Origin of the sequence: Rhodoferax saidenbachensis (genome assembly GCF_031457975.1) — a bacterium.
GTDB classification, from domain to species: domain Bacteria; phylum Pseudomonadota; class Gammaproteobacteria; order Burkholderiales; family Burkholderiaceae_C; genus Allorhodoferax; species Allorhodoferax saidenbachensis_A.
In genome coordinates, this window is the sequence record NZ_JAVDXO010000006.1 from 53,870 (window position 1) to 167,042 (window position 113,173).

General features: G+C 63.9%; 109 protein-coding genes and 1 pseudogene (2 of these 110 cut by a window edge). 52 read left to right on the top strand and 58 right to left on the bottom strand.

Annotated features, from left to right (window positions below):
- From cysT to J2X15_RS13585, 6 genes are all read left to right on the top strand, one after another.
- A protein-coding gene (gene cysT / locus J2X15_RS13560) for a sulfate ABC transporter permease subunit CysT (RefSeq protein ID WP_310343728.1) crosses the window boundary here: on the top strand, positions 1-135 show its final stretch. It extends 690 nt beyond the left edge of the window; 135 of the gene's 825 nt are visible here — the last part of the coding sequence; its start codon lies beyond the left edge, outside the window; the stop codon is at positions 133-135.
- 2 nt (positions 136-137) lie between these two features.
- Positions 138-1,037 carry a sulfate ABC transporter permease subunit CysW gene (cysW, locus tag J2X15_RS13565; RefSeq protein ID WP_310343730.1) on the top strand — a complete coding sequence of 300 codons (900 nt, stop codon included), beginning with the start codon at positions 138-140 and terminating at the stop codon, positions 1,035-1,037.
- A gap of 25 nt (positions 1,038-1,062) precedes the next feature.
- Positions 1,063-2,154: a sulfate/molybdate ABC transporter ATP-binding protein gene (locus J2X15_RS13570; protein ID WP_310343731.1), complete on the top strand. Its 1,092-nt coding sequence runs from the start codon at positions 1,063-1,065 to the stop codon at positions 2,152-2,154.
- Positions 2,155-2,289: 135 nt separating this feature from the next.
- Entirely contained in the window at positions 2,290-2,493 is a 204-nt protein-coding gene (locus J2X15_RS13575; protein ID WP_310343732.1) for a hypothetical protein, read from the top strand.
- A 69-nt stretch (positions 2,494-2,562) separates the two neighbouring features.
- The gene (locus J2X15_RS13580) at positions 2,563-3,000 is read left to right on the top strand and encodes a PRC-barrel domain-containing protein (RefSeq protein WP_310343734.1); all 438 of its coding nucleotides are present in this window, start codon (positions 2,563-2,565) and stop codon (positions 2,998-3,000) included.
- Position 3,001: 1 nt separating this feature from the next.
- Entirely contained in the window at positions 3,002-3,871 is an 870-nt protein-coding gene (locus tag J2X15_RS13585; protein ID WP_310343735.1) for a YihY/virulence factor BrkB family protein, read from the top strand.
- Between the two features lie 350 nt (positions 3,872-4,221).
- Here J2X15_RS13585 and J2X15_RS13590 read toward each other — a convergent pair whose 3' ends face one another.
- The 6 genes from J2X15_RS13590 to J2X15_RS13615 all read right to left on the bottom strand — a co-directional run bounded on the left by J2X15_RS13590 (position 4,222) and on the right by J2X15_RS13615 (position 7,864).
- Positions 4,222-5,019, bottom strand: coding sequence for a FecR family protein (locus tag J2X15_RS13590; RefSeq protein WP_310343736.1), 798 nt, complete (start codon positions 5,017-5,019; stop codon positions 4,222-4,224).
- A gap of 25 nt (positions 5,020-5,044) precedes the next feature.
- Positions 5,045-5,185, bottom strand: a complete 141-nt coding sequence (locus tag J2X15_RS13595) for a hypothetical protein (protein ID WP_310343737.1) — start codon at positions 5,183-5,185, stop codon at positions 5,045-5,047.
- 41 nt (positions 5,186-5,226) lie between these two features.
- Positions 5,227-5,721 carry a GNAT family N-acetyltransferase gene (locus J2X15_RS13600; protein WP_310343739.1) on the bottom strand — a complete coding sequence of 165 codons (495 nt, stop codon included), beginning with the start codon at positions 5,719-5,721 and terminating at the stop codon, positions 5,227-5,229.
- Between the two features lie 17 nt (positions 5,722-5,738).
- Positions 5,739-5,951 carry a hypothetical protein gene (locus J2X15_RS13605; RefSeq protein ID WP_310343741.1) on the bottom strand — a complete coding sequence of 71 codons (213 nt, stop codon included), beginning with the start codon at positions 5,949-5,951 and terminating at the stop codon, positions 5,739-5,741.
- 69 nt (positions 5,952-6,020) lie between these two features.
- On the bottom strand, positions 6,021-6,773 hold the full coding sequence (locus tag J2X15_RS13610; protein ID WP_310343743.1) for an SDR family NAD(P)-dependent oxidoreductase: 753 nt from the start codon (positions 6,771-6,773) through the stop codon (positions 6,021-6,023).
- A complete protein-coding gene (locus J2X15_RS13615) occupies positions 6,770-7,864 on the bottom strand; it encodes a patatin-like phospholipase family protein (protein WP_310343744.1) in 1,095 nt (364 codons plus the stop codon). Before J2X15_RS13615 ends, J2X15_RS13610 begins: the two co-directional genes overlap by 4 nt.
- Positions 7,865-7,880: 16 nt before the next feature.
- Between J2X15_RS13615 and J2X15_RS13620 the strand changes: the two genes are divergently transcribed.
- Positions 7,881-9,095 (top strand): phosphatase PAP2 family protein, encoded by a 1,215-nt coding sequence (locus J2X15_RS13620; RefSeq protein WP_310343746.1) that lies wholly within the window; start codon positions 7,881-7,883, stop codon positions 9,093-9,095.
- Positions 9,096-9,116: 21 nt separating this feature from the next.
- Positions 9,117-9,722: a CDP-alcohol phosphatidyltransferase family protein gene (locus J2X15_RS13625; protein ID WP_310343748.1), complete on the top strand. Its 606-nt coding sequence runs from the start codon at positions 9,117-9,119 to the stop codon at positions 9,720-9,722.
- Between the two features lie 9 nt (positions 9,723-9,731).
- Here the strand turns inward: J2X15_RS13625 and J2X15_RS13630 are convergent, their stop codons facing one another.
- The 9 genes from J2X15_RS13630 to J2X15_RS13670 form a co-directional block, all read right to left on the bottom strand.
- Positions 9,732-11,537, bottom strand: a complete 1,806-nt coding sequence (locus J2X15_RS13630) for a bifunctional alpha/beta hydrolase/class I SAM-dependent methyltransferase (protein WP_310343750.1) — start codon at positions 11,535-11,537, stop codon at positions 9,732-9,734.
- 41 nt (positions 11,538-11,578) lie between these two features.
- Complete coding sequence (locus J2X15_RS13635) at positions 11,579-12,475, bottom strand: phosphatidate cytidylyltransferase (protein ID WP_310343752.1); 897 nt, start codon at positions 12,473-12,475, stop codon at positions 11,579-11,581.
- 141 nt (positions 12,476-12,616) lie between these two features.
- On the bottom strand, positions 12,617-13,243 hold the full coding sequence (locus tag J2X15_RS13640; protein ID WP_310343754.1) for a TetR/AcrR family transcriptional regulator: 627 nt from the start codon (positions 13,241-13,243) through the stop codon (positions 12,617-12,619).
- Positions 13,244-13,259: 16 nt separating this feature from the next.
- On the bottom strand, positions 13,260-14,264 hold the full coding sequence (locus J2X15_RS13645) for an ABC transporter substrate-binding protein (RefSeq protein WP_310343755.1): 1,005 nt from the start codon (positions 14,262-14,264) through the stop codon (positions 13,260-13,262).
- Between the two features lie 54 nt (positions 14,265-14,318).
- Positions 14,319-15,173, bottom strand: coding sequence for an ABC transporter permease (locus J2X15_RS13650; RefSeq protein WP_310343756.1), 855 nt, complete (start codon positions 15,171-15,173; stop codon positions 14,319-14,321).
- A complete protein-coding gene (locus J2X15_RS13655) occupies positions 15,170-16,063 on the bottom strand; it encodes an ABC transporter permease (protein WP_310343758.1) in 894 nt (297 codons plus the stop codon). The genes J2X15_RS13650 and J2X15_RS13655 overlap by 4 nt, the downstream gene beginning before the upstream one ends.
- Positions 16,050-16,877, bottom strand: a complete 828-nt coding sequence (locus J2X15_RS13660; RefSeq protein ID WP_310343759.1) for an ABC transporter ATP-binding protein — start codon at positions 16,875-16,877, stop codon at positions 16,050-16,052. Before J2X15_RS13660 ends, J2X15_RS13655 begins: the two co-directional genes overlap by 14 nt.
- Before the next feature lie 162 nt (positions 16,878-17,039).
- The gene (locus J2X15_RS13665; RefSeq protein ID WP_310343761.1) at positions 17,040-17,675 is read right to left on the bottom strand and encodes a response regulator transcription factor; all 636 of its coding nucleotides are present in this window, start codon (positions 17,673-17,675) and stop codon (positions 17,040-17,042) included.
- On the bottom strand, positions 17,672-19,624 hold the full coding sequence (locus J2X15_RS13670; protein WP_310343763.1) for a two-component system sensor histidine kinase NtrB: 1,953 nt from the start codon (positions 19,622-19,624) through the stop codon (positions 17,672-17,674). The genes J2X15_RS13665 and J2X15_RS13670 overlap by 4 nt, the downstream gene beginning before the upstream one ends.
- 37 nt (positions 19,625-19,661) lie before the next feature.
- On the opposite strand from J2X15_RS13670, the gene J2X15_RS13675 reads away from it, so the two are divergent.
- The 6 genes from J2X15_RS13675 to J2X15_RS13700 all read left to right on the top strand — a co-directional run bounded on the left by J2X15_RS13675 (position 19,662) and on the right by J2X15_RS13700 (position 25,826).
- Entirely contained in the window at positions 19,662-20,690 is a 1,029-nt protein-coding gene (locus J2X15_RS13675; protein WP_310343765.1) for a DctP family TRAP transporter solute-binding subunit, read from the top strand.
- A 103-nt stretch (positions 20,691-20,793) separates the two neighbouring features.
- Positions 20,794-21,789 (top strand): TRAP transporter substrate-binding protein, encoded by a 996-nt coding sequence (locus J2X15_RS13680; protein WP_310343767.1) that lies wholly within the window; start codon positions 20,794-20,796, stop codon positions 21,787-21,789.
- Between the two features lie 8 nt (positions 21,790-21,797).
- On the top strand, positions 21,798-22,433 hold the full coding sequence (locus tag J2X15_RS13685) for a TRAP transporter small permease (RefSeq protein ID WP_310343769.1): 636 nt from the start codon (positions 21,798-21,800) through the stop codon (positions 22,431-22,433).
- The gene (locus J2X15_RS13690; RefSeq protein ID WP_310343770.1) at positions 22,430-23,713 is read left to right on the top strand and encodes a TRAP transporter large permease; all 1,284 of its coding nucleotides are present in this window, start codon (positions 22,430-22,432) and stop codon (positions 23,711-23,713) included. Before J2X15_RS13685 ends, J2X15_RS13690 begins: the two co-directional genes overlap by 4 nt.
- A 14-nt stretch (positions 23,714-23,727) precedes the next feature.
- Complete coding sequence (locus tag J2X15_RS13695) at positions 23,728-24,726, top strand: SRPBCC family protein (protein ID WP_310343771.1); 999 nt, start codon at positions 23,728-23,730, stop codon at positions 24,724-24,726.
- Entirely contained in the window at positions 24,723-25,826 is a 1,104-nt protein-coding gene (locus J2X15_RS13700) for an ABC transporter substrate-binding protein (protein ID WP_310343773.1), read from the top strand. The genes J2X15_RS13695 and J2X15_RS13700 overlap by 4 nt, the downstream gene beginning before the upstream one ends.
- A gap of 24 nt (positions 25,827-25,850) precedes the next feature.
- Here J2X15_RS13700 and J2X15_RS13705 read toward each other — a convergent pair whose 3' ends face one another.
- Together J2X15_RS13705 and J2X15_RS13710 are read right to left on the bottom strand one after the other, a co-directional pair.
- Positions 25,851-26,099 (bottom strand): DUF3297 family protein, encoded by a 249-nt coding sequence (locus J2X15_RS13705; RefSeq protein WP_310343775.1) that lies wholly within the window; start codon positions 26,097-26,099, stop codon positions 25,851-25,853.
- A 72-nt stretch (positions 26,100-26,171) separates the two neighbouring features.
- A complete protein-coding gene (locus J2X15_RS13710) occupies positions 26,172-26,756 on the bottom strand; it encodes an outer membrane protein (RefSeq protein ID WP_310343777.1) in 585 nt (194 codons plus the stop codon).
- Positions 26,757-26,949: 193 nt separating this feature from the next.
- Here J2X15_RS13710 and J2X15_RS13715 point away from each other — a divergent pair, with 193 nt between their 5' ends.
- Positions 26,950-27,372, top strand: coding sequence for a hotdog fold thioesterase (locus tag J2X15_RS13715; RefSeq protein ID WP_310343778.1), 423 nt, complete (start codon positions 26,950-26,952; stop codon positions 27,370-27,372).
- Positions 27,373-27,439: 67 nt separating this feature from the next.
- Here J2X15_RS13715 and J2X15_RS13720 read toward each other — a convergent pair whose 3' ends face one another.
- The 11 genes from J2X15_RS13720 to J2X15_RS13770 form a co-directional block, all read right to left on the bottom strand.
- Entirely contained in the window at positions 27,440-31,042 is a 3,603-nt protein-coding gene (locus tag J2X15_RS13720; RefSeq protein WP_310343780.1) for a hydantoinase B/oxoprolinase family protein, read from the bottom strand.
- Between the two features lie 17 nt (positions 31,043-31,059).
- Positions 31,060-32,046 carry a TRAP transporter substrate-binding protein gene (locus J2X15_RS13725; RefSeq protein ID WP_310343781.1) on the bottom strand — a complete coding sequence of 329 codons (987 nt, stop codon included), beginning with the start codon at positions 32,044-32,046 and terminating at the stop codon, positions 31,060-31,062.
- A gap of 61 nt (positions 32,047-32,107) precedes the next feature.
- Complete coding sequence (locus J2X15_RS13730) at positions 32,108-32,875, bottom strand: putative hydro-lyase (RefSeq protein WP_310343782.1); 768 nt, start codon at positions 32,873-32,875, stop codon at positions 32,108-32,110.
- Between the two features lie 28 nt (positions 32,876-32,903).
- Positions 32,904-33,608 carry an ABC transporter ATP-binding protein gene (locus J2X15_RS13735; protein ID WP_310343784.1) on the bottom strand — a complete coding sequence of 235 codons (705 nt, stop codon included), beginning with the start codon at positions 33,606-33,608 and terminating at the stop codon, positions 32,904-32,906.
- Positions 33,609-33,610: 2 nt separating this feature from the next.
- On the bottom strand, positions 33,611-34,321 hold the full coding sequence (locus J2X15_RS13740; RefSeq protein WP_310343785.1) for an ABC transporter ATP-binding protein: 711 nt from the start codon (positions 34,319-34,321) through the stop codon (positions 33,611-33,613).
- The gene (locus tag J2X15_RS13745; protein WP_310343787.1) at positions 34,318-35,325 is read right to left on the bottom strand and encodes a branched-chain amino acid ABC transporter permease; all 1,008 of its coding nucleotides are present in this window, start codon (positions 35,323-35,325) and stop codon (positions 34,318-34,320) included. The genes J2X15_RS13740 and J2X15_RS13745 overlap by 4 nt, the downstream gene beginning before the upstream one ends.
- A gap of 5 nt (positions 35,326-35,330) precedes the next feature.
- Positions 35,331-36,197 carry a branched-chain amino acid ABC transporter permease gene (locus J2X15_RS13750; protein ID WP_310343788.1) on the bottom strand — a complete coding sequence of 289 codons (867 nt, stop codon included), beginning with the start codon at positions 36,195-36,197 and terminating at the stop codon, positions 35,331-35,333.
- 47 nt (positions 36,198-36,244) lie between these two features.
- A complete protein-coding gene (locus J2X15_RS13755; protein ID WP_310343790.1) occupies positions 36,245-37,510 on the bottom strand; it encodes an ABC transporter substrate-binding protein in 1,266 nt (421 codons plus the stop codon).
- Positions 37,511-37,637: 127 nt separating this feature from the next.
- A complete protein-coding gene (locus J2X15_RS13760) occupies positions 37,638-38,582 on the bottom strand; it encodes a LysR family transcriptional regulator (RefSeq protein ID WP_310343792.1) in 945 nt (314 codons plus the stop codon).
- A 71-nt stretch (positions 38,583-38,653) separates the two neighbouring features.
- Positions 38,654-39,622, bottom strand: coding sequence for a sugar kinase (locus J2X15_RS13765; RefSeq protein WP_310343795.1), 969 nt, complete (start codon positions 39,620-39,622; stop codon positions 38,654-38,656).
- Positions 39,619-41,148: a UxaA family hydrolase gene (locus J2X15_RS13770; RefSeq protein ID WP_310343796.1), complete on the bottom strand. Its 1,530-nt coding sequence runs from the start codon at positions 41,146-41,148 to the stop codon at positions 39,619-39,621. Before J2X15_RS13770 ends, J2X15_RS13765 begins: the two co-directional genes overlap by 4 nt.
- 126 nt (positions 41,149-41,274) lie before the next feature.
- Here J2X15_RS13770 and J2X15_RS13775 point away from each other — a divergent pair, with 126 nt between their 5' ends.
- The 7 genes from J2X15_RS13775 to J2X15_RS13805 all read left to right on the top strand — a co-directional run bounded on the left by J2X15_RS13775 (position 41,275) and on the right by J2X15_RS13805 (position 49,018).
- Complete coding sequence (locus tag J2X15_RS13775) at positions 41,275-41,985, top strand: FadR/GntR family transcriptional regulator (protein ID WP_310343798.1); 711 nt, start codon at positions 41,275-41,277, stop codon at positions 41,983-41,985.
- Between the two features lie 241 nt (positions 41,986-42,226).
- Entirely contained in the window at positions 42,227-43,777 is a 1,551-nt protein-coding gene (locus tag J2X15_RS13780) for a sugar ABC transporter ATP-binding protein (protein WP_310343800.1), read from the top strand.
- A 33-nt stretch (positions 43,778-43,810) separates the two neighbouring features.
- Complete coding sequence (locus J2X15_RS13785; RefSeq protein ID WP_310343802.1) at positions 43,811-44,794, top strand: ABC transporter permease; 984 nt, start codon at positions 43,811-43,813, stop codon at positions 44,792-44,794.
- A gap of 65 nt (positions 44,795-44,859) precedes the next feature.
- Complete coding sequence (locus tag J2X15_RS13790; protein ID WP_310343805.1) at positions 44,860-45,804, top strand: ABC transporter substrate-binding protein; 945 nt, start codon at positions 44,860-44,862, stop codon at positions 45,802-45,804.
- Positions 45,805-45,854: 50 nt separating this feature from the next.
- Entirely contained in the window at positions 45,855-46,862 is a 1,008-nt protein-coding gene (locus J2X15_RS13795) for an aldo/keto reductase (protein WP_310343807.1), read from the top strand.
- 16 nt (positions 46,863-46,878) lie between these two features.
- Entirely contained in the window at positions 46,879-47,889 is a 1,011-nt protein-coding gene (locus J2X15_RS13800; RefSeq protein WP_310343809.1) for a zinc-binding alcohol dehydrogenase family protein, read from the top strand.
- A 13-nt stretch (positions 47,890-47,902) separates the two neighbouring features.
- A complete protein-coding gene (locus J2X15_RS13805; RefSeq protein WP_310343811.1) occupies positions 47,903-49,018 on the top strand; it encodes a mannitol dehydrogenase family protein in 1,116 nt (371 codons plus the stop codon).
- A 71-nt stretch (positions 49,019-49,089) separates the two neighbouring features.
- Here J2X15_RS13805 and J2X15_RS13810 read toward each other — a convergent pair whose 3' ends face one another.
- The 7 genes from J2X15_RS13810 to J2X15_RS13840 form a co-directional block, all read right to left on the bottom strand.
- A complete protein-coding gene (locus J2X15_RS13810; protein ID WP_310343813.1) occupies positions 49,090-49,671 on the bottom strand; it encodes a cob(I)yrinic acid a,c-diamide adenosyltransferase in 582 nt (193 codons plus the stop codon).
- 65 nt (positions 49,672-49,736) lie between these two features.
- Entirely contained in the window at positions 49,737-50,759 is a 1,023-nt protein-coding gene (locus J2X15_RS13815) for an OmpA family protein (RefSeq protein WP_310343815.1), read from the bottom strand.
- A gap of 17 nt (positions 50,760-50,776) precedes the next feature.
- A complete protein-coding gene (locus tag J2X15_RS13820; RefSeq protein ID WP_310343816.1) occupies positions 50,777-54,025 on the bottom strand; it encodes a hypothetical protein in 3,249 nt (1,082 codons plus the stop codon).
- Between the two features lie 28 nt (positions 54,026-54,053).
- Positions 54,054-60,164, bottom strand: coding sequence for an SdrD B-like domain-containing protein (locus tag J2X15_RS13825; RefSeq protein WP_310343818.1), 6,111 nt, complete (start codon positions 60,162-60,164; stop codon positions 54,054-54,056).
- Between the two features lie 225 nt (positions 60,165-60,389).
- Positions 60,390-62,321, bottom strand: coding sequence for a CHASE2 domain-containing protein (locus J2X15_RS13830; RefSeq protein ID WP_310343820.1), 1,932 nt, complete (start codon positions 62,319-62,321; stop codon positions 60,390-60,392).
- 7 nt (positions 62,322-62,328) lie between these two features.
- Positions 62,329-63,969, bottom strand: coding sequence for a FecR domain-containing protein (locus J2X15_RS13835; RefSeq protein ID WP_310343822.1), 1,641 nt, complete (start codon positions 63,967-63,969; stop codon positions 62,329-62,331).
- Entirely contained in the window at positions 63,938-64,618 is a 681-nt protein-coding gene (locus J2X15_RS13840) for a response regulator transcription factor (RefSeq protein WP_310343824.1), read from the bottom strand. The genes J2X15_RS13835 and J2X15_RS13840 overlap by 32 nt, the downstream gene beginning before the upstream one ends.
- A 129-nt stretch (positions 64,619-64,747) precedes the next feature.
- Between J2X15_RS13840 and J2X15_RS13845 the strand changes: the two genes are divergently transcribed.
- Positions 64,748-66,172, top strand: coding sequence for an FAD-binding oxidoreductase (locus J2X15_RS13845; protein ID WP_310343825.1), 1,425 nt, complete (start codon positions 64,748-64,750; stop codon positions 66,170-66,172).
- A gap of 7 nt (positions 66,173-66,179) precedes the next feature.
- Here J2X15_RS13845 and J2X15_RS13850 read toward each other — a convergent pair whose 3' ends face one another.
- From J2X15_RS13850 to mnmG, 10 genes are all read right to left on the bottom strand, one after another.
- Positions 66,180-66,926, bottom strand: a complete 747-nt coding sequence (locus tag J2X15_RS13850; RefSeq protein WP_310343827.1) for an HD-GYP domain-containing protein — start codon at positions 66,924-66,926, stop codon at positions 66,180-66,182.
- Entirely contained in the window at positions 66,923-67,714 is a 792-nt protein-coding gene (locus J2X15_RS13855; protein ID WP_310343829.1) for a class I SAM-dependent methyltransferase, read from the bottom strand. The genes J2X15_RS13850 and J2X15_RS13855 overlap by 4 nt, the downstream gene beginning before the upstream one ends.
- Positions 67,715-67,768: 54 nt before the next feature.
- Positions 67,769-68,728 carry a ParB/RepB/Spo0J family partition protein gene (locus J2X15_RS13860; protein ID WP_310343832.1) on the bottom strand — a complete coding sequence of 320 codons (960 nt, stop codon included), beginning with the start codon at positions 68,726-68,728 and terminating at the stop codon, positions 67,769-67,771.
- Positions 68,729-68,753: 25 nt separating this feature from the next.
- The gene (locus tag J2X15_RS13865; protein ID WP_310343833.1) at positions 68,754-69,308 is read right to left on the bottom strand and encodes an RBBP9/YdeN family alpha/beta hydrolase; all 555 of its coding nucleotides are present in this window, start codon (positions 69,306-69,308) and stop codon (positions 68,754-68,756) included.
- Positions 69,309-69,380: 72 nt separating this feature from the next.
- Positions 69,381-70,166: a ParA family protein gene (locus J2X15_RS13870; protein WP_310343836.1), complete on the bottom strand. Its 786-nt coding sequence runs from the start codon at positions 70,164-70,166 to the stop codon at positions 69,381-69,383.
- A gap of 52 nt (positions 70,167-70,218) precedes the next feature.
- A complete protein-coding gene (locus J2X15_RS13875; RefSeq protein ID WP_310343838.1) occupies positions 70,219-70,836 on the bottom strand; it encodes a LysE family transporter in 618 nt (205 codons plus the stop codon).
- A gap of 321 nt (positions 70,837-71,157) precedes the next feature.
- Entirely contained in the window at positions 71,158-71,841 is a 684-nt protein-coding gene (rsmG, locus tag J2X15_RS13880; RefSeq protein WP_310343840.1) for a 16S rRNA (guanine(527)-N(7))-methyltransferase RsmG, read from the bottom strand.
- The gene (locus J2X15_RS13885; RefSeq protein ID WP_310343842.1) at positions 71,828-72,367 is read right to left on the bottom strand and encodes a DUF4124 domain-containing protein; all 540 of its coding nucleotides are present in this window, start codon (positions 72,365-72,367) and stop codon (positions 71,828-71,830) included. The genes rsmG and J2X15_RS13885 overlap by 14 nt, the downstream gene beginning before the upstream one ends.
- Positions 72,368-72,372: 5 nt before the next feature.
- Positions 72,373-73,029: a hypothetical protein gene (locus tag J2X15_RS13890; RefSeq protein WP_310343844.1), complete on the bottom strand. Its 657-nt coding sequence runs from the start codon at positions 73,027-73,029 to the stop codon at positions 72,373-72,375.
- A gap of 38 nt (positions 73,030-73,067) precedes the next feature.
- Entirely contained in the window at positions 73,068-75,116 is a 2,049-nt protein-coding gene (gene mnmG, locus J2X15_RS13895) for a tRNA uridine-5-carboxymethylaminomethyl(34) synthesis enzyme MnmG (protein WP_310343845.1), read from the bottom strand.
- A 397-nt stretch (positions 75,117-75,513) separates the two neighbouring features.
- On the opposite strand from mnmG, the gene J2X15_RS13900 reads away from it, so the two are divergent.
- Positions 75,514-76,098, top strand: coding sequence for an NADPH-dependent FMN reductase (locus J2X15_RS13900; RefSeq protein ID WP_310343847.1), 585 nt, complete (start codon positions 75,514-75,516; stop codon positions 76,096-76,098).
- A gap of 90 nt (positions 76,099-76,188) precedes the next feature.
- On the opposite strand, the gene J2X15_RS13905 is transcribed toward J2X15_RS13900, so the two are convergent.
- Positions 76,189-76,884, bottom strand: a complete 696-nt coding sequence (locus tag J2X15_RS13905) for a Crp/Fnr family transcriptional regulator (RefSeq protein ID WP_310343849.1) — start codon at positions 76,882-76,884, stop codon at positions 76,189-76,191.
- Between the two features lie 106 nt (positions 76,885-76,990).
- Between J2X15_RS13905 and J2X15_RS13910 the strand changes: the two genes are divergently transcribed.
- Entirely contained in the window at positions 76,991-77,746 is a 756-nt protein-coding gene (locus J2X15_RS13910) for a class II aldolase/adducin family protein (RefSeq protein WP_310343851.1), read from the top strand.
- A gap of 6 nt (positions 77,747-77,752) precedes the next feature.
- Positions 77,753-79,372: a GMC family oxidoreductase gene (locus J2X15_RS13915; RefSeq protein WP_310343853.1), complete on the top strand. Its 1,620-nt coding sequence runs from the start codon at positions 77,753-77,755 to the stop codon at positions 79,370-79,372.
- Between the two features lie 138 nt (positions 79,373-79,510).
- Here the strand turns inward: J2X15_RS13915 and J2X15_RS13920 are convergent, their stop codons facing one another.
- A complete protein-coding gene (locus J2X15_RS13920) occupies positions 79,511-79,984 on the bottom strand; it encodes a hypothetical protein (protein WP_310343855.1) in 474 nt (157 codons plus the stop codon).
- 7 nt (positions 79,985-79,991) lie between these two features.
- Positions 79,992-81,560, bottom strand: coding sequence for a methyl-accepting chemotaxis protein (locus tag J2X15_RS13925; RefSeq protein ID WP_310343857.1), 1,569 nt, complete (start codon positions 81,558-81,560; stop codon positions 79,992-79,994).
- Positions 81,561-81,679: 119 nt separating this feature from the next.
- On the opposite strand from J2X15_RS13925, the gene J2X15_RS13930 reads away from it, so the two are divergent.
- Complete coding sequence (locus tag J2X15_RS13930) at positions 81,680-82,234, top strand: DUF4124 domain-containing protein (protein ID WP_310343860.1); 555 nt, start codon at positions 81,680-81,682, stop codon at positions 82,232-82,234.
- Between the two features lie 63 nt (positions 82,235-82,297).
- On the opposite strand, the gene J2X15_RS13935 is transcribed toward J2X15_RS13930, so the two are convergent.
- Positions 82,298-84,523, bottom strand: a complete 2,226-nt coding sequence (locus J2X15_RS13935) for a heavy metal translocating P-type ATPase (protein WP_310343862.1) — start codon at positions 84,521-84,523, stop codon at positions 82,298-82,300.
- A 38-nt stretch (positions 84,524-84,561) separates the two neighbouring features.
- A complete protein-coding gene (locus tag J2X15_RS13940) occupies positions 84,562-85,977 on the bottom strand; it encodes an MFS transporter (protein WP_310343863.1) in 1,416 nt (471 codons plus the stop codon).
- Between the two features lie 103 nt (positions 85,978-86,080).
- Between J2X15_RS13940 and J2X15_RS13945 the strand changes: the two genes are divergently transcribed.
- A complete protein-coding gene (locus J2X15_RS13945) occupies positions 86,081-86,992 on the top strand; it encodes a LysR family transcriptional regulator (RefSeq protein ID WP_310343865.1) in 912 nt (303 codons plus the stop codon).
- 6 nt (positions 86,993-86,998) lie between these two features.
- On the opposite strand, the gene J2X15_RS13950 is transcribed toward J2X15_RS13945, so the two are convergent.
- Positions 86,999-88,402 (bottom strand): Fic family protein, encoded by a 1,404-nt coding sequence (locus J2X15_RS13950; protein ID WP_310343868.1) that lies wholly within the window; start codon positions 88,400-88,402, stop codon positions 86,999-87,001.
- An 86-nt stretch (positions 88,403-88,488) separates the two neighbouring features.
- Between J2X15_RS13950 and J2X15_RS13955 the strand changes: the two genes are divergently transcribed.
- The 13 genes and pseudogenes from J2X15_RS13955 to J2X15_RS14015 all read left to right on the top strand — a co-directional run bounded on the left by J2X15_RS13955 (position 88,489) and on the right by J2X15_RS14015 (position 99,300).
- Positions 88,489-89,325 (top strand): helix-turn-helix transcriptional regulator, encoded by an 837-nt coding sequence (locus J2X15_RS13955; protein ID WP_310343869.1) that lies wholly within the window; start codon positions 88,489-88,491, stop codon positions 89,323-89,325.
- A 69-nt stretch (positions 89,326-89,394) separates the two neighbouring features.
- On the top strand, positions 89,395-90,024 hold the full coding sequence (locus J2X15_RS13960) for a YbhB/YbcL family Raf kinase inhibitor-like protein (RefSeq protein ID WP_310343871.1): 630 nt from the start codon (positions 89,395-89,397) through the stop codon (positions 90,022-90,024).
- 88 nt (positions 90,025-90,112) lie between these two features.
- Positions 90,113-90,310, top strand: a complete 198-nt coding sequence (locus tag J2X15_RS13965) for a heavy-metal-associated domain-containing protein (RefSeq protein WP_310343872.1) — start codon at positions 90,113-90,115, stop codon at positions 90,308-90,310.
- Positions 90,294-90,731: a Cu(I)-responsive transcriptional regulator gene (cueR, locus tag J2X15_RS13970; protein WP_310343873.1), complete on the top strand. Its 438-nt coding sequence runs from the start codon at positions 90,294-90,296 to the stop codon at positions 90,729-90,731. The genes J2X15_RS13965 and cueR overlap by 17 nt, the downstream gene beginning before the upstream one ends.
- Before the next feature lie 82 nt (positions 90,732-90,813).
- Positions 90,814-91,551: a two-component system response regulator CreB gene (creB, locus tag J2X15_RS13975; RefSeq protein WP_310343875.1), complete on the top strand. Its 738-nt coding sequence runs from the start codon at positions 90,814-90,816 to the stop codon at positions 91,549-91,551.
- A gap of 1 nt (position 91,552) precedes the next feature.
- Positions 91,553-93,019, top strand: coding sequence for a two-component system sensor histidine kinase CreC (creC, locus tag J2X15_RS13980; RefSeq protein ID WP_310343876.1), 1,467 nt, complete (start codon positions 91,553-91,555; stop codon positions 93,017-93,019).
- 51 nt (positions 93,020-93,070) lie between these two features.
- Positions 93,071-93,421 (top strand): type II toxin-antitoxin system RelE/ParE family toxin, encoded by a 351-nt coding sequence (locus tag J2X15_RS13985; RefSeq protein WP_310343878.1) that lies wholly within the window; start codon positions 93,071-93,073, stop codon positions 93,419-93,421.
- A 5-nt stretch (positions 93,422-93,426) separates the two neighbouring features.
- A complete protein-coding gene (locus J2X15_RS13990; RefSeq protein ID WP_310343880.1) occupies positions 93,427-93,747 on the top strand; it encodes a helix-turn-helix domain-containing transcriptional regulator in 321 nt (106 codons plus the stop codon).
- 31 nt (positions 93,748-93,778) lie between these two features.
- Positions 93,779-93,997 (top strand): annotated as a pseudogene (locus tag J2X15_RS13995) (ATP-binding protein); the annotation flags it as partial.
- A 441-nt stretch (positions 93,998-94,438) separates the two neighbouring features.
- On the top strand, positions 94,439-96,544 hold the full coding sequence (locus J2X15_RS14000) for a VIT and vWA domain-containing protein (RefSeq protein ID WP_310343882.1): 2,106 nt from the start codon (positions 94,439-94,441) through the stop codon (positions 96,542-96,544).
- Positions 96,545-96,559: 15 nt separating this feature from the next.
- Positions 96,560-97,411 carry an exosortase Q gene (gene xrtQ / locus J2X15_RS14005; protein ID WP_310343884.1) on the top strand — a complete coding sequence of 284 codons (852 nt, stop codon included), beginning with the start codon at positions 96,560-96,562 and terminating at the stop codon, positions 97,409-97,411.
- Positions 97,408-97,965 carry a hypothetical protein gene (locus J2X15_RS14010; RefSeq protein ID WP_310343885.1) on the top strand — a complete coding sequence of 186 codons (558 nt, stop codon included), beginning with the start codon at positions 97,408-97,410 and terminating at the stop codon, positions 97,963-97,965. The genes xrtQ and J2X15_RS14010 overlap by 4 nt, the downstream gene beginning before the upstream one ends.
- 39 nt (positions 97,966-98,004) lie before the next feature.
- Complete coding sequence (locus J2X15_RS14015; protein ID WP_310343886.1) at positions 98,005-99,300, top strand: biosynthetic peptidoglycan transglycosylase; 1,296 nt, start codon at positions 98,005-98,007, stop codon at positions 99,298-99,300.
- 42 nt (positions 99,301-99,342) lie between these two features.
- Here J2X15_RS14015 and J2X15_RS14020 read toward each other — a convergent pair whose 3' ends face one another.
- Positions 99,343-100,224, bottom strand: a complete 882-nt coding sequence (locus J2X15_RS14020; protein ID WP_310344011.1) for an AraC family transcriptional regulator — start codon at positions 100,222-100,224, stop codon at positions 99,343-99,345.
- 162 nt (positions 100,225-100,386) lie between these two features.
- Between J2X15_RS14020 and J2X15_RS14025 the strand changes: the two genes are divergently transcribed.
- Positions 100,387-100,776 carry a nuclear transport factor 2 family protein gene (locus J2X15_RS14025; RefSeq protein WP_310343887.1) on the top strand — a complete coding sequence of 130 codons (390 nt, stop codon included), beginning with the start codon at positions 100,387-100,389 and terminating at the stop codon, positions 100,774-100,776.
- A gap of 43 nt (positions 100,777-100,819) precedes the next feature.
- On the opposite strand, the gene J2X15_RS14030 is transcribed toward J2X15_RS14025, so the two are convergent.
- Positions 100,820-101,155 carry a low molecular weight protein tyrosine phosphatase family protein gene (locus tag J2X15_RS14030; protein WP_310343888.1) on the bottom strand — a complete coding sequence of 112 codons (336 nt, stop codon included), beginning with the start codon at positions 101,153-101,155 and terminating at the stop codon, positions 100,820-100,822.
- Between the two features lie 232 nt (positions 101,156-101,387).
- Here J2X15_RS14030 and J2X15_RS14035 point away from each other — a divergent pair, with 232 nt between their 5' ends.
- The 7 genes from J2X15_RS14035 to J2X15_RS14065 all read left to right on the top strand — a co-directional run bounded on the left by J2X15_RS14035 (position 101,388) and on the right by J2X15_RS14065 (position 107,742).
- On the top strand, positions 101,388-102,428 hold the full coding sequence (locus J2X15_RS14035) for an ABC transporter ATP-binding protein (protein WP_310343889.1): 1,041 nt from the start codon (positions 101,388-101,390) through the stop codon (positions 102,426-102,428).
- A 73-nt stretch (positions 102,429-102,501) separates the two neighbouring features.
- Entirely contained in the window at positions 102,502-103,782 is a 1,281-nt protein-coding gene (locus J2X15_RS14040) for an ABC transporter substrate-binding protein (protein WP_310343890.1), read from the top strand.
- 27 nt (positions 103,783-103,809) lie between these two features.
- Positions 103,810-104,730, top strand: a complete 921-nt coding sequence (locus J2X15_RS14045; protein ID WP_310343891.1) for an ABC transporter permease — start codon at positions 103,810-103,812, stop codon at positions 104,728-104,730.
- A gap of 1 nt (position 104,731) precedes the next feature.
- Positions 104,732-105,619: an ABC transporter permease gene (locus J2X15_RS14050; protein ID WP_310343892.1), complete on the top strand. Its 888-nt coding sequence runs from the start codon at positions 104,732-104,734 to the stop codon at positions 105,617-105,619.
- Complete coding sequence (locus J2X15_RS14055) at positions 105,616-106,329, top strand: GntR family transcriptional regulator (RefSeq protein WP_310343894.1); 714 nt, start codon at positions 105,616-105,618, stop codon at positions 106,327-106,329. The genes J2X15_RS14050 and J2X15_RS14055 overlap by 4 nt, the downstream gene beginning before the upstream one ends.
- 7 nt (positions 106,330-106,336) lie before the next feature.
- Entirely contained in the window at positions 106,337-107,086 is a 750-nt protein-coding gene (locus J2X15_RS14060; protein ID WP_310343895.1) for an aspartate/glutamate racemase family protein, read from the top strand.
- 95 nt (positions 107,087-107,181) lie between these two features.
- Positions 107,182-107,742, top strand: coding sequence for a glycine zipper domain-containing protein (locus tag J2X15_RS14065; RefSeq protein WP_310343897.1), 561 nt, complete (start codon positions 107,182-107,184; stop codon positions 107,740-107,742).
- A gap of 15 nt (positions 107,743-107,757) precedes the next feature.
- On the opposite strand, the gene J2X15_RS14070 is transcribed toward J2X15_RS14065, so the two are convergent.
- On the bottom strand, positions 107,758-108,648 hold the full coding sequence (locus tag J2X15_RS14070) for a dienelactone hydrolase family protein (protein ID WP_310343898.1): 891 nt from the start codon (positions 108,646-108,648) through the stop codon (positions 107,758-107,760).
- Between the two features lie 42 nt (positions 108,649-108,690).
- Positions 108,691-109,632: a recombination-associated protein RdgC gene (locus J2X15_RS14075; RefSeq protein WP_310343900.1), complete on the bottom strand. Its 942-nt coding sequence runs from the start codon at positions 109,630-109,632 to the stop codon at positions 108,691-108,693.
- 146 nt (positions 109,633-109,778) lie between these two features.
- Between J2X15_RS14075 and J2X15_RS14080 the strand changes: the two genes are divergently transcribed.
- Positions 109,779-110,270 carry a Spy/CpxP family protein refolding chaperone gene (locus tag J2X15_RS14080; protein WP_310343903.1) on the top strand — a complete coding sequence of 164 codons (492 nt, stop codon included), beginning with the start codon at positions 109,779-109,781 and terminating at the stop codon, positions 110,268-110,270.
- Positions 110,271-110,281: 11 nt separating this feature from the next.
- Here J2X15_RS14080 and J2X15_RS14085 read toward each other — a convergent pair whose 3' ends face one another.
- Entirely contained in the window at positions 110,282-110,647 is a 366-nt protein-coding gene (locus J2X15_RS14085; protein WP_310343905.1) for a glutaredoxin, read from the bottom strand.
- A 106-nt stretch (positions 110,648-110,753) separates the two neighbouring features.
- On the opposite strand from J2X15_RS14085, the gene J2X15_RS14090 reads away from it, so the two are divergent.
- Both J2X15_RS14090 and J2X15_RS14095 read left to right on the top strand, forming a co-directional pair.
- Positions 110,754-111,596, top strand: coding sequence for a DUF2189 domain-containing protein (locus tag J2X15_RS14090; protein ID WP_310343907.1), 843 nt, complete (start codon positions 110,754-110,756; stop codon positions 111,594-111,596).
- A complete protein-coding gene (locus J2X15_RS14095) occupies positions 111,596-111,805 on the top strand; it encodes a DUF2788 domain-containing protein (RefSeq protein WP_310343909.1) in 210 nt (69 codons plus the stop codon). The genes J2X15_RS14090 and J2X15_RS14095 overlap by 1 nt, the downstream gene beginning before the upstream one ends.
- Positions 111,806-111,818: 13 nt before the next feature.
- On the opposite strand, the gene J2X15_RS14100 is transcribed toward J2X15_RS14095, so the two are convergent.
- Positions 111,819-112,397 carry an NnrU family protein gene (locus J2X15_RS14100; RefSeq protein WP_310343911.1) on the bottom strand — a complete coding sequence of 193 codons (579 nt, stop codon included), beginning with the start codon at positions 112,395-112,397 and terminating at the stop codon, positions 111,819-111,821.
- Positions 112,398-112,425: 28 nt separating this feature from the next.
- Positions 112,426-113,173, bottom strand: partial view of a GGDEF domain-containing protein gene (locus J2X15_RS14105; protein WP_310343913.1) — the 3' portion only. It continues 809 nt past the right edge of the window; only the last 748 of its 1,557 coding nucleotides appear in the window; its start codon lies beyond the right edge, outside the window; the stop codon is at positions 112,426-112,428.

Genomic DNA, 113,173 nt, shown 5'->3' on the forward strand with positions numbered 1-113,173 from the left:
ATCATCGGCAAGCTGGAACAGTACGACTACGCCGGTGCCACTGCCGTGGCCACGGTGCTGCTGGTTATTTCTTTTGTGCTGCTGCTGGTCATCAACGCGCTGCAGTCGTGGCAACGCAAGCGCTCCGGAGCCTGACCATGAGTAACTCCCGCACCATCCGCCGCGCCAAGGCCGGCACCACGGAGCCCACCTGGGTCAAGTGGACGCTGATTGGCACCGCCCTCGCTTTCATCTTCTTGTTCCTGCTGCTGCCGCTGGCGGCCGTGTTCACCGAAGCCCTGCGCAAGGGCCTGGGCGCGTACCTGGAAGCCTTCAAGGAGCCCGACGCCTGGAGCGCCATCCGCCTCACGCTGATCACCGCAGCCATCGCCGTGCCACTGAATCTGGTCTTTGGGGTGGCTGCCGCCTGGGCCATTGCCAAGTACGAGTTCCGTGGCAAGGCCTTCTTGACCACACTGGTGGACCTGCCGTTCTCGGTGTCGCCCGTGGTGGCTGGCCTGATCTACGTGCTGATGTTTGGCGCGCACGGCTGGTTTGGCCCCTGGCTGCAGGCGCATGACATCAAGATCGTGTTTGCGGTGCCCGGTATCGTGCTGGCCACCATCTTCGTGACCTTCCCCTTCATCGCCCGCGAGCTGATTCCGCTGATGCAGGCGCAAGGCACCGAAGAAGAGCAGGCCGCCATGGTGCTGGGCGCCACGGGCTGGCAGACCTTCTGGCATGTGACCCTGCCCAACATCAAGTGGGGCCTGATCTATGGTGTCATTTTGTGCAACGCACGGGCCATGGGCGAGTTTGGCGCGGTGTCGGTGGTGTCCGGCCACATCCGCGGCCAGACCAACACCATGCCACTGCACGTCGAAATTTTGTACAACGAGTACCAATCGGTGGCCGCATTTGCCGTGGCCAGCCTGCTGGCGCTGCTGGCCCTGGTCACGCTGGTGATCAAGTCGTTTGTGGAATGGCAGTTTGAGCGCGACCAGAAGGCCGCCGCCGAGCTCCCGCCCGAACGCCCCATCACTCCCGTGCCCGTCTGAGCCCCCTCTTCCTTCGAGAACAATTATGAGCATTGCCATCCGCAACGTCAGCAAAGACTTCGGGACCTTCAAGGCCCTGAAAGATGTGAGCCTGGACATCGAATCCGGTGAACTCGTCGCCCTGCTCGGCCCCTCGGGCTGCGGCAAGACCACCCTGTTGCGCATCATCGCCGGGCTGGAAACGGCGGACCAGGGCAACATCCTGTTCAGCGGCGAAGACACCACCGACGTGCATGTGCGCGAGCGCAACGTGGGCTTTGTGTTCCAGCACTACGCGCTGTTCCGCCACATGACGGTGTTTGACAACGTGGCCTTTGGCCTGCGCATGAAGCCGCGCGCCACGCGCCCGTCTGAAACCGTCATCAAACAAAAGGTGCATGAGCTGCTGGGCCTGGTACAGCTGGACTGGCTGGCCGACCGCTACCCGGCCCAACTGTCGGGCGGCCAACGCCAGCGCATTGCGCTGGCCCGTGCCCTGGCCGTGGAACCCAAGGTGCTGCTGCTGGACGAGCCGTTCGGCGCGCTGGATGCCAAGGTGCGCAAGGAGCTGCGCCGCTGGCTGCGCCGCCTGCATGACGACCTGCACGTCACCAGCATCTTTGTAACGCACGACCAGGAAGAAGCGCTGGAAGTGGCCGACCGCGTGGTGCTGATGAACAGTGGCAACATCGAACAAATTGGCTCCCCTCAGCAGGTGTGGGACCACCCCGCCAGCCCGTTTGTGTATGGCTTTTTGGGCGATGTGAACCTGTTCCACGGCCGTGCCCACGAAGGTGAGATGCTGATCGGTGAGGCCCAGCACGGCGTGCGCTTGGCCACGCCAGAACATGCCCAGGCACAGGACGCCAAGGCCTTTGCCTATGTGCGTCCACATGATCTGGACGTGCAACGCTACGCCGCTGGTACGGGCCAGAACGGCATTGCCGCCAAGCTGGTGCGCGCCATTGTGGTGGGCCCCATTGCGCGCCTGGAGCTGCTGCCGCAAGACAGCAGCGCGGCGGGCAGCGGCGACATCATCGAGGCCCAGATTGGCGCCCAGGAGTTTGCAGCGCTGGCACTGAAGGATGGCGAAGTGGTGGTGCTGACCCCACGCAAGGCACGGGTCTTCGTCGCCTGATTCTTGCAAAACGTTACATCGCTGCGTAGGCTATCGCACGGAGTTCAAACCCAGCTTTTTTCTACGATGAAGGCGTGGGTGCATGGGGCGCCCACAGAACGGCATTTCGCCTCATCCAGGAAAAGGAACTCCATCATGGCAAACAGCAAAGTCTCTGATTTGAATCAGAAGAAAAATACGCAGCAGTCGGGCAAGGACATCTCCCGGTCTCCAGGCTCCGGCGATCACAAGGCCTCCGACCAACAGGCCAAGATCCCGCAAGGCCAACAGGCACAACACGGTCAGCTGGGTACGGACGGCGATCGCCAGGCCAAGGGCGGCAGCGGTCAGCACAAATAGGCTGACCGCTCCTCGTGCTCCGGCGCGACGCCGGAGTTCAGATCCACCTTTTGCACCGATTGGACTGACATGAACTACCTCGAACGCGATACCTACGGCATCTACCGAAGCCCCCTGCACGCCAACCTGCCCAAGGACCATGGCCCAGGCCCCGAACTCATGGGTGCAAACACCTTGATTGGCAATGACGTCTACAACCCTGCCGGTGACGACTTGGGCGACATCAAGGAAATTCTGCTGAACATGCGCACAGGGCGCGTCGCCTACGCCGTGCTGTCGTTTGGTGGTTTCCTCGGCCTGGGCGACAAACTGTTTGCCGTGCCATGGGAAGCGCTGAAGCTGGACACCATCAACAAGCGCTTCACGCTGGATGTGGTCAAGGAGCGCCTGGAAGAAGCCCCCGGCTTTGACAAAGACCACTGGCCCGATATGGCGGACCCCAAGTGGGCCAGCGGCTTGCACAGCTACTACGGCACCAAGCCCTACTCAGATAGCCTGAACCGGTAACGTGGCTTCGCCATTGACGCCGGCGGCGCTATGGCGACTGCTGAAGCAGACGGCCACATCGTGGTTGGGCGACTACGCCCCCAGCATGGGGGCGGCCTTGGCGTACTACACCCTGTTCTCGCTGGCACCACTGCTGCTCATCGTGATTGCGGTGGGCGGCCTGCTGTTTGGTGAAGAGGCGGCACGCGGCGAAATTGAGGCCCAACTGCGTGCACTGATGGGCGACGGTGGTGCCCGCGCAGTGCAGGACCTGCTGGCCAGCGTGCGCAGGCCGGCCGAGGGCTCTCTGGCCACCGTCGTGGGCGTGGTGTTGCTGTTTCTGGGTGCCACCACTGTTTTTGCAGAGTTGCAGGACGCGCTGGACCGCATCTGGCGCGTGCCCGCGCGTCAGCAGGTGCGCGGCTGGCTGGCGCTGGTACGTGCCAGGTTGCTGTCGTTTGGAATGATTCTGGCCATCGGTTTTTTGCTGATGGTGTCATTGGTCTTCAGCGCCGCGCTGGCCACAGTGGGGCGCTGGGCCGAGCCTGTGTTCGGCGGCTGGTATGCCCTGGCCACCGTCACCAATTCCGCCGTGGGCTTTGCCATGGTGTCGACCATGTTTGCACTCATCTACAAAGTCATGCCGCGCGTGCGGGTGGAGTGGAAGGATGTATGGACCGGTGCGCTGTTCACCGCCATGCTGTTCAGCTTCGGCAAGTACCTGATCGGCCTCTACATCGGGCGCAGCGGCATCGTCAGCGGCTTTGGCGCTGCGGGTTCGCTGGTAATGATCTTGTTGTGGGTGTACTACTCAGCCCAGATCTTCCTGATCGGGGCCGAATTCACCTGGGCCTATGCCAACACCTACGGGTCCCGACGGGACGGCGGCTAGCGCTAAACCCGGTAGCGGCGGCTGTCGGCCGAATCACGCAGATTGGATTCGATCTCCACGATGTCATAGAGACCCGTGGAAGACAAGTAGTTCGCCCATTGCATCGCGCGATCCTCAACGGGATGCCATGGCCCGGTGTCTATGACCTGTTGCCATTTGCCCTTGTGCTGCCGCATGGCCTTCGTAACTACCCTGTACATCGTTGTACCTAACCACCTAAAAAACTGTTTTCGCAGAGCAGTGATTGTCCCAGTAAATCAGCGCTGTGGTTAGATAGGAGCCACCATATCCCACTGGGCAACGTGGGTGATCTTGCCAAACTGGTGCATGAGTGCCACGCGTAGTTATTTCTACTTTTCGTTCGCTCGGTGTCCGCGTTCTTTCAGGCGCTGGCGCAACGCTTTTTTCTCGTCGGCGTCCATGCCTTCCACCCGCTCTCGCATCCGTTCCAGCATCTTGGGGTGGCGTGCCAACAGCTTTTGCAGGCGCTGGGCCAACAAGCGCTTGCGTGCGGGAATGCCGTTCTCCAGCCGCAACAAGCGGTTGAGGAAAAAACGGGGATGCTGGGCCAGCAAGCCTGGTGCCGCCTGCCCGCCACGCCCAGAAAAAGCGTACTGGCCAGCCTCCACCTGCACCTCGCCCTGGGCGGTGCGCAGCGTAGTAGCCCCCTCCAACACCGAGTCATAGGTACCAGCCGGCTCACCGTCCTGTTCATGGTCCAGCACCACGGTTTCGTGATCGGTACCGCGTATGCCCACTGTGGCCGTACCCGCAGTCAATCGGTAGCCGCGCGGATTGAGCTTGCCAATCCAGCCCGAAATGGAGCGCAGTGCCCCCTGAAGCAGAGACATTTCGACTACGCCATTCGTGTCTTGGCTGGCAACATAGCGAGTCACTGTGAAGACCGAATTGGGGCGCACCGCAATGAGCCCATGGTCTTCCGTTTGCGCATGTAGCTCACCATCGGCCAATGTCGCGACCGTCTGCCCCACGTGGATTTTCTGGCCCACCACGGCAGGAATGGCAACGCCATCAACCCCTTGCACCGTGACATGCCCGCTCACAGCATCCACCGTACCGAATACCTGTGTCCACCCAGGCAGATGCACGGCAGCGGCCAAGAGCAGTGTGAGCAATCGGCGTTTCACGGTGTGTGCCCGGCGTCGTAAAAAATCAGCCCAGGATACGAAACAGGCCGTAGGCCGAAAGCACGCCGCTGACGACCAACAGGACGGTTTTGGTGGCGCGCGCGCCGATCAGAGTACCCGCAATGCTGCAGATGAGGATGGCGCCAAAAATGTAGGTGGTTTTCATGGGGTGCGATGGTAAGGCATGGCGTTGCACACGCGCCTTCTCTAACTGCTTGCCAAGGCGCCAAGACCCGGTTCTGACAACCGGAAGCTCAGCCTCTCGATGACCTGCTGTGCCCCAAGTCTTTGGTAGAAAGCAATGCCTTTGGCATTGCTTGCCTTGACCGGCCAATCCATGCGACTGCAACCGTTATCCGCGGCATAGCGCGCAACCCAAGACATGAGGGCCTTGCCAACGCCGTTGCTTCTCTGCGACGACCGCACATAAAGCTCTTTCAACTGGCAATGTCGGTTCTGCTCAGGCGTAGGCTCAACCAGCGAGTAGGTCAATGAGATGGCGGCAAAGCCGAATACGTGTCCGGCTCCATCACAGGCCACGACCAAGCGAAGTGGCGAGTCTGGGCCCAGGAGATTGTTGAGGAGATGGGCACGCACGATTTCCAGCGACACGGAAGCACCATCGTTGTAGTAGGCGTGCAGCTCGCACAGTAGCGCAATGAGCGATTCGTGCTGAGGCTGAGAAACTAAATTGACTTGCATGGGTACCTATTTGAGAGCTAAACACGCTTCAGCGCCGCCCGAATCCGCTCAATCGTCTCTTCCATGCGCGCATGGCTCGACACCTCCAGCCCCAGCTGGCGGGCGATGTCGTTGACGATGGCGGCATTGAGCGGCAGGCCTCCGGCATCGACGGCCTTGAGGAGGGCCTGGGCGCGCTGTTCGGCCGTGGGCGGCTTGCGCTTGCCCAGCAAGAAGTGAAGCCAGTTCATGGAATTCGACACCGTCAGAATGCTCCTGAATTAGGAGCTGCTAGCGCACATTCTACGAGGGCTAGAGACCTATTTGGATTTAGCTTTGGGCAATACCCGCCGCAACAGCGGCCAGAGCGGCAACCGGTTGAGCACCGCAATGGCCCAGCGCATTTGCCATGGGAATACGGTGATAGCGTCTTTGCCAGCGATAGCTTGCACGATGCGCGCCACAGCTTGCTCTTCCGACAACAGAAAAGGCTTGTGGCCGGCATCGCCACCGTTGAGAGCACGGAGTTTGGCGGTGTCCATATAGCCCGGCACCACGGCAGTTACGGCAATGGAAAACGGTGCCAACGCCATGCGGTAAGTCTGGCACACGCTTAGCACGGTGCGCTTGCTGGCGCTGTAGACCGATGCACCGGGATAGTCTTTGAGCAAACCGGCCACCGACGACACGGCTACCAGGTGACCGCTGCGTTGCACCAGCATCTGCGCTGCGGCCAATTCAAAGGCGTGGCTCAGGCCGCTCACATTGGTTTGCAGCAGACGCAGGGTCGTGGCTGCGTCCATCGGATGGGTGCGCGTGTTGAAGTACAGGCCCGCGGTGACGATGAGCAAATCCAAGCGATCCGGCGCAAACGACACCATGGCAGCGGCCAATGCGGCTCGATCGGCGATGTCCAAGGCATAAGCCTGCAGACGTGGATGGCCGTCCACTGCCGTGCCTTGCAAGCGACGGGTGTCACGGCCGCACACGGCAACCTCATCTCCCCGCTCCAGATAATGCCGGGCCAGCGCCAAACCGATCCCGCTGGTTCCGCCAATGACCAAGACCTTCATACCCGCCCCCGGTTGTAGCGATTGACGTTGCGCATGCCCGTCTGTGTGCCGCGCGGCACACGGGCAAATGCTTCCAGGCCCCGCTGATAGCCGTAGTCCCACTGGTCTTGCATGTGCTGGGCAAACACGGCATGGCTGACGGGGGACAGCAGGTCGATGCGGTTCTTGCGCCAGACAATCTTCTTTTGCAACGTCTGCCTGGCCAGCGCCTGGCTGATGTCGGACGCGTCTATCCACACGCTGGCCTGCTGCGCATGCACGTGGCGCAGGCGCTGGTTGGCATCGATGCCCAGCACGGCCCGCCATGCGGGGACCGAAGTGACCTGCTCAAACTCGGACTTGAACTCCATGACCACCTCATGCGCCAGACAATGCGCCAGCTCGATAGGAAACAGATCCACCACCCCACCCGTGTAGTAGGCCGCACCGTGCCGATGGGCGGGAAAATAAAACATATCGGACACCGATATACGCACCGCTTCATTCAGGGGCATGCCAATATCCGCGACCACGGTGGGAGCAACCACCGTGTTGCCCCACTGCAAACTGGCAAAAGGGGACGATGCCCCTTGCAACAGCTCTGCGGTGCGTGGCGCGCAAAACACCGTCTCCTCCAGCAGTTTGCGCGAACCGCGCCGCTGGCCCACCTCCTCCTCCGTGAACAAGAGACGGCTGCCGACGATGGCGATGTCGGTTCCTCCATGGCGCGATGGCACCGGGAAGGTGGGCAGCTCTGCGGGCGGAACGAACAAATAGTCACCGAAGAGATCGGGCACGGTAGGTGCCGCCGCGCGGCGCAACGCACGACGGGTCACACCTCCCAGCGTACGTGGCAGCGTGGCACGGGCTGCGGGTCGGAAACTGCACCAGAACTGGTACATCTCGGGCGACGCCAACCAAGCCCGACGCTCGACATCATCTGGCACACTGTGGATCAGTGCCGCAGCAATCGAAGCGCCACAACTCGCCAACACCACGTCGGGTTGCTGGCCCACCTCACAAGCCGCTGCGTACATACCCAGGTAAATGCCATACCGAAAACCTCCGCCGGCCATCACCATGCAACGTTGGTATTTCTGCGCTTGTGTCATGGCTTCAACATAGCACATGCCTACGCCGCTCTTGACCGCAACACGCGCCACCTGGCAGCAGCGCCTACGCCACCTGCTGCTCAATGCCGCAGTCTTTGGCCTGTGCTACACCAGCGCCAATCTGCTGGCACAACGCCTGGACACCCACCGTAGCGTGGCCATCGCGCTGGACGCGCACCTGGCCTTTGTGCCCTGGATGGTGTTGCCCTACATGCTGTCCGGCGTGTTTTTTATAGCCTGCTTCTGGGCGGTGGACTCCCTGGATGCGCTGCGCGTGCTGAGCCAGCGCCTGCTGTTGGCTACCGTGCTGGCCTGCCTGGTATTTGTGCTGTACCCACTGCAATTCAGTTTTGCCCGCCCTGGGGTGGCGTCTCCGCTGTGGGCACCTTGGTACGCAACACTCAAGGTGATGGACCGGCCCTACAACCAGCTGCCTTCGCTGCACGTGGCCTATTGCCTTATTTTCTGGTTTGCATTGCGGCCTTGCTGTGCAGGCCGTTCCGCCCGCACGGCTCTGCTGTTGACGCTGAGCATGGTGGCGATAGCCACGCTGTTTACCTACCAGCACCATGTGCTGGACGTGCTGGCCGGGGGCCTGCTGGGCTGGGCATGCGTGCGGGTGGTGCGGCCCCAGCGCCAAGAGCCTTGGGTAGCCCTGTATTACGCACTGGGCACTGGCGTGGTGGTGGTATTGGGCATGGCGTGGTGGCCATGGTGGCTCACCGCGTATGGCGCGGCAAGCCTGCTGACGGTAGCGCGGGCCTATGCCATGGGCGACGCACATTTTCTGCACAAGACCCAGGGTCGCTTCGCGTGGTGGGTCTGGCTGCTCTACGCCCCCTATCTACTGGGCTACCGCCTCACATGGCTCTGCGTGCAATGGCGCGAGCGCAAACGCCCGCCCTTTGCACAGATGGCCCCGGGCCTGTGGGTAGGGCGACGCCTAACCAACGTGCAAACGCGCCTGCTACCACCCGGCTGCACCGTGGTGGACCTGGCCAATGAACTGAGCGAAACCCCGGCGCTGCGCACCGAGCGCTACCACCCTGTGCCTTTGCTGGACCTGGTACAGCCTGGCAACGCCGATGTGCAACGTGTGCTGGCCCTGGTGCACGACACGCTACAGTGCGGGCACCCTGTGTACCTGCATTGCGCCATGGGCTATAGCCGCAGCCGACGTATAGCCAGTGCCTACCTGGCCCAGTACCCGCAAGCGGATGCCCTCCACTGACCACCCCACACCTCTCATCCCATGCGCTTTTCCGTCTACCAGCTCAAGCCCCGTTTTCAGCAACTGCTGCAGCCTCTGCTGCAGCGCCTGGCACGCTGGGGCATCAGCCCCAACCAGCTCACACTGGCCACGATGGGCTTGATGCTGCTATACGGGGCCGCGCTGGCGCTGTGCCCTGGCAACCCGGCGCTTTGGGTTGGTTTGCCCTTGGTGCTGCTGGTGCGCATGGCGCTGAATGCACTGGACGGCATGCTGGCCAATGCCACGGGCCAAAAGACCCGGCTGGGCGCCGTGCTGAACGAGCTGTGCGACCAGGTATCCGACGCGGCGCTCTATCTGCCCTTTGCGCTGGCGCCCGGTGTGCATGCGGGGCTTCTGGTGGTCGTCGTGATGGCCGCTTCCTGGGCCGAATTCACCGGCCTTGCGGCGCTGGCCGTAGGCGCACAACGCCGCTTTGATGGACCCATGGGCAAAAGCGACCGCGCCGTTGCCTTTGGCCTGCTGGGGCTGATGGTGGGCTGCGCTGCCACGCCCGCGTGGACCCACAGCCTGCTTGTGGTGGTGCTGGTGCTGCTGGGCTGGACCGTGCGCAACCGCGTGCGGGCCGCCGTGAAAGCCGCGGACTGAGGCACTGCCTTAGATAGGACTACTGGCTGTTTCTTTGCGCGCCACAGACACCGTAAAAATCCCCTCCAACCCAATCTGGGTCGCCACCTTGCGGCAGCCTGCACTGGCCACCAGTGCATCCATTTCGGCCTGGGGCCGGGGTCGCATGGTCCAGGGCTGGCCCAGGTGGTTGTTCAGCGTCTTGGCGATGAGCACCAGCTGTGGATGCCAGGGCTGCCCGGTGTAGAGCAGATGACCACCGAGCTTGAGCTGGCGGGCCACGCCGCGCAGCGAACGCAGCACGGCCGCGTTGTCATTGAACAGCTCGTACAGGCCCGACACGATGACGATGTCGTAGGGCTCAGCGCCGTCGTCGTAGCTGGCGTCTGCAAAGGCGTCACGCAACTGCAATTCGGGTGCGTGTTTCAACTGCAGTTGATCGGCCAAACGCTGGGCTTGCTGCAGGTTGTGCTGGGCAAAGTCGCGCAGAGTGACGTGAATATCGCGGTCCTGAAACCGCTTCACCGTCTCCAGCACATAGCGGCCACCGCCTGCGGCAATGTCCAGAATGCGCAGCGGCATGCCAGCAGGATGCTGGGCAATCCGCTGCGCCAGAGCCTCCTGCATCTGCCAGCGGCGCAAACGAATGCCGCGCCAGCCAATGGCACCCAGGTAGCCGCCATCCACCACCTTGCCCACACCCCAGTCGCCCTGAGGTTGGTTGCCATACACATAGTCCAACGAGGCCCCTGAATCAAACCCATGCTCCAGCCCAATGCGCATGCCCTTGCTCAGCCGCCCCAGGGTGCCCAGCAGCAGCCGCTGCACGGCATAGAACGCACGCAGGGGCCAGGGGCCGATCTCGTCGCGCAGCAGCGCCTGGTACTGGCGCGCACTGGCGCTCTGGGTGTCGGCCGCGTGGTGGCGTGCGGCGGCCAGCGGTGCATGCGCAAAACAGGCGTCCACAAAGGCGCGCGCTTCCTGCACGGCCTGGTTGCGTACCGCATCGCTCTCGTAAAAGATGGCGTGGCGGCAGTCCTTGAGCACCACCATGCGCTTGAGGCTGGAGGACAGCCGTTCAAAGAACAGTTTTTGCGGCGCCTGCTTGACCACATAGTCCTGGTCGGCCACCAGCATCAGGATGGGCGTGTCAATCGCGCTGGCGTCGTGCACTACGCGCTGCGCAGTGTCGGCCAGGTTCAGCAACACGCGGGCCGAAATGTTTTTGGTGATGAGGGGGTCCGCGTCATAGGCCAGCGCCTGCTCCTTGGAGTGCGTGAGCATGGAGGCGCGGATGTAGCTGGTCACAAACAGGTCCTTCTTGAAACCCATGGCCAGGCGCAATGCTGGCTTGGCCAGCGGTACATAGAGGTTGATGTCAAAGGCCGCAGCCGCCATCACCACCCCGCGCACGCCCGGTGCGTAGTCGTGCAGCCAGGTGGCCGCCACCACTGCGCCCACGCTGTTGGCCACCACCAGCGTGTTGTGCGGCGCAATGCCATGGCGTGCCTGCACGTGGCGCACAAAGTCGTCGAAGTCCTGCACCAGGGTTTGGAAGCCGGGTGCATCACCCCGTTCGCCGGGCGAATGCCCATGGCCCCGTGCGTCCCAGGCAAAGGCCCAGTCCTGCGTATAGCCCAGTTGCTCCACCAGCGCCTGGATGCGGCCCGAATGCTCATGCCCGCGGTGCAGAAAGATCAGCGCCCGGGGACCCCCCTCTGCCTGCACGCGTGGCTGCTGTGGCTGCCATGCGCGGTAGAAAAGCCGGGTCTGGTCTTGGGTGTCAAACCCGGCTTCGCTACACGTCCACTCGGTAGAAGGCGTTGCATTCGTCATGGAGTTCCTGAGTGAGGGAGAAAAGATCGCGGTGGCCACGGTCAATACAGTGACCAGCGCAGTACGCAGTAGAGCAAAGGGGCCGTCAACACCAGGCTGTCAGCCCGGTCGAGTATGCCGCCGTGCCCGGGGATGAGGTTCGAGAAATCCTTGAGGCCCAGAAACCGTTTGGCCGCAGAGAACATGAGGTCCCCCAGAAAGCCGGCCAGCGACAACAACACCCCCAGCATGAGCAGAAAGGGGGCAGGCGCCAGCTGCAGGTGCAGGCCCAATGCCAGCGACACCAGCGCGCTGACCAACACGCCACCCGCCAGGCCGGCCCAGGTCTTGTTGGGACTGATGGTTTTGGCAATCTTGTGCCGTCCCAGGCTTTTGCCGCTGATGAACTGCGCCACATCGTTGAGCGCCGTCACGGCAAACAGGTAGAAGAACCAGGCTCTGCGCACCGGCGTATCCACGGGCAAGCGATCGAGTTGCAGCACAAAGGCCAGTCCGGCACACAGCAACAAAAAAAGCAGCCACAACAAACGCTGGCGATCGGGCCGCCAACGCCACAACAGCAACTGCAGCACGGCGAGGACCGGCACCAACACCATGGCGCCCGGCACCTCTGCACCCACCAGCAGCAACTGCAGCACCAGCAGCGCGGCACACGCCCACTGGAACCGTTGTGGTGCCGTACTGTGGTGCAAGGCCAGTTCGCGCCAGGCCAGCGCGGCAATCAGAACCAATAGCAATACAGGCCCCCAGGGGTACAGCGCCCAGGCCAGGCTGAACACCGGAAATATCCGCCACCAGGCGTTGACCTGCAAACGCAATGTGCCGCTGGGCGACGCCCGCCCTAGCCAGGTGACCACGGCCGATGCCGCTCCCAGCACAAGGTAGAGCACCAGCATGGCGGACACGGTGGCCCAGTCGAATACCAATCCCTGAAACACTTCTTCTCCCTGATGGCTTGCAGCAGCTTTAGAGTGTAGTAGTCGTGCGGCCTGGTCTGCAGCCCTGTGTGCCAGACCACTATTGCTATGATTTACATAGCTGCTAGCGCATACAGTACGCGGGCTAGATGCCTATTTGTCTTATAAACCGCAGCCGCGCAGGATCAGCGACACCACATGCTCGGTCGCGCGCTCAAAGTCTTTGGGGGTGAGGGCGTCCTGCTCCAGCACGGCGCAGATCTGCACGTCAAAGTCCGCATAGGTTTGGGTGGCGGCCCAGATGGTGAAGAACAGGTGCATGCCGTCCACCTTGGCCATGCGCCCGGCGTCCACCCAGGATTGCACCACGGCGGCCTTTTCCAGCAGCAGGGTGCGCAGTTCGGTGGCCAGCAGGCTTTTCACCACGGGGGCGCCATGCAGCAGTTCGTTGGCCCAGACCTTGGAGCCGTCGGGCCGCTGGGCGGAGAGCAGCATCTTGTCGCGGATGTACTGGGACAAGGCGGTCTTGGGGTCGGCCTCTACGGTGATGCCGTGGGTGGGCACCAGCCAGTCGTTCAGGATGCGGGCCAGCACCTCGCGGTACAGCACTTCCTTGCTGCCAAAGTAGTAATGCAGGTTGGCTTTGGGCAGGCCGCTGGCTTCGGCCATGGCGGCCATGGTGGCGCCACCGAAACCGGCGCGCGCAAACACCTTCTCGGCCGCAGAAAGTATCAGGGCCTCATTCGTCTGGCGAATGAGGCCCTTGGGAGCATCGGCAACGTGGTTCATGTCGCCGATTATTCAATCACTTTTGCGCAGCATCATAGATGGCATGCGAATACGCAGCCTTGCCCGGGTCTTTCTTGATCACGGGGTCGCTGCCACCAGCCAGCAAGACCTTGACGGTGCGCTCGTAGGCGGCAGGTTCCAGGTAACCAATTTTCTTGGTGCCGGCGTTGGTGATCAGCTTGGCCACGTTTTCCATCTGGCGCTTTTGCACCTTCAGGCTGGCACTGCCGGACGTATCCGCAGCCACCACGGCCTTGGCGGCACCTTCAGGGTCTTTCACCGCGGCGTCCCAACCCTTGAGAGTGGCCTTCAGGAACTTGCCCATCTTGGCGACAAAGGCGGGGTCCTTGAGGTTGTCTTCCAGCACATACAGGCCGTCTTCCAGCGTGGCCACGCCTTCTTTTTCATAGAAGAAGGTGACCAGGTCTTTCTCTTTCACACCGGCGTCCACCACTTGCCAGTACTCGTTGTAAATCATGGTGGAAATACAGGCGGCCTGGTTTTGCAACAGCGGGTCGACGTTGAAGCCCTGCTTGAGGATCTTGATGTCGGAGTCGGTCTTCAGACCCAGCTTGCCCATCCAGTTGAGGAAGGGGTATTCGTTGCCGCCATACCAGACGCCCAGGGTCTTGCCCTTGAAGTCTTTCGGGCTGGCCACGCCGCTGGACTTTTTGCAGGTCAGCATCAAGCCGGACTGGTTGAACACCTGGGCCACGTTGACCAGGGGCACACCTGCTTCGCGCGCGGCCAGGGCCGAGGGCATCCAGTCCACCACGATGTCGGCTTGCTTGCCGGCAATCACCTGCGTGGGCGCAATGTCAGGGCCACCGGGTTTGATGGCCACGTCCAGGCCGGCGTCTTTGTAGAAGCCCTTGGCCGCGGCCACGTAGTAGCCGGCAAACTGGGCTTGCGGCACCCACTTGAGCTGCACAGTCACCTTGTCGGCGGCCTGCGCGGCAAAGCCGGCAGCGGCCAGCGCCAGAACCAGCAGGCTCTTGGCGCATTGGGAAGAACGAATCATGGAAAGCTCCTTCTACGGGTTAATGGAAAAACGTAACACAGACCAAGCGCGGGCTCACCCTTCGCGCACTGAGGGATGCCAGAACGCCGCGCGGCGCTCCAGCTGTACTAGCAAGGCATAGGCCACCGAACCGGTCACCGCCGCCACCACAATCGCGCCCCAGACCAGCGGCATGTTCATGCGCGCGGCCTCGGTGGAAATACGGAAGCCCAGACCCGAGGTGGGCGAGCCAAAAAACTCGGCCACGATGGCGCCAATGAGGGCCAGCGTGGCGTTGACCTTGAGCGCGCCAAAGATAAAGGGCAGCGCGGCGGGCAGGCGCAGCGCCAGCAGCGTGCGCGGATAGCTAGCGGCGTAGCTATACATCAGCTCGCGCTCCAGCTTGCCCGCAGCCTGCAGGCCGGCCAGCGTGGACACCAGCATGGGGAAGAAGGTCATGAGCACCACCACCGCCGCTTTGGATGGCCACTCAAAACCAAACCACATGACGGCAATGGGTGCCACGCCCACCAACGGAATGGCGCTGGTGAGCGAGGCCACGGGCAACAGGCCACGTTGCAGGAACGGCATGCGGTCAATGGCCACCGCCACGGCAAAACCCAGGCCGCAGCCCAGGGCCCAACCAATCAGCACGGCCTTGCCCACGGTCTGCACAAAGTCACCCCAGAGCTTGGGCGCATGGTCGCCAATGGAACCAATCACCAAGCTGGGTGCGGGCAGCAGCACGCGCGGCACATCGAGTGCGCGCACCAGGATTTCCCAGAACACCACGACCCACACGCCAAACAGCGCGGCCGTGGTCATGCCCACCCAGCGGCTGCCGTTGACGGCCGCCATGCGGTAGACGCTGTAGCCCGCCACCAGCGCCAGGAGCAGCATGCCGGGCCAGAACCAGACGGTATTGCTCATACGCCCCCCCGGCTGCGCAGCACCAGGCGCTCCACAGCGGCCACGATGCCGGTGAGTGCCAAGCCCAGCAGCGCCGACATGACCAGCGCTGACCAAATTTGCACGGTCTGCCCGTAGTACGAGCCCGTGAGCAGGCGCGCACCCAGGCCGGCCTGCGCCCCCGTGGGCAACTCCGCCACCATGGCGCCCACCAGGCCCGCTGCCACGCCCACGCGCAACGCGGGGAACAGGAAGGGCAAGGCCGCAGGCAAACGCAACAGCCACAGTGACTGCCAGCGTGACGCGGCATAGGTGTGCATCATTTCCGTCTCAATCTTTTGCGGCGAACGCAGGCCCTGCACCATGGCCACAGTGACCGGGAAAAAACACAGGTACATGGCGATGAAGGCCTTAGGCGCGGTGCCTGAAAAGCCCAAGCTGCCCAGCACCACCAAGACGATGGGCGCAATGGCCAGCACCGGCACGGTTTGCGAGGCCACGATCCAGGGCAGCAGCGCCTTGTCCAGCGTGCGGCTATGCACGATGAGCACGGACAGCAGCAGGCCCAGCGCCGTGCCCATGGCAAACCCCAGCAGCGTGGACTGGCCGGTGACGATGACGTGGTAAATCAGGTTGCGGGGCGAGTCCACGGGCCACTCGGTCAGGCTCTCATAGAAGTCCATGGCCACCTGGTGGGGCGCGGGCATCAGCGGGCGCTCCATGGTCATGGTGGCCTCGAACAGCTCCATTTGGGTGTAACCGGCTTCTTCGTCCAGCACGCGCTCGATGGCGCCCGGGGCGTTCAGGGCCCAGGCCGCGCCATACCAGGCCAGCACCACGGCCAGCAGCACCACCGCGACGGGCAGCCAGTCGTGCAGCGCGCGTTGGGACAACGTTTTAGTGGTGGCCATCGGCAAGGGCTTCGCGTACTTCATGGGCCAGCGCGACAAACTCCGGCGTGTCACGCAGGCCCAGATGGCGCTCGTTCGGCAAGGTGGAGTCGATCACCTTGACGATGCGCCCCGGGCGCGGCGACATGACCACGATCTTGGTGGAGAGGTAGACCGCCTCAGCAATGCTGTGCGTCACAAACACCACGGTGCGGCGCTCGCGCTGCCAGAGCTGCTGCAGCTGTTCGTTGAGCCGGTCGCGGGTGATCTCGTCCAGCGCGCCAAAGGGCTCGTCCATCATCAGAATCTTGGGCTCGAACGACAGCGCGCGCGCAATCGACACGCGCTGCTGCATGCCGCCCGAGAGCTGCCAGGGGTACTTGCCCTCAAAGCCCTTGAGGCCCACGCGCTCCAGGTGCTCCATGGCGATGCGCCTGGCGTCTGCCTTGCCTTTACCCTGGATCTGCAAGGGCAAGGTCACGTTGGCCAGCACGTTGCGCCAGGGGAACAGCGCTGGCGCCTGGAACACATAGCCATAGGCCCGCGCCAAGCGGGCGTCGTGCGGACTCACGCCGTTGACCAGCACTTCACCGGCGCTGATCTTTTCCAGATCAGCAATCACGCGCATCAGCGTGGTCTTGCCGCAGCCGCTGGGGCCAATCAGCGAGACAAATTCGCCTTCATGGATATCGAAGCAGATGTCGCTCAGCGCGTGGACCGGGGTGTCTGCCGTTTGGTAGACCACGCTGGCATTGCGCACTTCCACGGCTTTGCGCGCTGGCGTGCCAGCGGGTGGGGGGGCGAGCTGCCCGTTCAGTGCTTCGGAATGGTTCATTGACACGCAGTGGGTTGGGTCATGGCCGCACCAAAACAGGTCACGGCCACCGATTCATCGCTCACAACCTAACCAATTGGTCAAGTTATAGGTCGATACTAGCCAGTTCCGTGCCAGTCACACCACTGGGGTTTGTACGGGGACCGCAGGCGCCGTCGTCAGCTAGGCCTGCGGTTTGACGATGGGCTGCAGGCGGCCCAGTTTGTGGGCCAGTTCAATGGCCGAGCTCACGCCCATCTTCTCAAAGATGTTGGCGCGGTGGAACTCCACCGTGCGCGGGGTGATGCCCAGGTGGTCGGCGATGTTCTTGTTGTAGTGGCCCAGGATGAGCTGGTCCAACACCTCGCGTTCGCGCGGGCTGAGGGACGCCAGTGCATAGCGCAGGCGGTGGGCTTCCTGGTTGGCGTCGCCATCGGCGGCGGCGGCGGCCAGGGCCTGCTCCACGCGGTCCACCAGCACGTTGTCCTGGAAGGGCTTTTCCAAAAAATCCCAGGCGCCGTTTTTCACGGCCGCCACGGCCATGCCGACATCGCCATTGCCGGTCAAAAACAACACCGGCCAGGGACAGGCCTGGGCCTTGAGCTGCTCGAACACCTGCAGCCCGGTCATGGGCGCCATGCGGATGTCCAGCAGCACGACGGCGTGTGGCCACTGGCCGTGCAGGGCCTTGGTGGCTTCCAGAAACGGGGGGCCGCTGTCCCAGGTCGCGGCCTTGTGGCCCCGCGAGTCGAACAGCCACGCCAGACCGTCCCGCACGTCGGGGTCGTCGTCAACAATGTGGATGGCTGCGCTGGTCATAGGGTGTCTGCCTCGGGCCTGTATTGTGCCGCCAGGGGCAGCTCCACCGTGAAGCGGGCGCCGCCCAGCACGGGATCACGGTCCACCGCGATCTGGCCGTGGTGCGCCTCGACGATGGAACGGCAAATCGCCAGCCCCATGCCCATGCCACCGTCCTTGGTGCTGTAGAAGGCCTCAAACACGTGCTCGCGGTCTTCCTCGTGCACGCCCGCCCCCGAGTCGGCCACGCTGAGCACGGCCACCTGACGGGCCGTATCGGCCTGCACACGCACCTGCACTTGGGCGGGCCCACTGCCCTGGGCCGCAGACTCCTGCGCATTGCCCACCAGGTTGTTGACCAGATGCTCCAGCAGCAGCTCGTCCGCCTCAATCCATACCGGGCCTGCGGCGTCGATGCCAGTGGGCACCACGCGCTGCAGCACCGCCACCAGGTCCAGGCGTTGCAGCGAGATTTCGCGCCGCCGCGCTATCGCGTTGACGCGCTGGATGATGCGCCCTGCCTTCTCGGCCAAGCCCGCCATGCGGGTGATCACGGGCACCGTCTCCTGGGGGCTGATGCTGCCCGCGTGCAGGCGGTTCAACAGGCCCGTGGCAAAACTGTTCAGCGCCCCCAGCGGCTGGTTGAGTTCATGCGCCAGCGTGGACGCCACTTCGCCCACGGCCACCAGGCGGCCCGTGGCCTCCACGCGCTCTTGCTGCTGCGCCGCCAGGCGCTGCGCGCGCTTGCGCTCGCTGATGTCCAACACCGAACTCATCCACCCCAGGTGCGTGCCATCGGCGGCGTGCAATGGCGCTTCGTGAATCAGCACATCAATCAGATGGCCGCTGCGATGCTGAAACTGCACTTCGATGCCCTGGCCCTGTGTGCCTTTCTCCAAGATGTGGTCATGCACCTGCTGCAGGCGGCTGTGGTCCTGTGGCCAGTAGGGCATGGGAGCCGACTCGCCCACCAGCTCCTGTGCCGCATAGCCCACCATGCGACAAAAAGCCTCATTCACATAGAGCACCTTGCCACCCAGGTCCCAAGCGCGCAGGCCGATGGTCACCGAGTTCTCCATGGCAGTGCGCAGGGCCACTTCGGCCTGCAAGTGGGCCTGCACCTGCTGGCGTTTCACAATGTCGCGGCGCAATGCCCACAGGCTGACCAGCATGCCCCCCAGAAACACCATGGCCACCAGCAGGAACATACGGGGCACCGTGGCAGGTTGTTCCTGCACCGGGGTCACTTCCAGAAACACATCGGAGCCAGCCAGATTCATGGCGGCACGGTAAGAGCGCAGCCCTGCCGAAGCCACGGACGGAACCCCTTCGTCCAGCACCAGCCGCACAGTATGGTCCTTGGAAAACCAGTCTGGCACCAGTGCACGCACGGCTTGGTTCAGCGAGAGTTCGGCCACGTAGTTGCCAACAAACTGGCCGCGCTCAAAATAAGGAACCGCCAGCCATACGGTGTCCGTAATCGCGCCATTGGCCTCCAGCATGGGGCCCGCATAGGCCGAGCGGCGCAGGCCGCGCGTGGTGGCCTGCATGGTGGCCAAGGCCTGGGCGTTTTGCACATGGGTACGCTCATCGACCAACCAGCGCGAGGGCAAGGGCGTCTGCACGGCACCCACCCAGCCCTGGTCCAGCAGCACACCAGGTTCACGCCAGAGCAGGCCGCCTTGCACGTCCACCGACTGCCGCGCCGCTACGCGCAAGTCTTCTTCCAGCCGACGGAAATGAAACTGCACACTCTGCTCCAACCACTGGGCGTCGGCCGCCTGGCGGCGCGCATCTTCTTCGGTTTCAAAGTGCTGCAGGTACAGCACCAGCGCCACCACCGAGGCCACCACCAGCGCCAGAAACCCCAACAACCACAGGCCCGGCCAGGGGTTGCGCGCAGCACCACCTTGGTTCTCGTTTCGCAGCAGGGCGAAATCGAATGTGGGGTCTTGTGAGTGGTCGGGCATGGGGTGAGAGGTCGGGTGCACTCGCATAATAGCGGCCATGCCTGCCCTGCTACCGCCCGCCGATTTGCGCCGCCGCCAGTGGCTGCAAACGGCTGTCAGTCTGGCTGCAGCGGCCATGCCGCTGCGTGGCCGGGCCGCCGCGGGCACCACCATCCGCCTGTCGCATGTGGTGGCACAAGACACGCCCAAGGGCATGGCACTGGAGCGTTTTCGCACCCTGGTGGAAGAGCGCACAGCACAGCGCATTCGGGTGCAGATTTTTCCGCAGGGCCGGCTGTATGGCGACCAGGATGAGATGCAGGCGCTGCAGCTGGGTGCCATCGACATGGTGGCCCCCTCGCTGTCCAAGTTCGGACCCATTGGCTTCCCCGAGTTCGAACTGTTTGACCTGCCGTTTCTGTTCAACAGCGTGACCGATGTCCGGCACATCACCCAGGGACCGGTGGGCCAGCGCCTGCTGAACGGACTGAGCCGCCAACGGCTGCTGGGCCTGGGCTACTTTGACAACGGCTTCAAACACATGAGTGCCAACCATGCTCTGCTGGAGCCCGCGCACTTTGCGGGCCTGCGCATGCGGGTGCAATCGTCGCGCGTGATTGCACAGCAAATGCGGGCGCTGGGCGCCTGGCCCATCACCCTGCCGTTCAGTGAAACCCGGCGGGCGCTTGAGACCGGCGTGGTGGACGGCACCGAAAACCCGGTCTCCAACTTCTACACCCAGGGCATGCAGGCCGTGCAAAGCGACCTGAGCCTGACCGAGCATGGCTACCTGGGCTATGCCGTGGTGGCGCACCAGCGCTTCTGGCTGGGCCTGCCTGCGGCCGACCGGACCCTGGTGCAGGACGCCCTGCGCGAGGCCCTGGCGTTTGGCAACGACATTGCCGATGCCCACAACGACAAGGCCTTGGCCGCCCTGCATGTGACCGGCGCCGTGCGCATCCACACGCCCACTGCCGCGCAACGCCTGCGATTCAAAGCCGCGGTCATGCCAGTGCATGCCGACCTGGCGCGGCGTATCGGCCAGCCCTGGCTGGACGCGGTGCGCGAGGCCTTGCCTCCAGCCTAGGCCGGGTAAACCCTAGCTGTTGAACGCCACAGTTACCTCCTTGCGGCGTCATGACTAACCTTCGCCGGGTTCGTTTTTGACATTGATTCCACAAGGAGACACCATGAAACTCAAACTCATCCTGGCCAGCGCCCTGTTGGCCGCCGGCTGCGCCGTCAGCGCCCAAACCGTCATCAAATTCAGCCACGTGGTGGCGGCCGACACGCCCAAAGGCAAGGCCGCCGAGTTCTTCGCCAAGAAGGCTGCGGAACTGACCAAGGGCAAGGTGAAGGTCGAGGTCTACGCCAACAGCACGCTGTACAAGGACAAGGAAGAACTCGAAGCCCTGCAGATTGGTGCAGTGCAGATGCTGGCTCCCTCACTGGCCAAGTTCGGCCCCCTGGGTGTGAAGGAATTCGAGATCTTCGACTTCCCCTTTATCTTTGACGACACGGCCGACCTGCACAAGGTGACCCAAGGCCCCGTAGGCACCGGCCTGATGGCCAAGCTGGAGCCTCGCGGCATCAAGGGCCTGGCGTTTTGGGACAACGGCTTCAAGTCGTTCTCGGCCAACACGCCGATCAAGACCCCAGCCGACCTGAAGGGCAAGAAGCTGCGCATCCAATCGTCCAAGGTGCTGGAAGAGCAAACCCGCGCGCTAGGCGCCATTCCCCAGGTGATGGCGTTTGCCGAGGTGTACCAAGCGCTGCAGACCGGCGTGGTAGACGGCACCGAGAACCCCATCTCCAACTTCTACACACAAAAGATGCACGAGGTGCAAAAACACCTCACCATCACCAACCACGGCTACCTGGGCTATGCGGTCATCGTGAACAAGAAGTTCTGGGACGCCCTGCCAGCCGACGTGCGCGGCCCGCTGGAACAGGCCATGAAAGAAGCCACGGTGTATGCCAACAAGATTGCGCAGGATGAGAACGACCTGGCGCTGGATGGCGTGAAGAAGAGCGGCAAGACCACGGTGTACGTGCCCACCAAGGAAGAGCGCATGGCGTTCAAGAAAGCCTTGGTACCCGTGCACGCCAAGATGGCCGAGCGCGTGGGGAAAGACACCCTGGACGAGGTCTACAAAGAAACCGCGTTTGACCCTGCCAAGCTCTGAGTTGCGCCATGAAGTTTCTTGACCACCTGGAGGAATGGCTCATCGCCTTCCTCATGGCAGGGGCCACCCTGCTGATTTTCTTTGCGGTGATCCACCGCTACCTGGCTGGCATGCCGATTCCCTATGTGCAGGACTGGATGCTGTCCCTGCACTTTGGCTGGGCGCAAGAGCTCTGCATCATCATGTTCGTGTGGATGGCCAAATTTGGCGCAGCCTATGGTGTGCGCACCGGCATCCACGTGGGTGTGGATGTGGTGATCAACCGCATGGACGCCAAGCTGCGGCAGAAGTTTGTGCTGTTTGCCCTGCTGGCGGGTGCCGTGTTCACCGGCACCATCGCAGGTCTGGGCGCCCAGTTTGTCTGGGACAACGGCGCCCACCAGGCCATCTTCAGCTGGCTGGGCTTAGCCACCGACGCACTGCCCGTGGGTCCCACCACGCCCGACCTGGAATGGCCGACCTGGATGGTGTATTCCGCCATCCCGCTGGGCTCTTCGTTGATGTCTTTCCGGTTCCTACAGGTGGCGTGGAACTTCCACCAGACCGGTGAACTGCCGCACCACGACCACGCACACGTAGACGGCGTGGAAGACGCCGCCCCCCTGCACACCGGTGCACACACCCCAGGAGTGGTGAAACCATGAACGCAGCGATTATTTTCGGGCTCTTGATTGCCCTCATGCTCACGGGCATGCCGATCTCCGTCTCGCTAGGCCTGACGGTGCTGACCTTCATCCTGACGATGACGCAGGTGCCCCTGGAATCGGTGGCGCTCAAGCTGTTCACCGGCATGGAGAAGTGGGAAATCATGGCGATTCCCTTCTTCATCCTGGCGGGCAACTTTCTGACCCACGGCGGTGTAGCCAGGCGGATGATCAACTTCGCCACCTCGCTGGTGGGCCACTTCCATGGTGGCTTGGCATTGGCAGCCATTCTGGCCTGCGCGATGTTTGCGCTGGTCTGCGGCTCCAGCGTGGCCACCGTCGTGGCCATTGGCTCCATCGTGTTGCCTGCCATGGTGGCGCACGGCTACCCCATGCGCTTTGGTGCCGGCGTGATCATCACCGCGGGTTCGCTGGGCATCCTGATGCTGCCCTCCATCCCCAAGGTGATCTACGCCATCTCCACCAACACCTCCATTGGTGCACTGTTTGTGGCCGGACTACTGCCTGGCACGCTGCTCACACTGATGCTGGGCGCGGTGACCTGGTACATCGCCAAGAAGAACGGCTACCCCCGTCTGCCCCGTGCGGGTTGGGGTGAGCGCCTCATGGCGTTCCGCAAAAGTGCCTGGGGCCTGATGCTGGTGGTGATCATTGTGGGTGGCATTTACTCTGGCATCTTCACGGCCACGGAGGCGGCCGCCATGGCTGCGGTGTATTCGTTCTTTGTGTCTGTGTTCGTGTACCGCGACATGGGATTCAAGGACGTGCCCAAGGTGCTGCGCGAGTCTGCCAATATGTCTGCGATGCTGCTGTACATCATCACCAACGCCGTGCTGTTCTCGTTTGTCCTGACCAACGAAAACCTGCCGCAGCGCGTGGCCGACTGGATGCTGGGCATGGACCTGGGACAGCACGGTTTCCTGTTCGTGGTGAACTTGGTGCTGCTGGCCGCCGGCAACTTCATGGAGCCGTCTTCCATCATCCTGATCATGGCGCCCATCTTTTTCCCGGCCGCCATGCAGCTGGGTATCAACCCGGTGCATTTCGGCATCCTGATCGATGTGAACATGGAAGTCGGGCTGTGCCACCCACCGGTGGGGCTGAACCTGTATGTGGCGTCCGGCATCTCGCGGCTGGGCATCACCGAACTCACCAAGGCCGTGATGCCGTGGCTGGGCACCATGGTGGTATTCCTGGTCATCGTCACGTACTGGCCGTGGCTAACGCTGGTGGTTCCCAAAGCCATGGGCATGCTTTAGCATAGGGCGCTGCCATGTCCACTCTCCTCTTCGTCGCTGCGTTTTGTGTGGTTGCGGTGCTGGTCTATATGGCCCGCTACAGCGGTCGCCTGAACGTAACCCAGACCCGCTTGATCGATGCCCCCATCGACAGGGTGTACGCCATGGTGGCCGACTGCCGCCAGTGGGCCCACTGGAGCCCCTGGCTGGCACACAGCCCAGGCGAAACCCTGGTGCTGTCTGGGCAGCCCGATGCGGTGGGGGGCGGCTTCAGCTGGGACAGCGAGCGCGGCGGCAGTGGTCAAGTGGAACAGCGCCACCTGGCGCCCTACCGCACCGTGGAACAGCAGATGCGCCTGAAGTCGCCCTTTGCCATCCGGGCACGCAGCCTCTGGTCTTTTGCCTCGGTGGGCGCGCAGACCGAAGTGACGTGGACCCTGCGCGGGCGGGTGGCGTTCTCCATGCGCGCCTTTGCCCCCACGCTGCGCGGCGCCATGGCACTCGAATGCCGGGCCGGGCTGGACCGCATGGCCAGCCAGTTGGAGCCCGCCACCGCGGCGCGTTATGACATCACCTGCGTGGGCGTGCAAGAGGTTCCCGCTTGTCGCTACGTGTACGAGACCTACCGCGGCCCCATTGACGGGCTGCCAGAGGCACGCGAGCAGACCATCGCACGGTTGCAGGGGCAGCTGGCGCAGCACGGCATTGCACCCACCGGCCCTCCCGTGGCCGTCTATGTGCAGACGAATGTGAAGCTCCGGCGCACGGTCTGCCATATCGGCATTCCCGTCAATGCACCGGGTTTTGACCAGATGCCGGTGCGCGAAATGCCAGCGCACCAGGCGTATGCGGTGGAGCTGCAGGGCACGCACTCCGCACTGGAAGTGGCCTGGTACCGGGCCATGCAAAGCCTCTCGCTGGACAAGCTGCAACCCGACCAGCGCCTGACGCCGTTTGAGCGCTACACCCACCGCCAGCACGCCGGCGCCGGCCTGACGGGGCTGTACATCCCCCTGCAAAGGACTGCCCTATGAACCGCCTCCAACACCTGGTGATGGCTAGCCTGCTGGCCACAGCCTGCAGCGCGCAAGCGCAAATCCGCATTGGCCAGACCGTGGGAGTCACCGGTGCGGTGGCCGCCACGGTGAAGGAGTCCAACTTCGGCGCGCAGCTCTACCTGGACGCCATCAACGCCAAGGGCGGTGTGGGGGGCGAGAAGATCGAGCTCATCACGCTGGACGACAAGTTCGACCCCAAGCTGACCGCGGCCAATGCGCGCGAGCTGATTGAACAGCGCCAGGTGTTGGCGCTGTTCATGACGCGCGGCACGCCGCACACCGAAGGCATCATCCCCATCCTGGACGAACACGGCGTGCCGCTGCTGGCGCCATCTACTGGCGCCATGGTGTTGCACACGCCCTTGAAAAAACATGTGTTCAACGTGCGTGCCACCTACCAGCGCGAGGCCGAGCGGGCCATTGCCCACCTGGCCGCCGTGGGCGTGACGCGCATTGCCGTGGTGCACGTGGATGACAGCTTTGGCGCTGATGGGCTGGAGGGTGCACAGAAGGGCCTGGCCGCGGCCAAGCTCACGTCCGCCGCAGTGGCCAAGTTCGACCGCAGCAAACCCGACTTTACGCAGATTGCGCCCGCCATGGCCAAGCTGGCGCCGCAGGCCATCATGGTGATTGGCTCAGGCACCGCGGTGGTGGACGGCATCAGGGCCCTGAAAGACGCGGGCAGCGGCGCGCAGTTTGTGACCCTGTCGAACAACGCCTCCAGCGGCTTCGTCAAGCTGTTGGGGGACAACGCGCGCGGCGTGATCGTGAGCCAGGTGCTGCCGCAATCGCTGAACTACGCGCTGGTGCAAGAGGCTGCCCAACTGGCCAAGGCCCATGACATTCTCGAGGTGAGCCCCGCCATGCTGGAGGGCTTTGCATCGGCCAAGGTGCTGGTGGAGGCCCTGCGCCGCGCCGGCCCCAAGCCCACGCGCGAAAAGCTGCAGGCCGCACTCGAATCCTTGAGCAAGTTTGACCTGGGCGGGCTAACGCTGAGCTTCAGCCCCACCGATCACACCGGGTTGGACTTTGCCGACCTGTCCATCATCTCGGCATCGGGCAAGTTCCGGCGCTGAGTGAGGCTGGCGGCAACGCGCTGCTTAGCGGTAAAACGCCTCGACCTTGCCCTTGATCTTGATCAGCAGGGGCTTGCCCTTGCGGTCCACAGTTTTGCCTGCGGGCACCTTGACCCAGCCTTCGCTGATGCAGTATTCCTCCACATCCATGCGCTCCTTGTCGTTGAAGCGGATGCCAATGTCGTGCTCAAACACGGCAGCCACATGGTGCGGGCTGCGCGGGTCGATGGACAGGTGGTCGGGCAGGTCGGGGCGGAGGGTGGGTTCGGTCATAGCAAGCTTTTTCGGGAAACCGAGAATCTATACCAATTTCCACCCCCGGGGCCGCGCAAGGCGCGGTTAGCGTCAGAACTTGTAGCCAATGCCGATGGACAGCACGTTTTCCTTCAGGCTGCTGGTCGTGCCTGTGGAGAAGCTCACGTCCCTGAATTGGTTCAGGTCGTAGCCGGCTTGCCAGTACATGTTTTTGTCCAGCATCTGGCGCACGCCTACGCCGTAGCCCACGCCTTGTACATTGGCGGTGTTGGCACCGTCATCGGACGAGGCAGCACCGTAGATGGACGACAGCTTGCCGTAGAGCTGGAAGTTGTTGGCCAGGGCCACAGTGGGAATGATGTCCAGCGAGTAGCGGTTGTTGATGGTCGCCGCGGCGCCACTGGCGTAGGTACCGGCCTGGTGGTTGCCCGAGCTGTACGACGCACCCAACCCCAGCGCAAAGTTGGGGGCCAGCGACCAGTCATAGCGGGCTTGCAGACCCAGGGCGGTGCTCTGCCCCGTGTCGGACGTGCCGTCGGTGGCGTTGGACGCACCCCGGGAGAACTCGGCCGTGGTGCCGACGCTGAAGCCCGACAAATCGGTGGGGCCTGCGGCAAAGGCAGAGGAAGCCGCGATGGAGCCCAGAACGAACGTAGCCAGGAAGAGTTTTTTCATGAGAAGGTCTCAAAGTGAATGAGCCTTCATGGTGGCGAGGGGCTGTAAAGCCAGCGTGGCGGGCTGGCAAAAGTGCGTAAACGTGAGAAATCAGCTTGCAACCGTTTGTAAAGCGCCCTGCCGCGGGGATGACAGCGCCGCTGCGCGGCCGTGTTTATAGTGAAGCCATATCCACCTTCAGGCGAACACTCCCATGCGCATTTGGCAAAAACCGGCTTCTATCGAGATCCTGACCCGCATCAGCGAGAACACGGCCGTGCCCCATCTAGGCATTGAGTTTCTGGAGGTGGGCGATGATTTTTTGGTGGCGAGGGTGCCGGTAGACTCGCGTACGCACCAGCCGCTTGGCCTGCTGCACGGCGGCGTGTCGGTGGTGTTGGCGGAAACGCTGGGCTCGTGTGGTGCCAACCTCGCCGCGCCGCCGGACCATAACGCGGTAGGCCTGGACATCAACGCTAACCACCTCAAGGGCGTGAAGAGCGGCTGGGTCACTGGTGTGGCGCGGCCGGTGCACATAGGCCGCACCACCCACGTCTGGCAGATCGACATGCGCAACGACGCGGGCGAGCTGAGCTGCGTGTCGCGCATCACCATGGCAATTCTGGCGCCGCGCTAGAGACAAAACAAGGCTCTAGCCCCCGTCAACATTGCGCGAGCAGCTATCAAATACGTAGCATATCGCCTCAGTCCTGCGGGACACCAAAGCCCCCACCACCCGGTGTATGGATCTCGAACACGTCGCCCGGCGCCATCTCGGCCTGGCCAATGTGGCCCAGGTCTTCGGTCTGGCCGTCGGCACGCACCACGCGGTTCAGCCCCACCTGCCCCGGCCGGCCACCGGCCATGCCGAAGGCACCGTGAACCCGACCGTTGCTCAGGATGCTGGCCGTCATGGGCTCCAAAAACCGCACCCGGCGTACCCCACCATTACCCCCCTGCCAGCGGCCCGCACCGCCCGAGCCCGGCTGAATCTCAAAGCTCTCCAGCCGCACCGGGAAGCGGAACTCGAACACCTCGGGGTCGGTCAGGCGCGAGTTGGTCATGTGGGTCTGGACGACCGAGGTTCCATCAAAGCCCTCGCCCGCTCCGCTGCCGCCGCTGATGGTTTCGTAGTACTGGTGCTGCGCATTGCCAAAGGTGAAGTTGTTCATGGTGCACTGGCCACCGGCCAGCACGCCCAGGGCACCAAACAGTGCGTTCGTCACGCAGGTGGAAGTCTCCACATTGCCCGCCACCACCGAGGCCGGCGGGTTGGGGTTGAGCATGGAGCCCGCTGGGATGATGACGCGGATGGGCTTGAGGCAGCCCGCGTTGAGCGGAATGTCATCGTCCACCAGGGTGCGGAACACATACAGCACCGCCGCCATGCACACCGCCGTGGGCGCATTGAAGTTATTGATTTGCTGCGGGCTGGTACCGGTGAAGTCCACCTCGGCACTGCGGCTGGCCGCGTCCACACGAATTGCCACCTGGATCTGCGCGCCATTGTCCAGCGGCAGGGTGAACTGGCCGTCTTTCAGGCGCGAGATCACGCGGCGCACCGATTCTTCGGCGTTGTCCTGCACATGGCGCATATAGGCCTGCACCACCGGCAGGCTGTATTGTTCGACCATGCGGCGCAACTCCTGCACGCCCTTCTCGTTGGCGGCAATCTGGGCCCGCATATCGGCCAGGTTCTGCGCCGGATTGCGCGATGGGAATTCACCGCTTTGCAGCAGTGCCACCATTTCGGCCTCGCGCAGCACACCGCCGTCGACCAGCTTGAAATTGTTGATCTGCACGCCCTCTTCCTCGATGCGGGTGGAGAACGGGGGCATGGAGCCCGGCGTGGTGCCGCCGATGTCGGCATGGTGGCCGCGGCTACCGACGTAAAAGGCCACCTCGCCATCCAGGTACACCGGGGTGATGACCGTCACGTCGGGCAGGTGCGTGCCGCCGTGGTAGGGGTCGTTGAGCGCATACACATCGCCGGGCCGCATAGTGCCGGCGTTCTCGCGCATCACGGTCTTGATGCTCTCGCCCATTGACCCTAAGTGCACCGGCATGTGCGGTGCGTTGGCGATCAGGTTGCCATCGGCATCGAACAGCGCGCAGCTGAAGTCCAGCCGCTCCTTGATGTTGACCGAGTAGGCGGTGTTCTGCAGCTGCAGGCCCATCTGCTCGGCGATGTTCATGAACAGGTTGTTGAACACCTCCAGCAGCACCGGGTCCACCGTGGTTCCTGCTGCGAATTTGATAGCACGCTGCGCAATGCGCTCGAGGGCCAGGTGGTCAAATGCCGTCACACGGGCGGTCCAGCCGGGCTCCACCACGGTGGTGGCGTTTTTCTCGGCAATGATGGCCGGGCCGGGGATCTGGTCGCCCGGGCGCAGGTCCTCGCGCACCACCAGCAGCGCGTCGTGCCACTGGCCGCCCGAGTACATGCGCACGGTCTCGCGGCTGGGCACAGGGCGGCTTGCCTGCAGGGTGTGGCGCGGTTCGGCGGGCGCATCGCCAGCCACCACGGATTCCACCGACACGGCTTCCACCACCAGCGACTTGCCCTGCATCAAAAAGGCGAAGCGCTGGCGATAGGCTTCTTCAAAGCCCGTCTGGATCTGCGCCACCGTGCCAAAGGCCACCACCAGGGCGGTGTCGCTGCCGTCGTAGCGCACATGCACGCGGCGCTGGGTGCGGATGGCGCCAGCGCTGACCTGCTGGCGCTGCAACTCGGCCTCGGCCGCGCCAGCCAGCACTTCCAGCCGGGCGGTGATGCTGAGCAGGTTCGATTCGTCCAGCGCCAGCTCCACCGCCTGCTCGCGGATCACGTTCTGGTCCGCCAGACCCATGCCGTAGGCGCTGAGCACGCCGGCAAGCGGGTGTACAAACACCTGGGTCATGCCCAACGCGTCGGCCACCAGACATGCATGCTGGCCACCGGCGCCGCCAAAGCACTGCAGGGTGTAGCGCGTCACGTCGTAGCCGCGCGCCACCGAGATCTTCTTGATGGCGTTGGCCATCTGCTGCACGGCGATGTCAATGAAACCCTCGGCCACCTCCTCAGGCTGTCGGCCAGTCTGGTCGGCCAGCACGGCAAACTGGGCCTGCACCGCCTCCAGGCTCAAGGGCTCATTGGCATTGGGGCCAAACACCTTGGGGAAGTAACGCGGCTGCACCTTGCCCAGCATCACGTTCGCATCCGTCACAGCCAGCGTGCCGCCGCGCCGGTAGCTGGCCGGGCCGGGGTTGGCGCCCGCGCTTTGCGGGCCCACGCGGAAGCGCTCGCCGTCGAACTTCAGCAGCGAGCCGCCGCCGGCCGCCACGGTGTGGATGCTCATCATGGGCGCGCGCATGCGCACACCGGCCACCTGGGTCTCGAACTCACGCTCGAAGGCGCCGGCGTAGTGGCTCACGTCGGTGCTGGTGCCGCCCATGTCGAAGCCAATCACCTTCTCATGCCCGGCAATGGCCGCGGTGCGCGCCATGCCCACAATGCCGCCGGCCGGGCCGCTCAGGATCGCATCCTTGCCCTGGAACACATTGGCATCGGTCAGCCCGCCCGAGGACTGCATGAAGAACAGCTTCACGCCCGGCATCTCGTGCGCCACCTGCTCCACATAGCGGCGCAGGATGGGCGAGAGATAGGCGTCCACCACCGTCGTGTCACCCCGGCTCACAAACTTCATCATCGGGCTGGTTTCGTGCGAGGTGCTGATCTGCGTAAAGCCCACCTCGGCTGCCAAACGCTTGGCGGCCTGCTCGTGCGCGGTGAACCGGTAGCCGTGCATGAATACGATCGCAACACTGCGCAGCCCCCGTTGGTAGTGCGCGAGCAGCTCCTGTTTTAGTAGCGCCTCATCCAGTACCTGGACCAATTCACCCTGCGCACCCATGCGCTCTTGCGCCTCCACCACCGCGCTGTACAGCAACTCGGGCAGCACGATGTGGCGGTCGAACAGGCGTGGGCGGTTTTGGTAGGCGACGCGCAGCGCATCGCGAAAGCCGCGGGTGGTGACCAGCAGCGTGGGCTCGCCCTGGCGCTCCAGCAGCGCATTGGTGGCCACGGTGGTGCCCATCTTCACGCACTCGACCAGCGCCGGCGTGACCGGCTCGCCCGGCTGCAGGCCCAGCAGATGGCGGATGCCGGCTACCGCAGCGTCCTTGTACTGCTCGGGGTTTTCGCTGAGCAGCTTGTGGGTGGTCAGCGAGCCGTCGGGGCGCTTGGCCACGATGTCGGTAAAGGTACCGCCCCGGTCGATCCAGAATTGCCAGCGTTTGGTGTCCACGGTGGGGTTTTGGTAGTGCATAGTCGTACGGCTGTGGTTTAGTGAAAGTAATAGGGAACGAAGATGGCACTGGCCTCGTGGCCCACGGTGCGCACCCATTCCCGGGAAAAGCGTTCGCCCATGCGCTGGAGCTCGTACTCCAGCTCACTGGGCAGGCGGTCCAGCTTGATGCCGTGGCTTTGCAGGGTCTGCACGGCCTTGCGGGCCTCGGCCTCGCTGCTGGCCCAGCCGCGTTGCTCGGCCGCGGTGGCGGCTTTGAGCACCTGCACCTGCACAGCAGGGGCCAGCGCGTCAAAACTCCTGGCGTTGGCAAACACCAGGTTCTTGGGGAACCAGGCGCGGATGTCGTAGTAGTACTTGATAGGCCCCCAGACCTGGTTCTCCACGCCGGTCACCGCCGAGGTGATCATGGTGTCCACCCGGCCGTCCTGGATGGCCGGGCCTACGTCGGCCATGGGCAGGTCCACCGGGCTGGCACCCAACATCTCGGCAATGCGCACGGTGGTCTGGTTGTAGGTGCGCATGCGCAGGCCCTTGAAGTCGCCCGCGGTCTTGATGGGACGCGTGGCGTACAGGCCCTGCGGCGGCCAGGGCACGGCGTACAGAATCCGCAGGCCGCGCTGGGCCAGCTGACGCTCCAGCACCGGGCGCTGCAGCTGCCACAGGCGCATGGCGTCCTGGTACGACCCCACCACAAAGGGAATGGCATCGGCCCCGGCCAGCGGCAGGGCCTGCACCATGCCGGTCATGATGGCTTCGCCCGCCTCGACCTTGCCGTCTTCCACGGCCTGGCGGATCTCCGGCAACTTGAACAGGCTGCCGTTGGGCGACACCTCCACCCGCAATTGCTGGCGCGTGGCGGCCTCCACATCGCGGGCGAACTGCAGCAGGTTTTCGGTCTGGAAGGACTCGGTGCGGTAGCCCGACGCCAGCTTCCACACCGCGGGTGCGGAAGCCTGCGCCTGCAGCGCAGGGACGTGCGAGACCATCACTGCACAGAGTGCAGTTTTCCAAAGGTGTTTCATGGCGAACTCCGGGGGTTAAGGGGGCTGGCCCACCGGCCAGCGGCTGTGCGCGCTTACACGCTCAGCCCTGGATATCCGTGATGAACATCTTGCCCGGCGCATGGGTGATGCACAGCGGCAGACCACTGGCCTGGGCCACGGCTTGGGGCGTGACCCCGCAGGCCCAGAACACAGGCACCTCGTCGGGCAGGATGTCCACCGCATCGCCATAGTCGGGGTGCGCCAGGTCCTGGATGCCCAGCGCCTGCGGATTGCCCACATGCAGCGGCGTGCCATGGGCCAGCGGAAAGCGGCCCGACACCTCCACCACCTTGGCCACATCGCGGCTCTTGATGGGCCGCATGCTGACCACCGTGGGGCCCTGGAAGATGCCCGCCGGGGTACACGGCAGGTTGGTGCGGTACATGGCCACATTGCGCCCCTGGTCCACATGGCGCAGCGGGATGCCGGCCTGCATGACGGCCGACTCGAACGAAAAACTGCAGCCGATCAGAAAGGTCACGAAGTCGTCTTGCCACAGCGCTGCAATGTCGCTGCGTTCCTCTGCGAATACGCCATCGCGGTACACACGGTAGCCCGGCAAATCGGTGGCGATGTTGGCTCCGGGTGCACAGGCGGGTTCCTGCTGGCCCGGGGCCAGCACTTCCACCAGCGGGCAGGACTTGGGGTTGCGCTGGCAAAACAGCAAAAAGTCAAACGCCTGCGCCTGCGGCACGATCATCATGTTGGCCTGGATGAAGCCGGGCGCGCAACCCGCGGTGGGCTGCACAAAGCTGCCGCTGCGGCTCGCCTGCCGCACGTCGGACGGGGTGGTGAAGGGGGTGGTCATCAAAACTCCATTCGTCATAAGTGGGACTTCAGAGGCCGAGGTAGGCCTTCTTGACGCGCTCGTCATTCAGCAGGTCCTGGCCGGTGCCCTGCATCACGATGCGCCCGGTCTGGATCACGTAGCCGTAGTGGGCAATGCCCAGGGCCTTCTGCAGGTTTTGCTCTACCAACAGGATGGACACGCCGGTGGCGTTGACCTGCTGGATCACGTCCAGCACCTTGGTCACAAACTTGGGCGCAATGCCCCAGGACGGCTCATCCAGCATCAGCAGCTTGGGCCGCGCCATCAGGCCGCGCGCAATCGCCAGCATCTGCTGCTCGCCACCGCTCATGGTGCCGGCCAGCTGCGTGGCGCGCTCCTTGAGGATGGGGAACAGCGCCAGCATTTCCTCGGTGCTGTTTTGCACCTCGTGCTTGTCCTGGCGCGTGTAGGCGCCCAGCTCCAGGTTGCGCAACACCGTGAGCCCGGGAAACAGGCGGCGCCCCTCGGGCACCAGCGACAGGCCCAGTGGCACGCGCTGGTGGGCCGGCATGCGGTGGATGGCCTGGCCGTTGAAGCTGATGCTGCCCGCGGCCGCGGCATTCAGGCCCGCCACCGCACGCAGCGTGGTGGACTTGCCATTGCCATTGCCGCCGACCATGGCCACGATCTTGCCGGGCTCGACTTTCAGGCTGACATCGGAGATGGCCAGCACGTCGTCGTAACAGACTTTGAGGTTGGTGATTTCCAGCATCATCAGTCTCCCAGGTAGGCGGTGAGCACCGCAGGGTCGTTCGACACCTGCTGGGGCGTGCCTTCGGCGATCTTCATGCCGCGGTCCAACACCACAATCTTGTCGGCAATCGGCATGATGCCTTCGAGCACATGTTCGACGATGAGGCAGGCGATGCCGCGGTCGCGGATCTTCAGCACCACGTCCACCGCCTCGCGCACTTCGGAGGGGTTCAACCCGGCCATCACCTCGTCCATCAGCAAAATCTTGGGCTCGATGGCGAGCGCGCGGGCCACGGCCAGGCGGCGCTGTTCGCTGATGGTCATGCTGGCGGCGGGCTTGTCCGCAAAGCGCTGCAGGTTGGCAAAGGCCAGCCATTCCATGGCCGCCTTGCGCGCCTTGGCCACGTTGTGCTGCAGCAGCATGGCCGCGGCCATGACGTTCTCGCAGGCCGTCATGCTGGTGAAGGTACGAGCCACCTGGAAGGTGCGGCCCACGCCGGCACGGGCACAGGCTTCGGGCGGCAGGCCACCGATGCTGCGGCCATCCAGTGTGATGCTGCCGGCGCTGGGCACGTAATAGCCCGCCACGCAGTTGAACATGGTGGTCTTGCCCGCACCGTTGGGGCCAATCAGGCCGACCACGGTGCCCGCGTCCACACTGAACGAGACATCCTGGTTGGCGGTCAGGCCGCCAAAGCGTTTGCTGACTTGGTTGACTTGGAGCAGGCTCATGCAGCCTCCTTGCTGGCAGAGGCCGCATGTGCTGCCATCTGGCGAGATGCATCGGCGCGGGCGGCGCGGCGTTCCTTGCGCGCAGTCCACCAGCCCAGAATGCCCGTGGGGTAGAACACCGCCACACCGATGATCAGGCTGGCGTAGATGATGACGTCAGTGCCGCGACCGCTGCCGCCGAACAGGATGCGCGAGAACTCCTCGATGCTGGTGAGAATGACCGCGCCCACCACGGGGCCGAACAAGGTGCCCACGCCCCCCAGAATCGCCACCAGCGCCATCTTCACCGACAGGGCCGTGGACAGCACCGAGTTGGGATCGATGTAGAGCTCTTTCTGCGCATACAGGCTGCCACCGAGTGCGGTAAAGAAGGCACTAACCGACAAGGCCACCTGCTTGTAGCGGGCGATGTTGATGCCGATGCTGCGGGCCGCATCGGGCTCGTCCTTGATGGCGCGGAAGTAGTAGCCCAGGTAGCTGCGCTCGATCCACCAGTTGGCGGCCAGCGTGAGCAGCAGCAGGCCCAGGGCCAGCCAGTAGTAGGGCAGCTTGGTGGCAAAGTTCATCCACAGCCAGCCCTGCTTGTCCATGGGCACGTACAGGCCCACGGCGGCACCGCCGTATTCCCATTCCGTAAAGAAGATCTGCACCAGCTCGGCCACGGCAATCGTGGCCATGGCGAAGTAGTGGCCCTTGAGCCGAAAGCACGACCAGCCAAACGCCAGGCTCAACAGCACCGCCACCACACCACCGGCCAGCACACCCAGCCAGGGGTTGAGGCCGAAGTTGATCAGCAGCACGGTGGAGGTGTAGGCACCCAGCCCGTAGAACGCAGCGTGGCCCAGCGACACTTGGCCCGCGTAACCGCCCACCAGGTTCCACGACACGCCCAGCTGGGCGGCCATGAGCACCAGGATCACGGTGTTGAGGTGCGAAGCATCCACCACCGCGGGCACCACCAGCACCGCCGCAATGGCGGGCAGAAGAAAGAGAAGAGGTTTCATGTGTTTCATGCCTTGCCCATAAGGCCCTGCGGGCGGAACATCAGTACACCCAGGAACAGCACCAGCACGATGGCGGTCTTGTACTGCGGTCCGAGCAGCAAGCCGCCCATGACCTCGATCACGCCCACCAGAATGCCCGCCCAGAAGGCCCCCGTGACACTGCCAAAGCCGCCCAGGTTCACCACCACAAAGGCCAGCAGAATGAAGCTGGCCCCCACGTCGGGAAAGATGGGGAAGAAGGTCGCCAGCAAGCCACCTGCGGCACCGGCACAGGCTGCGCCAATGCCCCAGGCCAGCGAGAACATCTTGTGCGAGTCAATGCCCATGAGGCGTGCGGCTTCCTTGTCAGAGGCGGTGGCTTCCAGTGCAGCGCCCAGGCGGGTGCGGTTCAAAAAGAAATAGACCAGCCCCGTGACCACGATGGCGCCCAGACCGGCCACAAGCTGCGGTGTACCGAGCTGAATGCCCACCAACTTGACCGAGCCGCTGACCGACGAGTTTTCAATGGAGCGAAAATCCGGCTTCCAGAGAAACTGGGCCACGCCACGCAACAAGATCATGATGCCGAAGGTGGTGAAGATCTGCGACAGCATGGGCGCATTGACGATGCGCACGATCACCAGCTTGTAGAGCAACACCCCAAAGGCAAACAGCATGAGCACCGTCAAGGGCAGCGTGAGCAGGGGGTCCAGCGCATAGAGCGAGAACATCCAGAAGGCCGAGTACATGCCCAGCATAAGGAACTCGCCGTGCGCAAAGTTCACGATGTCCATGACGCCAAAGATCATGGTCAGACCGATCGCCACCAGGGCGTAGATCAGCCCAATCAGGATGCCCGAGGCCAGCGTCTGCAACAGAATGTCCGTGGTCATTTTTCTCTTTCAAATCAGGGCGAAGGCCTGGGACGCCAGTTGCACGCTTACTTGCGCTGGTCCCACTTGGGCATGGGCCATACCACCTCGCGCGATGCCAGGTTGAACGGCCATACCGTGTGGTACTTGCCATCGATGATCTGCGTCAGGATGCCCTGGCCCAGGGTGTTCTGGCCGGTGGCATCGAACTTCACCCCCTTCCAGGGCATGATGAGTTTGTTGCCCGGCATGTCGGTAGCGACCAGGGCCTGGCGGATCGCTTCAGGCTCGGTGGAACCGGCACGGTTGATCGCATCGGCCATCACCATCAGCCCGGTGAAGGTGCGTGAGGAGTTGCCGGTGAAGTTGATCTTGTAGCGGCTGTTGAACAGGTCGTTCACCTGCTTGATGAGCGGGTTGCGCGAGGCGAGGTCCAGCGCCCAGACTTCACGGGTGATGACGTAGTCCGCGTCCTTGCCCAGGGTCTTGACGAAATCAGTGTCGGTGAAGCCCGCGTTGTTGGCCAGAATCATGTCGGGCAGGAAGCCCAGTTCCTTGTAGGTCTTGATCGAGAGGATGGCGTCGGCCGTGTAAGACGACTGCAGCACCAGGTTGGGGTTGGCGGCCTTCAGGGTTTGCACCTCAGAGGTCAGCTGCGTGGTCTTGGCCGGGTACATCACCTGCTTGGCGATGTTGAGCTTGTATTCCGGTGCCAGCTTGGTTTGCAGCTTGGTGGTTTCGGTGCCCCACAGGCCGTTCTCGTTGAGCGAGGCCACCACAGCGGGCTTGATGCCCTTCTTGGCTTCCAGCTCCTTCAGGAACTCAAAGGCGTTGTGCACAAACAGGTCGTCATGCGGCGTGGTGCGGAAAAACCACTTGAAGTTGCGCTGCGTCAACGATGCGGACGAGGACTCAGGGTTCAGAAAGGGCACACCAGCGCGCTCGGCAATCTGGCTGGCCGTGGCGGTTACGGCGCTGTTGTAGGCACCGACCAGGGCCACCACTTTTTCCTGGGTGATCAGGCGCTCGGCTTCCGATGCGCCAGTCTGCGGGTTGGCCTGGTGGTCGGCAAACACCAGCTTGATCTTGGCACCCTTCAAGTTCGGCAAGCCTTTGCCAGCCGACAGCGGCAGCTCGGGCACGCCGGGTGCGCCGTTGTTGATGATGTCAGCGGCCAGCTCCAGCGCGCTGCGCAGCTCGGCACCGACGGCCGCGCCGGGCCCAGTCAGCGGGTACAGCACCCCGATCTTGACCTCTTGCTGCGCCTGCGCGCCCATGCTGATGCCTGCGCCCAGCAACACTGCCGCCAAGCGGACTTTCATGGATCGTTTCATTCCAACACTCCTGGTAAAACATGACGATGAGATGACATGGGGCGGAGTGTGGCGGGTGCTCGCCACTGCATCAAACGAAAAATTTTTCGCTTAAGCCATCGAATTTTTCGATGTTAAGCGTTAACCCTTATGCACCATTTTTGTTTGTTTTGGCCACGCCCCTGCTGCCCTTTTTGGTGCCTGACGACCCCAGCGGTTTGCCGCCGGCGAAGACTACGGCCGACTTCACGAGCAGCTCCACGGTCGAAATTGTGGGGTCGGTGCGGTAACTCAAATAGATGGGCAAGGCCTTGAGTGGCGTGTCGCACGAGAGCACCTTGAGCTTGGCATACCCCGCCAGCCGTTGCACCGCAATACGCGGTAACAAGGCCACACCAAAGCCCCCCTGCACTAGCTGGACCATGGCTGAGATGGAGGAGATGGCGTGCACCTTTTTGGGTTCCAACCGGTGCTGACGGAACAGGTCCTGCAGCGTGACATGGGGTTGCGAGCCCTTTTGGAAGGTCAATAACTCCATGTCGGCCAGCTCTTCGAGGCGGTAATTTTTCTTTTTATGCAGCGCCGGGTTGCCCACAAACACCATTTCCATGGGCGGCAGCGTGTGATTTCGGACGCCATCGTCCGATGCGGGCAGTGCAGCAAACACCATGTCCAGAGCCCCGCGCTGGATCTGGTCGGTCAGGATGGGCGTGGTTTCCACGGTCAGTTCCAGCTCCAGGCCCGGGTGATCCGCCCGCATCTTCTCCAGCCAGGGAATCAGCCAGGAGTGCAGCACCGATTCAATGGCCCCAATCCGCAGGGCCACTGCCGTCACGGTGCCCGCGCCCATCTCAGCCTTGGCGTCACGCTGCAGGGCCAGCAATTTTTCGGAGAACACCAGGAACCGGGTGCCGGCGGCCGTCAACCGAAACTGTTTGCCGCTACGGTCCAGCAGCAGCACGCCCAATTCATCCTCCAGTGTGGCAATCCGGCTGGACATGGCCGATTGGGTCAGGAACAGCTTTTCCGCCGCCAGGGTGATGCTCTTGAGCGCAGCGACCCAGTAAAAGGCTTCTACAAAACGCAGGTTCATGGGGTTCGCAGGGTTGGTTATGCACGTGCAGCTCGCCAATATAGTGGCAAGCGCCGTGAACCCCAGCGCGGCTAAGCGCCGTCGGGACTGCGTCGTGGCGCTTGCAAGGCCTGGGCCAGCTGCGCCGGATTCGGCAGGCCTTCGCTATCGCCCACAAACTGCACCACACGCGCACCAATGGCGTTGCCGCGCAGCGCCGCGTCGGCCAGGCTCTGGCCGTCCAGCAGCGCACTCAGTACACCCACTGCGAAACCGTCACCAGCGCCCACCGTGTCCACCACACGTGGCACCTGAAAACCCGGCACCGTGGCGCGCCCTGCGGCATCGGCCACATATGCGCCGTGCGGGCCCAGCTTGATGACGACTTGCTTGACACCCCGGTCCAGGTACCAGCTGGCAATGTCTGGCGGCGTGGTCTGTCCGGTCAGCAGCTGTCCTTCGGACAAACCCGGCATCACCAGATCGGCCTGGGCGGCCCAGGCATTGAGGCCCGACACCATCGCGGTTTGCGAGGACCACAGACGTGGCCGCAAATTCGGGTCAAACGACACGGCCGTGCCCGCAGCACGTGCCTGCTGCACCAGGGCCTGTACCAGCGCACGCACGCTGTCGGACAGCGCCACACTAATACCGGTGAGGTGCAGCCAGCGCACGCCCTGCAGTCCCTCGGACGGCGCATCTTCCAGCCCCAGGTGGCTGGCCGCCGAGCCTTTGCGGAAGTAGGCAATCTGCGGGTCCTGCCCCTCGGGCTCGCACGACTTGAGCATGAGGCCCGTGGGGTGCTGGGCGTCCACCTTCACATGGCGACGGTCTATGCCTTCGCGGTCCAGCGTGGCCAGCAGGTAGTCGCCCAACGGGTCTTGCCCCATGCGGCTGATGTAGCCCACGCGCCAGCCCAGGCGGGCCAGGCCCGTGGCCACGTTCAGCTCGGCGCCCGCACTGGTGCGGCTGAAGTGTTCCACGGCCGCCAGCGGGCCCGGCGTTTGCGCCACCAGCAAGGCCATGGCCTCGCCCACGGTCACTACATGGGGCGCACTCACATCACGGCCCCGAGTTGCCAGGGCACAAACTCGTTGTCGCCCAGGCCGTTGTTCTCGCTGCAGGTAGGCTGGCCAGAGGCTGTGGCCAGCATGAGCGCGAACAACTGTTGCCCGGCCTGCGCAATGGTTTGCGTGCCCTCGACCACGGTGCCGGCATCAAAGTCCATGTCCAGCCGCATGCGCTCAAACAGCGCGGTGTGCGTGGCCAGCTTGAGCGAGGGCGTGGGTTTGCAGCCGTAGGTCGAGCCACGCCCGGTGGTGAAGCAAATAAGGTTGGCGCCGCCCGCCACCTGGCCGGTGGCCGACACCGGGTCGTAGCCTGGTGTGTCCATGAACACCAGGCCCTGCGCCCGCACGGGCTGGGCGTATTCGTACACCGCCATGAGCCCGGTGCTGCCCGCCTTGGCCACAGCACCCAACGATTTTTCGAGAATGGTGGTGATGCCCCCAGCCTTGTTGCCGGGGGACGGGTTGTTGTTCATGTCTGCGCCATGGGTTTGCGTGTAGCCCTCCCACCACTGTAGCCGCGCCATGAGCTGGTCGGCCACCGCCTGCGAGGCCGCACGCGCGATCAGCAGGTGTTCCGCGCCATAGATCTCCGGCGTTTCCGACAGGATGGCTGTGCCGCCCTGGCGCACCAGCAGGTCCACCGCCGCGCCCAGCACCGGGTTGGCACTGATACCCGAATAGCCATCTGACCCGCCACACTGCAGACCCACGGTCAGGTGCCGGGCGCTGACCGGCACGCGCGAGGCGCGGTTGGCAATAGGCAGCATCTGTTCCAGCGCGGCAATGCCAGCCGCTATGGCTTCGCGCGTGCCGCCCGCATCTTGGATCTTCAGCGTGGCAAACAGTCCCGGTGCGCGCTCAGGCAGGCCCTGCACCAGACCGGCTACCTGGTTCACCTCGCAGCCCAGCCCCATGACCAGCACGCCAGCAAAGTTGGGTTGGTCCGCATAGCCACGCAGCGTGCGGCGCAGCACGTCCATGCTCTCACCACTACCAGCCATGCCGCAGCCCTGGCCGTGGGTAATAGCCACCACACCATCCACATTCGGAAACGCGCGCAGCACCTCGGGCGTGAAATGCTGGGCGATGCGCTGGCACACCGTGGCCGAGCAGTTCACGCTGGACACCACGCCCAGGTAGTTGCGCGTGGCCACGCGCCCATCGGCCCGCACGATGCCCTGGAAGGTGACCGGCTCGCCGCTGGGCACCACAGGGGTGTAGGCACTGCCCGCACCATGCTCGGCCTGCGAGGCCACCATGGCCACGTTGTGCATGTGGACGTGCTCGCCCGCGGCGATGTCGCGCGTGGCGAGGCCAATGGTCTGGCCGTACTTCAGCACACGCTCGCCCGCGGCTATGGACCGCAGCGCCAGCTTGTGGCCAGCCGCAATGGCATCGCGTGCCACCACCGCGCCATCTCCCACGTCCACACGCTGTCCGGCCGCCAGCGGGCTGCGGGCCACGCCTACGTTGTCAAGGTCACTCAACTGGATCAGCAAGGGGATGGAGGGGGGCATGGAAGGCCTCAAGTGGCATAAATTGGTAAGGCCAGTGTAGCAAAATCAGTATTGGCCTTACCCGTTAGGGCTATGAATGTGTAGGAAGCCTGACCGTCGCGTAAACTGCGGGCACGCGGAGGACTCATGCTGGACCAACTCAAACAGGTTGACAACCGTCGGCTGTACCAACAAATTGCCGACCAGATACGCGCCTTCATTGACAAGGGCAACTACGCCCCCGGCGCACGCCTCCCCCCCGAGCGTGACCTGGCCCAGCAGCTGGGTGTCTCGCGGCCCTCGGTGCGCGAAGCCTTGATTGCGCTGGAGATTGAGGGCAGCGTGGAAGTGCGCATGGGCGCCGGCGTGTACGTGTGTAGCGTGGCCCAACGCAAACCCCAAACCCTGGCCACCATGGGCGAAAGCCCGATCGAACTCATGCAGGCCCGCGCCGCCATCGAAGGTACCGTTGTGTTGCAGGCCTGCGCCAAAGCGACCCCTGAAGCACTGCAGGCCCTGCGCCAAATCCTGGACAACATGCTGGCCGCCATGGCGCAGAACCGCTCACCCCTGGTGTTTGACCGCCAGTTTCACCAGACCATCGCCGCCATGACCGGCAACGCGGTGCTGGAGCGGCTGGTGGGCGAGCTGTTTGACGAGCGCCACAGCCCCATTGCTGCGCGCCTGAGTGCGCACTCTGAATCCGGCCAGACCTGGGCCACCGCGCTCCAGGAGCACGAAGCCATCCTGCGCGCCCTGGAGAACCGCGATGTACTGGCTGCGCAAACCGCCATTCGCATGCATCTGCAAGCCTCAGAGCAGCGCTGGGTAGAGAACACCCGCCGCGAATGGTCCTGAGCTACTAAACACACAGCCACACCCCAAAGTGGTCAGGCCTGCGCCCTAGCGCAGGCTTTTTTTACGCCCATTTGCCCTTCTTTTGAGCTAAAACCACGGGTAAATACTAGTATTCACACCCATTGTGGTAAGGCCAAATACGCTCCGTCGCGTCAGGTGGCCTTACCAATTTGCAAGGGTCAAACACCTCCTGTCTCGCCGTCTTCGACTGCCCCCACAGGAGTTTGCATTGCTGCCATCCGTGTCCGCCCCCGTCCATCCCGACGCGCCCAGCCCCGCTGCCGCTGCCACCGTGTTGCTGCGCCTGGAGGGCATCACGAAGCGCTTCCCCGGAGTGCTGGCACTGGACGGTGTGAGCTTTGAGGTACGACGCGGCGAGGTGCATGCCGTGTGCGGCGAAAACGGTGCGGGCAAGTCCACGCTGATGAAGGTCATCAGTGGCCAATACCAGCCCGACGCAGGGGCCTTGCACTACCGCGGTGAGATTTGCCAGTTCCAGTCCACCGCCGAATCCGAAGCTGTGGGCATTGCCATCATCCACCAGGAGCTGAACCTGGTGCCCCACCTCTCAGTGGCTGAAAACATCTTCTTGGCACGCGAACCCCGTAAGGGCTGGCTCATCGACCGCGCTGCCTTGCGCCGCAATGCCCAGCAATGCCTGGACCGGCTGGGGCTGGACATTGCGCCGGACGCACTGGTCAAAACCCTGTCGGTGGCCCAGCAGCAGATGGTGGAGATCGCCAAGGCCCTGTCACTCAACGCCCAGGTTCTCATCATGGATGAGCCGACCTCCTCCCTCACAGAGTCGGAGACCGAAAAGCTGTTCGCCATCATCCACGAGCTCAAACGTGCGGGCGTGGGCATTGTCTACATCTCCCACCGGCTGGACGAACTGGCACTCATCGTAGACCGCGTCACGGTCTTGCGCGACGGGCGCTATGTGTCCACCGAACACCTAGCCGACACCAGTGTGGAACAAATCGTGGCCAAGATGGTGGGGCGTTCGCTGGACGATGTATTCCCCAAAAGGACATCTGTGCCCACCGCAGAGGTGCTCTTGCGCGTGCAGGGCCTGACGCGCCAAGGCGTGTTTCACGACGTGAACTTTGAGCTGCGACGTGGCGAGATTCTGGGCTTTGCGGGACTCATGGGCGCGGGTCGCACGGAAGTAGCCCGCGCCATATTCGGTGCAGATCCCATTGACGCCGGCCAGGTGTTTCTTGGCGAAGAGATGCTCGCGATCCGCTCGCCGCGCGACGCGGTGCGGCACGGTTTGGCTTACCTGTCCGAAGACCGCAAGCACGACGGACTGGCATTGAAGATGACGGTGGCACAGAACATCACGCTGGCCCACATGGACGCCGTGTCCAATCGCGCGGGCATGATTCAGTTTGCCAAAGAGCAGGATGCCGCACGCCACTACATCGGCGCACTCGACATCCGCACGCCCAGCAGCAGCCAGATCGTGCGCCTGCTATCGGGCGGCAATCAGCAGAAGTTGGTCATCAGCAAATGGCTGTTCCGCGAATCGCGCGTGCTGTTCTTCGACGAGCCGACACGCGGCATTGACGTGGGCGCCAAGTACGCGATCTACCAGCTGCTGGACCAGCTCGCAGGCCAGGGCATTGGCGTCGTGATGATCAGCTCTGAACTGCCCGAAATCATGGGCATGACCGACCGTGTCGCGGTCTTCCATGAAGGCCGGCTGGTCACCATCCGCCCCACCCGCGAAACCACCCAGGAGGAAGTCATGCACTACGCCTCCGGCCGCAGCGTGCCCTCTGCCAGCTGAGCCCACCAAGCCCACTTTTCCCCGAACCACACCATGACCGAACAACAAAAAGACCTGTTTCAAAAATTTGCAGCGTTGGCCAGCCTGCTGGGGCTTGTCGCCATCTTCTCTGTCACCAGCAATGCCTTCTTCAGCGTGGGCAATGGCATGACGGTGGCGCTCCAGGTCACCTCCATTGCCTACCTCGGCATCGCGGCGACCTGCGTGATCATCACTGGCGGCATTGACCTCTCGGTCGGTGCCATCCTGGCGCTGGCCGGCGTGGTGGCCGCCATGCTGGTGAAGGCGGGAGCGCCCGTGCCGCTGGGCATGCTCGCTGGCCTCTTGGTCGGCGGCCTGTGCGGACTCATCAACGGCCTGTGTGTGACCGTTCTCAAGCTGCCCCCCTTCATTGCCACGCTGGGCATGATGTTGGTGGCACGTGGCGTAGCCTTGCAAATCACCGATGCCCGCGCCATTGGCGGGCTGGGCGACAGCTTTGCGGAACTGGGCAACGGCGCTTTGTGGCGCATCGTCAATATCGGTGCAGACGGCTTCCCCGATGTGGTCTTTGTCGGCATTCCCTACCCCGTGGTGCTCATGGTGGTGCTGGCGCTGGCCGCCTCCATCCTGCTCAACCGCGCCACGCTGGGGCGCCACCTGTACGCCATCGGCTCCAACCTCGAAGCCGCCCGGCTCTCGGGCGTGAACGTCAATGGCGTGACGCTGTTTGCCTATGTCCTGTCCGGCCTGCTGGCCGGCCTGACCGGCTGCGTGCTGATGTCACGTCTGGTCACCGCCCAGCCCAGCGAGGGCCTGATGTACGAACTCGATGCCATCGCCGCCGCGGTGATAGGTGGCACCTCGCTCACCGGCGGCGTGGGTACGGTCTCGGGCACCGTCATTGGCGCATTCGTGATCGGCATCCTGCGCAATGGTTTGAACATGAGCGGCGTGTCCGCCTTCACCCAACAAATTCTGATTGGCGTCGTCATTCTGCTGGCCGTATGGATCGACCAGATGCGCCATCGCAAGTGATCCCTACCGGCAGGGCTTACCGGGACTTCGAGAGACAACCTCCACAACCACCCAAGAGGAAAGAAATGAAAAAAATTGTTCACACCCTGATTGCCTCCACCCTGGTGGTCGCATCGTCGATGGCCGCTGCCGCCGACAAAGAAATTGCCGTGATCGTGAAAACCGCCAACTCGGACTTCTGGCAAAACGTCAAAAAGGGATCTGATAGCGCCGTGGGCGGCCTCAAGGGCTACACCGCCACCTTCCAGGGCGCAGCCTCTGACACCGACCTGGCAGGCCAAGTGGCACTGGTGGAAAACGCCATCAACCGCAAAGTGGCCGGCATTGTGCTTGCGCCCTCCGACCCCGATGCGCTGATCCCCGCGATCAAAAAAGCCTGGGAAGCCAAGATCCCGGTCGTGCTGATTGACTCGGCCGCATCCGACGCAGGCAAGGCCTACTACCAGTCCTTCCTGGCCACCGACAACAAGACTGCCGGCGAAATGTCGGCCAAGACATTGATCGACAAGATCGGTACCACCGGCAAGATCGCCATCATGTCGTACACCGCGGGTTCGGGCTCCGAAATCGGGCGCGTGGGCGGCTTCACCGACTACATCAAGAAGCACTCCAAGCTGCAGATCGTCGGCCCCTTCTATTCCAACTCGCAAATGGGCACGGCGCTGAACCAAACCACCGACGTGCTGGCTGCCAACCCTGACCTCAAGGGCATCTTTGGTGCCAACGAACCCACCGCCATTGGCATGGGTCGCGCATTGGCCCAAGCCGGTAAGGCGGGCAAAGTCGTGGCCATCGGTTTTGACGGTAACTCGGACCTGCAAGGCTTCGTGAAAGACGGCACGATCGAAGCCATCGCCGTGCAAAGCGCCTTCGAGATGGGCAACCTGGGCGTGAAGACGGTAGCGGAAATCGTGGCTGGCAAGAAAGTGCCCGCCTTCCGCGACACCGGTGTGCTGATGGTCAACAAAAAGAACATCGACACCCCCGCTGCCAAGAACGTTCTCTACTAATCCACCCAAGCCAAGGACACCTCCGGCACTGGCTGCCGGGGGATGGGCATATGCACACCACGGATTCCAAAACCCTCCCCCGCGTGGACCTGCGGCTGACCGCCCTGGGCCTGGGCTGCTCGCAAATGGGCGGCCTGTACCGCGCCACCAGTGCCCGCGAAGTGGAGGACGTCTTCGCCAGCGCCTGGGCTGCGGGCGTGCGCTACTTTGATACCGCACCCTACTACGGCTACACCCGCTCCGAGCACCGGCTGGGTGCCCAGCTCGCCGACTGCCCGCGCCACGAATATGTGATCAGCACCAAGGTGGGCCGCCTGCTGCGCCCTGACGCCAGCGTGGCCCCCGACGATGACGGCTGGGCCAACCCGTATCCTTTTCGTCCGCACTACGACTACAGCTACAGCGGCGTGATGCGCTCTTTCGAGGACAGCCAGCAGCGCCTGGGACTGGCCCATATCGACATCCTCTATGTGCACGACATTGGCCGTGACACCCACGGCGACGCGCACCTGCTCTACTGGCAGCAGCTAACACAGGGCGGTGGTTTTCGCGCGCTGGACGAACTGCGCCGCAGCGGAATGACGCGGGCCATAGGCCTGGGTGTGAACGAATGGCAGGTGGTGATGGACAGCATGCGGGAGTTCGATCTGGACTGCACCATGCTGGCCGGCCGCTACACCCTGCTGGAGCAGGAGAGCCTGAGCCCCTGCCTGGATGAATGCCTGCGTCGCGGCAATGCCATCGTAGCGGCGGGTCCGTTCAATTCCGGCGTACTGGCTGGCAACACCAAGTTCAACTACGTCGCTGCACCACCCGCCGTGATGGCCCGTGTGCAAGCCCTCACGCAGGTTTGTAAAGAATTCGACGTGCCTTTGCAGGCCGCGGCATTGCAGTTTCCGTTGGCCCACCCCGCGGTGGTGAGCTGCGTGACCGGCATCCGCACTGCCGCTCAGCTGCAGCAGAACGTCGCCTGGCTGGAGCAACCCATTCCTGCTGCCCTGTGGCATGCGCTGCGTGACCGTGGGCTGGTCCACCCCGCGTCTCCCCTGCCTTTGTAATTTCCCAAGGACCCCTATGCTGACTGTCATCTGCGAAACCCCCGGCGTACTGCGCGCCATCGAAGGCGCCGCACCCACTCGCGCCGAGGACGAGGTACTGCTACGCATTCGCCGTGTCGGCGTGTGCGGCACCGACCTGCACATCTTCACCGGCAACCAACCCTACCTCGCCTATCCGCGCGTCATGGGCCACGAGATTGCGGGCACTGTGGAGCAAGCACCCGCAGGTAGCCCGCTGCAACACGGCGACACCGTCTTCGTCATGCCCTACCTGTCGTGTGGAACGTGTGTGGCATGCCGCCAGGGCAAGACCAATTGCTGCGTCAACATCCAGGTACTGGGCGTGCACCGTGACGGCGCTTTCACCGAATACCTCAGCGTGCCCGCACAGTTTGTACGCAAGGCCGAAGGCGTGTCACTGGACCAGGCGGCCATGGTGGAGTTTCTGGCCATAGGCGCCCACGCTGTACGCCGCGCTGACGTGCAGCCCGGCCAGCGTGTGCTGGTGGTGGGCACGGGCCCGATCGGCATGGCGGCCCTGCTGTTTGCGAGCCTGCGGGGCGGTCAAGTCACGGCGCTGGACACCCGGCCAGAGCGGGTGGAGTTTTGCAAACAACATCTGGGCGCGCATGCGGGGGTGCTGATCGGCGACAACGATCTGGAGGAGCTGCGCGCATTGACCGAGGGCGATTTTTACGATGTCGTTTTTGATGCCACCGGCAACGCCCGGGCTATGGAGCGGGGCTTCCAGTTCATTGCCCATGGCGGCAAGTATGTGATGGTGTCCGTGGTGCGCGACAGCATCACGTTTTCCGACCCCGAGTTCCACAAACGCGAGGCCACGCTGCTGGGCAGTCGCAATGCCACCATGGAAGACTTTGAGACCGTGCTGGACGCCATGCGCGCGGGCCAGATTCCCACCGCGGCGCTCAACACCCATCGGATGCCGCTAGCCGACGTGCCCGCCAAATTCGCCATGCTGCTGGACCCCACGCAGGGCGTGGTCAAGGCCCTGGTCGAATGTTGAGGGGGTTGAGGCGGTGAGTTACCCCATCCTCCAGTTCGGCACCGGCCGCTTCTTGCAGGCGCATGCAGACCTGTTCATCTCGCAGGCTCTGGCGTGCGGGCAGGCACTGGGTGGCATTGCCGTGGTACAGAGCACCGACAGCCCGCAAAGCAGCGCACGCGCAGCCGCACTGGCGCACGGCTACCGCGTGGAACTGCGTGGCATGCAACAGGGCCAACGCATCGAAGACACCGTGCACGTGAACGCCGTGCAGGCCGTCTGGCACGCCCGCCACGACTGGACACAGCTGCGCCAGGCCATGGCCAGCGCGGTGCAAGTCATCATCTCCAACACCGCAGACACTGGCTTTTTTCTGGACGCCCGGGATACCGCCGCCCTACTGCAAACGCCCGAGGCCACGCCGCTTGCCTATCCCGCGAAACTGGTGGCCCTGCTCTACCACCGCTGGCAACAGCAGCCCGAAGCACCACTGACGATCTACCCCTGTGAGCTGGTCAGCCGCAATGGGGATGTGTTGCGCACACTGGTTAGCACGCTGGCAAAAGAATGGCATGCGCCGCCCATGTTTGTGCACTACGTACGCGAACACTGTGTGTGGGTGAATTCGCTAGTGGACCGCATTGTGTCGTCCCCGCTGGAGCCCGCCGGTGCCGTGGCGGAGCCGTATGCGCTATGGGCTATCGAACGCCAGCCCCGCATGGTGCTGCCCTGCACCCACCCGGCAGTCATCGTGACCGACCAGCTGGCGGCGTATGAACAACGCAAGCTCTGGCTGCTGAACCTGGGCCACACCTTTTTAGCGGAACGCTGGCAGCTGTTGGGCGGCCCTGCCGACATGACGGTGGTGCAGGCCATGCACACCCCCGCACTGCGCACACCGCTGGAGGCCGTGTGGGCCGACGAGGTGTTGCCGGTGTTTGATGCGGAAGGCACAGGCGCTGAGGCCCGCGGCTACCTGGAAGAACTGCGCGACCGCCTGCTGAACCCATTTCTGGAACACCAGCTGGCCGACATTGCCAAAAACCATGGCGAGAAGAAGCAGCGGCGCCTGGCGCCTGTGGTGCAGCGCGCGGCAGAACTGCAGCTGCCCCTCGCACAGACCCAACTGCGTAACGCCCTGGGTTTATAAGCCTTTCAGACCTCTAGCCCGCGTAGAATATGCGCGAGTAGCTCCTGAAATCATAGCAAATCTACCTTGACTCAGGCCGAACCATCGGCCTGGGCCAGGCGCTCGCTCTTCCAGTACACATCGTCGCCCACCGTGCCATCGGTCCGGTAGCGGTTGAGCACACGCGCCAGCACAAACATCAGATCGGACAGGCGGTTGAGGTACTGGCGCGGTGTGTCTTTCAGCGTCTCCTGCGCTTCCAGCGCAACCACGGCACGCTCGGCCCGGCGCGCCACGGTGCGGCATACATGGGCCTGGCTAGCGGCGCGCGTGCCGGCGGGCAGGATGAACTCTTGCAGGCGTGGCAGGTGTTCGTTGTGCTCGGCCAGCGCAACGTCGAGCGCCAGCACGGCCTCGGGCTTGAGCAGCTCGTAGCCCGGGATGGACAACTCGCCGCCCAGGTTGAACAGCTGGTGCTGGATTTCCACCAGCAGGCTGCGCACGCCCTCGGGCATGGGCTCGCACAGCAGCAGGCCGATGTGGCTGTTGAGTTCGTCCACATCGCCCATGGCGTGCACACGCAGGCTGTCCTTGGACACGCGGGTGTTGTCACCCAGTCCCGTGGTGCCGTTGTCCCCGGTGCGGGTGGCGATTTGAGTGAGGCGGTTTCCCATGTCCAGGCTCCTTGGTTGGCGCTATTGTCGCGCCAGCCAAGGAGCCCCGCATGCTGTGGCTGCGCTTACTTCTCGGCGACGAAGTTCACTTCGACCCGGCGATTGGGCAGCAGGCATTCCAGCTCCTCAGCCCGGGTCTTGAACTTGTCCTTGCAGGCCAAGACCTGCACGGTGTCGCCCTTCACTGCGGTATGGATCAATGCGGCATCTACACCGGCGTCCAGCAGGTACTGCTTCACCGTCTGCACACGGCGGGACGACAGGGCCTGGTTGTAGGCGGCGTTGCCGGTGCGGTCGGCATGGCCGATGAGCTGGATCTGCTGGAGTCGGGTACCGCTCTCGCGCGCACGGGCCAACGCCTGATCGAGGCGGTCCAGCGTCATCTTGCGTGCCTCCGACCGTTGGTGGCGGTCGTGGTTGAACAGCACATTGGCCTGGAACTCCACGGCCTGCGGAGGCCTGACCACGGGTGGCACCGCGGCCACCACGGGTGCCGCAGGTTTGGTCACGCAGGCCTGGGCCTCTTGCTCGGCCTGGGCCAGCAGGTCTTCTGCGATCTGCACATAGGGTTTGGCATGGCGCCAGGCCTGCTGCTTGTGTTCGTTGCCGGCGTGCACCAGTTCTACCTCGGCGCAAGACACGCGCTGTGCCACGCACTGGAAGCCCTCCCGGGTCTTCCATTGCTCAGCGGCGTCCCACAGGTCGGGGCGCAGTTTGTCGGCACCATTGACCAACGGGGTGTCCATGGGCAGGGGGCTGGCCTTTTTCTCCATCAGCGCAATCAGGCGCACCGATTGGTCCAGCGCCTCCTGCGGGAAGGCGCTGCGGTCATTGCGCGTGTACTCGTGGAACGACACGTCCAGCCAGCACTGGGCCTTGGACAGGTGGTAGTCGCGCACCCGGCGTCCCCCGTCGTTCAGGGCCTTGATGCGGCCCTGCGTGGCCTCGTAGGTTTGGTAGTCCGCGTGAATGGCCGTATCGCTGATGCGCTGCGCGGCCGGGTTCAGGGTTTGGGCCAGCGCCGCCAGCGGGCTGGCCGCCAAGAGGGTGCACAGGGCAAGGTTCAGGGGGGTGCGATGGAGCTTCATGGTGTTTCTCTCTCAACTCAAGGGGTCCGGTCCAGCGTGCGGTTCACGCTGGGTTTGCTGCTGCGGAAAAGGTCTTCGTCAAACTTCCAACGCAGGCGCAGGTAAATGCCCTGGCGGGTGTAGTCCGAGCCGGACAGGTCACGGTCATAAAAACCGCTCCAGTTCACCCCGGCCGACAACCAGAGGTTGGTGACCACCTGGTAGCCAACCTCGGCGCCCTGCGCCCACTGGGTGGCGTTGCCTTGCGGGCTGTACAGCGCATTGGCCATCAGGCCCACGCTCCATCGCTCGGTCACGTCATAGGTGACGCGCCCGCCCAGCAGGTAGGCCTCGTAGCTGTCGGTTACGCCACCCATGTCTTCGTTCACCCACTTGGCGGCCACCCGACCCGTCCACCACCAGGGGCGGGCGGGGTGGTAGTCCGCGTGGGTGGACAAGATATGGGCGGTACGGTAGTTGCGCGGGGCCACGCTCTCGTCGCTTTCCACCTTGTATTCGTAGCGGCCCAGCGCGTTGACGCGGTTGGTGTCGGTGTCGCGGTAGGCCGCACCGATCTGGAAGCGGTTTTGCAGCAGGTCGCCACGGTCCCGGTAGTCTGTGGCCAACAGGTAGTTGCGGGCCAGCAGGGTCCAGTCGCGGTCCAGCTTGCGGGCTATAGCCACCGTGGTGAGGTAGGTGTCCGTGCCGGCCACCGTGGGGGTGGAGTCGGTGGTGCGCCATTCCAGGCGGCCCGAGACGCGCCACAGCGGGTTGGCCGACCAGTCGGCACCGCCCGTCAGGGCCGTTGCCCGCTGGCCGCTGCCCGACAGCACTTCCAACCGTTCGGCGCTGCTGCTCAGGCGCAGGCCTTCGGCGATGTCCCACACGTTGCGCACGCCGGAGGCCAGCTCCATGTCCTGCGCATTGACGGCGTCACGCACCCGGTACTCGCTGAACACCTGGCCGCCCACCATGTAGCCGGTCTCAATCCCTGCCACCAGCACATTGCTGTGGGCGGACGGGCTGATGGAGTACAGCGAAGACACACCGGTTTGCGACTCGGCACGTGCATAGGCCTTGGTACGCTCGGCCAGGCGGTAGTCCACCCCCACGGCCTCGCGGTGGCGTTCGTAACCGTCCACACCCACCTCCACCTCGCCCCGCAGGTCCAGGCGGTCGGTGGCACGGAACAACAGGCCCAATCGCGCCGAGGTGTTGTCCAGCGTCTGCGGCAGGCTGCTGCTGGCGCTAGTGGTGCCATAGGCCGTGCCGTTGCTCACCACGGGCAAGCCGGTTTGCGGGTTGATGTTACTGTTGCCATAGCCAAAGAAGCCACCGCTGCCACCACTGGCCAACGAGCCGGAGCTGGTGGCGCCCAGCGGGGCGGCGAGGGGCGTGGGAACGCTCAGGCCATTGCCGTTGCCACTGAGTTCCTCGTGCACGGTGCGCAGCCCCAGGTCCACCGTCAGCCGGGAGGTCGCCTTGACGCTCAAGCCCACCTGGCCACCCTCGCGACTGGCACCGCTCACGCGGTCTTCGGCACGCAAAGCCTCGGCGTACACGCGCAGGGCCTCATTCACGTCGGCCTGCGCACGCACGCCCTTGTCCGAGCGCCCACCGGTGTAAGAAGCCGCCTGGTTGTTGAACTCTGCATCGCTTTGGGCGGCAAAGGCACGCACGTCCCAGTCCTTGCCGGTGTGCTGCAGCTCCACGCGGGCCGCGTTGCCTGCGACCTCGCCCACCCGGGTAGACAGCGCCGGTGTGACATAGGTATTGGCCCCGGTGCCGGTATTCACGGTGGAAGTAGTGCGCGCGACCTCGGCCACCAGGGTGGTCTTGTCGCCCAGATTCACCTCCACGTTCGCACTGCCCAGCTGGAACGGCGCCAGCGGATTGCTGTCGTTGACCCAGGAGCCGCCCACTTCGACATGGCTGTTCAGGCGCAGTTGTCCGTCACCACCAGTCAGCCAGAAGGCCTCGCCGCCCTGCTCCACCTCGTAGGTGATGCGCACGGACACCGGGTTCAGATTGGCATCCACCGAGGGCACGGGCTGGCTGAACAGAATGCGGCCCGAGAAGGGCTCGAAGGTGTAGTCAGAAAAACGCACCATGGGCGTGGCGCTGAGGATCTGTGCGGGCTGGTTGCGGTTGCGCACCACCAGCTCCACCTTTTCGCTGTTCTGCACGCCGCTGCTGTTGGACACCGCATAGGGGCCCGACACACCGCGGCCCGGAAACTCTTCAATCACCTGCTTGAGGTTGTCCTGCGAGGCATAGACATTGGCCACGTAACGGTCCGTCTCGCCATGCAGGCGCAGACCGTTCAGGGTGCGGCTAAAGTTGCCGAGCTGGCGCTTGCTGAGGTTGGCCGTGCCACCACCACCCGCCAGCTGTGAAAAGCCGGCGCCGGTGTTGAAGTCGCCAAACAGAGCGTAATGCTTGTTTTTGTCGATACGCACATACAGAGTGCTGGTGGACTTGGCATCAAACCCGCGCATTGAAGCATCGCCGTACACCGGGTACATCTGCTCGGGCTGGATGTCGCGCAGCATGCGCTCGCGCGTGTCTTTGTCGGAGTCATAGGCGGCCGTCAACAAGTAGTCGCCTTTGACGCGGCCTTTCAGAAAAAATGCAGCGCGGTAGGCGTAGCTGGACTTACCGTCGTTGAACTGCTGCTCGAAGCGGCGAATCTCCTGCTCAAACACATCGCTGGTACGGCTTTGCACCAGTTGCGAACTGGCCATGTTGCCCAGGTTGATCACGCCCTCAACCACACCCGCTGCCACCATCTCGCGCAGCTCGGGCAGAAAACTCACCACGCCGCTGACTTCTTCACGGCCCGCGGTGATGCGCACCCGCACGTCCATGGGATCGGCCGGGGCCAGCAGCGAAAACTCGGCCACACCGTTCTCCACCTTCAGCTGGGTGCCGGGGGTCACACGGTCCATGTCCATGCGGCCGGGGCCCAGCTCGTCGGTGCGGCCGCCGGGCAGCTGCAGGCGGCCACCGGTGGTTTCCAGCGTCACAAAGTTCACGCCCTGCACCACAGCGCCTTCGGTGTTCAGCAGGCGCAAGGTGAACTTGACCGGCGTTTGACCATCGGCGGGCACGCCGTTGCGGTCCAGCTCCACCACCATGCGCGCCACATTGGCGTTGCTGGCGTAGTTGGCGGGGCCCACGCTCTGGGCAAACACCGCCGAGCCGGGGGGGGGGGTGACCTGTGCGTAAGCCGAAGTGGCGCCCAGGGCCTGCACCACGGCCAGGGCGAGCATGGAACTGCGAAACATGGGCAAACCAGTCAAATGGGTGGGGGACTTAAGGCAGGACATGGGCACCTCCTGCGGATTCAGGCTGTTGGTTCATCGGCAAAAGAGGCACAGGCACATTCAGTTCGTGGTCGGTTTTGGGCACCACGGGGGCATCGGTCTGCACCGGGTATCGGGGTTTGACGGCCGGCTGGTTGGCGCTGTCGGTGGCTTGTTGGGGGGCCAGAGCGGGCTGGCTGTCAAAGCGCAGCGGCAGGCCGCTCTTCTTCTCCACCTGCGGTACTGCCACCTCACCCTGGGCACGCCGTGCCTTGACCTGCTCCAGCACGGTGTTGGAACAGCTGCCTTCAATGAAATCGGCCCGGTGCAGCTCGCCAAATTTCAGGTCCAGGAACAGGCTGCCGGCATCACCCGCGTTGCGGTTGCTGGAGGTGGTCAGCCGGCTGCCGCGTGGCAGCGTGGTCTTGTCCACCGTCAGCACGTGGGTGCGAGGCGGCAGGTTGCACATGCTGTACTTGCCCTCGGAGTCCGAGATCAGGTAGGTGCCGTCCTGCATGTACATGCGCACGCCGGGCACACCCAGCTCTTCCGGGTCCTGCAGGTGGTTGCCATTGCAGTCCACGAACACCTTGCCGAGCACACAGGCCTCGGTGGTAAAGACACCGCCAGTCACGCGCACCTTCCACTGCGCCACGTTGGACGCAATAGCACCGGAAAACGCCTGGGCGCGGTTGATGCCGGTGCCCTGCTGGGAGCCCACCGCCACGCGCACCCGGTACGTCAGCAGCACCGAACTGTTGGCCGCCAGGTTGCCAATGGAATAGGTCAGCGCGGGGCCCACGCCTCCGGCGGGATCCGCCACTTTGGTGCCGGCCAGCGTGCTGGTTCCGGGGATGTAGCGAAAGCCCGCGGGCAGGCCGTCCACCACACGTGTGTTGTTGAGCACACCCGCACTGCGGTTGAACACCTGCACCGTGTACTGCAAGCTGTCACCCAGCTCCACCGTGCTGGTGGAGCCGGACTTGGCCACCACCAGCACATTGGCAGCAGAGGGGTCTAACGGAATATGGTTGTTCAGCAGATTGGCAGAGAACGGTGCGGCCGCGGCCGTGATGGACAGGCTGAACCAGTACTGCGTGTTGTTCACCGGGAAACCGGTGGTGCTGGCCGGGCAGGCCGCCGGGTTGTGCGAGGCAATGCCCACAGCCGGCGCCGTGTTCAACGGCTGCACCAGGGCCGGGTTGGGCCCCACGGCAGTGGTGTTGACCGTCAGGGTGTTGGTGCACACCGGGATCAGCGAGGACGGTGCCTGCACATAGCCCGCGGGGTAGGTCGTAATGCCCAAGGTGTAGGTGCCGTTGGGCGCACCGGGCACCAGCAGAAACTGGTAACGACCATCGGCACCGGTGGTGACCGATGCGGTGCCCCCCACCAGGTGAATGGCCGGGTTGAAGCCGCCAGGGCCCGACACCGTGACCACGGCACCCGCCACAGGCTGGCGCGAGAGGGCGTCGTACACCACACCGGCGGGGTCCAACGGCAGGCTCTGCTCGACGATGTTGTCACCTGCCACCAGGGTCAGGTTGTTCAGAGTGCCGTCAGTGTTCTGCGCTCCGGCGGGGTTGCCCGCGCCCTGGGTGCCCGAGGTGTAGGCCGTGCCCTGTTCGTTGGGCACAGCGCTGCCCCACACGGCGCCGGTGGTGGGGTGGCGAAAGCGCACTTGGTAGCCCGAGCCGGGCACCAGGCCTGGGAAGCTGTATTGGCCTGACGCGTTGGTGAGCTGGCTAGCCACCACCACACCGCTCTTCAGTAGTTCCACCGTCCAGGAGGCTTGCGGCAGATCATCGGGGCCGGGCACGTACCGACGATCGTGGTCTTTGTCCAACCAGACCCGGCCACTGAGGTTGGCCGTGGCACCGCCAATGGCCAGTTCACCCAGGTTGTAGCCAGTCCCATGGGTTCCAGGCGCAGACAGATTGACCGTGAAACGATCGTTCACGTGGGCACCGATTTCACCGGCAGAGCCCAGCTGGTCTCCCCCATCGGTGTAGGCCGCGGGCTGAGTTTCCACCACGGTGTAGCCCGCGCCATCGGAAGGCGGCAGCACTGGGTAGGACCAGCTGCCGTCGGCCGCGGTGGTGACCACGCATGTCACCACGGTGCAGACGTTGACGCCCGTAGACGTGAGGCCCGACAGCGTCATGGTGACACCCCCGATGCCAGGCTCACCCGCATCCAGTTGGCCGTTTACCGTGACGTTGTCGACAAACACCTTGCCCGACAGCGACACCCCGATTTCGCCAAAGTTGTACCCAGTGGCTGTAGTGTTGCCAGGCAATACGACCTTGAACTGGTCATTCGCTGGCGTACTGCTGCCTGCCACACTGCCCACGGTCTCCAGGCCATCGCCGTAGCCAGTGGGCTGGGTTTCGGTAATGGTGTAACCCGTCGCGTCGGCGGGAGAGAGGTTGTCGAACAGGTAGGTGCCATCGGCCGCCGTGGTGGCTGGTGTGTTCACCACGTTGCCATACAGGTCGGTACCGGTCAGCGTCACCGTGACGGTGGGTATGCCGCCCTCACCGGTGTTGATGGCGCCGTTGTTGTTCTTGTCGGAATAAACAGTGCCCGCCAGCGACGACTTTTGCACCGTCAGCACCGGGTTGTTGCACACGGTCGTGTTGTTGGCGGTCGCCGGGTCCACTTCGCTGGTGGTGACGTTGGCGCAGTTTTGCGTGGTGCCGCCTACGGGCATAGCGGTCATGCGCACGGGCACGGTCAGGGTCACCGTGGCACTGGCTGCCAGCACGCCAAAGTTACAGGTCAAGTCCTGGCCGGCAGTGGCACAGGTGCCGCTGCCACCGCTGCTCTTGGTCCACGAAGGCGTGGCACCGAAAAAGGCCATGCCGGTGGGCAGGGTGTCGGTCAGCGAGGTGACCTGGCTCACGCCCGGGCCGTTGTTGGTAGCGGTCAGGGTCCAGACGAAGGGCTGACGCAGTTGTACCGGGTTGGCCGAGGGCGTCTTGGTCAACGTGATGTCGGCGCGCACCCGCACCGAAGTGGTTTCGGCTTCGCTGTTGTTGGCCGCGTTGGAGTCGGTTTCGTTGGTGAACACGGTGGAGTTGGTGTTCAAGGTATCGCCGTTGGGTGCAGGGGCACTGGCCACACGGAAGACCAAATAGCGGTTGACGGATGCGTTGGCTGCCAGTTCGCTGCTGGCACCGGCGTAGGTACAGGTCAAGGTCAGCGTGGCCGGGCCGGTGACCGAGTTACCCACGTTGTTGCAAATGCTGCCCGCCACCGTGCCGCTGGGGTTGGCAGCGGCGACACCGGCAGCACTGCCGTCACCGCGGAAAGTGACTGTTTTGCCTGCAGGGGGCGTCATGGTGTACGTGAAGCCCAGCCCGGTGGCCAGTGAGGCCCCACGGTTGGTGATACGCGACAGGTAGGTAATGTCGTTGTTGCTCAGGGTGACCGCGTCGTAACCCAACGGGTCCACGTTGTCGGTGTTGTTGATCAGCGCATCCAGCAGCGCGGCATCCACGTGCAGAGTCGCACTCTGGCTGTTGTTGCCGTTGTCGGTGCCCGCGCTGTTTTCCTTGGTGGTGGTGGAGATAGTGGCGGTGTTGGTGATATCCCAGGTCACCCCTGCCGTCTGGCCAGCTTTCCAATTGGGGCGGATGACCACATCCACCGAGCGGGACTCGCCATTGGCCATGCTGGCGCGGGTACAGGTCAGCGTGTGGTTGCCCGTGCCATAGCTCGTCCCCGCAGTCAGGCCGGAACAGGAGATGCCGCTGCCGCTGGCCGAAACAAAGGTGAAGCCGGGGTCCCCAGCGCCCACGGTGAACACATCGGCCACCGCGATGGTCTGCGCCGTATCGGGTCCGTTGTTCTGGAAGTTCAGCGCATAAGTCACATTCGTGCCGGCCAGCGCGGTCTGGGTGCCCACGTTGGTGGCCGAGGTGATGGTCTTGCTGACCATGCGTACATCGGCAATGGGGTCGATGGTCACGGTGACTGAGGCAGTGTTGTCCGCACGGTTGGGGTCGCCCTGGGTGCTGGAGAACGCCGATGCCGTGGTGGCGGCACCGGTGTAGGTGCCCGCCGTCATGGCCCGGTCTACGGGAATGCTGAAAGTGAGCAGATCACCGGGCTCCAGCAGAGTGCCACCGGTTTGCGTGCAAGTGACAGTACCGCCCGCGCTGGTCACGCAGTTGAAGGTGGCGTTGGAGCCGTGGGTGAAGCTGGGCACCATGGCCACCACAGGCGCGGCCGTGGTGCCGGTGATGAAACCCGGGATAGCGAAAGTAACCACCACGTCCTGCGCCGCAATTGGCGAGGTCAGCTGGTTGGTCAGGCCCAGGGTGTAGGTCAACGTGGTCTCGTTGAATTCCAGCGTGGTGGCCGTTCCACCCACAGTGGTGGCGGTGTTGGTCAACACCAGGTCCGGTGAATTGGCCGTGGCAGTGACCGCCACAGTGGCAGGGATGGGACCGTTGTTGGCACCGTTCCAGTCGCCGGGGCAGGCTCCGGTGATGCAGGCCACCGTCGCATTGTTGGTGGCATTGCCCGCCGCCACTGCCGTGGTCAGGATGGTGAGGCGGTTGGCACCGCTCTGCGTTACACCCGCATTGAGCGTGGCGTTATAGGTGCAGGTGACGTTGGGCGACGCGAACACGCAGGCCCAATTGGTGCCGGAAAATCCGGCATAAGTTTCCTTGGTGACGTCCAGAACATCGGTCACCTCAATCACGCCTGATGGGGCTTGCTGCGGCCCTGCATTGCTGACCGCGAGGATGCTGGTAATGGTGCCGCCCACGGCCACGGGGTTGGGCGACTTGGTCTTGGTCAACGACAGGTCCACCCCGTTGGGCGCCACCGTCAGGTTGACCTGGGCCGTGTTGTTGCCAGCCACCGGATCGCTGGGCGAGCCAGCGCGCGGGGCAATGGTGGCGGTGATGTTGTTGTAAACCGTGGAGGCGCCCACCACCGGCGGGGTGGCCAAGATTTGCAGCGTATTGCTGCGACCACTGGCATAGCTGCCGGTGTTGCTGCAGGTGACGAGGTTGGCGCCATCCACGGTGCAGGCGCCCCAACCGGTGGCGCTGCCACTGCTGACCGACGACGACACGAACGTGAAGCCAACGGGCAATTGGTAGGTCACGTCCAGACCCGCGGTTGCGGCGCTGGACCCCAGGTTGCTGGGGTTCAGGCTGAAGGTGACGTTCTGGCCCTCGATGCCGGGCGTGGGTGATGGTGCGGCCTGGGTGATGCGCAGGTCGGCACCGGGGTCCACCTGGATGCTTTTTGTGGGACCGTTGTTGCTCGCGTCCGGGTCGCTGACCACCAAGGAGCTGATGTCGGCACCGAGCAGGATGTTGCCGGAAGACACCCCCGACACGGTGGTCACCAGGTTCAAACCGGCAAAGCTGGCACCCGAGGTCAAGGCACTGCGCGAGCAAGTCACCACCACGGGGCTGCCTGCGGTGGAGCAGCTGAATCCGCCGCCACTGGCAGACACATACGTCAGGCTGCTGGGCAGCGTGATCTGGACGCGCACGCTGCTGGCGTCGTTGGGGCCGTTGTTGCCGCCGTCCACAGTCCAGGTGACATTGGCACCGCCCTGCACGGGGTCGGGTGCAGCGTTGAGGGTGGCAAACAAATCAGCGCCATCGTCGATGGTGGTGTTCTGCGTCAGGCTGTCGTTGCTGGGATTGGTGTCGGTGTCCGACGTGGTGACCGTCACCGAAGGGGTGATCGTGTTCACCGTGGTGCCCGTGGTCTTGAGCACCATGGCAATGGTGCGCACCGGCCCGCCTGCCGCAGAACCTGCCAGCGTGGCGTAGGTGCAGGTCACAGTGCCTGCCGCCTGGCTGCAGGCACCTGGCACCGCCGCATCGCTGACCGACACAAAAGCCGTGTTGGCGGGCAACACGGACGTCACCACCACGTTATTGGCCGTAGCGGCAGAGTTGTTCTCGACCTTGATGGTGTAGGTGATGTTGCCCCCGCGTACGGCGGGATCGGGGGTATCGGTGAACTGCGATACCTGGAGGTCCACGTTGGCGGCATGCACCACCCCCGCGCTCACCACACCCAGAATGGCCAAGGCCAAACTTTTGAGCACACGTGGTGTCGAAAACTGCTTGAAATTCGTCACGGCTTACATCCCCTGAGGCCTGTTTGTTCAGGCAATCAACAACCATGAATGCTATTTATTTGATAGCATCACACGATGAAGGCGCGAGGTTATCAGCGATGCGCCGATAAAACACACGCCTCAGGGGCAGCCTGCGGATTGTTTACATTTGGAGCGCGACAAGGGCCATGCTGTGTGAAAAACCTCACACAAAGTCGGCGGCCAAAACGACACCTTAGAAGTGCGTTAACGAATGGCGTGCGCGCTGCGCCATTGCAAATGGACCTGGAACCCACCGTGCGATGGATGGTCGGTGGAAACGTCAATCTGGTGTTTGTCGGCCACCTGCTGCACCAAGGCCAGGCCCAGGCCATGGCCGGCGCTGGCGGCCTGGCCCTGCGCATAGCGCTGACTCAGATTGCCGAGGGCAGATGACTCAAACCCGCTGCCCTGGTCGTGCACGGCCAGCAGGTAGCCTTGGGGTGTGGCATCCAGCGACAGCGTGACGGTGCCCGTGCGCGGGCCATGACGCAAGGCATTCCACCCGAGGTTGAGCAGCACGCGCTGCAACAGCCGCGCATCGCCATGCACTGGCGCGCAATCCAGCGCGCAGCGCCGCACAATGCGGGCACCCTGGGTGTTGGCGTCCTCCCACAGGTCGTCGGCACTCTGGTGCAGGATCTGCACCAGATCGACTTCGGCAAACGAGGCCGGGTTGAGTGCATCCGCCCGGCCCATCAATAAGAACTGCTCGGAAAGGTCCAGCGCGCGGCGTGCACAGGCGTCCACGCGCGCCAGCATCTGGGTTTGGTCCTCCGCACGGTCTCCGCGCAGGTTGTCAGCCAGCGAGCGCAAGGACAGCAGCGGCGAACGCAGGTCATGGGCCAGGTGGCGCATCATGTCCTCGCGATGTTGGCGTGCCTCGGGGGTACTGCCATCGGTGGTCAGCGCGGCCGCAATGTTGTCCACCGCGTGGGTGATCGCGTGGATGCGCGATTCCACCGGGTCAAAAAATCCGCCTCCCCGGGTCGCCAGGGAGCGCGCGCGGCCGACCTCCGACAACGTAGCAATGCGCACTGTCTCACGTGTCAGGGCGCTGAGGCTGGCCTCCAGTCGGCGCCAGCTCCACAGCGGGTAGGCCAGCGCCATGGCCGCGATGGGCGCAGCAGGGGGTATCCAGATGCCGCCCCATTTGAGCAACGCACCTGAGGCCAACGCCACGCCCACACAGGCCGTGGCCGTGGTGAGCAGGGCGACCCGGGGGCTGGTCACCAACAGCAGCAGCAACAGGCCCCAGAGAAACAGCAGCGACAGGGCCAGGCGCGCCACACCGCCCAAGGGTTTGGGTGCCAGGTGGTGAAGCAGACCGTCCAGCACATTCGCAATGAACTCCACGCCGGGCATGGTGCCATTGGTACCTGCCAGCGGGGTGATCAGGTTGTCCCCCAGGCCCGTGGCCGTGGCACCGACCAGCACGATGCGGCCCTCGATGTCCTTGGCTGGCACGCGCCCCTCCATCAGGGCGGTGAAGGAGCGACGCTCAAAATGCCCCGGCGGGCCGGCAAACGGCGCCAACCGGGCACCGCCTGGCACCACGGCTTTTTTGTCTTGCGGTTGAAACAGGTCGCGCAGCACCTGAGCCACATGGGGGTAGGCCACGCCGTTGGCAAACTCCTGGGCCATGTAGCGCCGGCTCACACCGTCACTGTCCACCAGCGCCTGCGAATGCCCCAGCCGGGCTGCGGCGACCAGGGCCGGCTCAGGCAGCACCGCTTCGTCCTGCCCATCGGCCATGAACATTGGCAGCACCACACGGCCATGGCGCTGCATGGCGGCGGCCAGTTGCACGTCTGCCTCGGGGTCGTCGCGCTGCGCGCCCGAGAAGATAACGTCCAGCAATACGGGGCCCGCGCCTGCTTCGGTCAAGCGGTTCAGCGCATTGCCCAACACGCGGCGCGACCAGGGCCAGCGGCCCCAGCGCGACAGGCTGTCTTCGTCAATGGACAAAATCAGAATGTCATGCGGTACAGGGCGACTCGACAGAGTGACGGTGGTGTCGTACAGCCAGAAGTCCACACGGTCCAGCCAGCCCCACTGCACGGTGCCGACCACCAGCGCGCTGAGCAACACGGCCAAAATGGCCAGCTCCCGCAGGTGGCGCCGCAGTCCCCGTTTCACGGTGCGCTCACAGCGCGGGCGCTAGCAACAAAAGCAACCACCAGCCGTACTGGGGTTTGCGCGGCACCTCAAAGTGCTGCGCATCCGACCAGCTGCCCGCGCTGCCATCGGGCAGGACCACCTGGGTGCGCACAAAGTGCACGCCAGCGGCGGGCGTGGGTAGGTCCAAACGTGCACCTGGCACCTGTTCGTCGTATTCGGGCTGGGCAAAATCTTCCGTCGGAGCCACCTGCACGCGGTGGCGAAAACCCGCCGGACCCGACCAGGCGAGCTGCACGCTGTTTTCACTCACGGCGGGCGCAGCCATCACCGAAGGCGCCAGCACAGTGAAACTGGCCGGGTCGCCAAACGGGCCGTGGCTGCCGTCGGGCCGCAGGGTGGCCACGCGCCAGTGGTAGGTGCCAGGTCCCCAGGCGGGGTCCATCGCCAGGCGGTTGTTGTTATCCCCTTGTGCGTCCGCACGGTCCACCAGCAGGTCGGCAAACTGCCCGTCGCGGGCCACCTGCACCCGGTAGGCGGGTGCCTTGGCCAGCTGGGTCCACACCAGCTCGGAGGGGCGGGCCACGCTGGCGCCGGGCCCTGGTGACATCAGCACGGGGGGCTCGGGCCGGGCACGCAGGGCAAAGGCTTTCTGGGCCTCCAGGCCTTCCAGGCCTTGCGCATCAATGGCACGCACGCGCACAAAGTAGTCAGCGTCCGGCAGGCCTTGGAGCAACCAGTTGGGCCCGGTGGTGCGGGCGTCTTGCAGCAGGCGCACAAAGCCAGCGTCGTCGGCTACTTGCCAGCGCCAGGCCACGGCATCGGCCAGCGGCGGCAGGCTGAGGTTTTGCGCGATACGCTCAATGCGCTGTGGCAGCGCCGAGAGGTCGGCCGCGGGCAACAAGGGCACCACGGTGCCCAGCTGGCCGCCGTCTGCGCGCAGGCCCTGTGCGGGCTGCAAGCTGGCGTGGCCCGAGGCGCCGTCCACCGCCACCACGCCCGAGAGCACTTCGTGGTGACTGGTATCGCCCTCGGCAGCCACACGGAAGCGCGTGCCACGCACCGCCGTCACCACACGCGGGGTGCGAATCTCGAACCGCGATGCAGGGTCCTTCAGGGAAGGCACCGTGCTGTCGGCCGCACCGGTTTGCAAATCAATGGCTGTGGCCCGCACCGCGGTGCCTGAGACCTCGCGCGACACGCCCAACCCGGCCTGTGTGTGCGGCGGAAAGACCACAGTAGCGCCGTCAGGCAGACGCAGTGTCAGGGTACCGGCGGTTCCCGTATCAAACTTATCGCCCGCCTTGAGCTGCAGGCCTGGCGACAACAGGCTGGTGGTGCCCGACAGCAGGCCCGTGACCACGCCTTGCACGTGGACCACTTCGGCCGAACGCTCGGTCCAGCGCAGCAGCGCAAAGGGAATGCGCAGGCTGAAGCCCGGCTGCAGACGCGTGTCTTTGGCGATACGGTTCAAGCGCTTGATCTGCGGCCACTGGCCTGGCTCGCGCAGGTAGCGTTCGCAGAGCTTGATCAGCGTGTCACCCCGGGCAATGGTGATGGTCAGCGGCTCATTGGCCTGCGCTTGCAAGCCACAGGCCAACAGCAGGCCTGCCAGGAGCGTGCGGAGTGCGGTGGGTTTAAGAGGTGAGGGGTTCAAGGCGGTAACCATGGGCATAAACAGAGGTGATGCGCCAGCCATGGGCCGGCAGGTCCAGCGCACTGCGCAGCTGGCTGATATGGATGTCCAGGGTGCGGGTCTGGATTTTGGTGCTGAGACCCCATACCGCCTCCAGCAAATAGGCGCGCGACAGCAGCTTGCCAATATTGCGGAACAAGACCAGCGCCAACTGGAACTGGCGCAACGTGAGTTCCACGGGTTGCCCCTGCAACTGCAACGAGCTGTTGACCGGATCCAACACATAGGGCGGCACAGACAGCACCGCTGTGGCCTCCCGCTGGTCGACCCGCCGCTTCAGCGCCGTGAGCCGGGCCAGCAGCTCCGCCTTGCGCGGGGGCTTGACCAGGTAATCGTCGGCCCCTTTGCCCAAGGCCCGCACAATGTCTTCCTCGGTGTCGTAGCTGGTGAGAAACAGCACAGGAATCGTGTCCTGTCGCTGCCGGATCGCCTCAATGACCTGCAGGCCGGTCATGTCGGGCAAGGCCCAGTCCAAAACCAGCACGTCATAGGTCTCATGCAGGATGGCGCGCAAAAAACGCTCTCCCTGTGCGTACACCTCGCAGCTGTGTCCCGCCTCCTGCAGGATCCGCATAGTGGCGGCGGCATGGTCCTGCTCGTCTTCCAAAAGACCGACTCTCACGATGAACTCCCTGTGGTGGCCCTGTGTCGCCAGCGGCGTAGTCTATCGTTTGCCCGGCTGTTTCTGGTGTTTGACCAGCGGCACAATGGGGGAATTAGATCGACCATCGTACTTTCTTGGAGCTGTTACATGTCTGCCACGTCTTTCTCGCACCATTCGCTACCTGAAGTTCATGCACGGCCTGTGCCATCAACGCTGCTCGACGCCCTCAAAACGCGCTTCGGCGACCAGTTCTCTACAGCCCTGGTGGTGCGCGAGCAGCATGGGCGGGACGAGTCGGCGTTCGACATTCCGCCGCCCGCGGCCGTGGTGTTTGCCCAGAGCACACAGGACGTGAGCGATGCCGTGAAGTTGGCCGCAGAGTATTTGGTGCCCGTCATCCCGTTTGGCGTGGGCTCGTCACTCGAAGGGCATTTGCTCGCCGTGCAAGGCGGCATCAGCCTGGACGTGAGCCGCATGAACGCCGTGCTCTCCATCAACGCCGAAGACCTGACCGTGACGGTGCAACCCGGTGTGACGCGCAAACAGCTCAATGACGAGATCAAATCCACCGGCCTGTTCTTCCCCATCGACCCCGGCGCGGACGCGACGATTGGCGGCATGAGCGCCACACGCGCCAGTGGGACGAATGCCGTGCGCTACGGCACCATGCGCGAGAACGTGCTGGCGCTGGAAGTGGTGACGGCCAGCGGCGAAGTGATCCGCACCGGCACGCGCGCCAAGAAAAGCAGCGCCGGCTACGACCTGACCCGCCTGCTGGTGGGCAGCGAAGGCACGCTGGGCGTGATCACCGAAGTCACCGTCAAGCTCTACCCCCTGCCCGAAGCCGTGATGGCCGCCACCTGCTCGTTCAACAGCCTGGCCGACGCAGTGAACACCACCATCCAGGTGATCCAACTGGGTGTGCCGATTGCGCGATGCGAACTTCTGGACGCCAACACCATCCGCATGGTCAACGCGCACTCCAAGCTCACGCTGCGCGAAGGCGCCATGCTGCTGATGGAATTCCACGGCTCACCCGACAGCGTGAAGGAGCAGGTGCAGACGGTGCAGGACATTGCGGCCGAGTTTGGTGGCGCGGCCTTTGAGTGGGCCGAGACGCCCGAGGAACGCACCCGCCTGTGGACCGCGCGGCACAACGCCTACTTTGCCGGGGTGCAGTCACGCCCCGGCTGCAAGGCCATCACCACCGATGCCTGCGTGCCCATTTCCCACCTGGCCGACGCATTGCTGGACAGCGTGACCGAAGCCCAGGAAGCCGGCATCCCCTACTTCCTGGTCGGTCATGTGGGCGACGGCAACTTCCACATGGGCTACCTGATCGACCCCAACCTGCCTGCCGAGCGTGAACTGGCCGAGAAGCTCAACCACCAGCTGGTGGCACGCGCGCTCAAGCTGGGCGGCACCTGCACCGGTGAACACGGCGTGGGCCTGCACAAGCAGGGCTTTCTGGTGGAGGAAACCGGCGTGGGTGCGGTAGACATGATGCGCACCATCAAGCGCGCGCTGGACCCGCACAACATCCTGAATCCGGGGAAAATCTTCGCTCTTTAACGCGGGCTTACAGCACCGCCACCTCGGCAATGGCGTTGGCCATGTATTCGATCTTCTGCTGCATGTCGGCTTCGGAATCCGCAAAGCGCTGGGCGACGGCACGGAACTCTTCGTGGATCTGCAAGAAGGCGTCGGCCACATCGGGGTCGAAATGGCCGCCGCGACCATCGGTGATGATTTCCACGGCCTTGTCGTGCGGCACGCCGTCCTTGTAGACCTTGTTGCTGATCAGCGCGTCAAACACATCGGCCAGCGCCACGATGCGGGCCGACAGCGGGATCTGCGCACCCCACAGGCCCTTGGGGTAGCCGGAGCCATCCCACTTCTCCTGGTGGCACAGCGTGATTTCCTTGGCGATGGTGAGCAGGGGCGACACGCGGCCCAGCGTCTTTTCGGCGCGCGCCAGGGCGTCATGGCCCAGCGTGGTGTGGGTGCGCATGATGGCGGTTTCTTCGGGCGTCAGCCGCCCGGGCTTGAGCAGGATGCGGTCGGGGATGCCCACGGAGCCCATGTCGTACATGGGCACGCTGGCCAGCAGCAAGTCCACGTACTCGGGCGTCAGCACCTCGGCATGCGCGGGAAACTTTTGCAACTCGGCACACAGCAGGCGCACATAGTTTTGCACGCGCAGGATGTGGCTCTCGGTGTCGGACTCGCGCAGCTCGGCCAGCGTGGCCAGGGCAAACACCACCACGCGGCTGGCGTGCAGGGCTTCGGCGGCGTCGCCCAGGGGCAGGGTTGATTCGGGGTTCATGCGGTTCCTCCTGTGGGCGCAGACAAGGGCGCCCGGTACAGCCACACCATTTTGCCACCGGGCGTGCGCCAGCTGGCGCTTGTTGTGGCCTGCGTGGCCTCAAATTCCAGGCTCACCAACCAGGCACCGGGACGCAGCTCGGCACGCGCCTTGTCCACCGCGCGGCCCATACTCTCGGGGCGCTGGAACAGATACACCAGGTCATAGCCCGACCAATTGGCCTTCCAGATATCGCCCTGGCGCACACGTGCCCAGGGGCAGCGCAGCGCACACAGGGCGCGCAGCGGCCAGCTCCATTCGATACCGTGCAACTGCGCCTGCGGGTAGGCCAGGCGCAGCGCCTGCAGGCCATGGCCCAGGCCACAGCCAGCGTCCAGCACCAGCGCACCGGCCGACAAGGGCGCGTGAGCCGGCAGTTCGGCCAGGGCATTCTGCGGCGTGGGAAACAGCGGCGCATCGCGCCAGGCGTTCATGGGGTAGACCAGCAGCAGCAGGGCCAGTGGCAACAGCCAGGCCCAGGCCGGCAGCGCGTTGCCGCCCACCAAGCCCAGGGTGAGCGCCAGCGACACCGGAAAGCCCGCCGCGATCAGCAGGCGGCGCCACCAGCTGCCGCCCCACAGGCTCAACAGCACCCCCAACGCACTGGCCAACGCCAGCGACCAGTGCAGCGCCAGGCCATGCTCCCACAGCGTACGAAACAGCGCCCAACACAGCCCCCAGGCCACGATGGCTGGCAGCGGCCAGGGCCAGGCAGCAGGGTTCAAGCGATGCCAGGGTTTAGGGGTCAAATCAGCCTCCAGCCCCTATGGAATATGCGCCAGCAGCTCTTGTTTTGATAGCAACTAGCGGTTGCTGCCAGGTGCCAGGCGTTCGATCAGGCCGTTGAGCTCGTCGAGTGAGCCGAACTGGATCACCACCTCGCCCATCTCTTCCACGCGGCCATGGCGTTTGACGCGCTTTTTCACCACCACCTCCACCTGCGCCATCAGCAGGTCGGACAGTTCTTCTTCCACGCGCTTCAAGTCGCGCGATTTTTCCTTGGTCGGCTTTTGTGGCGTCAGTGAAAATTCGGCGCTGAGTTTCTTGACCAGGCTCTCGGCCTCGCGCACCGACATCTTCTTGGTGGCAATCTGGTTGGCCGCGGTGATCTGCGTGCCGCGGTCCAGCGCCAGCAGCGCACGGGCGTGGCCCATGTCCAGGTCACCGGCCATCAGCATGGTCTGCACCGGGTCGGCCAGGTTCAGCAGGCGCAGCAGATTCGATGCAGCACTGCGCGAACGGCCCACCGCCTGGGCCGCGGTTTCGTGCGTGAGACCAAACTCCTTGATCAGGCGCTGCAGGCCTTGCGCTTCTTCCAGCGGGTTCAGGTCTTCGCGCTGGATGTTCTCGATGAGCGCCATGGCCGCGGCGGCCTCGTTGGGGACATCGCGCACCAGCACGGGCACGCTGTCCAGCCCGGCCAGCTTGGCCGCGCGGAAGCGGCGTTCGCCCGCAATGATTTCGTAGATGGGGCGTTTACGACCTTCGCCGATATGCTTGGCCGCGTCCGCCTCGTCGAGCTGGCGCACCAGGATGGGCTGCATGATGCCCTGGGCCTTGATGCTCTCGGCGAGTTCATACAACGCACCTTCGTCCATGCGCGTGCGCGGCTGGTAGACGCCGGCCACCATGTCGGTCAGCAGCAGGGTGTTGGGTGTGCCAGGGTTGGACGGTGCGGCGTCGGCCGCGGGCGTGTCCTTGACCTTGGGGCCCAGCAGGGCTTCCAGTCCCATGCCCAATCCCTTGGGTTTCTTCGTGACCATGTTCTTCTTCCTTTGAAATTCGGGTTCAGGCGCTGCTGGCAGTACGTTCGATCAGGGCCTGCAACCGAGCGTAGCCGTCGGCCCAGTCACCCAGGCCGGTGTCGGCGTTGATGTGGCCGGCCGCGCCGTAATCCACAAACTCAGCGCCCCAGGCGGCGGCAAATTGTTGGGCGCGGGCGAAAGTGCAATACGGGTCGTTCTGGCTGCCCAGCAGCTCGGCGGCAAACGGCAACTTGTCCATCACCACGGGCCACCAGCTCTTGAGCGCGGCGCGCAGCTCTTCGCGCTCAGGGTCGCCAGGCGCCACCAAGAACGCGGCCTGCACCTTGTGTGTGTTTTGCGAATGCTGGGCCCAAGCGGCGGTGAGCATGCAGCCCAGGCTGTGCGCTACCAGCACCACGGGCGTGGGCGCGGCCAGCACGGCGTCTTCCAGCTGCGCCATCCAGTCGCCACGCAGCGGCTGCATCCAATCGTGCTGCTGCACGCGCGTGTAGCCGTACAGCGCCTCCCAGCGGCTTTGCCAGTGGGCGGCACCAGAGTTTTGCCAGCCGGGCAAGATGAGAACGGTGGGGGCGAACATGGTTTGCTATGAATTCAGGAGCTGCTTGCGCAATGTTGACGGGGGCTAGAGGCCTATTTGGTTTACAAACGCCTACATGGCTTGGATGCGATCCACCATCTCCTGTGCGAAGGTCACGAAGGCCTGTGCGCCCTTGGAATTGGGGTCAAACACCACGCCGGGCACGCCGTAGCTGGGCGCTTCGGCCAGGCGCACATTGCGCGGGATCACGGTGTTGAACACCTTGTCGCCAAAGTGAGCCTTGAGCTGGTCGCTGACCTGCTGCTGCAGCGTGATGCGCGGGTCGAACATGACGCGCAACAGGCCAATGATCTGCAGGTCGTCGTTGAGGTTGGCCTTGACCTGCTTGATGGTGTTGACCAGATCGGTCAGGCCTTCGAGCGCAAAGTATTCGCACTGCATGGGCACGATCACGCCGTGCGCACAGCACAGGCCGTTCAGGGTCAGCATGCTCAAGCTTGGAGGGCAGTCGATCAGCACAAAGTCGTACTCGGCATCGACCACGGCCAGTGCCTGCTTAAGGCGCTTTTCGCGGCGCTCCACTTCCACCAGTTCCACCTCGGCACCCGCCAGTTCGCGGTTGGCGCCCAGGATGTCGTAGCCGCAGCCGCCTTCGATGAGCTTTTCGCTCGTGGTGCGCGCCTCGGCCACCGAGGCCGATTCGAGCAGCACGTCGTAAATGGTGAGCTCCAGCTTGCGCTTGTCCACCCCCGAACCCATGGTGGCATTGCCCTGCGGGTCCAGGTCAATCATCAGCACGCGCTGGCCCACCTTGGCCAAGCCAGCCGCCAGGTTGACGGTGGTGGTGGTCTTGCCAACGCCACCCTTTTGGTTGGCAACGCAGAAAATTTTGGCCATAAAGCGCTTTACGTGAGGAGACTAGAAAACGGGTGCAAATGAAGGCAGGCGCTCAGCGCGACTGCAAGGCCAGCTTGATGCCGAAGCCAACCAGGAACAGGCCCGCGACTTTTTCCAGCACGCGGCCAATCTTGGGATTGGCGCGCATGCGCTCGGCCAGAAAGTGTGTGAGCAGCGTGGCGCCCAGGCCGTACAAAAATGTGAGGAAGGCGATGGTGGCAGCCATGAAGCCATAGGTCACCAGACCCTGCTGGCTGGCACGGTCCACAAACAGTGGGAAGAAGGCCATGTAGAAGAGGATGGCCTTGGGGTTGAGCAGCGTGATGAGCAGCGCCTGGCGCAGGTAGTGACCGGCCTTGATGTTGAGCACGGGCGCGGCACCGGGTTTAGCGGTCAGCATCTTGAAGCCCAGCCAGGCGAGGTACGCAGCACCCATCCACTGCACGGCATGGAAGGCATCGGGATACGCAGCCAGCAGTGCGGCCACACCGGCCACCGCCGACCACATCAGCACTTGGTCCCCGAGGATGACGCCCAGCGTGGCGGCCAGTCCGCCCGCAATGCCGCCCTTGCTGGTGGACGTCACCAGTGCCAAATTGCCCGGGCCGGGAATGGCCAGGAACACGAGGATGGTGATGACAAAAGTGCCGTAATCGGTGACGCCGAGCATGGTGGTTTTCTTTCAGGGGAAGGGTTGAGTTTACGTTGGAAATTCCGGTCTGTTGTTCTGGGCTCGCTGAGCGCCAGGGGTACACCCCGCCGTTCGTGTCCCCCGGGCCTTTGGCCCTCCTCCTTGACCTCACTTTGGGGTGCACCCCTGCCACTCAGCTACGAACAAGAAATGGGTTTTCCACCGTGGGCACACCACCCTTGCCGTTGGCTGGGTAGGGGTTGGCGTTTTGCGTAGGTAAAGGAGGAGGCCGAAGGCCGGGGGACACGAAGCAAAACGCCAACCCTTGCCCAGCCCCCACCGAAGCCGAAAAGCGAGGCCTTAAACCGGAGCCCTCTTCCGCATCCAAATAATGCACCGCTCTGCATCCAACCCCGGCACAGCCAGTTGTTCCACGTGAAACACTTCCACCGAACCAGACAGCGCAGCCATCTCCTCCGCCGGATGCTTGCCCTTCATCCCCATCCAGACACCCTGCCCCGCCAGCGCCTTCTCCGACCAAGTCGTGAAGTCCACCAACGACGCAAAGGCCCGCGAACTCACCACGTCGTACGGCTCGGTCAAACTTTCCACCCGCGCGTGGATACCCCGCAGATTCGGCAACTTCAGCGTCACCGCCACCTGTTGGATAAACGCAGCCTTCTTGGCCACCGTGTCCACACAATGCACCGTGATGTGCGGACAGCAAATGGCAATGACGATGCCGGGCAAGCCGGCGCCCGAGCCCACGTCGAGCAGGCGCGGTTTGTCCCCCACGACACCCCGCCCCGCCAACGCAGCCAGCTGCTTTTGCAAAGGAGCTATCACCGCCAGACTGTCCAGCAGGTGATGCGTCAGCATCTCGTCCGGGTCGCGCACGGCCGTCAGGTTGTAGACCTTGGTCCACTTCTGGATCAGGGCTAGGTAGTCCAACAGTGCAGTGATCTGGGCGTCATCCAGCGTCAGGCCCAGGGCGGGCAGTGCTTGGGCCAACACCTCGCGGTGGTTCAGCTTAAGGGCAGGCAACGGACACCTCGTTCTGCAGTTTGACGTATTCCATCTTTTCCTTGTCAGTCATTTTGGACAGCTGGGCCTTGGCATCATCGCGCACCTGGCGCAGCACGCGACAGCTGGCAGCGTCCGGTTTACCGGTGGGACGCGCTTGGCCGGAGGCGCGCCAGGCTTTCTCCACCTGGTCGCCACAGCGGCCTTCGAACTCCGACACCGCACGCTTGATCTCTTCCAGACCGGCCTCGGAACGCAAGAGCTGGGACGCCTTGTCGCCCAGCGCCTGGCACTCGGGACTCAACCCGGCCTGCACTTGCTGGCGCTTGGCTTGCTCCAGGGCCGTCGCAGGTTCCACGGGCGGCGCTGGTTTGGTGGCGGATTTGGTGATGCCCGGCACCGACGAACTCGTCTGGTCCGCGGCGCAGGCGTGGTCGCTGAACACCACCTTGCCGTCGGTGCCCTTGCACTTGAACACTTCGGCCTGCGCCGAAGCGACCAATAACGACAGGCCTGCGGCCACCATGAATACGCGCGAAAGTTGCATTGAATTTAGTTCCAGCAGTTGGCGGATTGACCCGGGGAGTTCACCCAGTAGCGGCCGTTACCACCGATATTGGGGCCCAGGCGACCCTGCAGACCCCAGACATCACCGCGGGCTTCGTGGTCGTAGTTCTGGTCGTCCATGTAGTTGCCGCCATCGGCAAAAGTGGCCATGCGCCAACCGGGACCCAGCTCGCGCTCGCACATCACATTGGCTTTCATCTCGGAATCCAGGGTCGCGCCCATCACCGCCTGCGTGGCGGCCAGTTCACCGCGCGTCCAGCCGTGGCCGCTCAGACCACCGGGCCGAGGCAGGTCGCCCTTCTTGATACACAACAGTGGCAACACGATGCGGCAGCTGGTATCGCCCACCGTGGGGTTACAGCCACCTTTGTAGGGGCGTTCCAGCGTAGCGTCGCCCGCACCACATTCCAGGCTGGCCACATCCTTGGGGTCCTTGTCTTCCAGCGCGGCCAGGCCAAAGGTCATGCCGTAGCCGATGGGTTTGTTACCCGCGGGCTCGGGGCTGCTGACTGCCGGTGCCAGCGGTGCACCCGAGGGGGCTACCGCCACCGGTGGCGTTTTGGGCGACGCACATTTCTTCAACGCCAGGGGGATGACCAAGATCCCGATCAAGGTCAGCACCAGAACAATCGCACGCGGCATGCACAGCCCTCCCCGGCTCGTTGGAAAAAGGAGCTAGTTTACGCTGCCACTTTTTCGGCAAAGCCGCGGAAGTTGCCCTTCTTCAGATGGATCAGCAACAGCGAGATGGTGGCGGGCGTGATGCCCGACAGGCGCGAGGCCTGGCCCAGGGTTTCGGGCCGGTACTTGTTCAGGCGCTGGCGCGCCTCGATGCTCAGGGCGCTGACCTGCATGTAGTCCAGCTCGGCTGGCAGGCGCAGGTTCTCGTAATGGGCGGCGCGCTCCACTTCGTCTTTTTGGCGGTCGATGTAGCCGGAGTACTTGGCGGCAATCTCTACCTGCTCCACCACCGCGGCCACAAAGGCATGTTGCGCAGCCACTTCCACACTGAGCGCCGCATCGGTGGTTTCACGTGAAACAGGCGGCGCCAGATCACGGTTGGCGTACTTGCCATGGTCCAGTGACATCAGCGCCGCATAACTGATATTGGGCCGGCGCAGCAGGTCGGCCAGGTTGTATTCATGCTCGATGGATTTGCCCAACACGCGCTCGGATTCTTCGGCAGCCAAGTTGCGGGGGTTCACCCAGATGGCTTTGAGACGCTCTGTTTCACGTGAAACAGCATCGCGCTTGCGGCTGAACGCAGCCCAACGCGCGTCGTCCACCAGACCCAGCTGGCGGCCCATTTCGGTCAGTCGGTCGTCGGCATTGTCTTCGCGCAGCTGCAAGCGGAACTCGGCCCGGCTGGTGAACATGCGGTAGGGCTCGGTCACGCCTTTGGTAATCAGGTCGTCCACCAGCACGCCCAGGTAGGCCTGGTCGCGGCCGGGCAACCATGTGTCGCCCATGTAGCTGGCACTACCAGCAGCACTCAGCGCCACATCGCCACCACCCATGGCGCGCACCTGCAACGCGGCGTTGATACCGGCGAACATGCCTTGCGCGGCCGCCTCTTCGTAACCCGTGGTGCCATTGATCTGGCCGGCAAAGAACAGGCCGCCGATCTGGCGGGTCTCGAATGTGCTCTTCAGGCTGCGCGGGTCAAAGTAGTCGTACTCGATGGCGTAACCCGGGCGCAGGATGTGGGCGTTCTCCAGCCCAGCCATGCTGCGCACCAGTTCGTACTGGATATCGAACGGCAGGCTGGTGCTGATGCCGTTGGGGTAGTACTCATGCGTCGTCAGGCCTTCGGGCTCCAGAAAGATCTGGTGGCTGTCCTTGTCGGCAAAGCGGTTGATCTTGTCTTCCACGCTCGGGCAATAGCGCGGGCCCACGCCCTCGATCTTGCCGGTGAACATGGGGCTACGGTCAAAGCCGCTGCGGATGATGTCGTGCGTGCGCTCGTTGGTGTGGGTGATCCAGCATGGCACCTGCCGCGGGTGCATGGCCACGTTGCCCATGAAGCTGGCCACCGGCATCTGATCGCTCATGCCGCCGGGCACGCCGTCGCCGGGCTGGATGATGCACTTGCTGAAATCAATGCTGCGGCCATCCAGGCGCGGCGGCGTGCCGGTCTTCAGGCGGCCCTGCGGCAGCTTGAGTTCTTTCAAGCGGGCGGACAAGGACACGGCAGGCGGGTCCCCTGCCCGACCGGCGGCGTAGTTGTTCAGGCCCACGTGGATCTTGCCGTCCAGAAAAGTACCGGCCGTCAGCACCACCGTCTTGGCTCGGAACTGGATGCCCACTTGGGTGACGGCGCCCACCACGCGGTCACCCTCGATCATCAGGTCGTCCACGGCCTGCTGGAACAGCCACAGGTTGGGCTGGTTCTCCAGCATGCGGCGGATGGCGGCTTTGTACAAAACCCGGTCGGCCTGCGCACGCGTGGCACGCACAGCCGGGCCCTTGCTGCTGTTGAGAATGCGGAACTGGATGCCCGACTCGTCGGTGGCTAGTGCCATCGCGCCGCCCATGGCGTCCACCTCTTTGACCAGGTGGCCTTTGCCGATGCCGCCGATGCTGGGGTTGCAGCTCATCTGGCCCAAGGTTTCGATGTTGTGGGAGAGCAGCAGCGTCTTGCTGCCCATGCGGGCGGCAGCCAACGCGGCCTCGGTGCCGGCATGGCCGCCGCCAACGACGATGACATCGAAATCTTGTGGGTACAACATGGTGGTCTATTCGGGCGCGCCAAAGACAGGGAGGGAGCGCGCCAAGTGAGGGGGAAGGGAAGGATTTTAACGGGTGCCTGATTTTTTGGCACGCTACGGTTCTGATTGGTTGCGTTACTTCTGGATCAAGCGGGGCGGGTACTCTGCGCCGTTCGTGTCCCCCGGCCCGTGAGGGGCCTCCTCCTTGACCTCACTTTGCAGAGCACCCGCCCCACTTGATCTCCCACCGTGTTCGCACTCAAACGCGAGCGTCCGTAACTTCGAGCGGTGGGGATGGGTATGCGTTTTGCGCAGGTCAAGGAGGAGCCCGCACAGCGGGCGGGGGACACGGAGCAAAACGCATACCCACCCCCACCGCGGGCGAACAAAAAACCCTGACTTAGCGACAATCCAAACCATGACCAAACTCCTGATCTTCGCGGGCAGCACCCGCCAACACTCCTTCAACCGCCGCCTCGCCCACGTAGCCGCGACCCTGGCCCGTGAGGCCGGTGCCGAAGTAACGCACCTGGAACTGAGCGACTTCGACATCCCCCTCTACAACGCCGACCTGGAAGCTACAGGCACGCCGCCCGACGTGATTCACCTCAAGGAAATCATGGCCGCGCACCCGGCCTGGATCATCGTCTCGCCCGAGTACAACGGCAGCTACACCGGCTTGCTGAAGAACACGTTGGACTGGGCCAGCAGCCCAGTAAAAGGTCACCCGGTCTGGGCCGATGGCGAGAAGCCTTTTGCCGACAAGGTGGTGGGCCTGCTGAGCGCATCGCCCGGCGCACTCGGCGGCCTGCGGTCGCTGAGCCATTTGCAACCGCTACTGCTGGCCCTGCACTGCTGGCTCGCGCCAAAACAGTTTGCGCTGGGTTCGGCCGGCAAGGCGTTTGACGAACAAGGCCAGCTGATTGAAGAACGCCAGCGCCGCGGCGTGCAGACCGTGGTGGACCAGGTGCTGTGGGCGGCACCCCGCTTGAGCACGGATTAAGTACGAAATAGGGCTCTAGCTCCCGTAGATATTGCGCTAGTAGCTCCTACATTGATAGCAAAGAGCTGCTAGAGTCCTTGTCCAGGTAGGTCAGGTCAACGCCGCTTCCCGCAACAGGGCCTCGGGCGACAAGATATCAATGTGCCCATAGCCCAGCGCCAGCACACCTTCATGCACCAGATATTTGAGCTCCTTGGCAAGGGTTTGGCGCGTCACGCCCAGCATCATGGCCAGCGCCTCGTGCGACACGGTGATCACAGTCCGCGCCTGCGGTGCCATGGTGGTGTCGCCCCGTGCCAGCGCCAGCAGGCGGCGCGCTACCCGGGCGCGGGTGGAGCGCAGCATGGCGTCTTCCACCAGACCGTACAGCGCCCTCACCCGCGTGCACAGCAGCGCGCCTATGCCTTGGACAAAGCCCGCGCGTTGCAGCAGGGTCTGGAAGTCGCCGGGCAGGATGACCGCTACCACCCCCTCATGCAGCGCAGTCACATCGTGGGGCCGGGGCAGACCGTCCAAGAGCGTAGTCTCACCAAACCAGTTGCCCTCTTCCATGATGGACAGAATGCCCTCGCGGCCATCCTCCCCCAGGCTGGACACCTTGAAGGCACCGTCCACCACGCCATAGAAACCCCCGGTGATTTCCCCCTTGTGGTACAACATGTCGCCAGTGCGCACCGGCACTAACGCCGCGGCCGACAGCATGGCCTTGCGGTCCGCCAGCGGCAGGCTGCCAAACCACACATTGAGCGAGAGCTTGTGCAGCAGCTCGGCTTTTGAGTACCCCATCCATTTCTCCCCGGTGATTACCCTTGATTGTTAATTTTTTAACAGTTTAGAGCCTAACGTCCGGTTAACGTGGCCAAGTCCCCACAAAAGATCCGGAGATATCCATATGGCCACATCATCCGTGCAATCGCAGGTCAGCCCCGAAGAATGGAAGCTGCGCGTGGACTTGGCCGCCTGCTACCGGCTGGTGGCGCTGTATGGCTGGAGCGATCTGGTGTTCACCCACATCAGTGCGCGCATCCCCGGGCCCGAGCACCACTTCCTCATCAACCCCTATGGGCTGATGTTTGACGAAATCACTGCCAGCAGTTTGGTCAAAGTGGACCAGCAGTGCAATAAGCTGATCGACTCGCCCTACCCCGTGAACCCGGCCGGCTTTGTGATCCACAGCGCCGTGCATGAGGTGCGCGAAGATGCGGGCTGCGTGATGCACACCCACACCCGTGCGGGCGTGGCCGTCAGCGCGCAGAAGGCCGGCATTCTGCCGCTGAGCCAGCAGTCCACCTTTGTACTGGCCTCACTGGCGTACCACGACTACGAAGGCGTGGCCTTCCGCGACGACGAGAAACCCCGCCTGCAGGCCGACCTGGGCCAGGCCAACTTTCTGGTGCTGCGCAACCATGGCCTGCTGACCGTGGGCAAGACCATTGCCGATGCATTCCTCAGCATGTACACGCTGGAGGCCACCTGCCAGATCCAGCTCGGCGCGCAGGCCGGTGGCGAACTCACCCATGTGAACCCGCAGATCGTCAAAGGCGTGAGTGAAGCCATGCGTGTGCAAACCGGCGGCCTGGGCGGCACCTTTGTCTGGCCCGCCCTCATCCGCAAACTCAACCGCACCGACCCCAGTTACCAAGATTGACCCTCCATGCCTTTGCAAGAATTTGATTACATCGTTGTTGGCGGCGGTTCCGCCGGTTGTGTGGTGGCCAGCCGCCTGAGCGAAGACCCCGCCGTGTCCGTCTGCCTGCTGGAAGCCGGTGGCCCCGACAGCAGCGCCTTCATCCATGCCCCGCTGGGCTTTGCCGCCACCGCGCGGCTGGGCCTCTTCAACTGGAACTACGAGAGCGTGCCCCAGCCCGGCCTGGGCGGGCGACGCGGCTTTGCACCGCGCGGCAAGGTCATGGGCGGCAGCAGTTCGCTCAACGCCATGGTCTACACGCGCGGCAACGCCTACGACTACGACCGCTGGGCCGCCCAGGGCAACACCGGGTGGAGCTATGCCGACGTGCTACCGCTGTTCAAGCAGTCCGAGAACAACCAGTGCCATGGCGAGAACACCTACCGCGGCGTGGGCGGCCCGCTCAACGTGAGCTACCTGCGCAGCCCCAGCAAGCTCAACGATGCATTTTTGCAAGCCTGTGAAACCCAGGGCCTGCCCCGCACCCCCGACTACAACGGCGCCAACCAACTGGGCTGCGCGCCCGCCCAGGTCACGCAGAAAGACGGCGAACGCTGGAGCGCCGCGCGCGCCTACATCACGCCCCACCTGGGCCGGCCCAACCTCACCGTCATCACCCACGCGCACACCCACAAGGTGCTGTTCGAAGGTGCGGGCGAGAACCAGCGCGCCGTGGGCGTGCAATATGCACGCAACGGCCAGGTGCAGGAAGTGCGCGCGCGGCGCGAGGTGGTGCTGTCAGGCGGCGCGTTTGGTTCACCCCAACTGCTGATGCTCTCCGGCGTGGGGCCAGCGGCGCACCTGCGCGAGCACGGCATTCCCGTGCGCCACGCCCTGCCCGGTGTGGGCCAGAACCTGCAGGACCACGTCACTACCGTGCTCATCTACCGCACCCAGCAGACCGATGCCGCGTTGGGCCTCTCCGCCAAGGGCGCCTGGACGGTGGCCAAGTCAGTGCTGGAATGGCGCAAGCAGCGCACTGGCTGGGTCACCACCAACGTGGCCGAATCGCAGGCCTTTTTGAAAACCCGGCCTGAGGCCGATGCACCCGACATCCAGCTCGCGCTGTGCACCGGCATCGTGGACGACCATACCCGCAAAACCCACCTGGGCCACGGCTACACCCTGCACGTGACACTGATGCGCCCCAAGAGTCGCGGCAGCGTGACCCTGCAAAGTGCCAAGCCCACGGACGCGCCGCGCATCGACCCCGCCTACCTCACAGACCCCGAAGACATGGCCACGCTGGTCAAGGGCACGCAAATGGGTTTTGACATCATGCAGGCCCAGCCACTGGACGCCTACCGCGGCAAGATGCTCTACCCCATAGACCGGAACAACACCGCGCAGATCGAACAGTTCTTGCGCGACCACTCGGACACGGAATACCACCCCAGCGGCACCTGCAAGATGGGCCCCGCCAACGACCCCATGGCCGTGGTGGACCCCGAGCTGCGCGTGCACGGCGTGCGCGGCCTGCGCGTGGTGGACGCGTCCATCATGCCGCACCTGGTCACCGGCAACACCAACGCCCCCACCATCATGATTGCGGAAAAAGCGGCACGTCTGATCCGCGCCGCGGCCTGACAAGCTTGCCTTAACGCTATAAAAACAGGAGCTGTTCGCGCAGTGTCTACGAGGGCTAGAGTGCCTTTTGACGTAGTGCCAGCAGCGCACCCAGCGACAGGGCCAAGGCCCAGGCCTCTCGATTCGCTGTGGGTTCTGTCACTTGTTGACCGCACGCTCCATCATTTTGTCGCGAATATTGTCGTTGCCCGATAGATCCAACGCATCGCGCAACGTCTTGCGAGCTTCCGCCGGAGCAGTCCCAGTGTCTGACCTCGATGTCGGCTTGGCCCCCACAGACGGCACCACCGTCACGTTGCCTCCATCCACCTTTGCCACCTTGGCATCAGGACTACAAGGCTGGTCCGTATAGATCGTTTGCTTCCCACGCAGGCATTTTTTCAATTGCCCCGGCAAATTCTCCGGCGCCTTGTCACTGGCAACAGGTACGACTGCCGCGGGCTCGCGCACGGTGCCGTTGTCAAACTGAATCTGTACCTTGCCCGACCCCTCAGGGCGCAACAGGCCATGCACCCAGTCATCGTCACGGTGACGCCAGGCTGTGCTCGCCACGACCACTACCAACACCACAACGAATCCATATCGCAAACTGACCGGAAACACCGCAAACATAGATCGCTCAACCCCTTTGGTTTACCTGCAGGCGGAACTGGCGCACCACCTCGGCCAGCCGCTCCGCCTGCTCGCGCAGGGACTCAGCCGCCGCGGCGGACTCTTCCACCAGCGCGGCGTTTTGCTGCGTGGCCTGGTCAATGCTGCCCACCGACGCGTTCACCTGTGCAATGCCGCTGGACTGCTCGGTCGCCGCCGCGGTGATCTCGCCAATGATGGCGCCCACGCGCTGCACGCCGTCCACCATTTCCTGCATGGCGGCACCAGCCTCTTCCACCAGCTTCACGCCGCCGTCCACCGCGGTCACGCTGGTGCTGACGAGCACCTTGATCTCCTGCGCCGCATCGGCCGAGCGCTTGGCCAGGCTGCGCACCTCGGAGGCCACCACCGCAAAACCTCGGCCCTGCTCCCCCGCACGGGCGGCCTCCACGGCGGCATTCAGCGCCAGGATGTTGGTCTGGAACGCAATCGAGTCGATCAGGCCAATGATGTCGTTGATCTTGCGGCTGGAGGCGGCGATCTCGTGCATGCTGCCCACGGCCTGCGTCACCACCTTGCCGCCGCGGGCCGCTAGCGTGGAGGCGGAATCGGACAGCTGGCGCGCGGTCTGCGCGGCGCTGGCGGTTTGCTGCACATTGGTGGTCAGGTCCGACAGCGAGGCCACGGTCTCCTGCACACTGCTGGCCGACTGCTCGGTGCGGTGCGACAGGTCCTGGTTGCCCGAGGCAATTTCCTGGCTGGCCAGGGCCACGCTTTCGCTGGCATTGCGCACCTGCGACACCAGCGCACCCAGGCCCTCCTGCATGGCTTTTTGCGCGCGCTGCAGGTCGGCCACTTCGTCCTTGCCCACCACGTCCACGCTCTGCGACAAGTCGCCCCCGGCAATGGCCTGGGCCAGCTGACGCGCCTGCTCCAGCGGACGGCAGATGGACAGCATGTTCAAGATGGTGAGCGGCACCACCACCACCACGGCCCCCGCCAGGGCCACAATGAACAGCCACTTGATGGTCTTGCCCACGTTTTGCTGCTTGCGGATCGCCTCATTCGCTTCGTTCTGCAGCAGTTCTTCCAGCTCACGCGTTTGCAGCTGCACCTTTTCCACCTCGGCCAGCGCCTTCTGGCTCATGCGGTTGGCCGTGGTGGCGGATTCGTAACCGCTGGTCTTGAGCTGGACGGTCACCGGCTCGAACATCTTGGTGTAGGTCTTCAGGTTGGCCTGCATGCCGCGAATCAACGGGTTGTCGGCATCCTCCAGCAGGTGGGCCGTGATGTCGTCCACGGTGGTCAGGTTGGTCTTCCAGCGTGCATAGGCCTTCTCCACCTCGGCCGGGCGCTCGTACTCGATGATCATGTCCTTCTCGGCCTGGCGCACCGAGCTGATGGCGGCCTGCAGGCGGCCCAGGTGCTGCACCCGCGCGAAGGAATGGTCCAGAAAGGCATCGCTCTCGGCCTGGATCTGCGCCATGCCCCACAGCCCCCCCACTCCTACCACCGCCAGCAGCGCCAGCACCATGGCAATGGCGCCCAACATGCGCAGCCGAATTGTGAAAAGCCGCATCAGGGACATGGTGGTCATGGTGTGTCTTCCTTTTTTATTGCAGTCTAAAAGCTTACCCGCATGGAGACAAGCTTACAGCTGCCAACACGCTGCCCGCATAGAATTTCCCCCCAGCCCATCTTCGCACCCGCCCCACCATGCGCCTCTACCCCACCCTCTTGTCCCTGGCACTGCTGCTGTGCACCTCTGTGGGCCACACCCAGGGCGTCTACAAATGGGTGGACGCCGAGGGCAAAACCCATTACGGCTCACAGCCACCCGCGACCGACAAGGGCACCGAAGCCCTGAAGCTGCGCAGCAACAGCGGCTTTGGTGGTGACAACAACGGCAAGGCTGGTGGCACTACTGAGTACAACCCCGACGGCACCAAGAAGATTCCCAAGGATGTGCAGGACTTGGCCAAGGGCATGGAAAAAGCGCTGAAAACCAAGGACAGCAAAGAGGTGCCGCTGGACTGCATGAGCGCAGTCAAGAATGCGCAGGACCAGGCAGACACCGCGCTGGAGGTGAGCGCCAAGAACCTGAAAGACGGCTACATCACCCAGGCGGACTACGACAACAACGCCGCCAACCTGCGCCGTGCCAAGTCCCAGACGACGCTGGCCCACTGCCAGTTCTCCACCGGCAAGGACCGCAGCTTCTACCAGTGCATGTCCAACGGGAACAACCACTTCTCGGCCTGCACGAAGTAAAGTTGCTCTTATTTTAGGAGCTACTTGCGCAGAGTCTACGCGGGCTAGAGGCTGGTTTCATGCTTAATCCGGCTTCCAGCGCTTGAGCAGCAAGGCATTGATCATCACGCTCACCGAGCTCAGCGCCATGGCCGCGCCGGCCACCACGGGGCTCAGGTAGCCCAGCGCCGCCAGCGGAATGCCCGCCGCGTTGTAGGCGAAAGCCCAAAACAGGTTTTGCCGAATCTTGGCCACCGTGCGGCGGCTGATGTCGAGCGCGCCGGCCACCAGCAGCGGGTCGCCGCGCATCAGCGTGATGCCGGCCGCGTGCATGGCCACATCAGTACCACCACCATTGGGGTTGGCCATGGCCATGCCGACATCCGCTGCGGCGAGCGCGGGGGCGTCGTTCACGCCGTCACCCACCATGGCCACGACTTTGCCACCGGCTTTGAGTTCGGCAACCTTCGCCGCTTTGTCACCGGGCAGCACCTCGGCCAACACATCTTTCGCATCCAGGCCCAAACGTTTCGCCATGGCTTCGGCAGCACCGCGGTTGTCGCCCGAAATCATCACGGTCTGGATGCCACGGGCCTTCAAGGTAGCTAGCGCTTCTTTGGCGCCGGGCTTGGGTTCGTCGGCAAAGGCCAACAGGGCAAGCAAGGTCACACCAGCCCCGGTGCGCTCGGCCATGGCAGACACGGTGGCGCCATCAGCCTGCAGTTGTGCGGCCTGCGTACTCACTGTGTCCAACGCCACGCCCAGCTCGGCCATCCAACGCAAGCTACCCAGCAGCAGTGTGCGTCCGGCCACCACGCCCTGGGTGCCGCGGCCGGGTACGGCTTGCACTTCGGTGGGGACTTGCACGTCTATCGTCTTGGCTTTGGCAGCCGCCACCACGGCGTGGGCCAGCGGGTGTTCGCTGCCGCTTTGCAGGCCCGCGGCCAAGCGCAGGGCTTCATCCTCCCCCAGCCCCACCGGCACCAACGCCGTCAGGCGCGGCTGGCCTACGGTCAGCGTGCCGGTCTTGTCGAAGGCCACCACGTTCACGGTGTGCGCCACTTCCAGCGCCTGCGCGTCCTTGATCAAGATGCCAAACTTCGCTGCCACACCCGTGCCCGCCATGATGGCCGCCGGTGTGGCCAAGCCCAGTGCGCAAGGGCAGGCAATCACCAGCACGGCCACGGCGTGGATCAGCGCCACTTCAAAGCTGTGACCGGTCAGCCACCAGGCCAGCAGCGTTCCCAGTGCAATCACCAGCACCACGGGCACAAACACCGCGCTCACCTGGTCCACCAGCCGCTGGATCGGCGCCTTGGCCGCCTGCGCGTCTTCCACCAGGCGAATGATGTGGGACAGCACCGTGTCCACCCCCACCGCACGCACCTGCAGCACCACACGGCCCTCGCCATTGATACTGCCGCCCGTGAGCTTGGCGCCCACCTCTTTGGTCACGGGCAGCGGCTCGCCGGTCAGCATGGATTCATCCACCTGCGTGCGGCCCTCCAGCAGCGTGCCGTCCACGGGGAAACGCTCGCCGGGCTTCACCACAATTTTGTCGCCCACCAGCACTTCGGCCACCGGCACATCCACTTCGCCCTCACTGCCCAGCAGGTGCGCCGTGTCAGGCCGCAGGCTGTGCAACGCGCGGATGGCGGCCGTGGTCTGGCGGCGGGTAGCGGCCTCCAGCCACTTGCCCAGCAGCACCAGCGTCACCACCACGGCGCTGCTCTCAAAGTACAGATGCGGGGCCATGGCCGGCATGCCATGCGCCGCATGGTCCGGCGCCGTGAACCACAGCCACATGGACAGCGCCCAGCCCGCCGAGGTACCCAGCGCCACCAGCAAATCCATATTGCCGGTGCGCGCCAAGAGCGCATGCCAACCCGCCTTGTAGAAACGCGCGCCCAGGATGAACTGCACCGGTGTGGCCAGCAAAAACTGCCACAGCGCGGGCAGCATCCAGTCTTGGCCCAACAGATCACCCACCATGGGCAACACCAACGGCGCGCAGAGCGCCAGGCCTATGGCCACTGGCGCAAAGCCAGCCCAAGGCGATGCATCCACCGTGTCAATGGCTGCGCTGGGCGCCAGTGGCTCGTAACCCGCATCACGCACCGCACGGCGCAAACGGGCTTCCATGTCCGGGTTGTGCACTTCGATGCGCGCCGACTCGGTGGCCAGGTTCACCGTGGCGCTGTCCACGCCCGGCACTTTCTTCAAGGCTTTTTCCACACGCATCACACACGATGCGCAGGTCATGCCGCCAATGCCGATATCGATGGTCGCGGAGGAGGTTTCGTTAGTCATGGCGCAAGCTTAGGTCTTGCCATGGGGGGAAGGTCAAGTCATAGGGCTATTGCAGGCTTTGCCCGCGCACCGCCTCTCAACGCCAGGGCCAGCGCGGCCACCACCAAGGCAGCCGCCACGGCAAAGGTGATCTGCAAGCCAGTGGCTACGTCGGCAGGCGGTGCCGTGCCCACATCCGCGGTCGACACAGCCCAGGCAAACACGGCTCCCATGAGCGAGGCCCCCGTCACCAACCCCAGGTTGCGCGACAGATTGAGCATGCCCGAGGTGACCCCGCGCTGGTCCGCACGAACATCTTGCATCGCCGCTGTGTTGTTGGCCGCCTGGAACAGCTGGTAGCCCGGGGTTAACACCGCCATGGCAACGATGTAGCCCGCCACGCCCAGCAGCGGGGGCAATACCGACAAGCCCACGGCCCCTGCCACCATGGCCACCAGCCCCGCCACCACCATGCGCTGTGCACCCCAGCGGTCCACCATGCGGCCCGCGAACACGCCGCTGACGGCAGAGACCACCGGCCCCACCGCCATCACACCACCCACCCACGCCGCACTCAGCCCCAGCCCGCGCGCCAGGTAAAACGGGCCCACCACCAGCGTCGCCATCATCACGGTGGACACCAGCGCGTTCATCGCCAGGCCCGCGCTCAGTCCGGCGTCACGGAACATGGCCAACTGCACCAGAGGCGATGCGGCGCGGGCCTCGGTGCGCACAAACAAGGCCACGCCCAGCGCTGCGGCTGCCAGCAACACCAAGTTCACCAAGCCCATGTGGCCCCGCCCCAAGGTCATAGCCAGCGCATAGGCTGCGAGTGTGAGCGCCAACAGCAAGGTACCTGGGTAGTCAAAGCGCACAGCGGCTTGCGGTGCAGCGTTGCGGTCCACTGGCAGGCAACGCCAAGCCAGCACGACGGCCAACGCACCCAGAGGCAGATTGATAAGAAACAGCGCACGCCAACCCAGCGTGGCCAGCAACACACCGCCCAGCGAGGGCCCCAGCGCCGTGCCCACGGCCGACATGGTGCCCAGCAGGCCCATGGCACTGCCGGTGCGCGCCTTGGGAACCATCTCGCCCACCAGCGCCATGGTGATAGCCATCATCACCGCTGCACCCAGGCCCTGCAGTGCGCGGGCCGCAATCAACAGCGGCAACGTGGGCGCCAGCCCGCACAGGCCCGATGCCACCGTGAACAGCGCAATGCCACCCAGCAGCAGGCGCCTGCGGCCCACCACATCGCCCAGCCGCCCCACGCTGACTATGAGCGTGGTGATGGCCAGTAGATAGGCCAACACCACCCACTGCACCTGCTGGAAGGATGCGCCAAAGGCCAGCGCCAGCGTGGGCAGCCCCACGTTGGCAATGCTGGTGCCCAGCGATGACAGCAGCAGCGACAGCGACAGGCTGGCCAGCGCCCAACGGGCGGTGGTGGGGAGGGGAGCGGGTGAGGTTTGCATGCCTGAAGCGTAGGTTTTTCACTGGCATGGCGGAAGACGCAGCGTTTGCACTGTATTCATGCACACAACGCCATGTCATTGCCATTTGCGCTATGGTTCGCCCATGTCCACCCCCGACTTCAACCTGCTGGTCACGCTGGATGTGCTGCTGCAAGAGGGCAGCGTAGCCGGCGCGGCCCGGCGGCTGCGCCTGAGCCCCTCCGCTATGAGCCGGGCGTTGGCCCGCCTGCGCGAGACCATCGGCGACCCACTGCTGGTGCGCGCGGGGCGCGGCCTGGTGCCCACACCGCGCGCGCTGGAGCTGCGCGAGAAGGTGAGCCAGCTCGTGCGGGACGCGGAGGCCGCGCTGCGCCCCACCGAACACATCGACCTGCAGCAGCTGGACCGCACCTTTGTGCTGCGCACCAGCGAAGGCTTTGTAGAGAACTTTGGCCCTGCGCTGATTGCCCGCGTGGCGGCCGAGGCGCCCGGCGTACGCCTGCGCTTTGTGCAAAAGCCCGACAAGGACAGCGGCCCCCTGCGCGACGGCACGGTAGACCTGGAAACCGGCGTGGTGGAAGGCAGCATGGGCCCCGAGCTGCGTGCCCAGGCCCTGTTCCGCGACCGGCATATTGGCGTGGTGCGCGCCGGGCACACGCTAAGCCTGGGAGAGATCACGCCTGAGCGCTACGCCGCGGGGCAGCACGTGAATGTCTCGCGCCGCGGGCTGGACAAGGGTCAGCTGGACGAGGCCCTGCAGGGGCTGGGGCTGGAGCGGCAGGTGCGCACCATCGTCGATGGTTTCTCCACCGCCGTCGCCCTAGCCCGCGCGTCCGACCTCATCGCCAGCGTGCCCGAGCGCCACACCGGTGTGCTGCGCGCCGGCATGCACAGCTTTGCGCTGCCCTTTGCCACCCCAGAGTTCACCGTCTCCCTGCTCTGGCACCCGCGCCAGCACGCCGACCCGGCGCACCGCTGGTTGCGCGGCTGCGTGCGAGAAGTGTGTGCCGAGCTGCCGCCGAGCCCTTCGCAGTGAGCGTATTCATTTCCTTGCAAGCCACCCCTCCACCTCCAACGGCCGCAACCCAAACCGCACCGCATTCCCCGCATGCAGCGCCTTGAGCTCCACCAGCACCAGTGCCGTAAAACCAGCCCGGTCTGCCTCCGCCACCTCGGACGGAATCCGCGCACGCACTGCCGCCTCCGCCGCAGGCTCCATCGCGCGCACCATGCCCGCCACCACGTCGCCCAGTGCCCGCCGATAGCGCAGGCGGAACACATCCGGTTGCCCCATGTTTTGCTGCACCGCTACGTACTGCTGGCATGACCGCGCATAGGCCCACACAAACACATCGCGCAACAGCTCCACCTGGTTGAGTTCATACACACCCAGCATGGCGTCCACATAGGCCTGCTGCGGGACATCAATAAACGACAGCGGACACAGGTTGTGTCGGATAAAAGGAATATTGGCCGTGAGGCGCGAAACTCGTTTGTTCACGTCCTCAAACGGCTGCAGGTAGGGCAGATGCACCATCAAAAAGAAGGCCTGCTCGAACGGGTCTTCAATCTCGGCCGCCATCTCTACCACGATGCCGAACAGCTCTTGAACGCCTTGCGGCAAAGCAAGGGGCAGGTACACGCTACCGCCAATGCCGACCGCACGCTGGCGTATGCGGCCCACCGCGGAAGGGTCAGCCATCAGTCCATTGGACAAAAAGGCGTGTAGCGCAATCACGGTGTCAGGCGTGAGGCTGGCGCGCTCGGGGTCCCGCACCAGGTATTCGATGGCCTCTTTGTGGTTGAGGATCATCTGGGTTTCCAGCGCGTCCTTGCCGTCGGCCACTTGGCCTTGGGCAATCAGACGCTCGGTGTCCAGGCGGCTGTAGGTGTTGCCCTCCAGGCGCGAAGAAGCCCACGACAAGTCGATCAGCAAGCGGTTCAGGATGTCGCGCGCAAAGGTGCCTGCGGGGGTTTGCGCAGCTGGGGACTGACCCAAGACATGCAACTGGGCGCGCAATTCTGGGGGCAGGTAGGCGGTGACATTGGGCTGGTAGGCCTCCAGAAACGCCTGTTGATAACCCACGGGCTTGCGCAGGTGGCGTGGCTGGCGCACATAGGCCTTGATGGCTTCGCCCTCTGGGGACGTGGGTACATAGGCCTCGGTGGGGTAGTCGGCGCCAGGCTCCTGCACAGAGAGCTGTGGGAGCGCGGATACCGCTGCTGGGAAAGATTGCGCGCTTGGCACCACATAGCGTGCAGCGCGGCCCAGCCCCACCAACTCCAATCGCCGGGCCTGCACCAAAGCAGCCAAACGGCGCTGCAGCGTGCGGCGCGGCATATCCCCCATAGCCACGGTGAGCGCTTCCACGGCAAGCCCTTGCGGATGCTGAGCGATCCACTGAACAAGGCGGTCCAGTTCATCTGACGGGGTTAACTTGGGCATGGTGGCGCATAAACCAGAATCGCGCCATTATTGCGCCAATTAAAGTGGCGCGCAAACAATTTGCGGCACATGCGCCAAACTAGCGCATGGATTCGCATTTCTTCGACATCTCCGTGGCCGTCAGCCACACCGTGAAAACTGTGCGCATTCGCAACCCGAACATCATTTGGGTGCGCGCAGGCACCAAAAGCATCGTCACCCCCCAGCGCGCGGAGGGTCGGGTGCAAGTTCAGGCCGGTGGGCTGTGCCTGCTGTCGGCTGGCCACCAGTGGGATCTGTCCAACCACATAGGCCCCTCAGGTCGCTATGCGGCCAGCGTATGGACCATTCCCGATGCGGTGGCCGACGCGTTTGCCAGCCACTACCCCGCGCTGGCCAGCCAGCCGCCACTGAGCGGCTTTGCCACCACCACTGCCCCCGGCGACTGGGCGCAGACCTGGGAACGTGCCCAGCGCGCATCGGCCCAGACGCTCTCGGCCAGCGCGGTGCACCGCGGTGTGGAGTTGCTGCTGACCCTGGCGGAGCAGCGCCTGGTGTTCCCCACCCGCGTGCCCCTGTCGTGGACCGACCGGGTCACCAACCTCATCGCCCAACGCCCGCATGCCGATTGGTCGGTGGACACGCTGGCCCAGCACTTTCTGCTCAGCGGCAGCACCCTGCGCCAGCGCCTGCAGGAAGAAAACAGCAACGTGACAGCCTGCCTGCGCGAGGTACGCCTGGAACTGGGCCTGAGCCTGCTGCAGTCCACTGAAATCCCCGTGGGGCAAATCTCGCAACGCTGCGGCTACGAGTCGCACAGCCGCTTCACCGCCGCATTTCGCAACCGCTTTGGCCTGAGCCCCTCGTCGGTGCGCAACGCAGACACCGCGCCCGCCCCGTTCAGAAAAAGCGCTTTGGCACAAGAAACCAGCGCCAGCGGCTAACGCCTCCACCGCCTGCCGCCCAACAATTGTCTTGCGCAATGAGCGCAGTCTTTTGGAAGGAAAGCAGATATGACATTCAACGTACGCACATCCCTCACCGCCCTGGGCGCAGCCGCCCTGGTGGCTGGCAGCCTGGCATTCGCCACCAGCGCGGCCTGGGCCCAAACCAAGCCCTTCACCCTCAGCAGCCCGGACCTGAAATCGGGCGTGTTCGACAACCAGTTTGTCCTCAACGGCTTTGGCTGCCAGGGCGGCAATGTGTCGCCCGCAGTCCAGTGGGACAACGTGCCCGCCGGCACCAAGAAGTTGGCCCTCAGCGTGTACGACCCCGACGCCCCCACCGGCAGCGGCTTCTGGCACTGGACGGTCTACAACATCCCCGCCAGCGCCAACGGCCTGGCACGTGGCGCCGGCAATGCGGCGACCACGCTGCCCGCACCAGCCTTTGGCGGCAACACGGATTTCCAGGACACCGGCGCCACCGGTGGCAACGGCAACTACGGCGGCCCCTGCCCCCCCGTGGGCGACAAGCCACACCGCTACATCTTCACGGTGTTTGCCTACGATGTGGACGACCTGCAGGCTGCCGGCGGCATCCCCAAAACCGGCACCGCGGGCTTGCACGGCTTCATCCTGAACAAGGGCCTGGGCGCGCACCTGCTGGGCAAGGCCAGCTTCACGGCCACCTACGGCCGCTAAGCCAAACCGTGGGGAGAAAAGCCCGCGCTTGACCTTCCCACGGTAGCAAGGTTCACAATTCCTGCATCCATTCAAAACAGGAGTTGTGATGCACCAAACCTTCACCGTTACCGGCATGACCTGCGGCCACTGCGAAAAGGCAGTCACCCGCGCCATCCAGGACGCCGACCCGCAAGCCCAGGTCACCATCGACCGCAGCCAAAACAAGGTGGACGTGGAATCCACCCAGCCGCGCGACACCCTGGCCAAAGCCATTGCCGAAGAAGGCTATGCCGTTGCAGCCTAAGCCTGCGGCGGTGTCTGGCGAGCCGGTGAACATTGGCGAGGCAGCGCGCCAGAGCGGCGTGTCGGCCAAGATGCTGCGGCACTACGAATCGCTGGGCCTGCTGGGCAAGGTGAACCGCACAGACAGCGGCTACCGCCTCTACAGCCCGGCCGATGTGCACACGCTGCGCTTCATCAAGCGCTGCCGCGACCTGGGTTTCTCGATGGTCGAAATTGCCGAACTGGTAGGCCTGTGGCAAAACCGCCGCCGCGCCAGCAGCAGCGTGAAGACCATTGCCCAAAAACACATGACAGAGCTGACCCAGCGCATCGAAGCCATGCAGAGCATGCAGCGCACGCTGAGCGGCCTGGTGGACTGCTGCCATGGCGACGAGCGGCCCGACTGCCCCATCCTGGACGACCTGGCAGGCACCACGCCATGACAACGCAAACGCTACGTAATTGATAGCTGCTTGCGCATAGTCCACGGGGGCTAGAGGCCATTTTTGCGCCACAATGCGCCCCATGGCCCTGAAACCGCGCATCCTCATTGTTGAAGACGAATCCGGCATTGCCGACACCTTGCAGTACGTGCTGGCCACCGACGGCTTTGCGCCCGTGTGGGCCAGCACCGCGGAAGACGCGATTCGCCTGTTCAGCGCCGAGCTGCCTGCACTGGCCGTGCTGGACGTGGGCCTGCCCGATCTGAACGGGTTCGAGCTCTTCCGCCGCCTGCAGGCCTTGCCCGGCGGCAACCAGGTGCCCATGCTGTTTCTGACCGCGCGCAGCGACGAGATCGACCGCGTGGTCGGGCTGGAGCTGGGCGCCGACGACTACATCGCCAAGCCCTTCTCCCCGCGCGAGCTGGTGGCGCGCGTGCGCACCATCCTGCGCCGCAGTGCGCGGCCGAATGCCATTGCGACGCCCACACCCGCTGCGTCAGCAAGCGCCCCCGCCATCTGGGCGCTGGACGAAGAGCGCCACCAGATTCGCTTCTACGGCAAGGCGCTGGAACTGTCGCGCTACGAATATGGCGTGCTGCGCCTGCTGGTGCAAAAGCCCGGCCGCGTGTTCACGCGCGACGAGCTGCTGCTGCAGGTCTGGGGTGGCGACAACGACAGCTTTGACCGCACGGTAGACGCCCACATCAAAACCCTGCGCGCCAAACTCAAACTCGTCGCTCCCGGCCACGACCCCATCCGCACCCTGCGCGGCAGCGGCTACGCGCTGAGCGAAGAACTGCCGGCCACGCTGACGAGTTGATGTGAGCAAAAGAAGCCGCATCTTCTTTGGCCTGCTGCTGATCTACGCGATCGGCATGGCCGCCGTGCTTTACCGCGTGGTCAGCGACCTGGACCCGCGCTACCGCGAGTCGGCCGAAGAATCGTTGGTGGAAACCTCGCAGCTGCTGGCCACCCTCATCGAACAAGACGTGCACGACGGTGCCATCGACACCGCCCGGCTGGACAGCCTGTTCAAGGCCGCCTACGCCCGCGAGTTCAGCGCCCAGATCTTCACCGTCAACAAAACCAAGGTCGAGCTGCGCGCCTACGTCACCGACCGCAACGGCACCGTGGTGTTTGACTCCACGGGCCAGTCGCAGGGCAAAGACTTCTCGCAGTGGCGCGACGTGCAGCTCACGCTCAAGGGCGAATACGGCGCCCGCACCACGCTGGACATTCCGGGCGACCCCAACTCCGCCGTCATGTACATGGCCGCCCCCGTGCGCTGGACCAGCAATGCGCAAGGCGCGGGCAGCGGTGAAATCATTGGCGCCGTCACCGTGGGCAAGCCGGTGCAAACCTTTGGCCAGTTTGTGGCCGCCGCGCGCAGCCGCACGCTGTATGCGGGCCTGATCTCGGTGCTGGCCGTGCTGGTGCTGGCGGTCATGGTGTCCATGTGGCTGGTGCGGCCCTTTGGCCTGATTGCCGACTACGCGCGCTACATCAAGGCACAGCAAGGCTTCCACCCCGGCCGCCTGCTGCGCCGCGCTTGGGACCTTATGCGCGCCGCCTACGACGAAATGCGTGACGCGCTGGCCGGGCGCAACTATGTGGCCGACTATGTGCAGACGCTCACGCACGAAGTGAAGAGCCCGCTGTCCGCCATCCGCGGCGCGGCCGAGCTGCTGCAAGAGCCCATGGAAGAAGCCCAGCGCCAGCGCTTCCTCACCAACATCCAGCGCGAGACCCAGCGCATCCAGGAGATGGTGGACCGCATGATGGAGCTGACCGCGCTGGAAACACGCCGCGTGCTCGACAACGCCCAGCCCGTGGCCCTGCTGCCGCTGCTGGACGAACTAGCCCACGCCTCCCACAGCGTGGCCACCCAGCGCGACTGCCGCATCACCGTGGCCGTCAGCGAAGACGTGACCGTAGAGGCCGATCCCTTTCTGCTGCGCCGCGCCGTCAGCAACCTGCTGGACAACGCGCTGGACTTCTCCCCCGAAGGCGGCCACATCGAACTGGGCCTGCAAGTGCAAGGCCGCTGGGCCCAGATCACCGTGCGCGACCAAGGCCCCGGCATCCCCGGCTACGCGCAGGACAAGGTGTTCGAGAAGTTCTATTCACTGGCCCGGCCACACTCCAAGAAGAAGAGCACGGGGTTGGGGTTGAGTTTTGTGAAGGAGATTGCGTCGTTGCACCGAGGGAAGGTAGAGCTGCACAACCGGCCTGAGGCGGAAGGCACTGGGGCTTGCGCGGTGCTGTGGTTGCCGCGCAGGCCTGTCTGAATAGGCTGACTACAACCCGAAAGTAACATATCTGTTACCATCAATATGGCCATGAAAGTCGAAGAGTACGTTCGCGAGGATGCATCGAACCCCTACAAACAATGGTTTGACAGCCTGTCTGCCCAGGCAGCCGCCAAGGTAACTGTTGCCAAACTCCGCATGGAGCTGGGCAACACGTCCAGCATCAAGTGGTTTGACGGCATGGGTGAATACGTCATCGACTGGGGGCCTGGCTATCGGATTTACCTGGCCAAAGACGGCGACACACTGATAGTTTTGTTTGGTGGCGGCACCAAGCAGCGGCAACAAAAAGACATCGACAAAGCCAAAGAACTTTTGGCCGAGTACAAGGCTCGCAAGAAAACGACGGCCAGCAAATCAGGCAACAAGCTCAAGAGGTAATTGCAATGGCACTCACCAGAAACTTCAAAGAATCCGTTATCCAACGCGTCCAAGCAGACGAAGCGTTTGCGCAAGCACTGCTGGATGAAGCCGCCACCTTGTTCCTCAACGGCGAACCAGAAACGGCCCGCTTAATCCTGCGTGATCTGGTCAATGCCACCATCGGCTTTGAGCAACTTGCAACGCTGACAGCCAAGCCCAGCAAGAGCCTGCACCGTATGTTGTCGCCCACCGGCAACCCCAGCATGGACAACCTTGCGGCTATCTTTCGGGCAGTGCGCGAGCGGTTGCATGTGAACTTGACTGCGCATTCTGTGGCGGCCTAAGCGGGGCAACCACAGGATGCCCTTACACCACCAGAGCCCCAGCATCCCCGGCTACGCGCAGGACAAGGTGTTTGAGAAGTTCTACTCACTGGCTCGCCCGCACTCCAAGAAGAAGAGCACGGGTTTGGGGCTGAGCTTTGTGAAGGAGATTGCGTCGTTGCACCGAGGCAGGGTGGAGCTGGGAAATCGGCCAGAGTCTGAGGGATTAGGTGCCATCGCCACGTTGTGGGTACGGCGACAAGTAAGCTAAATATGCGAGCAAAACAGTCATTCATCACCCGATACCTAGGCCCCACGATTCCTTGGGTGCTAGCCCTGTTTGGTCTTTGGATTCTTTACTCTGGTTCATACGCCTTTAGACCAACACGTTCGGTGAGTAGAGTGGTGCTACTCCCACCGGATTCTTGGGGCGCAGCTATCTTCTTTATCTTCCTCGGAGTGCTGTTGGCAGCGTTTGATCTGAAAGGACGCTCTGAACGTTATGCATTCTGGATTGGATTAGTTGGGTGTATTGGAGCAGTTGTCTTCGTTGGCTATCGTCAAATCACAGGAACGGCGGTTCTTGGATAAACGCCTTCACTCCCATTTCACACAGACTTCACACAAGCCCCACACCGCTTCAAACTGACTTCTCCCCCCGGCGGGATGCTCTCCTCACCGTGCAATACCGCACGCCGAATGGAGAAGCCCCATGGCACTTGTTGCTACCCACCCGGCCCCCGATGCCGCCACTGAGCCCCCTGCGCGCCTTTCGCGCTGGCTCTGGCTGGCCACCACCACCCTGTCTGCCGCCTGCTTTGTAGCGCTGGCCATCAGCCCCCCGGCCCACGCGCAAGACCGTGACGCGGCGCCCCGGCTCAAAACCGAGAGCCCCTACTTCTTCGTGAAGAGCGACAACCCTGGCGTGGACCAGTTGCCGCTCAAGTCCACCCAAGTGAATGTGAAGGTCAGCGGCGTGATTGCCGACGTGACCGTGGTGCAAACCTACAAGAACGAAGGCCAGCGCGCCATCGAAGCCAAGTACGTATTCCCCGGCTCCACGCGGGCCGCAGTGCACGGCATGAACGTGCGCCTGGCGGACCGTCTGATCACGGCCAAGATCCGCGAGAAGCAGCAGGCCAAGATCGAATACGACGCGGCCAAGCAAGAGGGCAAGACCGCCGCGCTGCTGGAACAGCACCTGCCCAATGTGTTCCAGATGAACGTGGCCAACATCATGCCCGGCGACGACGTGAAGGTGGAACTGCGCTACACCGAGCTGCTGTTGCCCACCGACGGCAACTACCAGTTCGTCTTCCCCACCGTGGTGGGCCCGCGCTACAACAGCCCGCAAAGCAGCCAAGCCAACGCCACCTGGGTGGCCCAGCCCATCCTGCCCCAGGGCCAGAACACGCCCACCAGCGCGGCTGCACCTGCGTTTGATATCCACGTGACGCTGAACACGCCCATTGGCGTGAAAGAAGTGCGCTCCAGCTCGCACACCATCAGCAGCTACACCGAGCAAGGCGGCGCCACCGTGGTGGGCCTGAACCCCACGGCCGAGCCCACCAACAACCGCGACTTCATCCTGAACTACCGCCTGGCCGGCGACAAGATCGAAACCGGTGTGATGCTCTACAAGGGCCAGGACGAGAACTTCTTCCTCGCCATGGTGGAGCCGCCCAAGGCCCCGGCCGCCACGGCCATCACCCCGCGCGAATACATCTTTGTGGTGGACATCTCGGGCTCCATGCACGGCTTTCCGCTGGACACCGCCAAGGTGGTGTTGCGCGAGCTGATTGGAGGCCTGCGCCCCAGCGACACCTTCAACGTGCTGCTGTTCTCGGGCAGCAATAACTTCTTGAATGCCACTTCGGTGCCCGCCACCAAGGCCAATATTGAGCAAGCCATCCGCACCATCGACAGAGAAGGCGGCGGTGGCAGCACTGAGCTGATCCCGGCGCTCAAGCGTGTGTATGCCCAACCCAAGAACGCCGATGTGTCGCGCACCGTGGTGGTGGTGACCGACGGCTATGTAACCGTGGAGCGCGAGGCCTTTGAGCTGGTGCGCAACAACCTCTCCAGCGCCAACGTGTTTTCGTTCGGCATCGGCTCCAGCGTGAACCGCCACCTCATGGAAGGCCTGGCCCGTGCGGGCATGGGCGAACCCTTCATCATCACCAAACCCGCCGAGGCCGCCGAACAAGCCGCCCGCTTCCGCAAAATGATCGACTCCCCCGTGCTCACCAATGTGAAAGTGCGTTTTGAAGGCCTGGACGTGTACGACGTGGAGCCTCGCCAGCTGCCCGACCTGTTGACGCAGCGCCCGCTCATCGTGTTTGGCAAATGGAAGGGTGAGGCCAAGGGCACGTTGATCGTGGACGGCAACTCCGCCAGCGGCCCGCTGCACTTCAGCATGCCCATCAATGCTGGCAATGCCACCGACACCGCCGCCCTGCGCCACCTGTGGGCCCGCCACCGCATCGCCGCACTCAGCGACCAGGAAGCCCTGGAAGGCGGCAGCGCCGCCAAGGACGCCATCACCGATCTGGGCCTGAAATACAGCCTGTTGACCCAGTACACCAGCTTCCTGGCCGTGGACCAGGTGGTGCGCAACAAGGCGCCTGCCGACAGCCCCAGCGTGAACCAGCCCTCGCCCCTGCCGCAGGGTGTGGAGAACTCGGCCCTGGGTGCCGAAGTGCCCAGCACGCCCGAGCCCGCCACCTGGGGTGCGATCTTGGTGACGCTGTCGGTGCTGGCCATGCTGGCACACCGCCGCCGCCGCGCCGCCCTGCGCGCCCACCACTACACCAGCTAAGCAGGAGATTTGGCCATGGCACTGCCCCGCCTTTTGCACATGCCCCGCTTTGTGCGCTTTGGCATCGCGCTGGACACCGCGCCCGAATGGCGTTGGCTGGCCCTGTTGGCCCTGGCGCTGTGGCCCACCTGGTGGTGGATGGGCCAACGCATGGTCGACGGCTCGGACGACCCACTGGGGCTGCTGGCCTTGACAGCCCTGGGTGGCTTGCTGTGGCAACACCGCGGGCACCTGCGCGCCGCACCGCGCTTGGGTTTTCAGGTGACAGCGCTGGCCGGTGCCGTGCTCACCACGGCGCTGCACCAGCAGCTGCCAGACCTGGTGGTGGCGCTCATCGGCCTGTTGTCGGTGGCCGCGGGGCTGATCGCCTTTCTGCCCGCGCGTGTAGCTACCGCACCGGTGCTCGGCTTGTCGGTGTTGTCATTGCCCCTGCTGGCATCGCTGCAGTTTTATGCAGGCTTTCCGCTGCGCGTGGTCACGGCTGAAGCCAGCCGCTGGTTGCTGTCCATCGCGCACACCGTGGAGCGCACGGGCAGCAGCCTGGTGGTGAATGGCCAGCTCATCATCGTGGACGCACCTTGCTCGGGCGTGCAGATGGCGTGGTTGGGGTACTTCACGGCCTGTGTGGTGGCGCTGGCCGCCAACAAAAACAACAAGGCCTTTCTGCTGCGCCTGCCCACCGTGGGTGCGCTGGTGCTGCTGGGCAATGTGTTGCGCAACACGGTGCTGGTGGCCGTCCAGGCCTCTGGCACCCACCTGCCTGGTTGGGGCCATGACGCTGTGGGGCTGCTGGTGCTGGCTGCCGTATGTGGTGGCATTGCCTGGGCCATGGGCCGTACAGGAAATTTGGAGCGCGCGACATCATGAGCTTTCTGGAAAACCGCTTCTTGAACCGCGTGCTGCACAAGACGCTGTGGGCTGCGCTGTTGCCCCTGTGCGCGCTGTGGGGCATGGCCCAGGCCGTGGCTGAGCGCTCCACGCCACACGACACGAGCACGGCGACGCAGAGCGTCGAACTGCCCACTGAATGGCAAGGCACACCCCTGCGCCCGCTGGCACTCAGCGAGGTGGAGCTGCGCTTTGCCAAACACTTCCCCGGCACGCTGGCGCGCCTCACCGATGGCCGCCAGGTGCTGGTGCTGCGGACCGTGAACCAGCCCACACGCATGCTGCACCCCGCCACCGACTGCTACCGCGGCCTGGGCTACCGCATCCGCAACGAGCAACTCGAAGAGCAATCGGACAAGACCCGCTGGCGCTGCTTTGTGGCGGACCGCGGCGGCCGCCCCGTGCGCGTCTGCGAACGCATTGAAGACGCGCAGGGCCAGGGCTTCACCGATGCCTCGGCCTGGTACTGGGCATCTGCCGCGGGCCAGTCCACAGGGCCATGGAAGGCCATCACCGTGGCCACCCCGCTCTAAGCCTGTTTAAGCCTGTTGTGTTCTTGCAAGGATGATGTTGTGCGCAAACTGTTGTGGGCCACGGCCCGGGTTTTGGTGTTTACAGCGATGCTGGCCATGCTGGGCCTGAGCGCCCTGCTGTTCACTGCGCGCGCCATCGTGCGCCCTGCGCCGGGCGACTGGGCCACCACACTGCGCATCGGCCCGCTGACCATGGACGTGGGCGTGGCAGCGCTCGTGCAGTGGGGCAGCACGCCGTGGATTGCCAAGCAGCTGCACGGCCGCACCCTGCCCACGCGCCTGGGCGATGTGCACCTGGCGTGGGACGAGGCTGCCCAACAACTCAGCCTGCACTGCCAACCCTGCACGCTGCGCAGCAGCAGCTGGGGCGGCGAGCCACTGCGCCTGCAAGACGCACGCATGACCGTGCGCCGCAACGCCACCGAGCTGCGCGGCACCCTGCAGAGCGGCGCTGTCACGGCCACCTGGCATGGCGCACTGCGCCCCACCGGCATCACGCTGCACATCGACGTGCCCACCACCCCGGTGGCCGATGGCTACGCACTGTTCGCCAGCGCCATTCCCGAAGTAGCCACCGCGCAGATAGCCGGCACTTTTGCGCTCAAGGCCACGCTGGAGTTGCCCGGCAAGGCGCTGACGCTGCAGCCACGTCTGGACGGCATGGCCGTGCAAGGCCTGGGCACCGAAGCCTGGGCGCAGGCGCAGAGCCAATGCAGCCAGGGCCTGCCCGTGGCCATGGCGAAGGCCACGCTGCGCGCTGACAGCCTGCTGGCCCGCGCCGTGCTGGCCGCCGAAGACCAGCGCTTTTTTGAGCACCCCGGCTACGACCTGGTGGAGATGAACAAGGCCCTGCGCAGCAACCAAGTGGAGGACGCCACCTTGCGCGGCGCCAGCACCCTGTCGCAACAAGTAGCCAAGCTGCTGGTCACAGGCGGTGAACGTTCCCCAGTGCGCAAACTGCGCGAACTGCTCTACGCGGTGGAGATGGAGCAGACGCTGGGCAAGGCCCGCATCCTGCGCCTCTACCTGGACCACGCACCCTGGGGCGCCACCGTGTGCGGCGCGCAGGCTGCGGCCCACACCTACTTTGGCAAACGCGCCGACCAACTCACCGCTGCCCAGGCCGTCTGGCTAGCCTCCATGCTGCACAACCCCGCCATGGAAGCCCAGCGCTGGAGGGCGCGCGGCAGCATCAACCTGGAACGCGCCCAGTGGGTGGCCGCCAGCCTGCGGCCTCTGCGCCGGGCAGAACGCACGCAGCTGCTGGCCGATCTGGCAGACATGGGGCCGTTAGAACGCGGCAACAAGCACCTCAACTCACTATCAAAACAATAGCTGGTTGCGCATATTCCACGAGGGGCAAAGTCAACTCTTGCGTTAATCCCGTTGCCGCCTGCGAAATTCTGCCGGGGTACAGCCGACTTCGCGTTTAAAGAACTTGCTGAAGTTGGTGGGCTCGTCGAAACCTAGTTTCTCGGCGATCGTTGCGACGGGCATGTCCAAATGCACCAGCAGGCGCTTCGCCTCCAGGTTGATACGCGCGGCGATGAAGGCCTTGGCGGTCGTGCCCGCTGCCGCGGCCACTGCACGTGCCAGGCTCTTTTCGGTGTAGCCGAGTTGGTTGGCATAGTCAGCCACCTGGTGCCATTGCGCGAAGCGTTTGTCCACCAGTTGCTGAAACCGCTGGAAGCGTTGCGATGCAGGGGATACCAGCGGCTCCTGCGTTTGGCGTCTGCCTTGCAAAATGCTCAAGCGAGTCAAGAGCGTATGGAGCTGGTGGCGCAGCAGTCTATGCACGTCCTCCCGCGGCGCACCCACCAGCGCATCCATCAGTGTGTCTTCGCGCATTTGCTGAAACAAATCCGTTGCCTTGCGCAGCTCTGGGTCACTAAGGACCATGTGTTCAGGCAGCCTCTCCAAATCCAGCGCGAGCTTCAGATCGTGCGAGGTCGTTGAAACGGGTAAGACAAATTCAGGGCGGAACAGCAGATTCCAGCCGTCCCAATCTGCACCCTGTCCGTAGTTGTGGGCCTGGCCTGCCCGCACCACCAGCAGCGACCCCGGCGCACAGGCGATCGACTTGAAGTCCACCATCTGGGCGCAGGTGCCCTGCGTGACGCACACCACCGTGTGGAACTCGTACCGATGGGTTTGGCGCAATTCTTCCTTGGCCCGAAGCCTAAGATCGGCCACCGAAAAAACTTCCAGGTCGAGCTGGTAGGGCGCTTGCGGTTGATAACCCAGGCGCTGAATCTCCATCGTCACGTTGATCTCTCCTGGTACTGGTCGTGTCGCTTTGTTAGCTCTGCACAAGATTTAGGAAAAAGTCCAATATGTATCAGCATTGGGCGCCTACATATCGTGTAAACGGTGCTTGATTGTCCAACAATAACCATATCCCAATCAACACAGGAACGCACCATGAACACCATTGACATCGCCAAGACTTACATCAAGGCCGTACAAACAGGCGACCAAGCCACACTGGGCAGCATCATTTCGCCCGACGTGATCTGGCACCAGCCAGGCAAGAACCGGTTTTCCGGCACACACAAGGGCATGGCCGCTGTGGGCCCCATGCTGGGCGCGATGATGGAAGTGTCCAAAGGCACGTTCGCCATCACCCGCGCCGACCACTACATGGCCAACGGCAACTGGGTGGCCATCACCATCGAATTTGCGGGCGAGGCCCATGGGCTAACGATGAAGCAAGCGGGTGTGGATCTGATCCGCATCGAGGGCGGCAAGATCGTTGAAGTCAAGCTGTTCTCTAGCGACCAGGCGCAAGAGGACACTTTCTGGGGCCAGTGATCCGCGCAGTGGCCGCCCCCAAGGTGATCTTCGGGTTCAGCACCTAAAAGAAGCGGAACGAAGGGAGCAAGGCGGCCACGCCCTCCCGCACCAGTTCCACCAGTTCGGGGTCCATGTAGCGGTAGTCATCCGGAATATCCAGCACATGCAGGGGCTTGCCCTGCAACAGCTCCCGAAAGCTGGCCTTGAGCTGGGAGGCGTGCTTGTCCTCCATCACGCACACCGCGTCCGCCCACAGGATGTCGGCCTCGGACACCGGGTGGCGGGCGTTGCGGCTGGTGCCGCCGGAGCGCACCGACAGGCCGGGGTGCTTGCGCCAGACCTGTTCGGCGGTGGGGCTGCGCCACTGGTTGCGGCTGCAGACAAAAAGTAAGTTCATGGGGCGGTGGCTCAGAGTTAGGAGCATTTTAGGGCTCTAGCCCCCGTCGAATATGCGCGAGCAGCTATCAAAGTAGTAGCGACTTGCACCAGAGCGCGTCCCCGCACTGCACCAAATCAAGCACTGAAGCCGCCCTCGATATTGCTGCAACGCACAAATGCAGTGCACTTTGTACACAATGCCGCAAAAACATTGTGTACAAAGTTGGCACAGGCTTTGCGTAAGCCTTGGCATGAACGCCACCACCCCACTGCAGGCCGCGGCCATCGAGGTCGTAGGACTGAGCAAACGCTACGCCCAGGGCAAGCCTGCCGTGGACAACATCAATCTGCGCATTGCCAGCGGCAGCTACTGCTGCCTGCTGGGCCCTTCGGGCTGCGGCAAGAGCACCACGCTGCGCATGATTGCGGGGCACGAGTCGGCCAGCAGCGGCGACATCCTGCTGGAGAACCGCAACATCACCGACCTGCCCGCCGCCGAGCGCGGCACGGCCATGATGTTCCAGAGCTTTGCGCTGTTCCCACACCTAAGCGCGCTGGACAACGTGGCCTTCAGCCTGAAGATGAAGGGCGTGGACAAGCTGGAGCGCCACGCCAAGGCGCAGGACCTGCTGCAGCGCGTGGCCATGGGCCACCTGGCTGACCGCAAACCGGCCGAGCTATCCGGCGGCCAGCAGCAGCGCGTGGCCCTGGCCCGTGCCCTGATCACCCAGCCGCGCGTGCTTCTGCTGGACGAACCGCTCTCCGCGCTCGACCCCTTCCTGCGCATCCAGATGCGTGCCGAGCTGCGCCGCTGGCAAAAAGAGCTGGGCCTGACCTTTATCCACGTGACCCACAGCCAGGAAGAGGCCATGGCCCTGGCCGACACCATGGTGGTGATGAACCACGGCGTGATCGAGCAGGTAGGCAGCCCGCACGAGGTCTACAACAAGCCCGCCAGCGAGTTTGTGGCGCGCTTCATGGGCGGCCACAACGTGCTGCACACGCCCGAGGGCAAGATTGGCGTGCGCACTGACCAGATGCAGGTCACCCCCGCCACCAGCGCCAACACCGATGCCCCGCACACCAAGCGCGCCGTGATCACCGACGTGGAGTACCAGGGCACCTATGTGCTGCTGGGCCTGCAAAACCCCGGCGTGGCCCACACCGCGCACACCACGGCCGAGATCTCGGTGATGGTGTCCGAGGCCACCTTTGCCCAGCGGCCCTACGCCGTGGGCGAGACCGTGCAGCTGAGCTGGGCGCCCGGCGCTGCACACCCACTGGCGTACTGAGCCCCCCCTGAGTTCCCCCTGTCTTCGCAAGAAGTTTTTAACCCCCTCCCGCACTTTCCTAAGGAGTTTTCCCATGGCTGACGATCTGAAAGACACCCTCTCCACTGCCGCACCCATGCAACGCCGCAGCCTGCTCAAAGGCACCGCCGGTATCCTGGCCGCGGGCGTGTTCCCCGCCGTGCACTCGGCCGATCCCATCGTGCTGCGCTACCTGGGCACCGCGGTAAATCAGGACAAGGCGATTGCGGAAAAGTTTGAAAAAGACACCGGCATCAAGATCCAGTACGTGGCCGTCACCACCGACGACGTGACCAAGCGCGCCGTGACCGCGCCCAACAGCTTCGACCTGATCGACTCCGAGTACTTCTCGCTCAAGAACATCGTGCCCACGGGCAACCTCAAGGGCATCGACACCAAGAAGATCAAGAACGCCGACAAGATCACCAGCCTGTTCACCACCGGCATGGTGGCCGGCAAGGCCGTGGGCGACCAGGGCACCGCGCCCAAGAAGGTGATCTACCTCGAAGGCGAAAAGAGCAAGGTCTTCGCCAAGAGCCCCACCCAGTACATGAGCCTGATCCCCACCGTGTACAACGCCGACACGCTGGGCATCCGCCCCGACCTGATCAAGCGCCCCATCTCCTCCTGGGCCGAGCTGCTGAACCCCGAATTCAAGGGCAAGGCCGCCATCCTGAACATCCCCTCCATCGGCATCATGGACGCCGCCATGGTGGTGGAAGCCATGGGCCTCTACAAGTACCCCGACAAGGGCAACATGACCAAGAAGGAAATTGATCTGACGATCAAGACCCTGATCGAAGCCAAGAAGGCTGGCCAGTTCCGCAGCCTGTGGAAAGACTTCAACGAGTCCGTCAACCTGATGGCCTCGGGCGAAGTGGTGATCCAGTCCATGTGGTCGCCCGCCGTGACTGCTGTGCGCACCAAGGGCATTGCCTGCAACTTCCAGCCGCTCAAAGAAGGCTACCGCGCATGGGCGTCCGGCTTCGGCCTGCCCGCCACCCTGTCCGGCAAGAAGCTGGACGGTGCCTACGAGTTCATCAACTGGTTCCTGGACGGCTGGGCCGGTGCCTACCTGAACCGCCAGGGCTACTACAGCGCCGTGCTGGACACCGCCAAGGCCAAGATGGAAGCCTACGAATGGGCCTACTGGATGGAAGGCAAACCCGCCACACAAGACATCAAGAGCCCGAACGGTGATGTGTTGGCGAAGAAGGGCGAAAGCCGCGATGGCGGCAGCTACGAGCAACGCATGGGTGGCATCGCCTGCTGGAACGCCGTGATGGACGAAAACGCCTACATGGTCCAGAAGTGGAATGAATTTGTGGCTGCTTGATAGCCCCGCATAGGAAGTGAAAACACCATGAGCGCACCTTCAGCACCCTCACTTCCGGCGGCGTCTGCCCCGGGCCGCACGCTTGCGGCCTGGTGGCAGGCCTTGCCGCTCACCACGGTGTTTGCGCTCTTCTTTTTGATTCCATTGGCCCTGGTGCTGATGGTGAGTTTCTGGGACTACAACCAGTACGAGATGCTGCCGGGGTTCACGTTCAAGAACTACGTGGCCATCTTCGACGGCTGCCTGTCGCGCAACGAGGCGGGGGACCTGTGCGTCACCGTCAAGACCTACCTGTCCACCTTCAAGTTCAGTGTGCTGGTGTGGTTGCTCACGCTGGTCATCGGGTTCACGGTGTCGTATTTCCTGGCCTTTCACGTCAAGTCCAGCGGTGTGCAGGTGGTGCTGTTTGTGTTGTGCACCATTCCGTTCTGGACGTCCAATGTGATTCGCATGATCGCCTGGGTACCGCTCTTGGGGCGCAATGGGTTGGTCAACGATGCGCTTGCCACCATGGGCTTCGTCGACAAGCCTGTTGAATGGCTGTTGTTCTCCGATTTTTCTGTGGTGCTGGCCTTTGTGCACCTGTTCACCACCTTCATGATCGTGCCCATCTTCAACAGCATGATGCGCATCGACCGCAGCCTGATCGAGGCCGCCAGCGACAGCGGCGCCACCGCCTGGCAAACGCTGTGGAACGTCATCGTGCCGCTGTGCCGCACCGGCATCATCATCGGCTCCATCTTCGTCATCACCATCGTCATGGGCGACTTCGTCACCATCGGCGTGATGGGCGGGCAGCAGATCGCCTCGGTGGGCAAGATCATCCAAGTGCAAACGTCTTACCTGCAGTTCCCGCTGGCCGCTGCCAATGCGGTGGTGCTGCTGAGCCTGGTGCTCATGATCATCTGGGCGCTGACCCGCATGGTCGATATCCGCAAGGAGCTCTGAGATGCAAACCAAAGACCGCTCCGCCACCTTCTGGTTCCTGGCCCTGTTCTTCGCGGCCTATGTGCTGTTCCTCTACGGCCCCATGCTGGTCATTGTGGTGCTGAGTTTTCAGGGGCCTGAGGGCGGGCTGACCTTCCCCATGCGCGGCCTATCCCTGCACTGGTTCCACAAGCTGGCCGAGGGCCTGGGCGTGGTGGACATTGGTGCCGCGCTCTACCGCTCGCTGGGCCTGGGCCTCACGGTCATGGCCTTCACCATCGTGTTCTCGGTGCTGGCGGGTCTGGCGTTCCGCAAGAAGCTGCGTGGCGGCCACCTCCTGTTCTTCACCGTGGTGGCCAGCCTCATCATGCCGTCCATCATCGTGTCGCTGGGCATTGGGCTGGAGTTCCGCCTGCTCGACGGCGGCATCAAAAAAATGCTAGAGGCCTTTGGCATGGATGGCGTGCTGGAGAACTACGGCACGGCGCTGGGCATCTACACCTCGGCCCTGGGCGCGCACCTGACCTGGACCTTGCCCTTTGGCCTGCTCATCATGTTTGCCATCTTCAACCGCTTCAACCCGGCCTATGAAGAGGCAGCGCGCGACCTGGGTGCCACGCCATGGCAAGGCTTCCGCCATGTGGTGTTGCCGCTGATTGCGCCGTCTGTGGTGGGCATTGGCATGTTCGGCTTCACGCTGAGCTGGGACGAGATTGCCCGCACCTCGCAGGCCATCGGCGATGTGAACACGCTGCCGCTCGAGCTACAAGGCCTCACCACCACGGTGACCACGCCCTCCATCTACGCGCTAGGCACCGTGACCATGGTGGTATCGTTTCTGGTGATGGGACTGGCCGTGGGCCTGTCCAAACTGCTGGCCAAGAAGCCAGCCAACCGGCGGACTGCATGACTGATTTTGTCGCTCTGACAGAAAACGAGATTTACGAGCGCATGGTGGCCACCATCTTGGACCACCGTCTGCCTCCGGGTACCAAGCTCATTGAAGAAAAACTGGCCAGCGCGTTTGGCGTCTCCCGCACCCGCGTGCGGCCCGTGCTGGTGCGCCTGGCCAACGAGCAAATCGTCACCCTGACACCCAACCGTGGCGCCACTGTGGCCCAGCCTACCGAGAAGGAAGCGCGCGAGGTGTTCGAGGTGCGCCGCATGATTGAGCCCACACTGATCGAGTGCTTCATCGCCAGCGCCACGACCGACGACATTGCCGTGCTGACCCAGTGCATCAACGACGAAGAGGCGGCACGCGCCGCGGGCGACATGCGCCGCGCCATCCGCCTCTCGGGCGATTTTCATTTGCACATTGCCAACGCTTCGGACCACCAGACGCTGGGCCGCATCCTGCGCGAGCTGGTGTCACGCACCTCGCTCATCCTCATGACTTACAGCAACAACCACGTGCAAGCGCGTGTGGAAGCCACGTCGTGTGGCTGTGCGGAACACCGTGCCCTGCTGGACGCGATTCGCCTGCGCGACCCGCGCGAGGCTGCACGCCTGATGCGTGAACACCTGGCGCAGTTAGAGACGCAGCTGCAGTTCACCGCTGCCGAGGACGTGGCACCCGACCTGGCGTCGCTGTTTGGTGGTGCGCCCACCGCCTCCTGAGTGGCCCATGCGCCAGCTGCTGGTCATCAACCCCAACACCTCGCACAGCGTTAGCGCGCTGCTGCAAACCCATGCGCAGGCCGCCGCGGGCCCGCAGGTGCGGGTCAACACCGTGACAGCCCGCTTTGGCGCCCCCTACATTGCCTGCGAAGCCAGCTATGCCGTTGCCAGCCACGCGCTGCTGGACCGCTGGGCCGTAGCCTTGCAGGACAACCCACAAGCGCCCGATGCCATTCTGATCGGCTGCTTTGGCGACCCCGGCCTGTTGGCCCTGCGCCAGGGCAGTGCGGCACCCGTCACCGGGCTGGCCGAAGCCGCATTCGCGGAAGCCGCTGCACTGGGCCGCTTTGCCGTGGTGACGGGTGGAGAGCGTTGGAAGCCCATGCTGGAGCGCCTGGCCTATTCGCTGGGCCACGCGCCTGCACTGGTCGGCATCCACACCGTAGCGCCCAGTGGCGCCGAACTGGCCAACGATCCACAGGCCGCCGTAGCCCTGCTGACAAAGGCCTGCCAGGAGGCCGCGGCGCAATGGCAGGCGCAGTCCATCGTGCTCGGTGGTGCGGGCCTGGCGGGGCTGGCCGCGCTGATCCAACCCCATGTGCACATTCCGGTGATTGACAGTGTGCTGGCCGGCACCCGCCACGCGCTGGCCCTGCCGCCCAGCCCCAACAGCGAGAACGGCTTTGACGTGCCTTGGTTCAACCTCGCACCCGAGCTGATGGCGCTGGGCAGCCGTAACAAGTTGCAGCAGGTGTAAGGCCTTGTAATTCGCGTCATCGCCCCGGTGTGCAGGGCGTTGAAAGCGCATAAACCGCCACCTCTGGCGGTACGGGCTCCGGCCCCTTTCACCGTATGAAGCACGCTTCTTCCCACACCACACGGTTTTCTACTGGCCTGGCCCGCACCCTGCGCGCGGGTACAGCCGCCCTGGGGCTGCTAGCCCTGGTACACACCGCCCATGCGAACGACTGGACTCCGCTTTTGGGTGGTGGCGTCGGTGCTGCCGCCGGCGCGGTACTGGGTCAGTCGGTAGGTGGCAAAAGCGGTGCAGTGGTCGGAGGTGCACTGGGCGGTGCAGCAGGCGCAGCGGTCACTACGCATGGCTCAGGCCGCAATGGTGCGGTCATTGGCAGCGCCGTGGGCGGTGCTGCTGGGGCGGCAGTCGGCCAGTCCGTAGGCGGTCGCAGTGGTGCGGTCGTAGGAGCCGGTCTGGGCGGTGCAGCGGGTGCGGGTGTAGGCCGCAGCGTGACCCAACACCAGCCGCAAGCCCGCGGCTACGGCCCCGGCGGGCACTACGAGCAGGCTAGCTACCGCCGCGACGACTACCGCCATGACTTTGGCCACCATTACCACCGCGGTTGGGACAAGCACCATCGCCACCATGGCCGCGGCCATGACCGCTACGACGACTAAGACTGACGCTGGCCCTTAGCCGCGCAGGGTCTGACCAAAAAAAGCCAAGGTCCGGTCCCACGCCAGTTGCGCGGCGGCCGCATCAAACCGCGGTGTGGTGTCGTTGTTGAAGCCGTGCTGCGTGCCTGCGTACTGGTAGGCGGTGTAGCGCACACCGGCGGCCTTGAGGGCGGCTTCATAGGCAGGCCAGGCCGCATTGATGCGCTCGTCCACTGCCGCAAAGTGAATTAGCAAGGGCGCCTTGACCTTGGCAGCGTCTTCTGGCGCCGGCAGATTGCCATAGAACGGTACCGCAGCGGCCAATTCCGGCAGGCGCACCGCCAAGGTGTGGGCCATGCCGCCACCGTAGCAAAAGCCCACCACGCCCAGCTTGCCCGTGCCTTCGGCATGTGCCAGCAAATAGTGCGACGCGGCCACAAAGTCTTCCCGCGTCTTGGTCTGGTCCAGCTTGGCAAACAGCTCTCGCGCCTTGTCTTCATCCCCCGGGTAGCCACCCAGCGACGTCAGCGCGTCAGGGGCCAACACCAGGTAGCCCGCCAGCGCCAGGCGCCGGGCGATGTCTTCGATATGAGGATTGAGCCCACGGTTCTCATGCACCACCAAAATGGCGGGCAGCTTGCCCGTGGCCTGTGCAGGCCGCACCAAATACCCTTTGATGCTGCCGTAACCCGCCAGTGCGGAAATGTCGACGGTGCGGGCGGTGATGCGCGGGTCGTCTTTGGGCACCACCTGGGCGGCCGCGAAATTGGGGCTTAGCGCGGCCAGCAGCCCCGCCGCTGTCACGCCCCCCACCGCAAATTTCTGGGCACGCTCCAGAAATCCTCGGCGGTCCACGGTGCCGTGCACGTAGGCATCAAACAGAATCAGCAGTTCTTGGTCAAAGTCCTGCGCGGTTTTGCGTTGCATGGGCTAGCCCCCCAAAAAAGAGGCCAGCTTAGCGGGAAAGCGCTACGCCGGTGTAACAGCACCTGTAACAGAGTTTTCGCCCAAGGCTACTTCACCGCCCAGCGCTTCCAGCAGGTCCGGGATCAGCTGCACCAGCTCGCCTGTAGCAATGGCCACGTCGGCATCAAAGTTGTCGTCTTTGCCATCGCCCGCGGCCTTGGCAGCTTCCTCGAACACGGTGTCCAAGAACGCAATCTTCTTGAGCTGCAAGGCCTCGGTCAGCACAAACGACACGCGGTCATTCCAGGTCATGGCCAGGCGCGTGGGCATCTTGCCCAGTGCGATGTGCTGGGCCACCTCATCGGTGTCCAGCGCATGGCGGGTGTAGCGCACCACGGCCTTGGATTCATCGGCCGCCTTCAGTTCGCATTCGCGGTCCACGCTGAAGTCCGGTGGTGCTTCCTGCGTGCCCAACCAGTGCGCCATGGCCGTGGCGGGTGCCAACTGCGTGTTGATGAGTTGGACGGCCAAGCCGTCCACCGCCTTGATCAGCGCGGTCATCACCTCGTCGGCCTTGGCCTGGCTGCCGGCATCCAGCACCAAACGTCCGGCCTTGGGATCGATCCACACCTGCACGCTGGACTGCTTGGTGAATGCCATGGGCAAGAGCGCCAAACGTGCGTCGTCGCGAATCTCGCGCGCTTCTTTTTTGCCAGGCTTGCGGCCCGTGGTGGCTTCAATGTGCTGCAGCTGCTCCTGCACCTTGCGCTTGACCACCGAGCCAGGCACGCTCTTGACCTCGATCATGAGCTTGAGCAGCCACTGGCCGCCAATGATCTCCACCAGCGGGCCGTTTGCCTGGCCGCGGGGTTCGGTCCAGCCGACCGACTTCTCCTGGCTGGCCCCACATTCGACGAACCGTGCGCCATCCAGCGCCTCTTCCAACTGCGCCTGCGTTGTCGACCAAGCCGACATCAGGCGGTACACCATCATGTTTTTGAACACTTTTGACCCATTTCTATAGACCCTGCATTTTCACGCAACTTTACAAACCCACATGGCGGCGCAATGGGGCGGATACACAGCCCTCGCACACTTGCTTTCAACCTGATGCGATACCCGCTGCAGGCAGATGACCAAAGGAACACATGATGAAACCCGCTTTCAAATCTCTCGTTATCGCCAGCCTGCTGGCTGGTGCCGGTTTTTCGGCCATGGCGCAAAAGCCCGCAACCGATGCAGCGACCGATGGCAAGCCCCGCATGGAACACCACCAGCGCATGGACCCTGCCAAGATGGAGGAGATGCATGCCAAGCGCGTGGCCGAACTCAAAACGAAGCTGAAGATCACAGCTGCACAAGAAGGCGCCTGGACCACCTTCACCGCCGCCATGAAACCACCAGCCCGTGGCGCCCAGCAACGCCCCGACCGTGCCGAGCTGGACAAGCTGAGCACGCCCGAGCGCCTGGACAAAGTCCGCGCCCTGCGCACCCAGCACATGGCCGACATGCAAGCCCAAATGGACAAGCGCGACGAAGCGACCAAGACGTTCTACGCCGTGCTAAGCCCCGAGCAGAAAAAACTGTTTGACGAAGAGCACGCCCGCATGGGTGGCCACCGGGGCGGCGGCGAGCGCAAATAAGCTCAGGCCAGTCAGGCGAGCAGCGTCTTGAGTTCGCCACTGGCAATCAGGGCCTGCACGTCGGTGGCACCACCTACCAGCGTGCCTTTGACAAACACCATGGGAAATGTGGGCCAGCCGGTCCACAGTTTCAGTGCCGTACGACGGCGCCAGGTGTTGAGGTAATTGCCGTATTCCAGGTAGGTGTAGGCCACGCCCGCAGCGTCGAGCGCCGCACGCGCCTTCTTGGGCATGGGGTTCAGTCCCATACCCACCACGACCACCGCATGCGCGGCGACGGCCGCTTGCACCTCCTGAACAATGTCCAGGTGGTGGGCGGCAATGCGTTCACGGATGGCGGGGTGGATATGGGATTCATCCAGAACGGGGCGGGGCATAAGCAATCCTCAAAGGGTTAGCTTTTTATTATGCGGTGGGCCTTTGATCTCCATCAAAATTTAGGGGCTGCTCCAGGTCTAGACTGGGTAGCATGGGTTCACCACCATGACCACCCCGTTTTCACCTCCACCCATCCGCACCATCACCCTGATGCGCCCTTTGGCGTGGTTGGGGCTGGCGTGGCATGACATGCTGCGTGCGGGTTGGGTGAGTTTTGCCCATGGCTTGGTGCTGGCCGCATTCGGAGCCGCCATTGTGGCGGTGGCACACCATCGCTTTTGGCTGCTGGCCGGCGCCCTCTCCGGCTTTCTGGTAGTGGCACCTGTGTTGGCCACCAGCCTATACGCCCTCAGCCGAGCGCTGGAGCGCAAGGAAACTGCAGACTGGCGGGTGGTAGCCAAGACCTGGCTGAACTGGCAAAACAGCCATTTCAACAAATGGGGCAACGACTACTGGTGCATGGTGCAGTTTGGCGCACTGTTGGCCCTCGCTGCCACTGGTTGGGTACTCACCTCTGCCGCACTGATCACCCTGCTGGCCCCCGTGCCAGTGAACACCCCGTTTGAGTTTGTGCACCACGTCGTGCTGGCGCCCGACAGCTGGCTGTTTGAGCTGTGGCTGGCACTGGGTGGCGTGCTGGCGGCGCCCCTGTTTGCGTCCAGTGTGGTTTCCATGCCTTTGCTGCTGGACCGCCGTGTCACGCTGATGCAAGCAGTACTGACCAGTTGGCGGACCATCTTGGCCAACCCGGTTCCCATGGCCCTGTGGGCGGCGCTCATCATGGGATTCACCTTGCTAGGCCTGGGGTCGCTGCTGCTGGGCTTGATCCCGGTGATACCCATGCTGGGCCATGCCAGCTGGCATGCCTATCGCGAGCTGGTCGATACGTCTGCACTGCCTGCCAGAGAAGGCTATTCCACTCCCTACGTCCGCCCCGGACAACGCTGATGTTTGGCTTTACCGAAGAGCAAATCGCCGGCTTTGGCCTCACCTTTGGGGTGGGCGGCTTTATGCTCTACATGCTATTCATCATTGGGCAGTTGGCGTGGGAATCCAAGGCAGGCAAATTCGGCACCTTTGTGCTGTTTCTGGGCTTGGCGTTTGGCATGGTGGGCTTTGCCGCCAAGTTCGTCATCCAGTGGGTGCTAACCCGCTAGAACCCACCACAAGTCAGCCAATGGGGCGAATGCCAATCAACAACCCATGCAGCACAAAGGCAAACAAAGCCCAGGCTCCCACACCCACCACCACCGTCACGCCCGTACCCTTGGCAGTACCCGCCGGGTAGGTGATGCCCAGGGCGCGGTCCCGTCTTCGGCAGGCAATGAAGTTGGCCACCGCCCACAGCAGAAACGCACCAAACAGCAGCACGTGGGCGAGATTGCCATTGGCCAGCAAGTGCGCCAGCGCCCAGGTTTTAACGGCCAGCACCATGGGGTGGTGCCAGCGCGCCTTGATGGCATTACCCGGAACATAGGCTGCAGCCAACAGCACAAAGGCCAGGAGCGTCAACAACGCCGCCAGATGGCGCATGCCCGCGGGTGGGGTCCACAGCACTACCGGGGTTTCGCGGGCCACGCCGAATCCCCAAACGATGAGCGCCAGGCCTGCGGCGGCCAGCAGGGAATACACGCCTTTGTAAGCGCCCTCGCCCCAGCGGGCCAATGCCTGGGTGCGCCAACTATCAGACACCATGCGCACCGAGTGCACACCCAAGAACACCAGCAAACCCAGTAACAAATAACCCATCACAGCCCCTTGGTTACACCGTCGCGCTTTAAGCGCCCAGCACCCGGTTTTTGCCTGCGCGCTTGGCCAGGTACATGGCCTGGTCGGCGCGGCGAATCGCATTGGCCGGTTCTTCATCCGCAGCCAGTTGCGCCACACCGGCGCTGAACGTAATCAACAGTTTTTCAGTACCCGCCAGGAAAAACCGCTTGGTGAGCTCGCGCTGCAAGCGGGTCATGGCCTCGATGCCTTTTTCCAGTGGCGTATCGGGCAACAAGATCACAAACTCTTCACCACCATAGCGGGCCAAGGTGTCTTGCGGGCGCATGCACTCGCGGGCCACCGCCGCCAAATGGCTCAGTGCGGCATCGCCCGTGGCATGGCCCAAGGTGTCGTTGAGCTTTTTGAAGTTGTCGATATCCAGCAAAGCCACGCTGAGGGGCAATTCCTTGCGGCGCACATGGGACACCTCGCGGTTCAAGGCCTCGTCCAGGCCCTTGCGGTTCAGGGCACCCGTCAACGGGTCGTGGCGTGCCTGCGAGCTGACACGGTCCAGTTCCTGGTGCAATCGGACCAACTCGGCTTCTGAATGGAGTGCACGGCTACGCAAGGCTTCCAGTTCCTCGCGCGAGGTCTGGCTTTCACGCGCCATATTGCGCGTGGTACCCACCACGTCTTTCAAGACCGGGGCAATGTCGGCCAAGGTCTTGGCTTGTTCGATCAAACGGGCACTTTCTTCCAGCTTCTGTTGAAAGGTGCCTGTGGACTGGCTCATCTGGGACAGGCGGTCAATAAAA

Excerpts from the sequence above, each read along its gene's own strand:
- xrtQ (WP_310343884.1), top strand. The coding sequence starts at position 96,560 with ATGGCACTGCCCCGCCTTTTGCACATGCCCCGCTTTGTGCGCTTTGGC.
- J2X15_RS13720 (WP_310343780.1), bottom strand. The coding sequence starts at position 31,042 with ATGCACTACCAAAACCCCACCGTGGACACCAAACGCTGGCAATTCTGG.
- J2X15_RS13955 (WP_310343869.1), top strand. The coding sequence starts at position 88,489 with ATGGATTCGCATTTCTTCGACATCTCCGTGGCCGTCAGCCACACCGTG.
- J2X15_RS13885 (WP_310343842.1), bottom strand. The coding sequence starts at position 72,367 with ATGCAACTTTCGCGCGTATTCATGGTGGCCGCAGGCCTGTCGTTATTG.
- cueR (WP_310343873.1), top strand. The coding sequence starts at position 90,294 with ATGCCGTTGCAGCCTAAGCCTGCGGCGGTGTCTGGCGAGCCGGTGAAC.
- J2X15_RS13655 (WP_310343758.1), bottom strand. The coding sequence starts at position 16,063 with ATGGCCACCACTAAAACGTTGTCCCAACGCGCGCTGCACGACTGGCTG.
- J2X15_RS13605 (WP_310343741.1), bottom strand. The coding sequence starts at position 5,951 with ATGAACTGGCTTCACTTCTTGCTGGGCAAGCGCAAGCCGCCCACGGCC.
- J2X15_RS13875 (WP_310343838.1), bottom strand. The coding sequence starts at position 70,836 with ATGCTCGGCGTCACCGATTACGGCACTTTTGTCATCACCATCCTCGTG.
- J2X15_RS13695 (WP_310343771.1), top strand. The coding sequence starts at position 23,728 with ATGTCCACTCTCCTCTTCGTCGCTGCGTTTTGTGTGGTTGCGGTGCTG.
- J2X15_RS13700 (WP_310343773.1), top strand. The coding sequence starts at position 24,723 with ATGAACCGCCTCCAACACCTGGTGATGGCTAGCCTGCTGGCCACAGCC.
- J2X15_RS14020 (WP_310344011.1), bottom strand. The coding sequence starts at position 100,224 with ATGGAGATTCAGCGCCTGGGTTATCAACCGCAAGCGCCCTACCAGCTC.
- J2X15_RS13810 (WP_310343813.1), bottom strand. The coding sequence starts at position 49,671 with ATGGGAAACCGCCTCACTCAAATCGCCACCCGCACCGGGGACAACGGC.
- J2X15_RS13750 (WP_310343788.1), bottom strand. The coding sequence starts at position 36,197 with ATGACCACGGACATTCTGTTGCAGACGCTGGCCTCGGGCATCCTGATT.
- J2X15_RS13740 (WP_310343785.1), bottom strand. The coding sequence starts at position 34,321 with ATGAGCCTGCTCCAAGTCAACCAAGTCAGCAAACGCTTTGGCGGCCTG.
- J2X15_RS13915 (WP_310343853.1), top strand. The coding sequence starts at position 77,753 with ATGCCTTTGCAAGAATTTGATTACATCGTTGTTGGCGGCGGTTCCGCC.
- J2X15_RS14010 (WP_310343885.1), top strand. The coding sequence starts at position 97,408 with ATGAGCTTTCTGGAAAACCGCTTCTTGAACCGCGTGCTGCACAAGACG.
- J2X15_RS14090 (WP_310343907.1), top strand. The coding sequence starts at position 110,754 with ATGACCACCCCGTTTTCACCTCCACCCATCCGCACCATCACCCTGATG.
- J2X15_RS13925 (WP_310343857.1), bottom strand. The coding sequence starts at position 81,560 with ATGACCACCATGTCCCTGATGCGGCTTTTCACAATTCGGCTGCGCATG.
- J2X15_RS13795 (WP_310343807.1), top strand. The coding sequence starts at position 45,855 with ATGCACACCACGGATTCCAAAACCCTCCCCCGCGTGGACCTGCGGCTG.
- J2X15_RS13910 (WP_310343851.1), top strand. The coding sequence starts at position 76,991 with ATGGCCACATCATCCGTGCAATCGCAGGTCAGCCCCGAAGAATGGAAG.
- J2X15_RS13595 (WP_310343737.1), bottom strand. The coding sequence starts at position 5,185 with ATGAAAACCACCTACATTTTTGGCGCCATCCTCATCTGCAGCATTGCG.
- J2X15_RS13730 (WP_310343782.1), bottom strand. The coding sequence starts at position 32,875 with ATGACCACCCCCTTCACCACCCCGTCCGACGTGCGGCAGGCGAGCCGC.
- J2X15_RS13580 (WP_310343734.1), top strand. The coding sequence starts at position 2,563 with ATGAACTACCTCGAACGCGATACCTACGGCATCTACCGAAGCCCCCTG.
- J2X15_RS14000 (WP_310343882.1), top strand. The coding sequence starts at position 94,439 with ATGGCACTTGTTGCTACCCACCCGGCCCCCGATGCCGCCACTGAGCCC.
- J2X15_RS13685 (WP_310343769.1), top strand. The coding sequence starts at position 21,798 with ATGAAGTTTCTTGACCACCTGGAGGAATGGCTCATCGCCTTCCTCATG.
- J2X15_RS14055 (WP_310343894.1), top strand. The coding sequence starts at position 105,616 with ATGACTGATTTTGTCGCTCTGACAGAAAACGAGATTTACGAGCGCATG.
- creB (WP_310343875.1), top strand. The coding sequence starts at position 90,814 with ATGGCCCTGAAACCGCGCATCCTCATTGTTGAAGACGAATCCGGCATT.
- J2X15_RS13670 (WP_310343763.1), bottom strand. The coding sequence starts at position 19,624 with ATGCCCGACCACTCACAAGACCCCACATTCGATTTCGCCCTGCTGCGA.
- J2X15_RS13985 (WP_310343878.1), top strand. The coding sequence starts at position 93,071 with ATGAAAGTCGAAGAGTACGTTCGCGAGGATGCATCGAACCCCTACAAA.
- J2X15_RS13575 (WP_310343732.1), top strand. The coding sequence starts at position 2,290 with ATGGCAAACAGCAAAGTCTCTGATTTGAATCAGAAGAAAAATACGCAG.
- mnmG (WP_310343845.1), bottom strand. The coding sequence starts at position 75,116 with ATGTTGTACCCACAAGATTTCGATGTCATCGTCGTTGGCGGCGGCCAT.
- J2X15_RS14065 (WP_310343897.1), top strand. The coding sequence starts at position 107,182 with ATGAAGCACGCTTCTTCCCACACCACACGGTTTTCTACTGGCCTGGCC.
- J2X15_RS13755 (WP_310343790.1), bottom strand. The coding sequence starts at position 37,510 with ATGAAACGATCCATGAAAGTCCGCTTGGCGGCAGTGTTGCTGGGCGCA.
- J2X15_RS13960 (WP_310343871.1), top strand. The coding sequence starts at position 89,395 with ATGACATTCAACGTACGCACATCCCTCACCGCCCTGGGCGCAGCCGCC.
- J2X15_RS14080 (WP_310343903.1), top strand. The coding sequence starts at position 109,779 with ATGAAACCCGCTTTCAAATCTCTCGTTATCGCCAGCCTGCTGGCTGGT.
- J2X15_RS13735 (WP_310343784.1), bottom strand. The coding sequence starts at position 33,608 with ATGCTGGAAATCACCAACCTCAAAGTCTGTTACGACGACGTGCTGGCC.
- J2X15_RS13940 (WP_310343863.1), bottom strand. The coding sequence starts at position 85,977 with ATGCAAACCTCACCCGCTCCCCTCCCCACCACCGCCCGTTGGGCGCTG.
- J2X15_RS14045 (WP_310343891.1), top strand. The coding sequence starts at position 103,810 with ATGAGCGCACCTTCAGCACCCTCACTTCCGGCGGCGTCTGCCCCGGGC.
- J2X15_RS13640 (WP_310343754.1), bottom strand. The coding sequence starts at position 13,243 with ATGAACCACGTTGCCGATGCTCCCAAGGGCCTCATTCGCCAGACGAAT.
- J2X15_RS13935 (WP_310343862.1), bottom strand. The coding sequence starts at position 84,523 with ATGACTAACGAAACCTCCTCCGCGACCATCGATATCGGCATTGGCGGC.
- J2X15_RS13770 (WP_310343796.1), bottom strand. The coding sequence starts at position 41,148 with ATGCCCCCCTCCATCCCCTTGCTGATCCAGTTGAGTGACCTTGACAAC.
- J2X15_RS13920 (WP_310343855.1), bottom strand. The coding sequence starts at position 79,984 with ATGTTTGCGGTGTTTCCGGTCAGTTTGCGATATGGATTCGTTGTGGTG.
- J2X15_RS14030 (WP_310343888.1), bottom strand. The coding sequence starts at position 101,155 with ATGAACTTACTTTTTGTCTGCAGCCGCAACCAGTGGCGCAGCCCCACC.
- J2X15_RS13965 (WP_310343872.1), top strand. The coding sequence starts at position 90,113 with ATGCACCAAACCTTCACCGTTACCGGCATGACCTGCGGCCACTGCGAA.
- J2X15_RS13860 (WP_310343832.1), bottom strand. The coding sequence starts at position 68,728 with ATGGTCACGAAGAAACCCAAGGGATTGGGCATGGGACTGGAAGCCCTG.
- J2X15_RS13865 (WP_310343833.1), bottom strand. The coding sequence starts at position 69,308 with ATGTTCGCCCCCACCGTTCTCATCTTGCCCGGCTGGCAAAACTCTGGT.
- J2X15_RS13660 (WP_310343759.1), bottom strand. The coding sequence starts at position 16,877 with ATGAACCATTCCGAAGCACTGAACGGGCAGCTCGCCCCCCCACCCGCT.
- J2X15_RS14095 (WP_310343909.1), top strand. The coding sequence starts at position 111,596 with ATGTTTGGCTTTACCGAAGAGCAAATCGCCGGCTTTGGCCTCACCTTT.
- J2X15_RS13715 (WP_310343778.1), top strand. The coding sequence starts at position 26,950 with ATGCGCATTTGGCAAAAACCGGCTTCTATCGAGATCCTGACCCGCATC.
- J2X15_RS13690 (WP_310343770.1), top strand. The coding sequence starts at position 22,430 with ATGAACGCAGCGATTATTTTCGGGCTCTTGATTGCCCTCATGCTCACG.
- J2X15_RS13815 (WP_310343815.1), bottom strand. The coding sequence starts at position 50,759 with ATGAAGCTCCATCGCACCCCCCTGAACCTTGCCCTGTGCACCCTCTTG.
- J2X15_RS13665 (WP_310343761.1), bottom strand. The coding sequence starts at position 17,675 with ATGACCAGCGCAGCCATCCACATTGTTGACGACGACCCCGACGTGCGG.
- J2X15_RS13705 (WP_310343775.1), bottom strand. The coding sequence starts at position 26,099 with ATGACCGAACCCACCCTCCGCCCCGACCTGCCCGACCACCTGTCCATC.
- J2X15_RS13625 (WP_310343748.1), top strand. The coding sequence starts at position 9,117 with ATGCGCTTTTCCGTCTACCAGCTCAAGCCCCGTTTTCAGCAACTGCTG.
- J2X15_RS13645 (WP_310343755.1), bottom strand. The coding sequence starts at position 14,264 with ATGATTCGTTCTTCCCAATGCGCCAAGAGCCTGCTGGTTCTGGCGCTG.
- J2X15_RS13990 (WP_310343880.1), top strand. The coding sequence starts at position 93,427 with ATGGCACTCACCAGAAACTTCAAAGAATCCGTTATCCAACGCGTCCAA.
- J2X15_RS13950 (WP_310343868.1), bottom strand. The coding sequence starts at position 88,402 with ATGCCCAAGTTAACCCCGTCAGATGAACTGGACCGCCTTGTTCAGTGG.
- J2X15_RS13945 (WP_310343865.1), top strand. The coding sequence starts at position 86,081 with ATGTCCACCCCCGACTTCAACCTGCTGGTCACGCTGGATGTGCTGCTG.
- J2X15_RS13790 (WP_310343805.1), top strand. The coding sequence starts at position 44,860 with ATGAAAAAAATTGTTCACACCCTGATTGCCTCCACCCTGGTGGTCGCA.
- J2X15_RS14060 (WP_310343895.1), top strand. The coding sequence starts at position 106,337 with ATGCGCCAGCTGCTGGTCATCAACCCCAACACCTCGCACAGCGTTAGC.
- J2X15_RS13680 (WP_310343767.1), top strand. The coding sequence starts at position 20,794 with ATGAAACTCAAACTCATCCTGGCCAGCGCCCTGTTGGCCGCCGGCTGC.
- J2X15_RS14035 (WP_310343889.1), top strand. The coding sequence starts at position 101,388 with ATGAACGCCACCACCCCACTGCAGGCCGCGGCCATCGAGGTCGTAGGA.
- J2X15_RS13845 (WP_310343825.1), top strand. The coding sequence starts at position 64,748 with ATGTCTGCCACGTCTTTCTCGCACCATTCGCTACCTGAAGTTCATGCA.
- J2X15_RS13725 (WP_310343781.1), bottom strand. The coding sequence starts at position 32,046 with ATGAAACACCTTTGGAAAACTGCACTCTGTGCAGTGATGGTCTCGCAC.
- J2X15_RS13850 (WP_310343827.1), bottom strand. The coding sequence starts at position 66,926 with ATGAACCCCGAATCAACCCTGCCCCTGGGCGACGCCGCCGAAGCCCTG.
- J2X15_RS13615 (WP_310343744.1), bottom strand. The coding sequence starts at position 7,864 with ATGACACAAGCGCAGAAATACCAACGTTGCATGGTGATGGCCGGCGGA.
- J2X15_RS13675 (WP_310343765.1), top strand. The coding sequence starts at position 19,662 with ATGCCTGCCCTGCTACCGCCCGCCGATTTGCGCCGCCGCCAGTGGCTG.
- J2X15_RS13745 (WP_310343787.1), bottom strand. The coding sequence starts at position 35,325 with ATGAAACCTCTTCTCTTTCTTCTGCCCGCCATTGCGGCGGTGCTGGTG.
- J2X15_RS13650 (WP_310343756.1), bottom strand. The coding sequence starts at position 15,173 with ATGAGCAATACCGTCTGGTTCTGGCCCGGCATGCTGCTCCTGGCGCTG.
- J2X15_RS13610 (WP_310343743.1), bottom strand. The coding sequence starts at position 6,773 with ATGAAGGTCTTGGTCATTGGCGGAACCAGCGGGATCGGTTTGGCGCTG.
- J2X15_RS13600 (WP_310343739.1), bottom strand. The coding sequence starts at position 5,721 with ATGCAAGTCAATTTAGTTTCTCAGCCTCAGCACGAATCGCTCATTGCG.
- J2X15_RS13630 (WP_310343750.1), bottom strand. The coding sequence starts at position 11,537 with ATGACGAATGCAACGCCTTCTACCGAGTGGACGTGTAGCGAAGCCGGG.
- J2X15_RS13870 (WP_310343836.1), bottom strand. The coding sequence starts at position 70,166 with ATGGCCAAAATTTTCTGCGTTGCCAACCAAAAGGGTGGCGTTGGCAAG.
- J2X15_RS14070 (WP_310343898.1), bottom strand. The coding sequence starts at position 108,648 with ATGCAACGCAAAACCGCGCAGGACTTTGACCAAGAACTGCTGATTCTG.
- J2X15_RS14085 (WP_310343905.1), bottom strand. The coding sequence starts at position 110,647 with ATGCCCCGCCCCGTTCTGGATGAATCCCATATCCACCCCGCCATCCGT.
- J2X15_RS13900 (WP_310343847.1), top strand. The coding sequence starts at position 75,514 with ATGACCAAACTCCTGATCTTCGCGGGCAGCACCCGCCAACACTCCTTC.
- J2X15_RS14100 (WP_310343911.1), bottom strand. The coding sequence starts at position 112,397 with ATGGGTTATTTGTTACTGGGTTTGCTGGTGTTCTTGGGTGTGCACTCG.
- J2X15_RS13820 (WP_310343816.1), bottom strand. The coding sequence starts at position 54,025 with ATGTTTCGCAGTTCCATGCTCGCCCTGGCCGTGGTGCAGGCCCTGGGC.
- J2X15_RS13620 (WP_310343746.1), top strand. The coding sequence starts at position 7,881 with ATGCCTACGCCGCTCTTGACCGCAACACGCGCCACCTGGCAGCAGCGC.
- J2X15_RS13785 (WP_310343802.1), top strand. The coding sequence starts at position 43,811 with ATGACCGAACAACAAAAAGACCTGTTTCAAAAATTTGCAGCGTTGGCC.
- J2X15_RS13905 (WP_310343849.1), bottom strand. The coding sequence starts at position 76,884 with ATGGGGTACTCAAAAGCCGAGCTGCTGCACAAGCTCTCGCTCAATGTG.
- J2X15_RS13570 (WP_310343731.1), top strand. The coding sequence starts at position 1,063 with ATGAGCATTGCCATCCGCAACGTCAGCAAAGACTTCGGGACCTTCAAG.
- J2X15_RS13930 (WP_310343860.1), top strand. The coding sequence starts at position 81,680 with ATGCGCCTCTACCCCACCCTCTTGTCCCTGGCACTGCTGCTGTGCACC.
- J2X15_RS13710 (WP_310343777.1), bottom strand. The coding sequence starts at position 26,756 with ATGAAAAAACTCTTCCTGGCTACGTTCGTTCTGGGCTCCATCGCGGCT.
- J2X15_RS13760 (WP_310343792.1), bottom strand. The coding sequence starts at position 38,582 with ATGAACCTGCGTTTTGTAGAAGCCTTTTACTGGGTCGCTGCGCTCAAG.
- J2X15_RS14025 (WP_310343887.1), top strand. The coding sequence starts at position 100,387 with ATGAACACCATTGACATCGCCAAGACTTACATCAAGGCCGTACAAACA.
- cysW (WP_310343730.1), top strand. The coding sequence starts at position 138 with ATGAGTAACTCCCGCACCATCCGCCGCGCCAAGGCCGGCACCACGGAG.
- J2X15_RS13800 (WP_310343809.1), top strand. The coding sequence starts at position 46,879 with ATGCTGACTGTCATCTGCGAAACCCCCGGCGTACTGCGCGCCATCGAA.
- J2X15_RS13890 (WP_310343844.1), bottom strand. The coding sequence starts at position 73,029 with ATGCCGCGTGCGATTGTTCTGGTGCTGACCTTGATCGGGATCTTGGTC.
- J2X15_RS14050 (WP_310343892.1), top strand. The coding sequence starts at position 104,732 with ATGCAAACCAAAGACCGCTCCGCCACCTTCTGGTTCCTGGCCCTGTTC.
- J2X15_RS14040 (WP_310343890.1), top strand. The coding sequence starts at position 102,502 with ATGGCTGACGATCTGAAAGACACCCTCTCCACTGCCGCACCCATGCAA.
- J2X15_RS13835 (WP_310343822.1), bottom strand. The coding sequence starts at position 63,969 with ATGGTTACCGCCTTGAACCCCTCACCTCTTAAACCCACCGCACTCCGC.
- J2X15_RS13775 (WP_310343798.1), top strand. The coding sequence starts at position 41,275 with ATGCTGGACCAACTCAAACAGGTTGACAACCGTCGGCTGTACCAACAA.